Here is a 114,606-nt window from a genome sequence, read left to right as displayed (position 1 = left end):
GCCCACTCCGAGATCGTTGTCAGTGGGCGCGCGCCATAAGTCCAGCGCGAATGGGCCGATGGTCTGGTCACCCACCGTGATCGTGGCGCCCGTCGCGTCGTCCCACTGAACGGCGCCCGGCTGCCCGCGTCGGCCCGCACGGGTCGACGCCCAGTTAGTCAGGGCGCGCACGGACGAGACCGCCTGACCGACGCCGAGCACGTGACCGACGGGAAAACCGGCGAGGGCCGTAACGACCGTCGCCGTGACCGTCAGCACACCTCCGGTGCGATCACGAGCCTCAACCGCCTCCGGCGGCAGGGGCACCTGCGCGGCGCCCCGCGGCGGAAGTGTTGGCGCGGGTACCGAACCCTCCCCCACGACTCCGCCGTCAGTTTCCACGCGCCATTGCAGGCCGACGTGAGCGGTATCGATGATGTCGTACCGGCTGCGGATCGTCACCGCATCGTCGGTTACCTCCAGCACGATGGCGGCGAAGACGGCGGCGAGATCGGCCAATTGCGGTCGCGGCGTGCGATCGGCCGCCACGAGGCCGTCGATGACGAAGTTGCCGTCGTGAATCGGTTCTCCGAAATCTCCTCCGTACGCGGTGGCGAGCCGCCCGTCGCGCTCAACCTCGATGCCGTGCTCGAGCCACTCCCAGACGAAGCCGCCCATCAGTCGCGCGGAGGTGTCGAACAGTTGCTGGTACTCGCTCAAGCCGCCCGGGCCCGTGCCCATGGCATGGGCGTACTCGCAGAGCACGAAGGGCATCGAGCGTCGACGCGCGTCCGCGATGGGATCCTCGAGGGCCGGCTCGCGGCGCGCAGCGACCGCGGCGACCTCCTCCGGAGAGGCGTACATGCGGCTCCAGACGTCCACATCACGGCACTCCTGGTCGCCCTCGTAGTGCACGGGGCGCGACGGGTCTCGACGCCGTGCCTCATCGGCCATGGCGCGGAGGTTCCGGCCAACGCCAGCCTCGTTGCCGAGCGACCACATGATGACGCTGGGGTGGTGACGGTCGCGTTCGACCAGACGCGCCATGCGATCGCGGAGGGCGGCGTCGAAAGCGCTGTCATCTGTCGGATTCGCGCGCCACCCGACGGGTTCGAAACCGTGCGTTTCCACATCGCACTCATCCATGACCCAGAACCCGAGTTCATCGGCGAGGTCGAGCATTCTCGGGTGCGGTGGGTAGTGGGCCGTGCGGATGGCGTTGATGCCGCTGGCCTTCATGAGCTCGAGCTCGTCGCGCACGGTGTCGGCCGGAACGTGCCGACCCCACACGGGGTGGTGCTCATGACGGTTGACCCCACGCAGCGTGATCGGCACGCCGTTCACGGTGAACACACCATCGCGAATGGCGACGCTCCGAAAGCCGATCGCCAGTTCGACCGTCTCGTGAGTGGGCCCCCGCCCGGTCGACACCCGCAGGGTGTACAGACGCGGCGACTCCGCACTCCATGGCTCGACCTCGACGCGGACCTCGGCACCGAGGGGAAGGTTGGCGGCGACGCCCACCAGTTCGACATCGACGGCGTGGGGATCAACGCCGCGGGGCAGATCAACGTCAACGCGCAAGAGCCCGGCACCGTCAGACCACTCGGCGGATGCACGAATCGCGTCGACGCCGTGCTCTGGCCGCTCCTCGACGACGACCTCACGGATGATTCCGGGCAACCACCACGCGTCCTGGTCCTCGAGGTAGGAGGCGGCGCTGAAGTGATGGAGGCGCACAAGCAGTTCGTCGTCGCCAGTAACCAGTCCGTCGAGCGTGAATTCGACCGGGAGCCGACTTCCGCGGGTGCTGCCGACGTAGGAGCCAGACCACCAGACGTCGGCGGCGCCCTCCACCCCCTCGAATCGCAGCACAGCTCTCGCGGGAAGCGGCCCCTGCCACCGCACGCGGGTCCGATAGTCAGCAACCGGATTCACGTCCGGCGGGTATGGCGGGTCGACGGGGAACGGGTAGCGCACGTTCGTGTAGACCGGCGCCCCGTGGGGCCCGCCCACGCTAGCGTCGTGAACGGGCATGACGTGACTCGCTGGCACACTCAGGCGGCCCGTCGAATACCACGCTTCCCGGGGAAGGGGTGCGCTCCGGGCATCGGCGAACCAGCGGAAGTCCCACACTCCTGACAGATCAACGTGGCGCGCGGTGGACCGCGGGATCGCTCGGGGGGGTCGTGATCCGCGCGGTGGGCCTGGATCCGTCAGCGGCTGTGGCTCGCGCGCGCTCATCGAACGATCCGTAGCGTGCGCAACTGGAACGGACGGAACGCGAGGAAGGCGCCGCCGTCGTGGGCGTCGACACTCCCCCCCTCGAGCGCACGTTCGAGAAGGTCGGTCAGCACGAGCGCGGTATGCGGCACATTCACGGTGATGCGGGTGTCAGCCCGCGTCCCGTGCGCCTCGTACAGGCGAACGATGACGTCGTCGCTGCCGTCTTCGGCCAACTTCACCGTCTCGATCACGACGGCCTCGTTAGAGGATGAGACAAGCGCGGGTGTCTCCGCGGCTCCGACGAGGGCACGCGTCGGCGAGGCGAGACCCTGTCCGAGAGCGACGGCGTCACCGATCGTCGCTTCCGGCCGCACCCGGAAACGGAGGATGTGCAGTCCCTGGTCGCTGTCGGGGTCGGGGAAACGAGGAGCTCGCAGGAGCGAGAAGCGCACGGTCGTCGTGGTCCCACCGTCACCACGAGTGGTGCGATCAACGTCGTAGCCGTAGGTGGAATCGTTGGCGATAGCGACTCCCCACCCGGGCTCAGCCACGTGCAGGAACCGGTGCTGGCACGCTTCAAAGCGAGCAGCGTCCCAACTCGTGTTGGTGTGGGTGGGGCGCCGAACGTGGCCAAACTGTGTTTCGGCGGCTACGTCGTCAGCGTGAACATCCAGCGGGAAAGCGAGCTTCACGATCTTCTCGCTCTCGTGCCAGTCGATCCGATATTCCAACTCGAGGTCAGCGGCTCCCGGGCGCACGGTTGCGTGCTGCTCGATGATCGTCGGTTGTGGCCGCGTGGCCCCGATCGTGGCCCGCGTGATCACCGTGACGGATCCATCGTCCGCCGTTTCGATTCGCCGGTCATCGCCTGCCGCTACCTCCGTGACCGTCCGCCGGTAGTGCTCGTCGAGGTCCCACGCGTCCCACAGGTTCGGAAGGTCACGGTGTAAGCGCAGCGCAGCGCCACCCGATCCGGGGGCGATGGCTTCCCGCCCGTCCGCACCGCGTAGCGACCTGACCCGTCCGTCGATGCCAATGACGACGCGCACGACGCCCGAGTCCAGCACGGTGCCGTCGTCGGAATCAGTGACCGCGACGTCCGCCCGCGGCGCCGCAGGGGCCGTCTGGATCGACAGTGGCGCAATGCCGCCCCGTTCCGACACGGTGGCGTTCGCGATGAGGCGACGCGCCTCCGGATGCTCGGCGGGGCCGGCTAGCGCGCGCAACGATCGGTCGATGATGTCGGTGAGGGTCGCGGTGACCGCAGCGTGCCGCTCTTCCGCTTCTCGATGCACCCACGCGATGGACGATCCGGGAAGGATGTCGTGGAACTGGAGGAGCAGCACCGTGCGCCAGGCGTCGCGCAACTCCTCGGCGGGATAGGGCGCTCCGACGCGCACGGTGGCGGTCGTTGCCCACAACTCAGCCTCGCGAAGCAACGCTTCGTTGCGCCGGTTCCCATGCTTCGTGCGCAGCTGTGAGGTGAACACGCCGCGGTGCAGTTCGAGGTACATCTCTCCGCGCCAGACGGGCGCCGTCGGATACTCGGCCTCCGCCTGTTCAAAGAACTCTGCCGGCGCGCCGATCGTCACGCGCGGGGATCCTTCCAGATCGGCTGTCCGCCGAGCGGCGGCGATCATCTCGCGCGTCGGCCCTCCGCCGCCGTCGCCCCACCCAAACGGCACAAGCGAGAGCGTGGCCCTTCCCTTCTCCGAGAAGTTGCGCTCGGCGTGGGCAAGCTCGGCGCCGCTCAGTTCCGAGATGTAGGTGTCGACGGGCGGAAAGTGCGTGAAGATGCGTGTGCCGTCGATGCCCTCCCACCAGAAGGTGTGATGCGGCATCCGGTTCACCTGGTTCCACGAGATTTTCTGTGTGAGGAACCATCGTTCGCCCGCTTCGGCGACGATCTGCGGCAACGCCGCGGAGTACCCAAAAGAGTCGGGGAGCCACGCTTCGCGGCACTCGACGCCGAACTCCTCCAGGAAGAAGGTCTTGCCCGCGATGAATTGACGCGCCATCGCCTCACCGCCTGGCATGTTGGTGTCGCTTTCGACCCACATCCCGCCGACGGGTACCCATTGACCGGCGGCAATCTTTTCGGTGATCCGCGCGAAGACCTGAGGGTGATGCTCCTTCATCCACGCGTACTGCTGTGCGGACGAACAGGAGAAGACGAACTCGGGATGCTCGTCCATGAGGCTCATCGCGTTCGTGAAGGTGCGCGCGCACTTGCGCACCGTTTCGCGCAGCGGCCATAGCCAGGCCGAGTCGATGTGCGCGTGGCCGGTGGCGAGCACCCGGTGCGCGCTGGACGTCGCCGGAGCAGCAAGCACGCCAGCCAGCGCTGCCGTGCCTGCCGAGACGGTTCCGGTGACGTCGTCGGGGTCAATGAGATCGAGGCAGTGCTCGAGAGCCCGCAGGATCTCGTGCCGCCTGGTCGATCCATCAGGCAGTTCGCGCATGAGACCGCGGAGGGTCCAGATGTCTTGCACGAGCTCCCAGACGGCGACATCGCGCACAGCGAGGTGCAGCTCGGCCAGGGAGTACAGAGGATCGTCCGGCGCTGTGTCCCAGAGGCCGTATGGCGTGGGATCGAAAGTGTACTCGCCCGCGACGTCGGGGTTGGCCGCCGCCTCGATGTAGACCTCGTAGCGGTCGCGGGTGATGTCGACAGGCAACCATGAATTCAGGGGGGCGATCGACTTGATGAGGGTTCCGTCGGGGCGGTACGCGAGGCCCTCGGCCTGGAACCCCGGGCGGCTCCGGTTGTAACCGAAATCGACAACGAGTTCCGGAGCGCCTCCCCGCCCCGCGCGGTCGATCCAGTCAGCCGACAGTTCGGCGGTGACGTGAAACCACACGGTCGACCATGCCCTCCCCCACCGCCACCCCAACGGCACCGGCTCGAATCGATGACGGACGGCCTCCGCGAACGGCACGGGCTCGCGCGGCACCTGCCACGCACTGACGGATACCGGGTGCCGGTTGCGATATATCGCCGGTTGCAGATGGTCGCGCAGGAAGCGTTCCAGCCGAGCTTCGACGAGCGGATGGTCGTTGTGCATAGGGTCCTTCGCGGTGGTGGGGTCAGGGCGCAGGTGTCAGGTGGAACAGCCACGAGGTGACGCCAGGGTCGCCGTCGAGCGCGATGCCCTCGGCGAGGAGCGTTGACGCCGCGGCGCGTCTGGTCCGCCCGGCGGCGAGGTCCGTGACGAGGATCGTCACGTCGGGGTCGGCGATCACCGGATAGACATGGGTGCGCGGGCGGGCGCCATCCAGATCGAAGACGGCAACAACCGCCTCGCCGCTCGGCGCGGTCACCTGCATCGCCGGCATTCGTTCGCCCCAGCCACCCCGCTCCGGACTCGGCGTCAGGGGCCGCAAGACCCCATCACGAACGAGCGGCGCGATAGTCGTGCGGAACAGCGCGACGTGCCACCGCAACCGCTCGCGCAGCGGCGTCGATAGCTCTGGAAGCCGGAGGCTCACGCCGAAGCGGTGCAGCATGGCGGCGCGCAGCATGGTGTCGAAATCGTGCGGATTGAGCGACTGCCAGTCGCGCTGCGCGGGGGGATAGTCGCCGCGCCATTGCGACCATGACCAGTGCAGGATCCCAAGGGGGGGAAGAAGGTTGCGCGCGCCCCACAGCACCTGAAGGTGATGTTCGGTGTAGTCGGGGTCGCTGAGAAAGAAGGTGTGCACGTGCCGAGCGAGCCCAAGATCGATGCGAAGACCTCCGGATGAGCATGATTCCAGCAGCACCTCGGGATGACGGTGACGCACGTCGTCGAGCACCGCGTACAACCCTTCGTAATGCCGGAACAGACCGTCGCCGGAACCGTGCCCGTGATCGGTGCGCGTGCATCCCGCGTCAGGGTCGATGTTGAAGTCGAGCTTGATCCAGCGCGCGCCGGTCGTGGTGATCAGCGTGCTGATCGACTCACGAACGTGGGTGCGGCCGGCCTCGGATCCCAGACACACGTATCCCAGAAACGTCGGGTCGTCAGGGTCAAGCGATTCCGTCATGAGGCGGTACGACGGATCGTGTCGACGCCCGTCGACAGCGTGGGCCATCGCCTCGGGCTTCTCGCGCCGGAGGTGAGATCGGGCACCAACTGCTTCGGCTTCGATCCATATCCCGGCATCGAGCCCCGCTCGGCGGATCGTGTCTCCGAGCGCCGCAAGTCCGGACGGGAATCGCGCGGTATTGACGCGAGTCCAGTCTCCGCGTTGCTCGCTCCACACGCTGTGCGCGTCAGGAGCGCCGAACCACCCGGCATCAACGGTGGCGACAGCGAACCCGAGATCAGCCGCGGAACGCGCATTAGCCGCGATGATCTCCTCCGTTACGTCGTGGTCTTCGTACGGCCACCAGTGGTTCCACTCGACCGGCAGCGCGTCGGTGGCGCTCGTACGGGGCAGCCACTCCTCAGCGATCGCTCGCTGAAGGGCGACGGCCGCGTCGTCGAGGGACTGGGCGACCGTGAGCACCACGCTCGGGGCCTCAACCTGCTCACCGGGCGCTAGCTCGAGCCAGAACTGCCAAGGCGAAATGCCCGCGGACACCGCTCCGCCCGCGAGCGCGTGAATGTGCCAGTTGCCGCTGTAGGCGGGCGCGATGCTGAGCGCTGCCCTCGACTCTGCCCGCCCCGGGCCCGTCTCTCCCCCGCGGTCGAATCCCAGCCAGGGAGCGGCGCCGTGCGAGCTCCGCCCCGAACGGCTCTCCAGCACCGTGTCGTGGCCAGCATGCCCGCTGAACGACCGAAACTCGTCACCCCAGGCACTCCGGAACCCGTGGGTTCGCCAGGCCGAGCCGACCCGGAGCACGAGGGGGTCCATGCGGCTGATCGTGACGGGCCGAGCACCGTCATTGCGGAGAGCGAGACTCCACTCCCACACGGAGTTGTTCGCGATGCGACGCGCGCTCCACTGCGCAAACACGGTCGTCTCGGGAGCCGTATCGAGCTCGCCGGCCAGCGTTGCGCCGTTGTCGGTCGTCTCGGTACTCGTCACATGACGAAACCGCGTGACAGGGCGTCGGTCGACCTCGATGTGCATCGGAGCGCAGAGGCTCAGGGTTTCGCCATCGAATGACAGCTCAAGCTGACCGCCCTCATCGGAACGGGCGCGCAGCGTTGCGTCACTCATGCGGTTCCCCTGCCTGTAGTCTTTACATCATACCTAAAGGGGACCCGCCCCGCTCACCCTCTGTGAGGACACCGTGACCGTCACCGTTGCCGCCACCGATCTCTCCGCATCGCCGGAATCAGTCCTGCGCGTGGGGGTGGTCGGCCTCGGAATGGGATCGGTGCACGTCGAGGCATTCCAGTCCCTTCCCGGCGTTCGGGTTACCGCCCTCGCCGGCAAAGAGGTGGAGCGCCGCCACCAACTCGGATCGCAATACGGCATCACGACCCTCCTGGACGACTGGAGCGACCTCGTCGAGCGCAGCGACATTGACATCGTGAGCATTGCCGCACCCAACGCGTTGCACCATCCCATCGCGATGGCAGCGCTCGCCGCGGGCAAGCATGTCTTCTGCGAGAAGCCCCTCGCCATCAACACCGAAGAAGCACGCGCGATGGTTGATGCCGCCATCACGCACGACCGCGTCCTCGACGTGGCCTTCAATCACCGGCGTCGAGCTGACGTTCAGTACGCAAAGGCCTATCTCGACGAGGTGGGCATCGGACGGGTCTACCACACGCGCGCGTCGTGGAAGCGGCGGGCGGGCATCCCGGGCCTTCGCTCATGGTTTACCAGCAAGCGCATGGCGGGCGGCGGAGCCCTGATTGACCTCGGCCCGCACATCCTCGACTCCATGCTGTATCTGCTCGGCGAGCGACTCGTCGTCGCCGTGAGCGCCGTGACGCATGGAGAGCTCGGGCGAGCCGGATACGGCGCGATGGACCGCACCGAGCAGATGGCCAGCGACTCGGGCACGTTTGACGTCGAGGATCTGGCCAGCGCTCTGCTGCGTTTCGACGACGGGTCGAGTGCGACCCTTGAGATCACGTGGGCGTCACACGCCGTCGACGATGAAGACATCACCATCGAACTACTCGGGGTCGACGGAGGCCTCCGCCTCTTCGTTCCTCGGTACGCGAGCGACGGGACACTCACGATCTACCGCGAGCTCGCCGGCCGGCCCGTCGCGATCGCGCCGGACGTCCACGTGCCCGGCGGTGAGCATCCCCTCGTCATCGCCGAATTCATCGAGCACGTGCGTTCCGGTGAGTGGGATCAGCGCCGAGGTCAGTTCGCGCTCCACCGAACTGAAGTTCTGGATGCGTGCTATCGCTCAGCGGTCGAAGGCCGCGAGATTCGACTGGAGGCCTGATGAGTGCACCCCTGCGCGTGACCGTGTGGAACGAGAACCGCCATGAGAACTACCCGGACTCACTCACCGCGCGGTTGTATCCCACCGGAATGCATGGCGCGATCGCCGACGGGCTCCGCAGCTGTCTCGGAAGCGCGGTGACGGTACGCACGGCCACACTGGACGAACCCGAACACGGCTTGAGTGACGCGGTCATTGACACCACCGATGTCTTGTTGTGGTGGGGACATGAGGCGCACCCCGAGGTGCACGACGATGTGGTCGAGCGCATCCACCGAGCCGTGTTGGGCGGAATGGGCATCATTGTGTTGCATTCCGGCCACTACTCGAAAATCTTCACCCGCCTCATGGGCACAACGTGCTCGCTTCGGTGGCGCAACGATGGCGATCGAGAGGTCGTCTGGACAGTGGCTCCCGACCACCCGATTGCCGCGGGCGTACCGGACCCCATCATCATCGACCACCAAGAGATGTACGGCGAGTTCTTCGACATCCCCGTACCCGACGAGCTCATCTTCATCTCGTCGTTCTCGGGCGGTGAAGTCTTCCGCTCGGGAGCCACGTGGTTCCGTGGCCACGGACGCGTGTTTTACTTCTCGCCCGGCGATCAGGAGTACCCCGTGTACCACCACCCGGCGGTGCAGCGCGTGCTTGCCAACGGCGTGATGTGGGCCGCCCCGCGTCGGCGCGGACCCGCACTCGACGCGACCTTTCACCCGCGCGGGTGGTTCGACCTCAGCGACTCACCCCGACCTGCAGGCCCTGCATGATGTACTTCGACGCGAAGGCCAACAGAATCAGGGGCACCGAAGCCGTGACGAACAGCCCGGCCGAGACGAGCGGTTGATCGGTCACGAAGCGCTCGCCGATGTTGGCCAGTGAGGGTGTCAGCAGCCTCATCGACTCGTCGCGAATGAGGATGACCGCAAAGATCAGCTCATTCCACACACCCAAGAACTGCAGCACCGCAAGGGTGGCGATTCCGCTCGCCCCCATCGGACGCACAATCGACCACATGGTGCGGAAGAAGCCGGCGCCATCGATGCGTGCCGCCTCCAGCACTTCGTCGGGGATCGCTCGGAAGGTCAATGTCAGGAAGAACGTTGCGAACGGCAGGCCCGTCGCGACGTAAACCAGGATGAGTCCCCAGTGGCTGCCGACGAGGCCGAGCCGCGACAGCATGAGGTAGATCGGGATGATCAGCACGGGACCGGGGATCAGCATGACCGACACGAACGTCGCGGTGATGAACTTGGTGCCGGGCACGGGAAACTTCGCGAGCCCGTACCCCGCGATCGTCGCGAGAGTGAGCTGCAGCACGACGGCAATGATGCTGACGTAGAGGCTGTTGACGAAGGCCTGTCCGACGCCGTACACGTTCACGAGCGTCGCGTAGTTGTCGAAGGTCCAGACGCCGGGCAGACCGAACGGATCCTGCAAGTAGTCAGCGTTGGGCCGCATCGAGGTGATGATGACGAAGTACAGCGGGTAGATGATCGTCGCGGCCAAGACGATCAGGCCAATGAAGATCGGCCACTGGCTGCGTCGGCCTGACAATCGGCTGCTCATGACGTCGCTCATCAGTCCTCCTGCCCCAGCCGGAAGACGCGGTTCTGGATCAGTGTCAGGACACCGATGAACAAGAACAGCACCACGGCGAGCGCCGCCCCGGACCCGAGGTTCGTGCTCGAGAATGCCCGCAGGTACACGAGGTAGTCGATCGTCGTCGTCTCGAAGCCCGGGCCGCCGGCCGTCATGACGAAGACGAAGCCGAAGAGCGAGCTGAAGGTGTACAGGACGTTGATGATGAACACGAATCCCAGCACTCGGCGAATGTTGGGCAAGGTGATGAACCACAGCCGCTTCCACCAGCCGGCCCCGTCGAGGGCCGCGGCTTCGTAGACGGACGGCGGGATCGAGGTGAGGCCGGCCAGCAAAAGCAGCGCCTGATACCCGAAGCCCGACCAGACCAGGGCGAGAATGATGATGGCGATGGCTGTGGTGCCATTGGTGAAGAACTGAATCGGCTCAATGCCGAAAAGCCCGAGAGCCTGGTTGACGCCCCCGTAGTAGCCGAATGCATTGCGGAACATGATGCCGATGACCGCGACCGACAGCACGTTCGGCAAGAAGAAGATGACGCGGAAGAACTTCCAGCCCCGCACGCGTTCGAACAGCAGCACGGACGTCACCAGGGCGGCGAAGATGACGAGCGGAACCGAGATGAGGAACTTCAGGTTGTTGAGGAAGACCTGGTGCACGATCGGGTCCGCGAGCATCCGCGTGTAGTTGTCGAACCAGATCCACTCGAAACGCAGCCCGTTGGTGCGCGTAAACGAGATGAAGACGGCGAAGGCGACCGGGAACGCCATGAAGCCGACCACGACGATCAGGGCGGGAAGCACCGCCAATAGGCCGATGAGGCGATCTCGGCGTCGAAACGCCCCGGGAGTGCGAGATGCCGAGGGCGCGTCGCCCGCGGGTGCTGCCGACGCAGCTCCCGCGGACGACGCGACCGAGAAGGAACTCACTGGTTTGCGATCTCCGACTCGTATGAGGCCTTCAGCTGCGCCACCGCGTCTTGCGGCGTAATCGTTCCGAGGAACACCCCGGCGTTGACACGGTAGAACAGGTCGATCGTCGCCTGCGGCATGACACTGTCGAAGGCGAAGGTCACGCCGTCGGTTGCCTCAGCCAGCTGCTCGAACTGCTCGCGCAACAGGGGGTTCTCGATCATCGCCGGGTCGCCATCACGGTGGTTCGAACCCTGGGTCTGGTTGAGCTTGACGAAGATGTCCTGGTTGGCCGGGTCGGCGAGGAAGCGCAAGAACTCACCCGCGAGTTCTTTGTTCTCGCTGTACTCGGTAACCGAGATGGCGATCTCCGGCCCGCCAGCACCGATGTTGGGGTGGGCGGCGCCGTCCAACACCGGGATGAAGAACGAGCTCACGCCCTCCTCGCCGAAGGCATCGAGCATGTTGTTGTTCTCCCAGCTGCCGACGAGGTAGTAGGCGCTGTTGCCGCTCACGAAGCCGGCGGTGGAGTCACCGTTGGATACCTGACCGGCGTCAGGGTTCGTCAGGCCACTGGCACCCCAGGCGGCGAAAGCCTCGTATGCCTCGACCATGGCGGGGTCATCGACGGGGATCTCGCCGGCGTACATCTGCGTGAAGACGGTTTCGCCGAGTTCACCACCGACGAGGGCCGAGATCATCCACGCGCCCACGTATCCCTCGAGGTTCGCGACCCAGAAACCGTTCTTGTCGGTCTGGTCGACGACCTGCTGGCCGTTGGCGAGAAGTTCCTCCCAGGTATCCGGGGTGTCGGCCGGGTCCAGCCCCGCCTCCTCGAGCACCGCGTGATTCTGGAAGACCGTGAAGAGGTTGCCCGCGCCGTACGGCATGCCCAAGATGCGGCCATCTGCCGAGAACCCTTCTCGGTTCACGTTGAAGCCAGCCATCGAGTCGATGATTTCCGGCGTCAAGAGCGGCTCAAGGTCGGTGAAGAACTCGGCGAAACTGAGGGTCGGACCACCCGCGTACTGGATGCGGATGTCGGGGCCGTCACCGGCGATCGATGCCGCCTGGAACTGGGCGCTGTTCGCAGTGATGTCGCCGCCCTGTTGAACCACCGTGACGGTGACACCCTCGTTCGCCTCTTCGAAGGCAACCGCCATCTGGTCGAGGAACGAGTTTTCGAGGTCGGGCTCTCCGTTTTCCAGCAGCTTGCCCAGAATTCCGGTGTCCCAGATGACGAGCTCTCGCTCTTCGGTCGACGGTCCGGCGTCGCCGGCGGGCGCGCACGCTCCGAGACCGATGACGAGACCGGCGGCGAGCGTCAGTGCTCCTGCTGCACGCATAGTCATTGCTGTGTCCTTCCTGTCGGCATACACGGCCGGGCGGGTCGTCCAGCCGGAGATCCGACCTCCGCGGGGAGGCCGGCCGCTGAGGCGCGCAGATGCGGCGCGCGATCGGTGTGGCGCAGGAGCACAGCCAGCGGCAACCGTGCCGTGGCGCTACGTCTCAACTGCGACATCATCGTCCCGATCCCGGGCGGCGCTTCACCGCCCGCAACGTCATTACATCATACCTTGGACGCACATCGGCAAGCAATGTGCCGAAATCGTTACCGTCATTGTCGAACGAGTGACAACAAATGTATGATGTAAGGTAATGCTCCGGGCGATGGCGCCGCGCCGCGTCCCATACGCCACCACCAGCGAGAAAAGAGGGCGGGCTCCATGCAGATCGATTCCGTCGACTTCTTCTACGCGGCAATGCCCGAGGTCACCCTGGAGGCGGACGGAAGCCAAGACGCCCTCCTCGTTCGGGTTGTGGGCAGCGACGGAACCGTGGGCTGGGGCGAGTGCGAAGCATCCCCGCTGACCTCGATCGCCGCATTCATCACGCCGCGCTCGCACGGCGTCTGTCAGCCGGTCGCCGCCAGCGTGCTCGGACAGCGCGTAACCTCTCCGGCTGACATCACGCGCATCGCGCGGTTGGTCGAACGCAACAGCATGGACCTGCTGCAAGCGGCTCACACGTGGTCAGGAATAGAGATCGCGCTGTGGGATGCTCTTGGTCGCAGCCTCGAGGAACCCATCTGGCGCCTGCTCGGTTACGACCGCACCCACGCGAAGCTGCCGTACGCATCGATGCTGATGGGCGACACGCCCGCCGACACGTTGGAGCGCGCGAGAGCGGCGCGAGAACGCGGCTTCCGTGCCGTGAAATTCGGCTGGGGAGCGTACGGAACCGGGGCCGCCGACGATGACGCCGACCACGTTGCGGCGGCCCGAGAAGGGCTGGGCGATGACGCCGAGCTACTGATCGACGCCGGTCAGATCTGGGGCGACGACGTGTCTGCCGCTGCGGCCCGTCTTGACGCACTTCGGTCCGCCCGCGCCACCTGGCTGGAGGAACCCTTCCTTCCCCACGCGTACGTCGCCCACGCCCGGTTGGCCGAATTGGCGGGGCCGGTCGGGATCGCCGGCGGCGAGGGGGCGCACACGGCGCACATGGCGATGAACCTCATCGATTACGGCGGGGTCCGCTTCATTCAGGTCGACTCGGCACGGATCGGCGGCATCGGGCCATCGAAGGTCGTGGCCGACCACGCCGTCGCGCGCGGGGTCACCTACGTCAACCACACGTTCACGTCGCACCTCGCGCTCTCTGCCTCGATGCAGGCTTTCGCCGGCCTGGCAGACCATCGGATCTGCGAGTACCCGGTCGAACCGAAGCAACTCGCGCTCGACCTGTCTCACCAGACGATCACCCTCGATGACGACGGACTCATTCACGTTCCCGATGCCCCGGGCCTCGGCATCGACGTCGATCTCGCTGCGCTGGAGCCGTACTTGCGCGACGTCGAGATTCGCATCGACGGTGCCCTCACCTTCGCCAGCCCCGAACCACGGCCTAGGGTGAGGGAGACCGTCTAGAGGCACGCAGGCAGGAGCCCCCATGACCAGCGGATCGTTTGATGCATCGTCGACGAGTGGATACACCATGCGTGGCCGTCAAGCAGTGGTGATCGATCAGGTCGGGCGCGACATCGTGAGCGGCGCGGTTGCCCCGGGCGACGCCCTGCCCAAAGAGGCCGATCTGGTCGAACAGTTTGGCGTTAGCCGCACGTCCGTTCGCGAAGCCATGCGGGTGCTCGCCGCGAAGGGTCTCGTCGACATTCGCCAGAAGGTGGGCACTCGAGTTCGCCCGCGAGACCAGTGGAACGTGTTCGACACCGACATCCTGCGTTGGCACCACGAGGAGGGTACCGGCGACGTGGTGATGCGTGACCTCGTCGAGGTCCGTCAGATCATGGAGCCGGCCGCCGCGCGGCTCGCGGCCGGTCGCGCGACAATGGACGACCACCGCCGCATGTCGGCAGCCATCGACGCGATGGCGGAGAACGCCCACTCGCGTGACGGGTACGCAGCCGCGGATGTGGAGTTCCACCTCGCGGTGTACGCCGCGAGTCATAACGCGCTCTTGCGCCAGTTCGGCAACGTGGTGGCCGACTTCATGAAGCTCACGTTTACGGTTCAGCAGGCCGCGACCCAAGACGATGAGGAGCTCGTCCAAGACGCCGAGACCCACGCTGCCGTGTACCAGGCGATCGATCGAGGCAATGGCGAGGACGCCGCGGAGGCGATGCTCCGAGTGGTGCTCGACGGCAAGAACTCCCTCATCAAGGCGCTGGGCGGGCTGCGCGAGGAATGATGATGGCTCCCAACCAGCGAGCCGCATGATGGACTCACCCCGGCTGACGCTCCGGTCCGACGACCTGATCGGCGTTGTTCTTCCCGCCGAAGGCGCGGTGCTCTCGAGCCTCACCTGGCGCGGCGTATCGCTACTGGCGCGCACCCCCTGGGCCGAGAGCCCTCGCGACATCGGGCGCGCGGCGACAAGCGAGGACGAGTGGGTCTCGCGGTGGCGCGGCGGCTGGCAGTTGTGCGCGCCCTCGACCGGCCAGCCATCCGCAGCGGCTCCGTGGTTTCACGGAGAGGCGTCGCTCACCCCCTGGCAGGTGACGGAGCTGGGCCCGACGCGCGTGCGCCTCGCCTGGCACTCCGCCGACAGCGCGATCGTGATCGACCGCTCGTGGGAACTGATCGACGGGTGCGCGGTGGAAGCGACAACCACCGTCACGAACGGTGGCGCAGCGTCCCGTCCCGTTCAACTGGCCGAACACCTCATTCTGGGCAGCGCGTTCGTGACCTCAGCGCTCGAGTCGGGAGAGGGAGTGAGCCTGACGCTTCCCCCGGCGACCTTCAGCGCGCTCGACTACGCGGGACTGCCCACCACCGCCACGCCGCACCGTGACGAGACCTGGCAGCACCTAACCCGCGATACCCCCGCCGTCGTCTCCGCGCTGGTCGATCCTCAGGTGTGCTCGGTGAGCGCGCACTCGCCCGAGCTCACGGCGACCATCACCTGGAGCGGACTCGATCACGCGCTGCTGTGGGCCGAGTTGGGCGCCTCTGTGGATCCACCGTGGAACGGTGAGGTGATGGCACTCGGGATTGAGCCGACGACAACCCCCCACGGTGCGGGAATCGGGGGCGGAGGCGGCATCGACCTTGGCCCCGGTCAGACCCTCTCGACGACAACCCGCCTGCTGTGCACTCCTGCGGAAGGACGACCATGACTGACGCACCCCTGCGCTCCCTGGTGACCGGATCAGCGAGCGGAATCGGCGCCGCCGTCGTCGCGCGATTGCGCGCCCGAGGTGATCGCGTGGTCGGCGTCGACCGCACGCCCGTGGACGCCGACACCCTCGTAGTCGACCTCGCCGACCCGGCAGCCCGGGCCGGCCTCGTCGGCCGGGCGAGCGAGAAGCTCGGCGGAATCGACACGGTGATCTGCGTTGCCGGGATCTTCCGGCCCACCCCCCTCGACGACGCTGATCTCGATGCCTGGCGGTCCATCTGGGCGGTGAACCTCGAGGCTCCGATGGATCTCATGGCTCAGGCACTCCCCGTTATGCGGGAGAACGGCTTTGGGCGCATCGTCACTATTTCTAGCGTGCATGGGCGCTTCGCCCAGCGCGACTGCATCGCATACGACGTCGGCAAGGCCGGTCTTGACGCGGCGACTCGCTCTGTCGCTCTCGACGGCGCGCGCAGCGGCATTCTTGCGAATTCTGTGGCACCGGGTTTTGTCCGGACACCCATGAGCCTGACCGCCGACGGCGTGGACGAAACCGACACCACATCATTTCGCGAGCGCTACGGCGACGGAGGGCTGTTGCCCCTTGGCCGTGCTGCGCACGCCAGCGAGGTCGCTGAGGTGGTCGCGTGGCTGAGCGGCCGCGAGAACGGTTATCTGACCGGCCAGGTTGTCACGGTCGATGGCGGACTCACGAGCACTTTCTAATGCGAACGATCGACACAGGTGACACGGTTCAGCTCGCCGGTCTTGGTTTCCCCGAAGCGTTGCGCTGGCGCGACGGCGCGCTGTGGTTCAGCGACATGTTCCGCGCTCGCGTGGTGCGGTGGGTTCCCGGGGAAGCCCCCGAGGTCATCCTCGATGAGACCCGCGGTGGACCGGGCATGCCGGGCGGACTCGGCTGGCTGCCCGACGGCGCGCTGCTGGTCGTGGACTGCCTCGAGCGCCGCCTCCTCGCCGTGCGGAACGGGCGCGTATCGACGCACGCTGACCTCTCAACGATGACCGCGCATCCGTTGAACGACATGCATGTCGACGCCGACGGCACAGCGTGGGTGGGGGGCTACGGCTTCGATCCTGATGTGGACGCGCCGCACGCATCACCGCTGTACCGCGTGAGCGCCACGGGGTCGATTGCTGCCACCGCCTCGCGCCTCGTGTTTCCGAACGGCTGCGATCGCCTCTCGGGCGATCTCGTGGTCGCCGAGACGTTTGCTGATCGCCTCACTGTGGTCAGCCCCACCGGCGCGTGCACTCCTCGCTGGGACCTTCCGGCCGGAAGCGGACCCGATGGCATCGCAGTCGGAAGCCGCGGTGAATTGTGGGTCGCGCTGGCGTTCGCCCGTGCGCTCGCCCGAATCGACGCGGACGGCACAGCAACCATCGCGTACACACCGCAGTCGCCACCTGATCACCCGGGATCCGGTCAACTCAGCGTGTATGACTGCGCGATGACCTTTCAGGGCAGCACGCTCGCGATCGCGTGCGCCGACGCCGATGAGGCCCGCGCCCTCGCGGAGGACACGGGCCTCATTCGACTGCTGAGCGTCGCCGAGCTGAGCGCGCGTTAGCCTTTTTCCGCCCCGGCTGTGGTGTTCATGATGCGGCGCTGGAAGATGAAGAACAGCACCACGACGGGAATGCTCATCAGCACGGCCGCGGCCAACTGCAGCGGGAACTGGTTGCCCGCACCCAACTGTCCCGACACGAGCTGAGCGACACCGACGGTCAGCGTGTTCAGCTCGGGGCTCTGCCGCGCCACGATGAAGTGACCAAGCTCATTCCACGAGCCCTGGAAGCTCAGGATGAAGATGGTCACGAGCGCGGGCGTTGCCATGGGCAAGACGACCGACCAGAAACGCCGGAACGTTCCCGCCCCGTCGATCTTCGCCGCCTCCTCGATCGACTCCGGGATCGAGTCGAAGAACTGCTTCATGATGAACACCCCCGCAGCCGTCGACAGCAGCGGGATAATCATGCCGCCGTACGTGTCGTAGAGCCCCAGCTCGCTGAGGATCAGGAAGCGCGGGATCAGCAGCACGACACCCGGCACCGACAGAACGGCGATGAATGCAGCAAAGATGATCGTGCGCCCGCGGAACCGCAGTCGCGACAGCGCGTACCCCGCCATCGAGTCGAACAGCACGCGCCCGATCGTCACGCACACGGCGACCAGCATCGAGTTGCCCGCCCACAGCGCGAAGGGCTCGCGCGTGAACAGGCGTTCGTAGGCCGCGAAAGTGATGGTCTGCGGAATCAGGCCGAGCGCATCCTGCGTCGCCTCCGCATCAGTCTTCAGCGAGCCCGAGATCGAAATCAGGAACGGGTAGATGTAGATCAGCGCCAGGCCGATCAGGATCAGGTAGCCGAGCAAAATGCTGCTGCGGGCCTTCGCCCCGATGCGCTTGCGGCGCTTCAGCGGCTTCGCCGACATCGTGCGCTGCTCTTTCGGCGCATTCGGCACCTCGGGCGCGGGGGCGCTCATCGGACTCCTCCTTCGGTGAGGTTGCGTGCGGCGGCCCGCTGCGCGAAGCCTCGCTTCTTCGGCGATCGCTCACGCAGGATCCAGCGCTGCAAGAGCGTCAGCACGATGATGAAGACGAACAGGATGAACGCGATCGCCGCTCCCTGTCCCCACCGGAATTCGTTGAACGACGTCTCGTACGACAGGTACGCGGGCGTCAGGATGCTCGCCCCACCCCCCAGCACGTAGATCTGGTCGAAGACCTGCCATGACCCGATCAACCCGAGCGTGAGCACGGTGAACAGGGTCGGTCGCAGCATCGGCAGGGTGATGGAGAAGAACTTGCGCAGAGGCTTCGCACCGTCCATCAGGGCGGCCTCGTCGATCTCTGAGCCGATGTTCTGCAACGCTGCGAGGAACAAGAGCATGAAGGTGCCGGAGGTGGTGAAGATCGCCAGGATGATGAGCACGGTCATGGCGACCGACGGGCCGGCGAGCCATTCCCACCAGCTGATTCCGAGCATCCCACCGTCGGCGAGCGCGGAGGGCGCCGCGTCAGCGCCGAACGCGCCGTAGACGATGTGCAGCACGCCGCGGGAGTCGTTCAGCCAGTTCGGACCTTGCACCCCGATGGCGCGCAGCACCTGGTTCACGGCGCCGGTGCCGAGGAACAGGAACTGGAAGACGATGACGATCGCGACCGAGCTGGTGACCGACGGGAAGTAGAAGGCGGTGCGGAAGAACCCGCGGCCACGCAGCACCGCACGGTTGACCTGCACGGCGAGGAAGAGTGACAGCGCGGTCTGCAGCGGCACGACGAGCAGCACGTAGTAGAGGTTGTTGCGCACGGCGCGGCCGAAGTTGCGCTGGGCGAGGCCCTCCTCGGCGGTGATGGCTGCGTAGTTGTCGGCTCCGACGAAGTTCACGCGCGGGTTCAGGGGCGACTGGAAACCGTTCCAGTCGCTCAGGCTCACCCAGAACGCGAGCGCGATCGGGATCAGCAGGAACACCGCGGCGATGACCACCGCGGGGGTGACGAAGAGGTAGCCCGCGCGGGCCTCGCCGCGGCGGATTCCTCCGCCGCGACGAGGGCGCGCGCGGGCGCGGGTGGTGGACATCAGCCTCGGGCGCTGTCCAGAGCCGACTGCAGGTTGGTCTGCAGACCGGCCAACAGTGCCGACGGGTTGGCGTTCGCGATGTTCTCGAGCTCGGTGTTGAACTCGCTCACCGCGGCGGCCGCTCCCGCGAAGGCGACGGGGCTGACGGCGTAGTCGACACCGGCGACGAAGGCCGCGTTCTCGGGGAACTGGCTTGCGTAGGTGTCGGCACCGGCCGTGGTCGACGGGATGACGCCGAACGCCTCAGCGGCGAGCAGCTGCTCCTCGGGCGTCGTCACGAACTCGACGAAGGCCGTGGCCGAGTCGCGGGTGTCGCTGTCGATCGGCATACCCCAGCAGGTCGCGAACGAGTACGTCGACGGGCCACCGGGGCCTGCCGGCAGTTCGACCGAGATGAACTCGCGGTCGGGGAAGTCGTTCGCCATGGCCCCGTTGATCCACGGGCCCTCGACGACCATCGCGGCGCGGCCGAGACCGAACGCCTCGCCACCCCAGCCGGCCTCGAGGTCGGGCGGGAACACGAGCGAGCCGTCAGCGATGAGGCCCTGCAGGTATTCGAGTCCGGCCGCGTTCTCGGCGGTGTCGGCGGTGACGGTGTCGCCGTCGACCAGCTGGCCGCCGGCCTGGTTCATGAACACGCCGACCCGCGCGTATTCGCGTCCCATCGACAGACCAACCTGGTCGCCGTCGGTCAGCGCCTCAGCGACCGTGGCAAGTTCATCCCACGTTGTGGGCACGTCCGCGTCGGTTAACCCCGCTGCCTCCCAGGCCTCCGTGTTGATCTGCAGTCCGAGGGTCGAGAAGTCCTTCGGCGCGCAGTAGAACTCGTCGTTGTAGCTGAACTGTTCGACGAGCGCGGGCAGGAAGTCGCCCGCGTTGGCAAGGTCGCCCGCGTACGGCTCGAGGAAGCCCTGGCTGGCGTACGTCTCGAACTGGTCCCAGGGCAAGTAGAAGAGGTCCGGCGGGTTGTTGCCGGCGAAGCCCTGGCCCAGCTGCTGGATGAGGTCGTTCGCGACGACGATCTCGACCTCGGTGCCGGTCGCCTCCGTGAATCGCGCAGCGGCCTCCTGGTAGTAGCCCGCCTCGGCGGGGCCCGACGACGCGATGAGCACGCTCAGCGAGTCGCCGCCGCTCGCGCCGTTGCCGCCGTTCTCACCGCCGTTGCCCTCGCCGTTCGGCGCGCACGCGGCTAGAGTGACGGCGAGCGCCCCGGTCAACCCGAGGGCGGTCCATTGTGATGCCTTCACAGTGATTCCTTTCGATGAGTGATTGCCGGAGCCCTTAGGCGCCGGTGGTTCCGCCGAGCGCAAGGTGGCTAGACCTGCGTTCGACGAGTCGAGGCACGAGGAGCCGATTCGTCGGCTCCTCGTTGCTGTCTGGATTCGGTCGCACGTCTCCGCCACTCTCGCCGAAGAGCAGCTCGAGGGCCGCGGCCACGACTTCGTCGAGCGGCTGATCGACGCTCGAGAGGCCGACCGCGCTGGCGACCGGGGTGTTGTCGAAGCCCACGATGGGCAGGTCGGGACGGCCCGCGGCCGTCGCCGCCATGAGCGCGCCGAGGGCAAGCGAGTCGCTCGCGCAGACGATGGCGTCGGGCGCGGTCGCGCCGCTCAACAGCTCGCGGGCGAGTGCCGCGCCCTGCTCGACGCCGTCCTCCGTCGAGCGCGAGAGCGCCGCCTGGGTCGCCCCGTCGAGCCCGCACGCTTCGGCCCAGCCGGCGCGTCGCTCGTCTCCGGTGCCCGAGGGGCTCGGCCAGCCGATCCACGCAACGCGCTCCGCTCCGGATGCTCGCAGCCGGTTCACCGCATCCCGAACGCCCGCGCGCCCGTCCACGTCGACCCACCGGTGTCGCGGGTCGGCGAGGTCGCCGCCCCATGGGCGCCCGAAGGAGACGAACGGGACGCGGTGTTCGATGAGCCACTGCTGTCGAACGTCGCCGTGCACGGTGCCGATGAGCACGAAGGCGTCGACGTCGGAGCCGTCGTGCAGGCGACGAATGTGAGCGAGCTCGTCATCGGGGCCGTCGGCCGTGAAGATCATGACTCGCAGGTCTCGCGCGTCGGCCTGCTCGGCGAGCTTGTGGACGAAGCGGTCGAGCACGGCACCCGAAATGCCGTCGCGCAGCGGGTCGAGCCGAATGCCGATCGTCGAGGAGCGTCGGGTGCGCAGACGGCGCGCCGAAGCGTGCGGACGGTACCCGAGGTCGGCGATCGCCCGCTCGACACGCTCGCGCGTGGTTTCACGCACGATCGCCGGGCTGTTGAGCACGTTCGAGACGGTCTGGCGCGAGACGCCCGCGGCCTGCGCGACGTCATCGACGGTCGGCATGCGTCCCACGTGCGCCCCCTTTGGCCCAGTGCTCGGATCGGATCAGCGATCGGGTGTTCGTGATGAGAACCTGAATGTGATCGATCATTTTGATCGTTCTAATTATTCGGTAGTGTGTCCCACACCAGACGCCGGTGTCAAGCCCTCGGCCCCGCACCGGCTCGCACACCGGCCCCACGATCCGAGGAGCACACCCACCGTGACCCCACCCCGCCAACCGCTGCTGCACGACGCCCTGACCGTCCTGCGCGCGCCCATGCAGGTCTGGTCCGCCCCCTCCGGCGCCATGGGCGCCGCCCCGATCCATGGTGTGTACCTCGCCGACGTGCGCATCGTGCGCGGCCTCGAGCTCACCGTGGGGGGTCTGGTGCCCGAGCACATCGCGACAGGGACTCCGAGTGCGAGCGAGGCGAGCATCCAGTTTCTGCTGCGCGACCTCGACGACCCGACGCCCGACCCCGGCGTGCGGCTCACGCTCACGCGCGCAGTCGACGCGAGCGGCGTGACCGAGACGCTGCGACTCACGTCGCGGCAACCGCACGAGATCGCGACGACGCTCCGCGTCGCGCTCACGGTCGACGCGAGCCTCATGGAGTCGATCAAGCAGGGCCGCCCGGAACACGGGTCCACCACGCCGACCGTCGACGAGGGCGCGGCCACCTGGTCGGGCGAGAGCGTGGACGTCACACTGACGGCGGCTGACTTCACGCTCAGCGCCGAGGGCGGCGACATTACCCTGACGGCCGAGGTGACCGTGCCGGCTCACGGCGAGACCACGCTGTCCTGGCGGCTCGACGCCGTCGACCGAATCGCGGCCGTGCGCGGGGCCGACGGTCCGGCGCCCTGGTCGACCCCCGACATCGCCGCGGGCGACGCGCGGCTCGCCCGCTGGGTCGCGCAGTCGCTCACCGACCTCGACGCGCTGCGCATGGCGACGACCGCGCATCCCGATCAGCAGTTCTTGGCCGCGGGCGCGCCCTGGTTCTTCACCCTGTTCGGTCGCGACTCGCTGTGGGCCGCCCGGTTCCTGCTGCCTCTCGGCACCGGGCTCGCCGCCGACACGCTGCGGGTGCTGGCCGGCCTTCAGGGCAGCGAGCAGGTTGACGACACGGCCGAAGAGCCGGGCAAGATCATGCACGAGTTGCGCCGCCAGACCCTCGTCGTCGACTCTGACACCTCGCTGCCGCCGCTCTACTACGGCACGGTCGACGCGACCGCGCTGTGGATCTGCCTGCTGCACGACGCCTGGCGCTGGGGCATGCCCGACGACGAGGTGCGCGCGCTGATTCCATCGCTCGAGCGCGCCCTCGAGTGGATGCGCGACCACGGCGACGCCGACGGCGACGGGCTGCTCGAATATGTCGACCGCTCGGGCCACGGCCTCGCGAACCAGGGCTGGAAAGACTCGGGTGACAGCGTGCAGTGGCGCGACGGCACCCTCGCCGACGGCCCCATCGCGCTGTGCGAGGTGCAGGCCTACGCATACGAGGCCGCGATGCACGGCGCCGAGCTGCTCGACGCGTTCGGACGCGACGGCGGCGACACCTGGCGCGCCTGGGCCACCGAACTGAAGCGGCTCTTCCACGACACGTTCTGGATAACCGACCCCGCCCTCACGGGCGACCTCGGCCCCTACCCGGCGATCGCGCTGGATGCTCACAAGCGCCCCGTCGACACGGTCACGTCGAACATCGGCCACCTCCTCGGAACGGGTCTGCTCGACGAGGACCAGTCGGCGCTGATCGCCCGCCGGCTCGCCGACCCCGCCATGAGTTCGGGCTACGGCCTGCGCACGATGGCGACCGACTCGGGCGGCTACTGGCCGCTCAGCTACCACGGCGGCGCGGTCTGGACCCACGACACCGCAATCGCCGTACTCGGGCTGGCCCGCGACGGCCATGCCGCCGAGGCGGCGGAGCTCATCTCGGGCCTACTGCGCGCCGCCGAAGGCTTCGCCTACCGGATGCCCGAACTACATTCCGGCGACGGTCTCGATCAGGTAGCCTCCCCCGTTCCGTACCCGGCCGCCTGTCGCCCCCAGGCCTGGTCGGCCGCGTCCGCCGTCGCCGTGCTCCAGGCCGTTCTCGGCATGGAGCCGGCACAGGACGGGGCTCTGACCGTGCGACCCCTCGACGTCGCCGGTGCCGTGCGGGTTGACGGGGTGATGCGGGGCAGCCAGCGCCTGCGCGCCGACAGCTCTGGGGCGGTCACCCGCTCCTGAGCCGCCCCTGGCTCCTTCCTGGGCGTCCCCTGATTTTGGTGACGAAGCGCGGGCGTAATGCGTCTGACTAGAAGACGCGCGATCGGCCCGATCACCGGCGCGCGGGAAGGAGAAGCATGAACAGGAACGTCCTCGTCGTCGGTGGTACCGCGGTCGCCGCGTACGTGTTGGGAACGCGCGCGAACCGCCCGACGCTCGCCGAACATCCCGAGACGTTGCGCCATCAGGTCGAGCGTCTCTGGAGGGATCCGCAGGCGAAGAAGCGCCGCGCGAAGTTCCGCAAGCAGCGGGCGAAGGATGCGCGCGCCGCCAAGAAGGCGCTGCAGAAGCAGACCGCCAAGGCGCGCAAAACCCTCGGCAAGCAGGCCGAGAGCGCGCGCAAGAACGTCGCGAAGCAGACGGACCGCGCCACGAAGAAGGTGCGCTCGGCGATCGCCGCCTAGCGACGCGCGCACCGCCCGATCACCCGATACGACAAGGAGAACCAGGATGACCGAGAAGCTGAAGAAGGATGCGAACGACCTGATTGATGCCGGCCGCGACGCGGTGCGCGACGGCGAGAACGTCGTCGGAGACGCCGTCGACGACACACGCGACGAGCCCGTCGTCGTGCGCGAGGCTCGCAAGGTGGGCCGCCGCGTCGACCAGTACCGCGAGGACTACCCGACCGCGTTCGGCGTGGCCGTGGGCGCCGTGGCCGTCGCACTCGTCGGCGTACTCGTCGGCGTCATCGCGGGTCGCCGCTAGGAGAGCCCGAGGTCAGGCGAGCGCGGCGGCGAGCGATCGCACGCCGCGCTCGACCTCGACGAAGGTCGTGCTCAGCGGCGACAATCCGATGCGTACCCCGCTCGGGTGGCGGAAGTCGGGAATCACGCCGTCGCCCCACAGTGTCTGCACCGCCCGCGCCGAGTTCGGGTGGTCGACCGTGATGTGGGAGCCGCGGCGCGCGGCGTCCCTCGGCGAGGCGAGGCGGGCATCCGGAATGAGCTCGTCGATCAGCTCGATCGCGAACGAAGTGAGCGCCACCGACTTCTCGCGAATCGCCCCGATACCGGCGCGCTCGATCAGCGACAGCATGTCGGCCAGCGGCACCATGCCGACGATCGGCGGTGTTCCGCTCACGAGCCGGCGGATGCCCATCGCCGGCTCGTAGCCGCGCGTCATGGCGAACGGCTCGCGCGCGCCCAGCCAGCCCGGAATCGGGTTGACGACCTGCTCCTGGTGCCGCGCCGCGACGTACGCCCAGGCGGGCGCCCCCGGCCCGCCGTTCAGGTACTTGTACGAGCATCCGACCGCCATGTCGACGCCCCACGCGTCGAGCTCGAGCGGCACGGATCCGACAGCGTGCGAGCAGTCCCAGATCATGAGCGCGCCGTGCGACTGCACCACGCCGGTGACCGCCGGCATGTCGGCCCACCATGCGCTGCGGTAGGCGACGCCGCTGAACAGGGCTGCGGCGGCGCGCTCGCTGACGTGCTCGGCGACCAGCTCGGGCGTGATTCCCCCGTCGTGCGGCGCGCTCACCCACCGCACCGTGAGGCCGTGATCGGCGGCGACCTTCTCGACGATGAAGCGGTCGGTCGGAAACTCGTCGCCGAGGATCGCCAGCTCGGTGCGCCCCGGCCGCATCGCAACGGATGCGCGCAGCAATTTGTAGATCATCACCGTCGTCGAGTCGCCCACGACCGTCTGGCCGGCGGCCGCGCCGAGACAGGCGGCACCGATGCGGTCGCCGAGCTCTTCGGCGCGGGCGAGCCACAGCTCGTCCCAGCCGCGGATCAGCCGGTCGCCCCACTCGCGCTCGACGAGGTGCCGCATGCTGTCAACGGTGCGGGCGAGCGGGCGGCCAAGCGAGTTGCCGTCGAGATAGGCGACGAGGTCGTCGCCGGGACAAAACTCGCGTGCGTACGAGGCGAGGGGGTCAGCGGCGTCGAGGTCGGCGGCGGTGCTCATGCCGCAAAGGCTAGCCCCGGGCGCTGCACCGCGAGGCGCAATTCTTCGCCCACCTGCGGCAGTTCGACCGCGGGCAGCCGCATGCGCACGCGCGGGCCCGTGACGAGATCGCACGTCAGCATCGCGTCGTGGCCGGCGTACGAGATGCCCGACACTCGCGCGTCGGCGCCCGCGGCGGCGCGCGCGAGCAGGTCGGGGCGCGGCACGATCCACTCGGGGCGCAGCATCAACCGCACCCGCTCGCCGTCGCGCGGGGTGAACCCGACCGCGGCGGCCTCGACCGCGCCGAGCGCGCACGAGACACGGCCGTGTCGCCACTCGCCCTCGAGCTCGACGACGTCGCCGACGAACCGCGCGACCCAGTCGCTTGCCGGCTGCTGGTACACCTCTTCGGGCGTGCCGAACTGCTCGAGTCGGCCGTCGCGAATGACGGCGACGCGGTCGGCGAGGGTCAGTGCTTCTTCTTGGTCGTGGGTGACGAGCAGCGAGGTGGTGCCCTGCTCGCGCAAGAGTTCGGCGACCTCTCGGCGCAGGCCCACGCGCAGTTGGGTGTCGAGCGCGGCGAACGGCTCATCGAGCAGCAGCACGTCGGGCCGCGGAGCGAGCGCGCGCGCCAATGCAACGCGCTGAGCCTGGCCTCCCGACAGCTGGTTGGGTGCGCGGCCGACGAGGCCTTCCAGGCCGACCAGCTCGGCGAGTTCGGCGATGCGGGCCGAGCGCTCGCGACCCCGTGCGCCCCCGCGTCGCGCACCACCGCTCAGCGCAAAACCGATGTTTTCGCCGACGCTGAGGTGCGGGAACAGGGATGCTTCCTGCGGCACCCAGCCCACGCCCCGCTTCTCGGGTGGCACCGTGCCGCTCGGGCTTGACAGCTCGCGCTCGCCGACGGCGATGCGCCCGCTGCTCAGCGGAAGCAGGCCCGCGATCGCGAGCAGCAGCGTCGTCTTTCCACACCCCGACGGGCCGAGAACGGCGACGAGTTCGCCGGAGTTCACGCGCAACGACACGTCGGCAACGCCGACCGTCAACCCGTAGTCGACGCTCGCGTTCTCGACGACGAACTCGCTCACAGCTCCTCCTTGGCGGTTGTACGCACTCCGGACAGGATCATGGCCGGAACCGCGGCGACGAGCACCAGCAGCGCGGCGTACGGGGCGGCCGCGCCGAATTCGAACACGACCGTCCTATTCCACAACTCCGTGGCGAGGGTGTTGATTCCCGTCGGCCGCAGCAGCAGTGTTGCCGGCAATTCTTTCATCGTCGCGATGGCAACGAGCAGGGCGCCGACGCCCACCGCGGGCAGGGCGAGCGGCACGGTGACGCGCCACCACGCGGCGAGCGGCGACACCCCGGTCGTGCGGGCGACCGCGATGAGGCGAGGCGGCACGTCGCCGAGACCCGCGCGCATCGTGCCAATCGCCTTCGGCATGAACAGCACGGCGTAGGCGAAGACGAGCACGACAACGCTCTGGTAGAGCGCGGGGACGACAGCGAGGGCGAAGAACACGAGCGACAATCCGACGACGATTCCCGGCAGGGCGTGGCCCAGGTAGCCGACCGACTCGATCGCCGTGACGAGGCGGCCCCGATAGCGAGAGGCGAGCGCCGCGATGGGCAGAGCGAGCAGGGTGGCGACCACCGCGGCGGCGACCGCCACTCCGAGGGTCGCGCCGACGGCTGCGAGCAACCTCGGCACGTCGATCGCCCGCAGCGTGTCGGCCTGCACCAGGCGCGTGGCCAACCCCGCGAGCGGCACGAATACGCCGACCACGGGCGCGACGGCCACGACCGGGAGAAGCGCGATCAGCATCCCTCGCCCGATGGGGCGCGGGCGCACCGCGCGCGCGACGGTGCTTGGCAACTGGCGGCGCGCGCCGCGCTCGCCCGCGACGACGACGAGCGCCATCACGACGAGCAGCAGCGCGAGGGTGGCGGCCTGGGCACGGTCGAAGCTCGCCGAGTAGGCCGAATTGATGCCCCAGGTGAGGGTCGGGTAGCGCATCATCGCGACGAGGCCGAACTCGCTCAACGAGTACAGGGCGACGAGCAGCGAACCGGCGATCGCGGCGGGCCGAATCTGCGGCCAGGTCGCGACGAAGAACGCGCCGATCGGCCCTCGGCCGAGGCTGCGGGCGACGCCTTCAAGGTCGCCGGTCGCGCTGCGCAGAGCAGCCGCGACGGGCAGCGTCACGTAGGGGACCGTGACCGCGGTCAGCAGCAGCCAACTCGGCACGAACCCGCTCAGCGTCGGAATCGACACGAGCCAGCCGTACCCGGCGAGGTACGAGGGCACGGCCAGTGGGAGCGCCGACAGCAGCAGCCACGTGCGGGGAAACGGCACGCGGATGCGCGTCAAGACCACCGCGATCGCCGCGCCGAGCACGAGTGCCGAAAACGTCGTCGCGAGGGCGAGGCCGAGCGTGTTCATCGAGTACTCGAGAACGCGGCCCCGCGACAGCGTCTGGATGATCGACTCGAGTCCCGTACCCCCGGCGCGCACGACGAGGTAGACGAGCGGGATCGCTGCGGCCGCCGCTGCGATCGTCGCGAGCATGACGAGGCCGAGGGGCGGACGTGTGTCCGTCCCCGTCGGCCTCGTGCGCGCGAGCGTGGTCATACGACCAGTGAAGCACTCACTAGATGAGGCCCACCCGGGCGAGCATCTCCTGCGTCGTCGACAGGTCGTCAAGATCGCTCAGGTCGAGCTCGGGGTTGAGCAGCGACTCGAGCGGCGGAACGCCCTCGGGCTCGGCGATGCCGGGAACCAGGGGGTACTCGAAGACCTGCTCGACGAAGTAGTCCTGCCCGGCCTCCGAGATGAGGTACTCGACAAAGGCGAGGGCGGCCGCGTTGTCGGCCGACCCGGCCATGATGCCGGCACCGGTGACGTTCACGATCGAGCCGGGGTCGCCCGCCTCGAGGTACTTCAGCTGTGCGCGCATGTTCTCGGCGCCCACCTCGGCCGCCTGGCGGTACCAGTAGTAGTGGTTGATGAGGCCCGTATCGACGGCACCCTCGTTGACGGCGGTCAGGATCGCGCCGTTGCTGTCGAAGATCTCAATGTCGGCCGCCTGCAGCTGGGTCAGCCACTGTTCGGCCGCGTCGTCTCCCTCGAGCACGCGGTGGGCCGTGACGGCTGACTGGAAGCTCGCGTTCGTCGGGGCGACACCGATGGTGCCGTCGAAGCTGCCGTCGACGTAGCCGTCGATCGTGTTCGGCAGCTCGGCCTCGTCGTACTGCTCGCCGTCGTACACGACGACACGAGCGCGGCCGGTCACGCCGACCCAGCTACCGTCGGTCGAGGTGAAGCCCTGCGGCACCGCCCCGGCAATGTCGTCGGGGAGCGGCGCGAACAGATCGGCGGCGCTGAGCGCCCCGAGCGCGCCGGCGTCCTGCGACAGGAACACGTCGGCCGGAGTTGCCTCGCCCTCTTCGAGCAGCAGGGCGCCGAGCTCGGCGGTGTTGCCGTAGCGCACCTCGACGGCGATGCCCGTCTCTGCGGTGAACTGGTTGATCAGCGGCTGCACGAGGGCCTCGTTGCGGCCGGAGTAGAGCGTGAACGACCCGGCGTCGGCGGGCGGTGCCGTGGTGGGGTCGGCGGGGTCGGTGCTGGGGTCCCCCGAAGCACATCCGGCCATCAGGGCGATGACGGCGGTGAGGGCTGCGGGGGCGAGTAGGCGTCGAGCGCGCATGCGAATATCAGCTCCAGGAGAGAAGAGGGATGGACCTGGCGGAGACTCCGGCAGGCGGCGCCGACTGTGGCGCCGTGAAGTTAGGTTAGCCTAACCTCGCTCGGGACGCACGCCCCAATTCTCAGGAACCGCGTGCGCCCGTCACGACCGACTCGCGAATGCCTCCAGCACGTCGGCCAGCTGGTCGACTGCCCAGTCGAGATCGTCGCGCTCGATGACGATCGGCGGAGCCAGGCGAATGGTCGAGCCGTGGGTGTCTTTGGCGAGCACCCCGCGCTCGAGCAGCGCCTCGCACACCTCACGCCCCGTGGCGAGCTGCGGGTCGACGTCGATGCCCGCCCACAGCCCGACGCCGCGCACGGCGAGCAGGCCGTGACCGACGAGTTCGTTCAGGCGGTGCAGCAGGTGCGTGCCGAGTTCGCGCGACCGGCGCTGTATCTCGCCGGTCTCGAGCAGTTCGACGACGGCGAGTCCGACGGCGGCAGCGAGAGGGTTTCCGCCGAAGGTGCTGCCGTGCTCGCCAGGCCGGACGACGCCGATGACGTCGGCGCGTCCGATGACCGCGCTCACGGGAACGATGCCACCCCCGAGCGCCTTCCCGAGCACGTAGAGGTCGGGGATGATGCCCGCGTTGTCGCACTGGAACGTGGCGCCGGTGCGACCGAGGCCCGACTGGATCTCGTCGGCAATCAGCAGCACGTCGCGTTCGTGGGTGATGCGCCGGAGGGTCGGCAGGAACTCCGCGGGCGGCACGATGATGCCCGCCTCCCCCTGGATGGGTTCGACGAGTACCGCGACCGTGCGTTCCGTGATGGCGTCGGCGACAGCATCCGCGTCACCGTAGGGCACGGTGACGAAACCGGGCGTGAACGGGCCGAAGCCGTCGCGGGCCGCGGCGTCGGTGGAGAAGCTGACGATCGTCGTCGTGCGGCCGTGGAAGTTCTCGCTCATCACGATCACCTCGGCCTCGCCGTCGGCGATGCCCTTCACCCGGTGCCCCCAGAGGCGCGCCAGCTTGATGGCCGTCTCGACGGCCTCGGCTCCCGTGTTCATGGGCAGTACCATCTCGACGCCGGCGAGCGCCGCCAGCGCGTCGGCGAACGGGCCCAGCCGGTCGTTGTGGAAGGCGCGGCTCGTGAGCGTGATGCGCTCGAGCTGGTCGCGCGCGGCCGCCACCAGATCGGGATGCCCGTGGCCGAAATTCACGGCCGAGTACGCGGCGAGGCAGTCGAGAAAGCGTCGGCCGGTTATGTCGGTCACCCAGGCGCCGTTGCCGCTCTCGACCACCACGGGGAGCGGGTGGTAGTTGTGGGCGAGGCGCGCATCCTCCAGCGCGATCGCGGTGGCCGTGCGGTCGTCGAGGTGCGCGTGCTCCGTGCCGCGGTCGTCGCTCACAGCGGTCACCAGCGCAGGTCGAGCGTGCAGCACTTGACGCCGCCGCCACCGAGCAGCAGCTCGCTCAGGTCGACGCCGATCGGGTTGTAGCCCCGTTCGCGCAGCTGTCGGTCGAAGTCCGTCGCGCGGCTGGCGATGACGATGTTGTAGCCGTCACTGTACGAGTTGAGGCCGAGCACCGCGGCGTCTTCCTCCGTGCAGAGGATCGCGTCGGGGTACCGCTCGCGCAGCAGGCCGAGCGAGTGCTCGTCGAAGGCGCTCTCAAGGTAGGCGATGTTCTGTCGGCCACCCTCGATGGGCTCGGGGTCCAGCACGGCGATCGCGGTGTCGAGGTGGTAGAAGCTGGGGTTGATGAGGTTGAGGCTCAGCACGTCGAGGCCGGTCACCTGGGCGAGTTCGGCGTGGCTGCGGCTGTCGCTGCGGAAGCCCGTACCGGCGAGGATCACGTCGCCGACGAGCAGGAAGTCGCCCTCGCCCTCGTTGGTCTCGACGGGGTCGTGCACGCGGAATCCGTTGTCGCCGAACCACTGCATGTAGGCGGGGCCCTCAGGCTGGCGCTCGGGGTAGGTGAACTTCGCGCCGTACGCGACACCGTTGTACGTGAAGCCACCGTTGGCGGCGTAGACCATGTCGGGCAGCCCGGCAATGGGGTCGATGAGGTGCACCTCGTGACCGAGGTCGAGGTAAATGTCGTACAGACGCTGCCACTGCTGCACCGCGAGGCTCGTGTCGGTCGGGTTCTCGGGGTGCATCCACGGGTTGATCCGGTAGCTGACGGTGAAGTGCTCGGGTCGGCACATCAGCACGGTGCGCTTGGTCGGAATCCGCGAGGTCGTCGCGGGTGTGGTCGCGGGGGCGGGGGTCTGCTCGGTGACGGTCACGCCCTCCAGTCTCACACCTTCGCGGCACACGCGTCGGGGACCGCGCGCAACGGATCGTCGTCTGGTCGCGCATCCACGCAATGGATGCGCGTAGCCTGACGACATGGACGCGATCGATTCCCGCATCATCGACCAGCTTCGGCAGAACGCGCGGGCCGGCTACGGCGACATCGGCGACGTGGTCGGCCTGTCGGCATCGGCCGTGAAGCGCCGCGTCGACCGGCTGGTCGCGGACGGTGTCATTCGGGGGTTCACGGTGCAGGTCGACCCGGCTGTTGAAGGCATGGTGGTCGAAGCGTACGTGGAGCTGTTCTGCCGCGGCACCGTCTCACCGGAAGACCTGCGGCGCCTGCTGTCGGCCGTTCCCGAAGTGGTCGACGCCGGCACGGTGACCGGCGAGGCCGACGCGATCGTGCACATGCGCTCGCGCGACATTCCGTCGCTCGAGGAGGCGCTTGAGCGCGTGCGCGCGGCGCCGAACGTCGACCACACGCGCTCGGCGATCGTGTTCTCGCGCCTCGTGCACCGCGAGTACCCGTAGGGGCGTCGGCTCCGGATGACTCTCGCGCACACGGCCTGGGGTGACGCGCCGCCGAGCGTGCTGCTGCTGCACGGAATGCTCGGCAGCGCCGACAGCTGGTGGCGAGTCGCCCCCGTACTCGCCGATCGACGGCACGGCGTTATCGCACTCGACCTGCCCGGCCACGGACGCTCCGCTCCCGACCGCTCGGCGACCGTCGCACGCGTCGTGGATGCTGTGGTCACCACCTGGCGCTCACTCAGCGACGCTGCGCCCCGCCTCGCGATCGGCCACTCGTACGGCGGCACCGTGCTGGCGGCGGCGCTGCCGTCGCTCACGCCCGAGCGCGCGGTGTTCGTCGACTCGCCCTTCATCAAGCAGGGCGCACACGACGCCGACGAGGCACGCGCCTACTACTCGGAGAGCGTGGCGGCCCGGACGGCAGAGGGGCTTCGCGCGCGGCGCCCCTTCTACTCGGAGCGTGACATCGAGGCGGAGGCTCTCGCCGCCTCGCACTTCGACGTCGAGACGGCGGTGGCGCTGTCGGCGTCGCCCGGCGACGACTGGACGCCCGACGGCTCGACGCCCGCGCTCATGGTGCGGCCGGCACCGAGCCCGTACATCACCGACGAAGTCGCGGAGGCCCTGCGCGCCCGCGGAATGGCGGTGACCGACGTTCCGGGCGCCGAGCACTCCCTCTGGTACAGCCACTTCGACGAGTTCCTCGCCGCGATCGACGACTGGTAATGACCCGGGCGCCTCGAACGCCCGCCTGTATTGGCAGACGGGCGTTCGCGCAGGTCAGGCGTTGACCGACTCGCGCTCCGCGCTCGGCTCACGCTCGTCCTCGGCCGACGGGCCGCGCTCGACCAGGTACCGCGTGTAGGCGGGCACCGTGAGGAAGGTCGGGAAGACCTCCTGCAGCGCCACCTCGCGGAACACGTCCTCCGCCTCGGCGAGCTTGTGGCCCTCCGGGGTCGGCAGGTCGGCGAGCACCTCGCGCAGCAGGCGCTCCACCAGCTGGCGCGTGATCTGCTCGCCCTCCGCCGTGACCGTGTCCTGGTGGATCCACTGCCACAACTGCGAGCGACTGATCTCGGCCGTCGCCGCGTCCTCCATCAGGTTGTCCAGCGCCACGGCGCCGATGCCGCGCAGCCACGCCTCCAGGTAGCGCACGGTGATCGAAATGTTGGCCCGCACGCCGGCGAGCGTCACCTCTCCTCCCGCGGAGCGGATGTCGAGCAGATCGCGAGCCGTCACGTGCACGTCGTCGCGCATCCGGTCGAGCTGGTTCGGGCGCTCACCGAGCACGCGATCGAACTCTGCGCGGGCCACGGGAATCAGATCGGGATGCGCGACCCACGACCCGTCGAACCCGTCGGTGGCCTCGCGGCGCTTGTCCGCGGCGACGCGTTCGAGGGCACGTTCGGTGACCTCGGGGCTGCGCCGGTTCGGAATGAACGCGCTCATTCCACCAATGGCATGCGCCTTTCGCCTGTGGCAGGTCTGCACGAGCAGCTCGGTGTATGCCCGCATGAACGGCAGTGTCATGAGGATTCGGTCGCGGTCGGGCAAGACGAACCACTGGCCACGGCCGCGGTAGTTCTTGATGATGGAGAACACGTAGTCCCAACGCCCGGCGTTGAGGCCCGCGCAGTGATCGCGCAGTTCGTACATAATCTCGTCCATTTCGAACGCGGCCGGGAACGTCTCGATCAGCACCGTCGCGCGGATCGTGCCGTGGGCCAGCCCCAGGCGTTCTTCCGCGAAGGTGAAGATCTCGTTCCAGAGGCGTGCCTCGCGGTGCGACTCGATCTTCGGCAGGTAGAAGTACGGCCCGCGACCCCGGCGCACCAGTTCATGCGCGTTGTGGAATGCGTAGAGGCCGAAGTCGACGAGGCTTGCGCTCGCGGCCAGTTGCTGGCCGGTGCGGTCGGCGTGTTCGATGTGTTTCTCGACCAGGTGCCAGCCGCGGGGTCGCATCACGATCGTCGGGGTGCGCTCCGTATCGGTGACCCGATACTGCTTCCCCTCCGGTGAGGTGAACTCGAGCTGATCGCGGATCGCGTCGAACAGCGAGAGTTGGCCCTCGATGATGTTTGCCCAGGTCGGGCTCGTCGCGTCCTCGAGGTCGGCCAGCCAGACGTTGGCTCCCGAGTTGAGAGCGTTGATCGTCATCTTCGGGTCACACGGGCCCGTGATTTCGATGCGGCGGTCCTCGAGGCCGGGGCCGGCGCCGGCGACGCGCCAGCCAGCATCCTCACGAATCGATGCCGTTTCGGGCATGAAGCCGAGGTCACGGCCGTTGCCGAGCTCGTAGCGGCGCTTCATGCGGTCGGCGAGCCGGTCGTGGCGGGGCCCGGCGAAGCGGTCGTGCAGCTCCGCGACGAACCGGAGGGCCTCAGGGGTGAGGATCTCGTCGTAGCGCGGTCGCATCGCACCGGTGATGGTCAGCGTGCCCAGTGTGGTGGGGGTAGTCGTGGTCATGATCGTCTCGTTTCGTCGAGTCGGCGCGCCTCGGGCGCGGATCAGTGGAACTGCTCGGACTCGGTCGATCCCACGAGCGCCAGCGTTGCGCTCGTCGGATTCAGGGCCGTGGCGATCCGGTCGAAGTAGCCGGTGCCGACCTCGCGCTGGTGGCGCGTGGCCGTGTAGCCGTCGACCTCGGCGGCGAACTCCGCCTCCTGCAGTTCGACGTAGGCGCTCATCTGCCGCTCGTTGTAGCCGCGGGCGAGCTGGAACATGGAGTGGTTGAGGGCGTGGAAGCCGGCGAGCGTAATGAACTGGAACGCGTAGCCCATCGCGGACAGCTCGCGCTGGAACTTCGCGATCGTCGCGTCGTCGAGGTGCATCTTCCAGTTGAACGACGGCGAGCAGTTGTACGCCAGGCGCTTGCCCGGGTACTCGCGGTGAATGCTCTCGGCAACGGCACGGGCGAGCTCGAGGTCGGGCTCGGACGTCTCGACCCAGATCAGGTCGGCGTACTCGGCGTAGGCGTGCGCCCGGCTGAGCACGGCCGGCAGCCCCGGCTCGACCTCGTAGAAGCCTTCCGCGGTGCGCTCGCCGGTGGTGAACTGGCGGTCGCGCTCGTCGACGTCGCTGGTCAGCAGGTTCGCGGCGAGTGAGTCGGTTCGGGCGATGATGACGCTCGGCACGTCGGCGACGTCGGCGGCGAGCCGAGCTGCTTGGAGGGTTCGGATGTGCTGGCTGGTCGGCACAAGCACCTTGCCGCCCATGTGGCCGCACTTCTTCTCGCTGGCGAGCTGGTCTTCCCAGTGCACGCCGGCGGCGCCGGCCTCAATCATTCCGTGCATGAGTTCGTAGGCGTTCAGCGGGCCACCGAATCCGGCCTCGGCGTCGGCGACGATCGGCACCATCCACTCGCGCGCCTCTGGCTCGATCTGCCCGGCGCGCAGCAGGGCGTTGTTGATGCGGCGCACGACCGCCGGCACCGAGTTGGCCGGGTAGAGGCTCTGGTCGGGGTAGGTCTGGCCCGAGAGGTTCGCGTCGGCGGCGACCTGCCAGCCGCTCAGGTAGATGGCCTTCAGCCCCGCGCGCACCTGCTGCACGGCCTGGTTGCCGGTGAGGGCGCCGAGCGCGTATGTCCACTCACCCGGGTCGGTGGTGTTCTTCTGAATGAGCTCCCACAGCTGCTCGGCACCGCGGCGGGCGAGCGTGCGCTCTTCGCGCACCGGGCCGCGCAGCTCGACGACGTCGTCGGCCGAGTAGTCGCGGCGGACGCCGTCCCAGCGGGCGTCGGTCTTCCAGCTGGTCTCGAGTTCGGCGGCGGTCTGCGTCTGGTCGCCGGGGCGGGTGGTGCTCATGGGATGCTCCTTCGTCGGTCTCTCACGGACCCATCGGCGGGTCGTGCTCTCGACTCTGCGCGAACTTCGGACGCCCGAACCGACAGAAAGCGACTGAAATACGCAGCTATTTCAGTTGCGCTGAAGATCGCGGCCTGGCAGGGTCGTCGCATGCTCGAGATAGCGACGACAGGCGACCACGCTGGTGACGTGACCGATCCGTTGCTGCTGGGGAGGCGCATCCGCCAACTGCGTGCCGATGCGGGACTGACGCTCGCCGATGTCGCGGGGGCGGTCGGGGTCGCGCCGTCGCACCTGTCGAGCCTCGAGAACGGCAAGCGCGAGGCGAAGCTCAGCGAGCTGCAGACGATCGCGCGCACGGTCGGGGTGGGGCTGGATGCGTTGCTCACCCCGCAGGCGCCCAGCCGACGGGCGGCGCTTGAGATCGCGCTCGAAAAGGCGCAGCGCGGGCCGCTGTTCGCGGGGCTCGGCATCGCGCCGCTGCCGGTGCGCAAGAGCCTGAGCGATGAGGCAATCGAGACGATTCTCTCCCTGCACGACGAGCTGCAGCGGGTGCATCGCGAGCGCGCGGCGACCCCGGAAGAGGCGCGCCGCGCGAACGCCGAGCTGCGGCGCGCGATGCGTGAGCGCGGCAACTACTTCGGCGAACTGGAGGCTCAGGCGGCCGCGCTGCTGACGGCTGTCGGGCACGACGGCGGTCCCCTGCCGCAGCGCGTTGCGGCCGAGCTGGCGGCGCATCTCGGGTTCTCGTTGCACCACGTGAACGACCTGCCCGCATCCACGCGGTCGGTCACCGACCTCGAGAACGGGCGCATCTACCTGCCCGCGCATCTTCCGCCGGGCCGCGACCCGCGCACCGCGCTGCTGCAGGCCCTCGCCGGGCACGTGCTCGGCCGGCCCGAACCCGCCGACTACGCCGACTTCCTGCGCCAGCGAGTCGAGACGAACTATCTGGCGGCGGCGCTGCTGATTCCGGAGCGCGACGCGGTCGACTTCCTGACGAGAGCAAAAGCGCGGCGGGAGCTCGCCGTGGAGGATCTGCGCGATGCGTTCGCCGTGTCGTACGAGACGGCGGCGCACCGCTTCACGAACCTCGCCACCGAGCACCTCGGGATTCCGGTGCACTTCTTGAAGGTGTCGACGAACGGGGTGCTGTCGAAGGCGTACGAGAACGACAGCGTGCAGTTTCCGACGGATGCCCTCGGTGCGGTCGAGGGGCAGGTCGTGTGTCGCAAATGGTCGGCCCGCCAGGTGTTCGACGAGCCCGACCGGTTCAGCGCGTACCACCAGTACACGGACAAGCCGACGGGCACCTACTGGTGCACCTCGCGCATCGAGAGCGGGTCGGCGGGCGAGTTCTCGATTTCGGTGGGCACGCCGTTCGCGCACGTGAAGTGGTTCCGCGGGCGGGAGACGACCCGCCGGGGCGAGTCGACGTGCCCCGATCCGTCGTGCTGCCGGCAGGCGCCCGAGCCGCTCGCCGCCCGCTGGAGCGGGGCCGCCCGGCCGCAGGCGCGCATCCATTCGTCGCTGCTCGCAGCCGTGCCGGCGGACGCGTTCCCCGGCGTTGACCGCGGCGAGGTGTACGGGTTTTTGGAACGGCACGCGCCGGGCGTCGCGCAGTAGCCTCGACCCATGCTGGTCAGGGTCGACGCCGAGGCGGGGGTGCCGCCGTACGAGCAGATTCGCGTGCAGGTGCGCGACGCCGTGCGCTCGGGCGAGCTCGCCGCGGGCTCGAAGCTGCCGACCGTTCGCCGCCTCGCCGATGACCTGGGGCTCGCCGTCAACACGGTGGCCCGCGCCTACCGCGAACTCGAGGGCGACGGCGTGATCGAGACCCGAGGGCGCAACGGGTCATTCGTGCGCGCGCAGGGCGACGCGAGCGAACGTGCCGCGCAGGAGGCGGCTCACGCCTACGCCGACACGGTTCGGCGCCTCGGGATCGACGGGGATACTGCCCGCGCCTACGTCGAGGCTGCGCTGCGCGACTAGCTCATTTCCGTCGCGGGCCGCGCCGCGCGTCGTGCTTCCGCGGGAGGTCATGCCCCCCGCACGTGCTTCCAAAGACGCGGAGAAATGACAGCGCATCACCAGTCCGCACTTTTGGAAGCCTCCGGACCCCCGGGGTTTGATCCCCGTCGGCGGGACCCCGGGGTTGGTCCCCGAGGGCCGGTCCCCATGGGCCGGTCCCTGTGGGCCGGCTCCCACGGTGTGGCCCGCTGGGGGTCCGCCACCGACGCGGCACGACCGACGACCCAGAATTCGTCGGCGCCCTACAACTCCAACTCGGCGAGCGGCGGGTACGGGTTGCCGTAACGGTGCGCCGTGATCGACACCGCCTGCTCGCGCAGGAATGGCAACATTTCCACCCGGCCAGCAGTCGTCACCGGCCCCGACCAGATCGCCACACCCGGGTCACCGTCGATCGCGTAGAGCAACTCGCGCGCGACATCGGCTCCGGTGCGGCCGGTGCCGGCGACGACACCGTCCGACCCCACGAGGCGGATGCGCTCCGGCAGCTCCGAACACACGCGCGCGGCGAACGCGGCGTCCGTCTCGACCACGACCCGAGCATCCTCGTCGAGACGCAGCGCCGAGTCGAACTCGTCCTCAATAAGCGACAACAGGGCCGGCGGCAGCGGTACCGAGACACTCAGCGACACGGTCGCCCGCGCGCGGGCAGCCGCGACCAGCACGCGTACCAGCGACGCCACCGAGGCACCCTCCGCCTGCCGCACCGTCACCCGTGCCGGGCGGTAGCGCAGTACATTGCGCTCCACCCCGAGCGCCGACACATCGCGCGACACCCCAAACTCCGACTGCCACACCTTCTCGTCGCTGATCGCGCCAGCGCGGGCAGCGTCGAATCCGACAAAGTCCATGCCGGGCTGTGCCGCCTCCAACACGCGAGCCGCCGCCTCGCCGAGGTGCCGCAGCGACAGGTTCTTCTTCGGTTCGCGCTCGACCGGCTGCCAGGTGCCGAAGCCGAACACATACGACGGCCCCCCCGCCTTCGTCGAACCGCCGACACTCGACCGCTTCCAGCCCCCGAACGGCTGGCGCCGCACGATCGCGCCCGTGATGCCGCGGTTCACATACAGGTTTCCCGCCTCGACACCATCGACCCAGGCGTCGACCTCGTCGGCGTCCAACGAGTGCAGACCCGCCGTCAGACCGAACGGCGTCGCATTCTGCAGCTCGAGCGCCTCCTCGAGTGTGCGCGCGCGCATCAAGCCCAACACCGGGCCGAAATACTCCGTTAGGTGAGCGTCGCTGCCGGGGGCCACCCAGCGCTTCACGCCCGGCGTCCACAGCCGGCCGCCGCCGTCCAGCGCGCGGGGTTGCACCAACCACTGCTCGTCCCCCTCCAACTGAGTCAAGGCGCGCAACAACTTGCCCGAAGCCGGCTCGATCAGCGGGCCGACGACGCTCACCGGGTCGGTCGGCCAGCCCACCTTCATGGTCATCACGGCGTCGAGCAGCTGGCGCTCGAACCGCTGCGAGTCGGCCACCGAGCCGACGAGAATCGCGAGCGACGCCGCCGAACACTTCTGCCCCGCGTGACCGAACGCCGACTTCGCGATGTCGGCCGCGGCCAAATCGAAGTCCGCCGATGGCGTCACGACGATGGCGTTCTTGCCGCTCGTCTCGGCGAGGATCGGCAGGTCGGGCCGCCACGACCGGAACAGCGCGGCCGTCTCGAACGCCCCCGTCAGCACCACCCGGTCGACGGCGGGGTGGCTGATCAGCAGCCGGCCGAGCTCGTTCTCGGGCACGTCGACCAGTCGCAGCACCTCGCGCGGCACCCCAGCCGACCACAGCGCGTCGACCATGACGGCCGCGCAGCGTCGCACCTGGGGGGCTGGCTTGATGATGACCGCGCTGCCCGCGGCGAGCGCCGCCAAGACGCTGCCCGCCGGAATCGCGACCGGGAAGTTCCACGGCGGCGCCACCACGGTGAGGCGCACCGGCTCGAAGCGCGCGCCCTTCACGCTGTCGAGCATCCGCGCGCTTTCGGCGTAGTAGTGGGCGAAGTCGATCGCCTCGCTCACCTCGGGGTCGCCCTCGGCGAGGGTCTTGCCCGCCTCGGCGGTCATCACGGCCAGCAGCGCGGCGCGGCGTTCCGCGAGCGCGCGGCCCGCCGCGTGCAGCACCGTCGCGCGGTGCTCGGCACCCGCTGACGCCCACAGGGGTGCGCTGCCCCGGGCATCCGCCATCAGCCTCTCCAGTGCTCCGGCGTCGCGCACGGCCGCCGCGGCGAGCACCGCGTCGCCGTGCGCGAAGACGGATGCGTCGCTCGCCGCCGCGAGGATCTCCCGCCCCCACGCGCGGTTCGCGGGCAGCGACGGGTCGGTGTCGGGCTCGTTGGCGAAGCCCTCGTCGACGCCGACTCCGCCCGGAAGGGGGTGGGGAGCATCCGTCGAGCGGTTCTGCACCCGGTGCGCAGCCGGCGCGTCGGGCGCCTCCGCGAGTTCGGCGAGCGAACGACGGAAGCGCTGCTCCTCCCGCGCAAACATCGCGGCGTCGTCGACGAGCTCGAAGGCGCCCGACAGGAAGTTCTCGCCCGACGCGTTCTCCTCCAGCCGCCGGATGAGGTAGCTGATCGCCGAGTCGAAGTCGCGCGGGTGCACGACCGGCGTGTAGAGCAGGAGGCCGCCGGCGGTGGCGCGAACCGCGTCGGCTTGCGCGGGAGCCATGCCGATCAGCATCTCCACCTCGACACGGTCGGTGAGGCCACGCGCGTCGGCGAGCTGCAGCGCCCAGGCGATGTCGAACAGGTTGTGACCGGCGACGCCGATACGTACGGCGGATGCGCGGGCAGGGTCGAGGGCGCGGTCGATGACGCGCTTGTAGTTGGCGTCGGTGGCCTGCTTCGACGGCAGCACGGCGACCGGCCAGTCGTGCACGGCGGCCTCGACGCGCTCCATCGCGAGGTTCGCGCCCTTCACGACACGCACCTTGATGCCTGCGCCGCCGGCTTCCCGGCGTGCGACAGCCCACGACGTCAGTCGGTCAAGCGCGGGCACCGCCTCGGGAAGGTAGGCCTGCAGAACGATGCCACCCTCGTACTGGCCGAGCCCCGGCCGGTCGAGCAGGCGCGTGAACACCTCGATGGTCAGGTCGAGGTCGCGGAACTCCTCCATGTCGAGGTTCAGGAAGGTGGGAGTTCCGCCGAACGCGGCGCGCTGGTACAGCGGGGCCAGCCGCTCGACGACGCGGTCGACGGTTTCGTCGAACGACCACATCGAGAGTTGGCTGACGATGGCCGACACCTTGACCGACACGTAGTCGACGTCGTCGCGGGCGACGAGTTCGTGCAGGCCCTCCAGGCGGCGGTCGGCCTCCGCGTCTCCGAGCACGGCTTCGCCGAGCAGGTTGATGTTGAGGCGGTCGCCGTTCTCGCGCAGCCGCTCCAGCGTGCGCCCGAGACGCTCGGGGGTCGCGTCGATGATGAGGTGGCCCACCATTCCGCGCAGCACGCGGCGGGCGATCGGGATGATCGGCCACGGCAGGAGCGGCGCGAACCCGCCCCCGAGCACGATGAGGCCTCGCAGGTACCAGGGCAAGAACCTCGGCACCCGGCGACTGAGTCGCTCGAGCTCGCGGGCGGCGACCCGGAGGTCATCGGGGCGGGCGACACGGTCGACGAAACCGATGGCGAAGTCGAGGCCGTCCGGATCCTTGAGGAGGCCGGCGAGCCGTTCGGCGGCGGGGTCAGCGGCGGCGCCCTCGGTGGCGGCGAGCCATGCCCGCACCTGCTGGACGGCGGCATCGGCAGACGACTCTGTGGTCGACGTCGTAGTCATGCCCTCTACTGTCTCACCCATAACTCTTCGGGTATAGCGGGCATTTCCGCACAATTCCGTGCGAATATTGCGAACAATATTTTGCGTCGAGAAAGGTCTCGGGATGCTCGATCCTCGTCGACTGCGACTGGTGCGGGAACTGCGCCGTCGCGGCACTGTGCACGAGGTCGCGCGCGCTCTCTCCTATGCGCCATCCACCGTCTCGCAGCAGTTGGCCCAACTGGAGCACGAGGCGGGAACGCCTCTGTTTGAGCGGGTGGGCCGGCGGCTGCAGCTCACCCCGGCGGGCGAACTCCTCGCTGACGGCGCGGGCGCCGTGCTCGACGAGCTCGAGCGGCTCGAGCAGTCGCTCGCCGAAGCGACCGAAGCGCCGAGTGGCACCGTCCGCCTCGCCGTGTTCCAGTCAGCCGCTCTCGGCATCATCCCCCGCGCGCTCACCCTGCTCGCTGGTGAGCATCCGGCGATGCGGGTCGAGATCACCCAGCGCGAGCCCGAGAGCGCGCTTGACGAAGTGTGGGCGCGCGACTTCGACCTCGTGGTCGCGGAGGAGTACCCGGCGCACTCGGCGCCGCACCGCGACGAGCTCGACAGGGTGCCGCTGTGTCGCGACGCGCTGCGCCTCGCGACCGCGCCCGACACTGGCGCATCCGACACCCCCACCTCGATGGGCCCGCTTCGCGTCGAGTCGCTCCCCGACACCGCTGCCCTCCCCTGGGTCATGGAACCCCGCGGCACCGCCAGCCGACACTTCGCCGAGCAGGTGTGCCGCCGCGCCGGGTTCGAGCCCGACGTGCGCTTCGAGACGGCCGACCTGCAGGCGCACATCCGCCTCGTCGAAGCCGGCCACGCCGTGGCACTGCTTCCTGACCTGGTGTGGGGCGATCGAGAACCGAGCGTGCGCCTCATCGACCTGCCCGAGCATCCACGACGCACCGTGTTCACGGCCGCGCGCCGCGCATCCGCGCACCGACCCGCCATCGTCGCCTGCCGCGATGTGCTCAGCCGCGCTGTCGCGTTCCTCCAGTGACCTCCCCGGGCGTGCACAGCATGCCGATGCGTGCATAGGCTGGCAGCACCGCACCATCGGATTTCAGCACGCAGGAGCACCCCCGTGACCACTCGTCGCGACGTCGTCATCATCGGCGGCGGACACAACGGCCTTGCCGCCGCCGCCTACCTCGCCCGCGCGGGTCTCGACGTCGAGGTGCTCGAACGCCTCGACACCGTCGGCGGTGCCGCCGTCTCGGCGCAGGCGTTCGCGGGCATCGACGCTCGCCTCAGCCGCTACTCGTACCTGGTGAGCCTGCTGCCGCAGCGCATCATCGACGACCTCGGACTGTCGATTCGGCTCGCCCCGCGACGCTACTCCTCGTACACGCCGGTCCCCGGTGGTGACGGCGGCCTGCTCGTCGACAATCATGACCAGGCGGCCACCGACGCCTCGTTCGCGGGCATCGGCGCGGCGCACGACGCGGATGCGTGGCGCACCTTCTACGACGGAACGACCCGTCTCGCACGCGCCCTCTTCCCGACCGTGACCGACCCGCTGCTGACCCGCAGCGAAGCGCGCGCGGCCGTCGGCGACGATGCCCTCTGGGATGCGCTCATCGAACAGCCGGTCGGGCGCACTATCGCAAGCACCTTCGCCAGCGACCTTGTGCGCGGCGTCGCGTACACCGACGCCCTCATCGGAACGTTCGCGTCGAACGATGACGAGTCCCTCTCCGCCAATCGCTGTTTCCTCTATCACGTGATCGGCGGCGGCACGGGTGACTGGAACGTGCCCGTCGGCGGCATGGGCGCCGTGACCGCTGAGCTTGCCCGCGCGGCCCGTCTCGCCGGCGCGACGCTCACGACGGGCGCCGAGGTCACCGCGCTCGACGGCGACCGTGTCGTCACCTACCGGGTCGGCGACATCGAGCACCGGGTGGCAGCCGATCGCGTGCTCGTCAACGCGTCGCCGCGCGAACTGAACCGCCTCCTCGCGGCGGGCGATGCGGGCGGCGTGAGCAGCGCATCCCGCGTCGCCGAGCCCGCGGCCGAGGGCGCCCAGGTGAAGGTCAACCTGCTGCTGAAGCGCCTGCCGCGACTGAAGGATGCGCGCATCGCCCCCGAAGCGGCATTCGGCGGCACCTTCCACATCAACGAGCTGTTCACTCAGCTGCAGGCCGGCTACGACGCCGCGGCCGCCGGTCGCATCCCCGACCCGATTCCCGCCGAGATCTACTGTCACTCGCTCACCGACCCGACGATTCTCGGGCCCGAGCTGCAGGCGGCCGGCGCGCAGACGCTGACCGTGTTCGCCCTGCACACTCCCGACCGCCTGCTCACGGCCGACAACAACGATCGGATGCGCGGCGAACTGCAGGCCGCCGTGCTCGCGTCGCTCAATTCGGTGCTCGCCGAACCGATCGAGTCGCTGCTCATGACCGACGCCGACGGAGCCGCCTGCGTGGAGACGAAGACCACGCGCGACCTCGAAGAGGCGCTGCGCCTTCCGGGCGGCAACATCTTCCACGGCGACCTCGCCTGGCCGTGGCTCGACGATGACCATGCGACCGTAGCGTCGACCCCGGCCGAGCGCTGGGGCGTCGCGACCGGCGTCGACGGAGTGTACCTGTGCGGTTCGGGGGCGCGGCGCGGCGGCGCCGTGAGCGCGATCGGCGGCCACAACGCCGCCATGGCGGTGCTCGACGAACGGAGCGGCGCATGATGAGCGCCCAGAACGCCCGCGTCGCGCTCGTGACCGGAGCGTCGTCGGGAATCGGTGAGGCGACCGTCGAACGCCTGCTGGCACAGGGATTCATCGTCTACGCGGGAGCCCGCCGCATCGAGCGCATGTCCGGCATCGAGCAACGCGGCGCCCACACGCTGTCTCTCGACGTCACCGACGACGCGAGCATGACGGATGCTGTCGCCCAGATCCTTCAGGAACGCAATCGAATCGACGTGCTCGTCAACAATGCCGGGTATGGCTCGTACGGCTCGGTCGAGGAAGTGCCCCTTGAGGAGGCGCGCCGCCAGTTCGAGGTCAACGTCTTCGGCCTCGCACGCCTCACACAACTCGTGCTACCCGCCATGCGGGAGCGCAGGAGCGGTCGCATCATCAACGTGTCCTCGATCGGCGGTCGGATCTACGAGCCGCTCGGCGCCTGGTACCACGCGACGAAGTTCGCCGTCGAGGGTATGAGCGACTCGCTGCGCCTCGAGGTCGCGCCGTTCGGTATCGACGTCACGATCATTCAGCCGGGTCCCATCCGCACCGAATGGAACACCATCGCGCGCGACAGCATGGTGACCGTGTCGGGCAAGGGCCCGTACGCGGATATCGCGCGTCGCATGCGCGCGACCTACGAGAAGATCGACGGCGGCCGAAGCGCCGGTACTCCGGAGCAGGTCGCGGAGGCGATCGTGCGGGCGGCGACAGCCCGCACACCGAAGACCCGCGAAGCGGTTCCCGCATCGGCCAAGACGATCGTGGGAGCGCGGCGTCTGCTCAGCGACCGAGCCATGGATCGCCTCATGAAGCGGGTACTCGCCGGCGACTGATCGCCCGCGCCGCGGTGACGGCTACGCGGTGACGAGCAAAGCGACCGGAAGCGCCGCTCCCAGCAGGCCCGCGATGATCGTGATGGTCGCCGCCGTTCGCATGAGCGGCCACGCAGCCGCGCGCCGTCCGGCGCTGGGGGCGACGGCGGCGAGACCGAACGCCGCGACGGCGAGGATCGCCGCGCCGATCGTCACGAGCGGTTCGCCGACACGGATGCTCGTGACCGCCGCGAACAGCACGACGAGCGCCGCCTGCGCCATCGTTCGCTGCCAGGCGAGGCTCGAGCGGTCTCGGTCGTCGTTGACGGAATCGTGCGCCGCGTCCGTGACCACGATCATCCCGCCCGTTCGATCGCCTCAAACGCGACGAAGGCGGCGAGCAGGAGCGCCACGGCGACCGTGCCGGCGGTCAACCACGGCAATGCGGACGGCTTCGGGATGGGTCGGCCGAGGCGCAGGGCCCGCTCGCCAGCGCGCCAGTGGGCAAGCGACCAACCCGCGAGCACGGCGCCGGCGAGGCTCGACACGGCGGCGATGATCAAGAGCAGCGCGGGAAGCTCGCCGAAACTCACCAGCGTCGCGAGCGCGACGCCGGCGGCGACGAGGGCGAGGGAGGTGCGCATCCACGACAGGGCGGTGCGCTCATTGGCGAGCGACACCTGCGGGTCGGGGTCCTCCCCCACCGAGTAGACGGAGTGCGGGCGGCGGTCGTCGGTGCTCACACGCCAGAGATTACCGCCGCCGCGCCGCCCAGGCACCGGTGCGATCGCTCAGATTTCCCAGGTGCTGGGCGCGGGCTCGCGGCGGGTGGGCAGCGCTGCGCGCGTGCTCCACTCGTGCACCCACTCGGGCAGCGGGTGGTCGGCCGGGTCGAGGCCGAACAGTTCGGCGAGCTCGTCCATGGGCACGGTGCCACCCGACTTCTTCAGGAAGCGCGCCTTCACGATCGCGCGGGCGTAGACCTCGCCGTCGCGCACGAAGCGCTGCTCGACGTAGCCAGCCTTGTCGTCGAGGCCGATGATGGCCGACTCGACGATGAACTTCTGCCACGGCTCGAGCGAGCGCCGGTAGGTGATCGTCGACGAGACGACGACCGGGTAGTAGCCGAGCTTCTGCAGCCGCGGCCACGCGCCCGAGCGCGCCATGAGGTCGATGCGCCCGAGGTCCATGATCGACAGGTACACGCCGTTGTTCATGTGCATGAGCACGTCGAGGTCGGTGGGCCAGACGCGGAAGGTGGTGCGGGCGACGTCGGTCGGCTGGATGCGCTCGCCGAATCGGGCGCGGATGCTCAGCCAGACGAGGCGGAAGAACATGTTCACGCGGGCGACGCTAGCCGCGTCAGCGATCGCGATGGTCTTCGATGGTGATTCGGGCACCGTACCGCGGCGTCTCAACGCCGCTTCCTTCGATGAATCGCACAACGCGCTGCCGGTGACCACGGTACGGCTCGAGGAGCCGCATCATCTCGGCGTCGTCGCCGCGCTCCCCCGTGAACCAGTGGGTCACGCCGTGGGCGAGGTGGTAGTCACCGGCGCTCACGGTGTCGGGGTCGCCGTGGGCGCGCTGCATGATCTCGGCGAGCGTCCACCCGCCGAGGCCCGGAATCGACCGAAACCCCGCAGCGAGCCGCTCGTCTGCCCCGGCATGGCGGCCGACCGCGATCGTGCGCTGCAGGGCGGGGGCGACGGCGGCGACCCGGCGAATCGTGTCGCGGCGGGCGGGGGTCGTGCCGGCCCGGTGCCACTCGTGGTCGGGGATGCGCCGCCACGCCTCCGCCGTCGGCAGGATGCGCATCCCGTCTGGCGCGGGCCCCGGCGCCTCCGCGCCGTGTGCGCGGATCAGCTGCAGCCAGCTGCGCCGCGCCTCGACCCCGGTGACTTTCTGCTCGAGCACGGCCGCAACGGCGGACTCGAGCACGAGACCCGTGCGCAACAGCCGCAGCCCGGGCCGCCGTCGCCGCAAGCGCTGCAGCGCCGCGGCCGCCGGGTCGCCGTCGGCGGCGAGCCCGGCCAGCAGCGCGTCGAACGCGGGCCAGCCGTCGTCGTCGAGGCCGAGCAGCTCGCGCGCGTGGGTGAGCGACCAGTCGGCGCCGGGGCCCCAGGCGCGAACGTCGATGCCGCCGGAGGCGCTGGGGCCGAGGGCGTGCATCCGAATCGTGGCCGGGCCGTCGGGCGTCAGCTGACCGCGCCAGACGGGGCCGGAGCCGCCGCGCTCGCCCTCCCAGTGCTGGGTCGGGTCGCCGGTGCCGCGCCTGAGCGGAAACAGCACCGCGCCGAGCTCGAACGGCCCCTCGGGGTCGATGAGCTCGGCGCGGTCGCCGGTGGCGGGTGCGGTCATCACGACCGCCACGATCTCACGCTGAACTCAGCGCGATCAGCGCGCTCAGCGCGCTCAGGGAGCGAAGGTCGTCACACCTTCGATCGAGCCAACGAACAGGATCGGCAACACTATGGCGACAATCGTCAAGATCGTCCAGAAGACCGTGAAGATCGCGCCCAGCCAAATCGAAGCGACGGCGAGACCGTTCTTCATGCCAACCTTCTTTGATTGGTTGAGGGCAACGACGCCAAGAATGAGCCCGACGAGCGGGGCGACGAAAGCAAGAATCAGCGCGACGATGCCGAGCGTCTGGCCGGGGTTCACGGCCGGCTGCGCGGGCTGCGAGTAGGCGGGAGGGGGTGCGTCGGTCATGGGGGCTCCTGATGGGAATGGTGGTCGACCACCGGGGCGGTGCTCGACCGCAACCTTACTGAGGAGTCGTCGCGAGGGGTAGAGGATGTGGGCCCCGATTCCGTTCGGTGGCGAACGAGCGGGCAGGTGCATCCGTCGTTTTCGCGTCGGTAACCCGCACCCGCTTAGATGGAGTCATGCGTATCGGAATGCTGACCTCCGGCGGCGACGCCCCGGGGCTAAACGCCGTCATCCGCGGAGCGGTGCTGACCGGCACGACCGTGCACGAGCACGAGTACGTGGGGTTCCGTGACGGCTGGAAGGGTCTCGTCGAGAACGACACGATGACCCTCGGTCGGCACGAGGTGAAGGGCATCTCGAAGCAGGGCGGCACCATCCTCGGTACCAGCCGCACGAACCCCTTCGAGGGGCGCGGCGGCGTCGACCGCATCAACGAAGTCATGGACGTCAACGGCCTGGATGCTCTCATCGCTATTGGCGGTGAGGGCACGCTGGCCGCGGCCAAGCGTCTGACGGACGCGGGCGTGCGCATCGTCGGCGTTCCGAAGACCGTCGACAATGACTTGGACGCGACGGACTACACGTTCGGCTTCGACACGGCCGTCGGCATCGCGACGGAGGCGATGGACCGCCTGCGCACGACGGGCGACGCCCACAACCGCTGCATGGTCGCCGAGGTCATGGGTCGGCACGTCGGCTGGATCGCCCTGCACTCGGGCATGGCCGCCGGCGCGCACGCGATTCTGATTCCCGAGCAGCGCACCTCGATGGACCAGCTGACCGAGTGGGTGCAAAGCGCCTACAACCGCGGCCGCGCCCCGCTCGTGGTCGTCGCCGAGGGCTTCACCCTCGAGGGTGACGACGAACCGCACAACGACCGCGGCCTCGACGCGTTCGGCCGGCCCCGCCTCGGCGGTATCGGCGAGCGCCTCGCCCCGCTGATCGAGGCCCGCACGGGCATCGAGACGCGCGCGACGACGCTCGGCCACATTCAGCGCGGCGGCACCCCGAGTGCGTACGACCGCGTGCTCGCGACCCGGCTCGGCATGGCCGCGGTGCGCGCCGTCAACGGGCACCGGTGGGGCCAGATGGTCGCCCTGCGCGGCACTGACATCGTCTTCGTTCCGTTCGAGGCTGCCCTCGGCTCGCTCAAGACCGTGCCGCAGGAGCGCTACGACGAGGCCGCACTGCTTTTCGGCTGAATACCCAGCGTGTGGGTGCCTGCGAGGCGGCGCCCGCCTGAAATTGATAGTAACTCAATTTCTTACGATTCTCTCAGGTAGACTGATTGACGGTTACCGCGCATCCTCGCGGGTGAAATCGACTGAGGAGAACCGGCATGTCCGACGAGATTTTTCAGATTGGCGCGATCGTTTTGTACTTCGCGGCCATGATTGCGATCGGTTTATACGCCTACAAGAGAACCGAATCGCACGAGGATTACATGCTGGCGGGGCGCAAGCTTCCGCCGTGGGTGGCCGCTTTGAGTGCCGGAGCCTCAGATATGTCGGGCTGGATCATGCTCGGCCTACCGGGCGCGATTTACGTCTCCGGTTTGATCGAAGGCTGGATCGCGGTCGGCCTCACCATCGGCGCCTACCTCAACTGGAAGTTCGTCGCTCCGCGCCTGAGGGCGTACACCGAACGCTCGCGTAACTCGATCACGGTGCCGAGCTTCTTCGAGAATCGCCTGCGCGATACGAGCCGCGTGCTGCGCATCGCCTCGGGTCTCGTGATCCTCGTCTTCTTCACCTTCTACGTGGCCTCGATGATGGTGGCGGGTGGCGTGTTCTTCGAGCAGTCCTTCGGCTCGACCTACCTCACAGGCATGCTGATTGTCGCGGGCGTCACGCTCGTCTACACACTGTTTGGCGGCTTTCTCGGCGCCTCGCTCACCGACGTCGTACAGGGCACGCTCATGATGCTGGCGCTGCTGATCCTGCCCGTGGCGGCGGTGGTCGCCATCGGTGGTTTGGGTCCGACTTTCGAGGAGCTGGGCACCGTCGCGCCCGACCACCTGTCACTGCTTGGTGGTGCGGCCCTCACCGGTGCCACCGTGGTCAGCGTCATCTCAGCCCTCGCCTGGGGCCTCGGTTACTTCGGGCAGCCGCACATCATCGTGCGCTTCATGGCCATGAAGAACGTCGCCTCCGCCAAGCCTGCACGCCGCATCGGCATGACCTGGATGATCGTGTCGCTGCTGGGCGCTATCGCTGGTGGGCTGACCGGCCTCGCGTTCGTCTCGAGCCGCGGCATCGAGCTCGGCGACCCCGAGACCGTCATGCTGCTGCTGGCGCAGACCCTGTTCCACCCGCTGGTCGCAGGCCTCGTGCTCGCCGCGGTTCTCGCAGCGATCATGAGCACCGTTTCAAGTCAGTTGATCGTCTGCTCGTCGGTGCTCGTCGAGGACCTCTACAAGGTCGTGGCACGAAAGGATCCGTCGAAGACGTTCCTCGTCACGATGGGTCGGGCCTGCGTGCTTGCGGTCGCCGGCGTCGGAATCCTGCTCGCGATGAACCCTGGTGGCACGATCCTCGAGTTGGTCGGCTTTGCGTGGGCAGGTTTCGGCGCTTCGTTTGGCCCCATCATTCTCTTGTCGCTGTTCTGGCGCAAACTCACCAATTGGGGAGCACTCGCGGGAATGGTCGCCGGTGCGGCCACCGTCTTCATCTGGGATGCGGCGGGCTTCGCCCTGTACGAGATCATTCCAGGTTTCGTCATGAACCTGATCGTCTCCGTCGCCGTCAGCCTCGCGACCTTCCGCGACAACGCGGACGTCACGGAGGAGTTCGACGACACGGTCGCTATGACGGCGTCTGTGCCGACGGTCAAGGCCGAATCGAGCTGAGTCACCACCGGCCTCATGGGTCGGGCGTGCACCGCACGCTCGGCCCCTGACTTACGCGCGCTGCTCGCTAGCTGACCATCGGCGGGTGCGCATCGTGGGGATCGATCGCGAATTCTGCGAGAGCGCGCACGAGCGATGCACTCGAGCGCTCTTCCGCGATGCGGTGAACCGTGAGACCGGCGGCGCGCGCGTCGAACGCGGTGCGCGGGCCGATGCAGACAACAACAGCCTCGCTCGGCAGCGGGCTGAACTGTGCCGCGATCTGACGGGCCACGCTGCCGGAACTGACGAGGATCGCGCGGATGCGCCGACCGGCCACATCGGCAATGACCTCGGGCGGAGCGCCCACGCCGACCGTGCGGTAGGCGGCGACGAACTCGGCATCGACGCCGCGTTCGAGCAGACCCTGCAACAGTACCTGCTCCGCGATCTCGGACTGGGGCAAGAGTGCACGGAGGCCTGAGCCGCCGGGCCACTCCTTGAGGAGCCCCCGCGCGGAATGGTCGCTCGGCACGAAGTCGACTCGATAGCCCGCAAGCTGAAGCGCCTGGGCGGTGGTTTCGCCGACCGCGGCGATTCGGGTCGACTCGGGCGGACGAACGCCGTGGCCGACGAGCACGTCGACTGTGGTGGCGCTGGTGACGAGCAACCAGTCGTAGTGACCGTCGCGCAGGCGACCCAGCGCGGCGGTCAGCAACGCCGGGTCCTCCGGGCGAGCGAAGTTGATGAGCGGCGCGATGACCGGTTGTGCCCCGAACGATCGCAGCTGGGCGGCGATGCCGTCGCCCCATTTGCCGCCGCGCGGCACAAGCACGCGCCAGCCGAGGAGGGGCTTAATGACGGGCAGCGCAGCGGTCGGCGTGCGCTCGATGGTGGTCCCGTCGCGAAGTGAAGACATCGCCTACCATGATGAACCGCTCTCGCGGGGAACCCAAATCGGCGGGTCGGATGCTGGAGCCTCAGTCGTCGCCGGCAATAGCCCACGCGACCAGACCAACGACGACCGCGGTCGCCAGCGCGGCACCGATCAGATACGGCACGGGATTGCGCTCGTAGCCGGATCGCACTCGGCGGCCGAACTCGGCTCCTTTGACGCGCGGGTTCAGCCTGTTGTCGATCTCGTTCAGCGTCGCCTCAAGTTCGGCGCGCAGTTCATCGGCTCGGCGGGCGGGGTTGTCGCTCACGATGATCCTTTCGACTCTCCGCGCACGATACGAATGTCTTCGGCGATGCTTTCCATCGTCTCTGTCGGCGTCGGCGGCAGCCCGCGCTTCAGCTGAGCAATGCCGATTCCGGCGAGAATGCCGGCGAGCAGCAGAATGGCGCCCCCCACGATGAGCGCTGCCGCCCAGGCGGGCAGTACGGTGGCGAGCCCCAGCACGGCGGCGGCCAGAAGCACGAGTGTGGCGAAGAACGCGAAGACGCCTGCGCCGACGAGCAACCCTGCGCCGATGCCGGCCGACTTCAGCTTGCTCGAGACCTCGGCCTTGAGCGACGCAATCTCGGCCTGGATGAGCTCGGTCACGATGCGGGGCAGGTCGGCAAGCAGCGCGCCGATCGAGCGCCGGGCTTCACGGGGCGGCACAGGCGGTGTCGACAACGGATCCGTCATGTCGAGACCCCCGGGTTACGACGAGCTCGAGCGCGAACCCGAGCTCTTCGACGTCGTCGAGCGCTTCGCCGGCGTCTTGCGCGTCGACGACGAGTTCTTCGTGCTCGTCGAGGCCGACCCCGTCGACTTTTTGGCGGCAGCGCCCGACGAGGATGCCGACTCCGTCTTGTTCATGACGGTCGTGACGACCTTCTTGGCGCCATCGGCGACGAATTCCGCCACTTCGGGGGCCTTCGCGCGTACGTAGCCGTCAACCCTGTCGACCTGGCGCTGAACGCGCGGGTCGCCCCAGAAGCGGTCGCAGGCCTTCTTGATCTGCTCGTAGCGTTCGCGACCAGCTCGAGTGCCGAGCACGTAGCCGACGGCGAGGCCGGTGGCGAACAGGATCTTGCCGCGCATGGTGTCCTCCGTCTCTTCCTCGGCCGGATCGGTCGGCCGAAAACACCTGCCCAGCGTAGTCGGGGCCCCGCCTGGCCCGCGGTTTTCGTGGAGCCAACTCCCAGACGCTACCCGCTGGGTGGGACTGGACAGTACGGGGGCACTGCAGGGCATACTTAGGTAATGCTTACCTCACCCATGCGGGATGGTCACGCGCTCGACCACCGCCAAGCATCCCTGAACTACCCGGCTTATCGCCCCTTTTCCGCGCGCGTTTCGCGCGTGCTTCCGATCGGGCGTCATCTCGTGCGGGTGAGCTTCACAGGGGATGACTTCGAGGTTTTCGGTACAACGGGGCTCGACCAACGCATCAAGATTGTGTTCCCCGGTGACGGCGCCCTGCCTGACCTGGGTCAGGGCGACGACGCGGCGATTCTGACTGGCGACTGGTACGCCCGCTGGCGTGCGCTCCCGGATGACGAGCGACCCGCGTTCCGCACCTACACCGTTCGGGCAATCGACTCCGCGGCCGCTCGCCTCGACGTCGACATGGTGCTGCACGATCCTGCTCCCGGGGGCGATGGCCCCGCTGCCCGCTGGCTGAGGCAGGTGGGGGCCGGCGACGAGGTCCTCATCGTCGGGCCCGACGCGCGCACGGCCGACCCGCTGATCGGATGCGACTGGCGTCCGGGCGACGCTCGCACCGTGCTACTCGCGGGAGACGAGACCGCGGCCCCCGCGATCCTGTCGATCCTCGAATCGCTGGCGCCGGGTATCCGTGCGCAAGCATTCGTTGAGGTCGCGTCGAGTGCAGACATCCAACGCATCGTGCCAACGGCGCGGCACCGCGTCACCTGGCTCGCCCGCGACGCCGGTTGCGAGACCGCGCAGGGCTTCCAGGCGGTCGCTCCCCGCGGGGAATTGCTCCACCGCGCGCTGGAGAACTGGGTCGGCGGCCACCGCGCCGAGCTCACGACCGCCCTCGACGCCTCCCCTCACACACTCGACGACATCAATGTCGACACCGAGCTGCTCTGGGACAGCCCTATCGACCCGAGGGACAACGACTTCTACGCCTGGATCGCCGGTGAGGCAGCAGTGGTCAAGCGGCTGCGCCGGTATCTGGTGAGTGACGTCGGGGTGAACCGTCGCGCCGTGGCCTTCATGGGCTACTGGCGTGAGGGTCGCTCCGAAGGGCAGTGACACCGACCGAGGCCGCGCCGAGTTCGGTGGCGCGGCAGAGCGGTGTGGCGCGGGCGCCACAGCTCGTCGCGTCGACTCGCTCGCGAGCGGCCCGCATGCGCGGCGCCGCCCTGCTCGGCCTCGGCCTCGCCCTCGCCGTGGCGCTGAGCCTCGCGCTCGGCGCCCGCGCCACCGAGTTTTCCACTGTCATCACCGCGCTCACCGATCCGGGCGGCCTCGCCGACCCCGCCGACGCCGTCGCGGTTCGCGACCTTCGCGTGCCGCGCACCGCTATCGGGCTCATCGTCGGCGCCGCCCTCGGGCTCGCCGGCGTCGTGATGCAGGGCGTCACGCGCAATCCCGTCGCTGACCCGGGCCTGCTCGGGGTGACGGCGGGCGCATCGTTCGCCGTCGTGCTGGGCATCGCCCTCGCGGGCGAGACCGGCGTGATCGGGCTCGCCGTCTGGGCACTTGCGGGCGCGCTCGTCACGACCCTCGGCGTCGGGGCGCTCGCCCGGGCGGCCGGCGACCGCGCCAGCCCGGCGCTGCTCGTCGTCGTCGGCTTCGCCGTCACCGCCGGACTCGGGACGTTCACCACTCTCGTGCTCCTTGGCGACCCCGCGGCCCTCGATCGCTATCGCTTCTGGACGGTCGGCTCCCTCTCCGGCCGCGATCTCGACGCCGCGATCACCCTGCTGCCCCTCGTCGTTGCCGGTGTCGTCGTCGCCGCACTGCTGGCTCGCCCGCTCGACGCTCTCGCCCTCGGCGACGACGTGGCCCGCGGCCTGGGGTTCCGACTCGGCGCCGTTCGCGGCGGCTCCCTCGTGACGATCGTGTTGCTCGCCGGCACCGCCACCGCGCTCGCTGGCCCCCTCGTCTTCGTCGGGCTGCTCGGCGCGCACGCCGCCCGCGCCGCCGTCGGCGGGCACCACGGCCTGCTCATGCCCGTCTCGGCCGTCGCCGGCGCCGCCTTCGTGCTCGTCGCCGACGTCATCGGCCGCCTCGTCGCACCCCCCGGCGAGCTCGAGGTCGGCATTGTCATCGCCGCCCTCGGCGCGCCCCTGCTCATCGCCCTCGTGCGCGCCCGACGGGCGGTCGCCGCATGAGCGCGGCCGTCGCGCTCGGCGCGCTCGACGGCAATCGACGCGAACGACGGATGCGCGCGGCGAGCACCACGGGCATCCTCACCGCCGTCGGGGTCGCCCTCGCGATCACCGCGCTCGCCGTCGGATCGGTCGCGATCGCCCCCGCCGAGGTGATTGCCGCGCTCGCGGGCACGGCCGACGGGGGAGCGCAGTTCATCGTGCGCGAGTTGCGCCTGCCCCGCCTCACGCTCGCCCTCGTCGTTGGCGCCGCCCTCGGCATGGCGGGCGCCCTGCTGCAGTCGGTCGTGCGCAACCCGCTCGCGAGCCCCGACATCGTCGGCGTCACGGGCGGGGCGAGCGCCGCCGCCGTGCTCGCGATTGGTACGGGGGCCACGGGGCTTGCCGTCACCGGTTCGGCTCTCGTCGGCGCCACCGTCGCCATCGTGCTGGTGCTCGCCGCGAGCGGCCGACAGCTCGGCGGAACCCGCATCGTCGTCGTCGGGATCGCCGTCGCCTTCCTCGCGCAGGGCGTGCTCGGCTACGCCCTCACCCGTGCCCGCCTCGAGCAGGCGGGCACCGCCTACTTCTGGCTCGTCGGCAGCGTCGGCTCGCCGTCGGCCCCCGAAACCCTCACTCTCGGGATGCTCGTCCTCGTCGCCGGAATCGGCACCGTTCTCGGGCGGGGCGCCCTCGCCGCCCAGCTGCTGGGCGACGAGACCGCGAGGGCGGTCGGCTCGCGCCCGCGCCGCACGCGCATCCTCGCCGTGACCGCGTCGACCGTGCTGGCCGCGGTCTCGGTGGCGGTCGCGGGGCCCCTCGCCTTCGTCGCTTTCGTAGCGGGACCAATCGCCCGTCGTCTGCGGGGCGGAGCACCCGCCGTACTGACCGCCGCCCTCGTGGGTGCGGTGCTCGTACTCGCCAGCGACCTCGTCGCGCAGAACCTCATCCCCGGCCCGCTGCAGCCGCCCGCCGGCCTCATCACCGGCGCCGTCGGCGCCCCGCTACTCGTATGGCTGCTGATCCGCGCCGCCCGTCAGGAAGGACGCGCATGACCGCAACCGCCCCCGTCTCGCCCGCCGCCGCCCACGCCGCGGCCGCGCCCGCCTTGCGCGCCGAGAACCTCACCCTCGGCTACACGAAAGACCGCCCAGTCGTCCACGGCGTCGACCTCGCGGTACGCCCCGGCGCCCTCACCGTGCTCGTCGGCGCGAACGCGAGCGGCAAGTCGACCCTGCTGCGCGGCCTCGCCCGCCTGCTGCCCGCGCACACCGGCCGGGTCACGCTCGGCGGCACCCCAATCGAGCGCATCGCCGCCCGGCAACTCGCCCGCACGATCGGCGTGCTGCCCCAGAACCCGATCGCGCCCGAGGGCATCACGGCCGGCGAGCTCGTTGCCCGCGGCCGCTACCCGCATCAGCCAATCTTCCGCGGCCGCTCGAGCGACGATGACGCGGTCGTGGCCGCGTCCCTCGCCGCGACCGACGCCGCATCGCTCACCGAGCGCCGCATGGATGAGCTCAGCGGCGGGCAGCGGCAGCGTGTGTGGATCGCGATGGCGCTGGCACAACAGCCGCGCATCCTGCTGCTCGATGAGCCAACGAGCGCGCTCGACATCGCCCACCAGGTTGAGGTGCTCGACGTGCTGCGCGCGGAGGTCGACCGCGGCATGACGGTCATCGTCGTGCTGCACGACCTCACGCTCGCGGCGCGCTACGCCGACGAGCTCGTCGTGCTCTGCGACGGCCGCATCGTCGCGCAGGGCGCGGCGAGCGAGATACTCACCGAGGCAACGGTGCGGGATGCGTTCGGCATCGACGCGCGAATTTTGACCGACCCCGACACGGGTCGCCCCGTCGTGCTGCCGCGCGCCAGTTCCCTCGGTTCCTCCGCGGTTGTCTTCCAGGAACGCGTATAGTAAGGTAAGCCTTACCTAATCCAGTCTGCCGCGTCGTTGCGGCCCCTCCTCGAGGAGCTTCTTTCTCATGCCCGCTGCGCCCCGCGCCCACTCTTCGCGCACCGTGACTGCCCGTGCATTGCCCGCCCTCGCCCTCGCCGCCGCGAGTGCCCTCGTTCTCGCGGGATGCGCATCCGGCACCCCCGCCGACGAGGGTGACACGGGCTCCGCCCCCGCGGCCGACACCGCCGCCTTCCCGGTCACGATCGAGCACGCCTTCGGCGAGACCGAGATCGCCGAGGCGCCCGAGCGGGTCGTCACCTGGGGCTGGGGAGCCACCGACGCGGCAATCGCCCTCGGTGTCGTGCCCGTGGCGATGCCCTTCCAGGCGTACGGCGGCGACGAGAACGGCGTGCTTCCCTGGATCGCCGAGGCCCTCGACGAGCTGGGCGCCGAGACCCCGACCGTACTGCCCGACACCGGCGAAGACGTGCCGTTCGAAGACATCGCCGCGGCCGACCCCGACGTGATCCTCGCCCACTATTCAGGCATCACGGAAGAGCAGTACGAGACGCTCAGCGCGATCGCCCCTGTCGTCGCCTACGAAGACCAGCCGTGGTCGACGCCGTGGCGAGACGTCATCTCGATCACCGGGGAGGCGCTGGGCCTCACCGACGAGGCGACCGCCGTGCTCGACGGCATCGACGCCGAGCTCGCGGCGGCCGCCGAGGCGAACCCCGAATTCCGGGGCGTCAGCCTCGCCACCGCGTGGGATGTCGGCGGCGTCTTCTACGTCTATGCCGACGAAGACCCGCGCGTCGAATTCATGCTCGACCTCGGCTTCGTCAACGCCCCCGCCGTCGACGAGCTCGATACCGACGAGTCGCCGTTCTTCTTCACGCTGTCGTACGAGCGTACGAGCGAGCTCGCCAGCGACGTGCTCGTCGTCTACGGCTCGACGCCCGAGGAGGCGCAGGCCCTGCTCAATGCCCCGTACGGCCAGGCGATCCCGGCCGTTGCCGACGGCGCCGTCGCCCAGCTGGTCGGTACAGAGTTCATCGCCTCGGTTTCGCCGCCCACCGCGCTCTCGCTGCCGTGGGGCCTCGACGAGGTCGTCGCCCAGCTCGCCGCCGCCGTCGCCGAGATCGGCTGAGCAAGCAGGGTCAACGACCCGTAGCCGCACACGACAACGGCCGCCCTCCCCCGCGCATCTGCGGTGGGGAGGGCGGCCGTTTCGCGTCGCTAGCCCGCTGTTCGCTTCTGCGTTACGTAGGGCGCGAACTTTCGATGCGCGGCTTGCCGTGACGTGCCCAACACAGCCCCGATTGCGGCCCACGAATCGCCAGCGGCGTGAGCGCGCGCAACCGCGTCCGCGAGGTCACGCTCGGCAGATTCGAGGGCATCGAGTGCAGCGCCAACCCTCGCCAGATGACTGCCGTCACGCATGTTTTCCGGCGTCAGGTCGAGATCGTCGAGCCACGCCTCGGTGCTGTTCTTCTTCGTCGTCGTCATGCTGTCACCACCTAGATGAGGTCGTACCACTTCGGTCGAAGGTTGTCGGCGTGAATGACCCTCGTCGGGCCATCTGCCGGCACAATGACGATCTCGAGAAAGCGACCGTCGTGGGCAGGGCCGATGATGAGAATCTGCGGGTCGCCGTCACGCTCGACCTCGCGATAGACCCGAGGATGCCGAATTGCGTGGCGAATGTCGGCATCGCTGATGCCGTGCTTTCGGGCGCTCGGCCTGATCTCCACATCGTGAAGCTAGTGTCAACCACCGACATCCAAAGTGTCAACATAACGTTGACACTTTGGAGCGCTTATCCAGCCACCCGCGCTTCTTCTTCCCTACACGCTGGGCGTCGCCGCCGCCGCAGCCTTCGCCGCCGGCACCGCCGCAGCCAACACCCGCTCAATCGCACGCTCGTCGTGCGCCGCCGACACGAACCACGCCTCGTACACGCTCGGCGGCAGCGAGACGCCGTGCTCGAGCATCGCGTGGAAGTACGGGCCGAAGCGGAACACGTCCTGCGCCTGCGCCTCGGCGTAATTCTGCGGCGCGGTGTCGCGGAAGAAGATCGAGAACTGCGAGCCCGCCCACGCGATCGCGTGAGCGACGCCCTCGGCGCTCAGCGCCGCGGATAGACCAGAAGCAATCTCGTGCGCCACGCGCGGCAGGTGCGCGTAGACCTCCGGCCCGGCGCCGCGCAGCATGGCGGCACCGGTCGCGACGGCGACGGGGTTTCCGCTGAGCGTGCCCGCCTGGTAGACGGGGCCGAGCGGGGCGAGCAGGTCAAGAATCTCTGCGCGACCGCCGAGGCCGGCGAGCGGCAGGCCGCCGCCGATGATCTTGCCGAAGGTCATGAGGTCGGCGTCGTACGGCACGCCCTCGCGCTCTTCGAGCCCCCACCAGCCGGCGGCCGTCGAGCGGAACCCGGTCATGACCTCGTCGACGATCAGCAGGGCACCGTGCGCGTGGGCCGTGTCGGCGAGCAACTTGTTGAAGCCAGGCTTCGGCGGCACGACACCCATGTTGGCGGCAGCCGCCTCGGTGATGACGGCGGCGATGCGCTCGCCGTGCGCGGCGAAGACCTCGGCGAGCGCCTCCTCGTCGTTGTAGGGGATCACGATCGTCTGCGCGGCCGTCTCGGGGGTGATGCCCGCCGAGCCCGGTATGCCGAGCGTCGCGATGCCCGAGCCCGCCTCCGACAGGAGCGAGTCGGAGTGCCCGTGGTAATGCCCGGCGAACTTCACGAGCAGCGGCCGCCCGGTCGCGCCGCGCGCGAGGCGGATCGCCGTCATGGTCGCCTCGGTGCCGGTCGAGACGAGCCGCAGCTTCTCGATGCCGCGGCGCTCGGCCCCGTCCGGCCCGGTCAGCGTCAGGCGGTCGAGCACGAGCTCGGCCAACTCGACCTCGCCGGTCGAAGCGGCGCCGAATCCGAGCCCCTTCTCGACGGCCGCCCGCGCGGCCGCGATGACGTCAGGATGCGCGTGGCCGAGCAACGCCGGACCCCACTGCCCCACAAGGTCCACATACTCAGTGCCCTCGACATCGACCACGTACGGCCCGTGACCGCTCGTCAGGAAGACCGGCGTGCCGCCGACCGAGCGGAACGCGCGCACCGGCGAGTTGACCCCGCCGGGGGTGACGGCGAGAGCCCGCTCGAACGCTTCGGCGTTGGTGGTCGGGGTGCGGCCCGAAATGAAGCGGGTCATGAGAGGAGTCCCTTCTGGGCGAGGTCCAACGCGGCGTACGAGAGTACGGCGTCGGCCCCGGCGCGGCGAATCGAGAGGAGCGCCTCGAGCTGTGCGCGGTCACCATCGAGCCAGCCGTTCTGCGCGGCGGCGGCGATCATCGCGTACTCGCCCGAGACCATGTACGCCCAGACGGGCACGGTCGAGATGTCAACAATTTGGCGCAGCACGTCGAGGTAGGCGAGCGCCGGCTTCACCATGACGACGTCAGCGCCCTCGTCGAGGTCGATGAGCGCCTCGCGCACGCCCTCGCGCCCGTTCGCCGGGTCGAGTTGGTAGCTGCGGCGGTCGCCGGTGAGCTGCGAGTCGACGGCGTCGCGGAACGGCCCGTAGAACGACGAGGCGTACTTCGCCGAGTAGGCCAGCAGGGCAACGTCAATGAATCCGGCGTCGTCGAGAGCGGTGCGTACGGCGACGGTCTGGCCGTCCATCATGCCGCTCAAGCCCAGTAGCTGCGAGCCGGCCTCGGCCTGGGCGATTGCCATGGCGGCGTAGCGCTCAAGCGAGGCGTCGTTGTCAACGCGGCCCCGATCATCCAGCACACCGCAGTGGCCGTGGTCGGTGAATTCGTCGAGGCAGAGGTCGGTCTGCACGACCAGCGTGTCGCCCACTTCGGCCGCGATCGCGCGGGTGGCGACGTTGAGGATGCCGTCGGGGTCGATCGCGCCCGTTCCGATCGCGTCGCGCGTCGCCGGCACGCCGAAGAGCATCACGCCGCCGAGTCCGGCCTCCGCCGCCTGGACCGCGATGCGACGAAGACTGTCGAGCGAGTGCTGCTCGACGCCGGGCATTGAGCCGATCGGCTGCGGGGCGTCGAGCCCCTCCCGCACGAACAGGGGCAGCACGAGGTGGCGCGGCCGGAGGTCCGTCTCACTGACGAGGCGCCGCATCGCCGCCGACTGCCTGAGGCGGCGGGGGCGGATGTGCGGGGCAAGATCGCGGGAAGCGTCGGTCACGGGGTCCCTCCCAGCGGGGCGAGCTCGGCGGCGCCCTGCTTCAGCAGCTCGTCGACGACGCGCTGGGCGGCGTCCTCCGCCGGGGTCTTCGTGTCTTCGAGGTACAGGGCGTGGGCGCTCGAGACGCGCTCCCCCGTCTCTGGCGAGTAGACCCGCGCCGAGAGGAAGAGCATGCCGCCATCGATGAACGCGTGCGCGCCGAGCGGGGCCGAGCAGCCGGCCTCGAGCAGGCGCAAGACGGCCCGCTCAGACTCGACGGCCACGCGGGTTGCCGTGTGGTCCATGCTCTTCAGGGCCGAGCGCAGCGGGCCGCGCGTGTCGGCGCGCGTCTCGACCGCGAGGGCTCCCTGCCCGGGGGCGGTCGGCCAACCGTCGATCCCGAGGTGCTCGGTGATCACGTCCTCCCGGCCGATGCGCTCGAGGCCCGCGGCCGCGAGCACCACGGCATCGAGGTCGGCATCAACACCGTCTTTGTCGCCCAGCACTCGCCCGATGCGGGTGTCGACGTTGCCACGCAGGTCGACGATCTCGAGCTCCGGACGGCGCCGGCGCAGTTGGGCGCGCCGACGTGGCGAGCCCGTGCCGACCGTCGCGCCGTCGGGAAGCTGATCGAGCGTGACCGCGTCGCGCGAGACCAGCGCGTCACGCGCATCCGCCCGTTTCGGCATGGCCGCGATGACGAGTCCGTCGTGCGGGGTGGTCGGCAGGTCTTTCAGCGAGTGCACGACCACGTCACAGTCGCCGGCGAGCAGCGCCTCGCGCACCGCCGCGACGAAGACGCCGACGCCGCCCATGCTCGCGAGCGACGCCGTCGAGGTGTCACCGTGGGTCGTGATGGGCACGAGTTCGACCGGCTGGCCCGTGCGGGCTGCGATCGAGTCGGCGACGCGCTGCGACTGGGCGAGCGCGAGGGCGCTTCCGCGAGTGCCGAGCCGGATCGGGGCGGACTCGGCCTTACTCACGGCTGCAGGCCCGAGATCGCCGGCTTGAAACCCGCGCGCACGTTCTCGCAGCAGCCCGGGCGGCACACGTCGTACCAGGGGCCGAGCGTGGTCTCGCGGACGCGCTCGCTCGCGGGGGTGCCGCCCAGGCGCTCTTCGATCAGGTCGACGAGCCCGCTGACGTACACGGGGTCGACGCCCGGCGTCGGAACGCGAATGGCCCGGAGGTTGTGCTCCTCACAGGTCTCCATCGCCTCCGTGTCGAGGTCCCACATGACCTCCATGTGGTCGCTGACGAAGCCGACGGGCACGATGACGATCGCGGTCGCGCCGGCGGCGGCGTGGTCGGCAATGGCGTCGTTGATGTCGGGCTCGAGCCACGGCTGGCTCGGGGGGCCCGACCGGCTCTGGTAGACGAGCTGCCACTCGACGTCGGGCAGGTTCGCGTACTCGTCTTCGGCGCGCAGCTCGGCGAGCGCCTTCTGCATGATCACCTCGCTGACGGCGAGGTGCTGGGCGGCGTAGGCGCCGCCCTCGCCCCAGTCCACATCGCGCGGTCCGCTGCGCTCCGCGTCGGTGGTCGGGATGCTGTGGGTCGCGAACAAGACGCGCGTCGTCGTCAGGTCGGCGCCCTCCGCGATCAGCGTGCGCAGCGCATCCACGACGCCGGCAACGAAGGGCTGCACGAAGCCGGGAGCGTCAAAGAACTGCGCCACCTTGTCGATGCGCACCTGGCCCCACAGGCCCGTCTCGTCGAGCGCCTTCGCGAAGTCTTCGCGGTACTGGCGGCAGCTCGAGAAGCTCGAGTAGGCGCTCGTCGCGAGGCCGAGGATCGTGCGGTGGCCGTCGTCGTAGGCATTCTGCAGTGCCTCAGGCAGGTACGGGTCCCAGTTGCGGTTGCCCCAGTAGATCGGAATGCCGAGCCCGCGGCGGTCGGCCTCGGCCTGCAGGGCGGCCTGCAGCTCTCGGTTCTGCTGGTTGATCGGGCTCACGCCGCCGAAGTGGCGGTAGTGGTGCGCGACCTCCTCCAGGCGCTCGTCGGGGATGCCGCGGCCGCGGGTGACGTTGCGCAGGAAGGGGATGACGTCGTCTTGCCCCTCGGGGCCGCCGAAGCCGGCGAGGATCACGGCGTCGTACGCAACCGCCTCTTCGACGCGGCCCGGCAGGGCGAACGACTGCGCGGTGTCGGTGGCCGCGCGGGCGAACTGCTCGCCCTCGTAGCGGCCCTCGTTCAGGTCGACGACGACGGCCTTGCCGTCGGGGCCGAGCCCGTTGTTCGTAATGGTCATCGCACAACCTCCAGGATCTGCGCGTCGATGTCGGCGTCGGCGAAGCGCCTGCCGGTGAAGAACGGAACCTCTTCGCGCACGTGGCGTCGCGCCTCCGTGTAGCGCAGGTCGCGCATCATGTCGACGAGGTCTAACAGATTGTCGCTCTCCAACCCGAGCAACCACTCGTAGTCGTTGAGCGCGAACGCCGCGACCGTGTTCGCCAGCACGCCCGTGAAGGCGCTGCCCTTGCGGCCGTGCTCGGCGAGCATCTCGCGGCGCTCGTCGTCGGGCAGCAGGTACCACTCGTACGAGCGCACGAACGGGTAGACGCAGAGCCACTCGAGCGGGTCTTTGCCGAGCATGAACGCAGGCGCGTGGCTGCGGCTGAACTCGGCCTGCACATGCACGCCCATCGCGTTCCAGGTCGGAAGCATCGTCGACAGCAGCGGGGCGCGACGAATGGTGCGCATGGCCGCCTGAATCGCTTCGGGGCTCTCCCCGTGCATCCAGACCATGATGTCGGCGTCGGAGCGCAGGCCGCTCACGTCGTAGAGGCCGCGCACGACGACGCCCGTCTCGGCGACGGCGGCGAGTGCCTCGGCGACGCCCGCGCCACTCGCCTCGCGGTGCGGGTCGCGGCGCAGCACGGCGTACAGGGTGTAGGCGACGGTGTCGGTCATTCGGTGAGCTCCTTCGCGGTGCGTTCGGCGTGAGAGATGACGGCGGCGAGTCCCGTTCCGGCGACCTGCTCGCCGACCGTCGGGATGCTCGGATGCGGTTCCGCGCGCCCGGCGCGCGTCCACGACACGGCCCGGCTGTCGACGAGCTGCCGGCCGTCGATCGGCGTGCCGAGCAACGCGCTCGCGTCGGCGAGGGCCGTGGCGACATCGGCGTGTTCGGCGTAGCTGAGGCGCAGCACCTCGAACCCCTGCGCCCGTTCGCGCAGCCACGGCCACTTCGCGGTGGCGTGGGTGAGGGCGCGGGCGCGCACACTCCCCCCGCGTGTGACGAGCAGGCCGGTGCCGCGTGGGTTGTCCGCGAGCGATGGTGCGTCGACAACAAGAGTGACGAGGTGGGTCGGGGTGGCGGTGGACGCCGAGCCGGTGAGTCCCGGCGCGGCAAGGATCACGCGGCCGCGATCGGTGCGCGGTGTCGAACCCGCCCCGCCGAGCCTGACCGAATCGGGTGTCACCTCCGTGGCCCGCGTCTCGGCAACGACGTCGACGCCCGCAGCTTCGAGTCGTGCGGCCAGAGCGTCGGTGAGCGTTCGCATGCCTCCCGTGAGCGAGGCGACGAGACTGCCTGCGGGGGCGTTTTCGCGCACGCGGCGCACGGCGCGTGTCAGCGAATCGCCCTGCGCCATGTGCTCGGGAACGCGCCCGAGCGCGCTCAGGGGAACGCGATCGGGATGCTCGGAGTGCACGCCCTCGACGACCGGTGCAACGAGGCGATCCACCACGGCCGTGCCCATGCGCGTACGCACCAGCTCGCCCACGGTGGACGCGGCGGCGCCGCGTGAGGCGGGTATGAGGGGTTCCAGCGCCGCGCGTGCCGCGCCGCGCCATCCGAGCACCGCCGCGACATCGCGCGCGAGCGGAGCACTCGGAATTCCGAAGATGCTGGCGGCGGGAAGCGGGCGACTGCGCCCGTCGACCCCGTGCATCCAGGCAGAAAGGGGCGCGGGATTCGCGATGCGGTCGTCCAGGCCAAGATCGGAAAGAAGATCGGGGACGTCGGTTCCCCGCGTTGCGAAGGCCTCGGCGCCGGCGTCGAGTTCGATGCCGGCAACCGTGTGACCCGTCACCTGGCCGCCGAGTCCGGTGCGCGCCTCGACGAGGCGCACGGCGCGGCCCGCCTCGGCGAGTCGCAGCGCGATGAGGAGGCCGGCAATGCCGGCCCCCACCACGATGTCGCGCTCCATACGGCTCAGTCGTCGTCGCTGAATTCGCCGTGCACGTACTGCACGATGCGCGTCAGGACGTCGGGGTCGGTCTCGGGGGGAACGCCGTGGCCGAGGTTGACGACGTGGGCGCGGGCAGCGCGACCGCGCTCCAGCACGTCATCGATGTGGGCCCGCAGCGCGGGCCACGGTGCGCCCAGCAGTGCAGGGTCGATGTTGCCCTGCACGCTGACATCGTCGCCGAGGATTGCTGCGGCGTCGTCGAGCGGTAGGCGCCAGTCGATGCCGACCGTGTCGACCCCGAGTGCTGCGATGTCGGGCAGGATGCGGTCGGTGCCGAGCCCGAAGTGCACCATGGGCACTTCCAGCCCTCGAAGGTGGTCGAGCGCACGCTTCGAGTGCGGGGCAACCCGGCGCCGGTAGTCGTCGCGCGACAGAGAACCCACCCACGAGTCGAACAGCTGCGCGGCGCTCGCGCCGGCCTCGATTTGAGCACGCAAGAACTGACCGGTGATATCGGCGCACCAGTTGAGCAGACTGGCCCAGGTCTGCGGGTCTGAGCGCATCAGCGTGCGGGCGCGGATCTGGTCCTTCGACGGACCGCCCTCGACAAGGTAGGCAGCAAGGGTGAAGGGCGCGCCGGCGAAACCGATCAGCGGGGTGTGCCCCAACTCAGCGACGGTGAGTTCAACCGCCTCGCGCACCGGGTCGAGGACCGCGGGGTCGAGGGGCCGGAGCTTCAGCACATCGGATGCGGTACGCACGGGGCTGTCGAGAACGGGGCCTCGCCCGGCAACGATGCGCACGTCGACCCCGGCCAACAGGACGGGCACGACGATGTCGCTGAAGAAGATGGCGGCGTCGACGCCGTGCCGTCGCACCGGCTGCAGGGTGATCTCGCTCGCCATCGTCGGCGTCAGGCATGCCTCGAGCATGTCGCCCCCCGCACGCAACGCGCGGTACTCGGGGAGCGACCGGCCCGCCTGCCGCATGAACCAGACAGGCGTACGCTCGGGGCGCTGCCCGCGGTAGGCCCGCACCAGGGGCGCGTCGCTCGTACGGCCGTCGACGAGGGGGTGTGTCGGTGTCAGAGGCACGAGGCTCAGGATAGGCCCCCGGTGTCGTACGAGTCTGACGAGCGCATGAGAGAGAAAGCCCCGGTCACTGAGTGATCTTCGGCTGCCGCACCTGAACGGTCACTCATCCAGGTGGGCGTACCATTGCGGTCGTGCTTCTCTGCGTCACCGCGAACCATCGCAACACGCCGTTCGACCTGCTCGAGCGGCTGTCTGTTGACGCCGAGGCCTTGACGGCCCAGGTCGCCGCTGCCCACGCCGCCGTGCGGGGCGCTGTCGGCATCTCCACGTGCAACCGGGTCGAGGTATACCTCGACATCGATGCTCCCGATCCACTCGCGCGCGAGATCGCGTCCCGGGCCGTGGCCGACGCCCTCGACAGCGTCGCGGGCGTCGGCACGTCAGAAGCCCTGACCACCGCAGAGTTGCTCAACGACGCTCGAGCGATCCACCATCTCTTCTCCGTGTCGGCCGGGCTTGAGTCCGTTGCGGTTGGAGAGGAGGAGATCGCGGGTCAGGTCAAGCGCGCGGCCTCCGTTGCTCGTGAGAGCGGCGCCAGTTCGCCCGCTCTCGACCGAGCCTTCCAGCACGCGATTCGCACGGCGCGGGCGGCCCGCGCCGAGGGTGACGCCAGCCGCACGGGTCGATCTCTCGTCCGTCTCGCGCTGGACCTCGTCGGTAGCCGGCTGCGCTCATGGGAGGGCGTCAACGTTTTGCTCGTCGGCACGGGCCAGTACGCCGCGACCACCGTCGCCGCGCTGCGTGAGCGCGGTGCCGACCGCATCCGCGTGTACTCGCCGACGGGGCGCGCCCAGGTTTTCGCCGCCCGCAGCGAGACGGAGCCCACGAACGACCTGGCGCCGTCGCTCGTGTGGGCCGACGTCGTCATCACGTGCACGACTCGCCTGTCGATTGCCGCGGCGGATGTACCCGAGGACGCTCGATTCTTCGCCGTCGATCTGGGGTTGCCGCGCAACATCGATCCCGCGGTCGGCGACCTCTACGGGGTGACGCTGCTTGACCTGGAGACGCTGCGCATGCACGCGCCGCTCGTGCACTGGAGCGCCGAGGAGGATGCCCGCGCTGTTGTCGACTCGGCAGCGCACGACTTCGCGTCGCACGCCCAGGTGACACCCGCGATCGTTGCCTTGCGCGAGCATGTGCTGTCGCTTGTCGACGACGAGATCGAGCGTGCACGCCGCCGGGGTGACGACGGTCGCACCGAGGAGGCGCTGCGCCACCTCGCCGGCGTTCTGCTGCACACCCCGTCGACGCGTGCGCGCGCTCACGCGGCCCGGGGCGAGGCGGATGCGGTCAGCAGCGCTGTGGAGGCGCTGTTCGGCATCGAGGTGCCGCGCCCTGCGGCGTCATGCCCGCACGCGGTCGAGCAGGGCGAGCACGGCGAGGCCGTAGGCCTCGGGAGCTGACACGCTCTCGTAGCGGCGTTCGTCTCCGTCGATGACCGCGGTGACAACGTACGCATCGTCGGTGCGGTCGAGACACCTGAATGCGCCGCGCAGGAGGTCGCGAAGCTGATCCTCGCGGGGCAACCAGAGTGCGTCCTCGACGGCTACGGAGTCGAGCGCCCACTCGGTGGTGCCGTTGAAGCCGAGCACCGTGCCTGTTGGGTAGTGGTGGGGTTCGATGGTGAGGTCGCTCACCGTGAAGATGTCACCGTCGAGTTCGGGCCGGTCGATTTGGAATCGGTCGCCGGATGCGGGGTGCCATGCGAGGCCGGCTTCTCGCAGTTCTCGGGCGAGGGCGGTGCTGATCATGTCTGTCACGGTGACAGCACGAACCGGATGCCTCCTGTGCGGAAGCATCCGGTTCGCTAAGGGGTGCGGGTCGGGGGCGGGTGCTGTATTCGGGTCAGCTCCCGACCCCCGACCGCGCGGCGCGGGGGTGCTGGGTATTACACCTCCACGCGACGGCGGCTGGCGACGACGCCAATGCCCGTCAGAGTGATGAGCAGGGCCAGGATTCCGACCGTTCCGAGCATGCCGCTCGCGCCGGTCAGGGCGAGGGTCGGCAGGTCAAGGTCGGTGCAGTTCGTCGGCGCTGCCGCGAACTCCAACTCCCACTCGGTTTGCGTCTCGAATCCGAACCCAAAGCCCTCTAGCGCCACTGCCTCAATCGAGACGGTGCTGCCCGGGGCCGCGGTGTAAGTCCCGGCATCCACGTTCTGTCCACCGACGACCCACTGCACGCCCTCGGTGTTGCTGAGGGTGTAGCTGCCGCTGGCGTCACAGGTCGCCTGCGTCGTGGTGACGTTCGGCTCGACGAGCGGCAGGGTGGTCAGGTCACACGGGAACTCCGGCGCACTGAACTCCACGGTGAGGTCGGTGATCGACCCCGGCTCGAAGAACAACGCGGGGCGCTCCGGGTCGGTCACCGCGGTGACACGAGGCGTGGCGGTGAGTCCGAACCCGCTGTAGGTGCCGGGCTCGACCTGCTCGCCATCGATCGAGTAGATAACTCCCTCAACAGCTTCCAGGGTGATCGTGCCGAATGTTTCACAGTTGTAGTCAACGGTGATGACCGGCGTGACCTCGATCGGATCAGTCGAGCAGTCCTCTGTCGACGGCGGGTAGGTGAAGAAGGAGTCTTCGATCACCGCGCTCGGGTTGATGGCGATGCGAACCTCGATGGGGTCAGCACCCTCCACGCCCACGCTGCGCGTCCAGGCCGCGTTGTCTTCGTAGTCGGTCGCGAACCAGCCGTCGACCGCGTTGAAGTCCCAGCCCGGCCATGCCGTCGGGTTTCCGTCGCCGTCGATCGCGGCCCCGGGCCACAACGCGCGGCCCTGGTACTGACCGGCCTCACTCACCACGTTGCCCGGTACAGCCACCCACTGGGTGCCGTCCCATCGCTCGAGGTCGGTGACAACGGTGTTCTCGTCGAGCCCGAGGTTCAGCTCGCGGAACTCGATTCGAGCCTGCCCGGGGGTCAGCTGACCGTCGGGGTCCGTGACCTCGAATGACACGTAGATCCACGGTACGTCGACCTCACACTGCGGGTCGATGCCGATCGCCGCACCGAACTCGGGGTCGATGCAGAGGCTCTGATCGGGCCCGGCAAGGGTGCCCACAAACACTTCTACTGGCAATCCACTGGCAAACGTAAAGCCACTATTCGCCGTCGCCATCACCATGTAAATGCCCAGGGGTCCGGTGCCATCAGAGATCACCGTGAAGGTGGCCGATCCTTCGGGCGTCGATGCGAATCCATCGACGTTCAGGATTGCTCCCGTGTCGCACGTCGGCGGAATGATGTCGATCACCGCCGTGACCTCGTCACACAGCTGCCGGTTCGGCAGAACATCGAGCTGGCCCTTGACCGTGATGGTGTTTAGGTATTCGCCATCCACCAGGAACTTGGCGCCTGCGTCCGCCGTGAAGACCACGGTGTAGCGGAACCCGTTCCACAGGGTGGGGGTGCGGGTGATCTCATACGTCGCGTTGTCGACTGTGATGATGCGATCGTCCCAGCGCTGACCCAGGTCACAGGTCGCCGGAGGTACGACAACTGTCCCGGCTGCGGTGGCGCAGTCACGGAAGTCGGGACCGGTGGGCGTGAATTCGAAGGAGACGGTTTCTTTCTTGCCTTCGAACAGGAAACCCGGCTTCGCGGTGAAGGTCACCGTCTGCACGCCAGATTCGGCCGTCGTGATCTCGTAGGTGGCACGTTCCGGATCGAACTGGAAGCCGTTCTCGTTGAGCGCACTACCCGTGAAACAGTCCGCAGGCGTGAATGCGATGGCCGCGGTTGCAAGTCCACAGTCATCGAGGTTCGGCCCGCTAGGAGTGAACTCGAAGGTCTTCGTGGTCTTCTCACCAGCGAAGAGGAAGCCCGGCTTCGCGGTGAAGGTCACCGTCTGCACACCTGTGGTTTCGTTTGTCGAGATCGACACTGTTGCTTGATCGGGGTCGAAGACGAAGTTGTCAACGTCGAGCGCTGAGCCGTTCAGGCAGTCCGCGAGAATGACGCGAATGTCGGCGTCAATGACGGTGCACTTCGACGCGTCAGGCCCTGCAAGAGTGCCGGCTTCCACGAGAACCGTCTTGTCGTCGGCAAACCGGAAGCCGTCCTTCGCGGTGAACGTCACCACGAACGATCCGTCCTCGTTGACCACGACATCGACGTCGACCTTGGTGCTGTCGAAGTCGAAATTCTCGACATCGAGCAGCTCGCCGGTCAAGCAGTCCGCCGGCGTGATGACGATTGACGCAGTCACCAGTTCACACGCTGCCGGATCACGGTCGGGAAGTGTTCCGGTGAACGTCTTCTGCGTCAGCCCACCCGGAAAGAGGAAGCCTTCGCTTGCAGTAGCAGTGATGGAGTAGCTGCGACCGTCGAAGGTGGGCTCCCCGAAAGTGGCACCGTTCGTCGTCAGTGAGACCTGGCTCCAATCAACGCCGTCTTCACAGTCGGCTGCGGGGACGCGCACCTCGGCCGAGGCTTCTTTAGCGAGCGGCGTGCCACATGTGAAGAACTTCGCTTGGTTGCGGTCCTTGTTAAAGTAGCGATCGTTGAACTGAACCCACTCGACGACCCACTGTCCGGTCAAGTAGGACGAGTACGTGAAGGTCAGCACACCGGATGCCTTCTGCGCGTTGGTGAGGGGGAGAACGTACGGGCCACCGGGGGCGTTCACCCGCACGACCAGGCCCGACTCGCTCGCCGGGTCATCCGTCTGTCGAATGTCCACAGACGCGTTCACCTGCATCCGAACTCCGTTGAGCACGATGTCCATGTTGATGTGGTCGCCGTTGGTGAGAGGCCTCCCCACCGTGTTGACTGCGGAGACGCAGTCGACAGACTCGGATGTCTGAGGCGGCGTGAAGTTCGCGCCCATGAAGTTCATGTGCGAGATCCCGTGGCCTTGAAGGCCCTTGAAGTCGTACGAACCTTTACCAGAGGCGTCATCGATCCAGACGACGATCGTTGAGCCCTTAATGCAGAGGTCGACGGTCCAGCCGGCGTTGATGTCCCAGGTGAAGACGTTGCCGGACTGCCATCCGAACGTGCCCCACGTTCCGGACTGTGCCGTGTATGAGCCAGTGGCACCGCCGGCGATGTCGATGTTGCCTTGAGCAACACCGCTGAAGTCGTTACAGGTCAGGCCGTTGCCTTCGTAACGTTCAATACCTGACTCTGTCGACACGCGAGGCGTGTTGGCGTTGGGGTTCGCGAACGCGGTACCGGCACCGCCCACGCTCATGCCGAGCGCGAGGGCGAGTGTCGTCACCGCTGCGAGTATGCGTTTGCGCAACATGGGTAACAGCTCCTGGGGGTTGGGAGCACTGCGCACCCACGAGGGCGCGCGGCATTCGGGTATGGGTGGTGCGACGCCGGGGGTCGGCGTTATCGCAGTGGGTGCTGCGATTCGGGTGTTCGGTTGACCGCCGACCTTTGGCAAACGTCGGGTGCGCCAAATTCGAGATCGCGCTCACTCTAGCGACGCTGATAAAGACCCGACAACGTAGACTGTCTAGTCTAGCCCCGCATTGGGGCATGTGGAGGAATCCACGATTTCACGGACCGACCCGTCGGTCAGTGCACCCACTCCAAGAGGTCCAAGCCGAAGGTTCGCATCGCATCCATGACCCGCAGTCGAGACGCAAGGTCGCGGTCTTCGAACTGTACGGACAGAGCGTATGTCAGGCCCGCCCTCGGGCCGCGCAACACGCCCGCTTCCGAACGGACGCCCTCGTCGGAGCCGGTCTTGTTGAGCATCCAGGTGTTGTGTTCCACCCCGCGGTGAGCGAGGGGATCGTGACCGAACGCGCTTGCGACCATCGAGAGATCGGTGTTCAGCGACAGCCAGTTCAGCACGCGATCGCTCGTCTGCCGATCGATGATCTGGCCATGCATGAGCGCGTGGAACAGCCACGACAATTCGGCGGCGGACCCGACCGACAACTGCGGGGCATGGTCGGGGCCCCGAGTATCACGCACCACGTCGAGCAGGGCGGTACGCACGAGCCCCAGCTGCTCCGCACGTGAGCGCACCGCGTCGAGCCCGATCTGGCGCAGCAGCACGTTCGTCGCCAGGTTGTCGCTTGTCGCCCCGACGAGCGCCGCGAGATCGGCGATGGGCATCGCCGGCGCCTGAAGGTGCTGCCAGATGCCGCTGTCGGCGGCCGCGTCCTCGGGCGAGCGGTCGATGATCGCGAAATCCGATAGGCGCCTCTCGGTCAGACGCGCGCTCACCTCGACGAGCAACAAGATCTTTCCGACGGATGCTGTCGGCAAGACGATGCGCTCATCAACGGCAAAGATGGGCCGGCCCGTCTCGAGCTCGAGTACCGCTACCGACACCCGCGCGCCCTCGTAGGCGAGCGCACCCAGGGCGCGGAAAGACGGTCGGAAGGAGGGGTCTCGGTCGACCGCCGCATGGCGCGCCGACGTGGGGACCGCGCGTCGCGCATCCCGTCGTCGTGTCAGCGGCGCGTCATCTACCAAATGGTGACCCGCTCCTCGGGGGCGAGCCACAGCTCGTCATCGGGGGACACCGCGAAGGCGTCGTAGAACGCGTCGATGTTGCGCACGATCTGGTTGCAGCGGAACTCGTTCGGCGAGTGCGGGTCGATCGAGAGTAGCCGCAACGCCTCTTCGGGGCGGATCGCGATCTGCCACGCCTGCGCCCACGACAGGAAGAAGCGCTGCGCGCCCGTCAAGCCGTCGATCACCGGAGGCTCGGCGCCGTTCAGCGACAGGAGGTACGCCTTCCAGGCGATGCCGAGCCCGCCGAGGTCGCCGATGTTCTCGCCGATCGTGAGCGCACCGTTCACGTGGTGGCCCGGCGCTTCCGTCGGCTCGAGCGCGTCGTACTGTGCGATCAGCGAGCCGGTGCGCTCCTCGAAGGCTGTGCGGTCCTCGGCCGTCCACCAGTCGCGCAGGGCGCCGTCGCCGTCGTAGCGCGAGCCCTGGTCGTCGAAGCCGTGCCCGATCTCGTGGCCGATGACCGCGCCGATCGCACCGTAGTTGGCCGCCGCATCCCGATTCGGATCGAAGAACGGGAACTGCAGGATCGCCGCCGGGAACACGATCTCGTTGAAGCCGGGGTTGTAGTACGCGTTGACCGTCTGCGGGGTCATGAACCACTCGTCGCGGTCGATTGGCGCGCCGATCTTCGACAGCTCGCGCTGGAACTCGAACTCGCCGGCCGCACGCACGTTCGCGAGCAGATCGGCCGGATCGACGGCAAGCGCCGAGTAGTCGCGCCATTTCGCCGGGAACCCGATCTTCGGGGTGAACGTCGAGAGCTTGTCGAGGGCGCGCTCGCGGGTCTCGGGCGTCATCCACTCGAGCGTCTCGATCGACTGGCGGTAGGCGGCGACGAGCATCGCGATCAGCTCGTCCATCTGCTCCTTCGCCTCCGGCGGGTAGTGCCGCTCGACGTACACCTTGCCGACAGCCTCACCCATCGCGGCCTCGACGAACGAGACGCCGCGCTTCCAGCGGGCGCGCAGTTCGGGGGCACCGGTGAGGGTGCGGCCGTAGAAGTCGAAGTTCTGTCGCACGAAGGCGCCCGACAGGTAGGGGGCCATCGAGCGGACGGTGTGCCAGCGCAACCAGTCGCGCCAGTCGTCGAGCGGGGTGTCGTGCAGGACCGCGACGAAACCCTCGGTGAAGTCCGGCTGACGCAGCACCACCTCGGCGAGCGCCGACTCGGGAATGCCGTAGCCGTCGCGCCACAGCGTCAGGTCGACATCGCCGGCGACAGCTCGCCAGTCCTCCCACGAACGCAGGTTGTAGGTGGCCTGTGCGTCGCGATTCTTCACGGCCGACCAGTGGTGGGCCGCGAGCGCGGACTCGAGCGCGATGACCCGCTCGGCGCGATCCCCCGCGTCGTCGAGGCCGGCGAGCGCCAGCATCGCCTCGACGTGCGCGCGATACGCCGTGCGGGTATCGGCGTGCGCGTCCTCCCGGTAGTACGACTCGTCCGGCATGCCGAGTCCGCCCTGCTCGACGAAGACGAGGTAGCGCTCGGGGTTTCCGGGGTCGTTGTCGACGAACAGCTGCAGCGGGCCGCTGACGCCTTGGCGCTGCAGCGTCCCGATCGTGGTGATCAGTGCATCCCGATCGGCGATCGCATCAATCTGCGCGAGCAGCGGAGCGAGGGGTTCGGCTCCAAGATCCTCGATGCGCTCCTCGTCCATGAACGACGCGTAGAGGTCGCCGACTTTGCGTTCCTCGGTGCCCGGCTCGGCGGTCTGCGCCTCCTCGATGATGGTGCGCACCGCCTTCTCGGCCTCTTCGGCGAGCACCATGAACGATCCGTAGCGCGCCTTGTCGGCGGGGATTTCCGTACGTGCCACCCAGCGACCATTCACGTGCCGATAGAGGTCGTCTTGCGGGCGGATGCTCGGGTCGAGTTCGTCACGGAGGATGCCGCTTGCGAGATCTGCAGTCACGAACACCGAGCCTAACTTCTGGCGCACGGCCTGACCTAGGAATCCCCGTAGTTTTGGGGGGTGCGCGCCCGCTTCCGACTCTCGCCGCTCGACCGCGACATCATGCGCCTGGCGGTGCCGTCGCTGGGAGCACTCATCGCCGAACCGGTGTTCGTGCTCACGGACACCGCGATGGTCGGGCACCTCGGTGCGGCGCCGCTCGCGGGCCTCGCCGTGGCGAGCACGGTACTGCAGACGGTGGTCGGGCTGCTGATCTTCCTGGCGTACGCGACGACGCCGATCGTCGCCCGGCGCCTCGGCGCCGGTAATCGCCTTGGCGCGCTGACGGCGGGCGTCGACGGCCTGTGGCTCGCCCTCGGAATCGGTGTCGTCCTGCTCGGCGTCATGCTGCCGAGCTCGCGATTCATCGTCGACCTCTTCGGCGTCGAACCGGTCGTCGCGGCCGCCGCACTCGACTACCTGACGATCTCGTGGTGGGGAATCCCCGGCATGCTGCTCGTGCTCGCCGCGACGGGGGTACTGCGCGGTCTGCAGGATGCACGCACCCCGCTCATCGTCGCGGCCGCCGGCTTCACCGCCAACATCGCTCTGAACGCCGTGTTCATCTACGGACTCGGTCTTGGCGTCGCGGGCTCGGCCATCGGCACGGTCATCGCCCAGTGGGGCATGGCGGCCGTCCTCGTCGCGATCGTGGTGCGCGGCGCGCGAGCATCGGGCGCTCGGCTACGGCCCGGCGTCACCGGACTTCGCGCCGCCGCGCAGGCCGGCTCGTGGCTGTTCGTCCGCACCCTCAGCCTGCGCGTGGCCCTCGTCGCGACGGTGGCGGTCGCCGCCACGCTCGGCACAGAGGAACTCGCCGCGACCCAGATCTGGTTCGCGCTGTACAGCCTCTTGGCCCTCGCGCTCGACGCCCTGGCCATCGCCGGACAGGCACTCATCGGCCACGGTCTCGGCGCGAGCGACGTGCCCCGCGTCCACGCGATCACCCGCCGGCTGGTCGGCTGGGGTGTCGCCGTGGGGGCGGCGCTCATGGTGCCGCTGCTGGCCGCCACTCCCCTGCTCGCGATTGCGATGACGGGGGATCCGGCCGTGCGCGCGCTGATCCCGCTCGCCGTCGTCACGCTCGCGGTCGGCCTCCCGCTCGCCGGGCTCGTGTTCGTGCTCGACGGCGTGCTGATCGGGGCCGGCGACGGGCGCTATCTGGCGGCCACGGGCATCCTGAATCTGCTCGCGTACCTGGTTGTGCTCGCGATCGCCATCGGGATGCTCGGTGCCGGCCTCGCGGGCCTCTTCCTGTCGTTCATGGTCGGCTACCTCGCGGCGCGGGCGGCCACCCTGGGCTGGCGCGCCCGCGGCACACGGTGGATCGTGGCGGGGGCGAGCTAGCGAACCGGTGCCGGCCCCGTCGTGTCTCCGACGCGCAGGATGCTCGTGAATACCTGATCACGCAGGTCACTGTCGTCCGCGAGCGCGCCCAGCGCGAGGCGGGCGGCAGCTCGGCCTTTCTCGGCGATGGGCTGCACGACCGTCGTGAGCGTGCGGGTCGTGAGGCCGTCGACGCGGGCGCCGTCGAAGCCCACGACGCTCACGTCGCCCGGCACCGTCATCCCCCGCTCCTCCGCCGCCTGGATGGCGCCGATCGCGAGGAGGTCGCTCTGCGCCATGATCGCGGTGATGTCGGGGTGCTGGTCGAGAAGACGTCGCGCCGCGAGCATCCCCTCGTCGATGAGCGAACCGGAGGCGACCATTGCGGGCGCGTCAGGAAAAACGGCGCGTGCCCCCGCGAGCCGTTCGAGGCCCGTGTACGCATCGGAAGCGGTGAGCCGGTCGGCGGTCAGCGGGCCGCGGGTTCGAGCGCGATCGAGCGGGAGGGTGATGATGCCCACCCGGGTGTGGCCGAGCTCGCTGAGCAGTCGCGCGCTCTCGGCGACGGTGTCGCGGTCGTCGCTGTTCACGAGCCGCATGCCATCGCGGGGCGTTGTTTCGACGCCGACGAGAGGCACGTGGCGCTGACCGAGTACGGCGACAGCGGGGTCGAGATCGGTTGAGCAGCCGAAGAGGATGGCCGCGTCCATGGGAGCGTCGCGCAGACCCCCGGCCTCGCGGTCGGGACTGTCGGTGAGCAGCAGCATGCTGTAGCCCGCCGCGCCGATCTCGTCGGCGATGCCGTCGAGCATGGCGATAGCCATCGGGTCGGTGAATCCGTCGCGGATGCGCTCCTCCATGACCACCGCGATGATGCCGCTGCGTCCTGTCCGCAGGCTGCGGGCGCGCGGGTCGGGCCCGCCGTAGTCAAGCTCGCGAGCAGCGGCGAGCACCCGCTCCCGCGTCTCATCCGAGACGGGGCCAGAGCCGGAGAACGCGAGGGATGCGGTCGACGCGCTCACGCCCGCGCGCTTGGCAACCTGCGCGAGGGTCGGTCGACCGGTTGGGGTCGCCGAGGGTGTCGCGTCGTCGTTTGCCGGGCGTGTCATGGGATTGGTAGCGTAGCCGAATGAGCACATCGAATCGATTCGATACGCGGCCCAGCCTGGCCGCGTGGCGTCTCGCCGTCTTCGCCGTCTTTGCGATCAACGGCGCGACCATGGCGACGTGGGTTGCGCGCACGCCCGCGATTCGCGATGCGCTCGATGTGAACCTCGAGCAGTTCGGCATGCTCATCTTCGGCCTCGCCGCCGGCTCGATCATTGGCCTGCTCGGTTCCAGCCACCTCATCGCCCGCTTCGGCACGCGGACCTCGATTCTCGGCGGCATCATCACGACGCTCGTCATGATCGCGGTCGTCGGCGTCGGCTCGGCGCAGTTCGGCTCCTACGTCACGGTGCTCATCGCAATGGCGCTGTACGGCGCGGGAATGGGCATCACCGACGTCGCGATGAACGTCGAGGGCGCGGGTGTCGAACAGGCGCAGGGCACGGCGATCATGCCGTGGTTCCACGCCGCCTGGAGCGGCGGCTCGATCGTCGGCGCGGCCGTCGCCGCGGGCGTCGCGGTGCTGGGCGTCGGCCTCGACGTACACACGATCGGCGTCGCCCTCGTCCTCGGAGTGGGCATCCTCATCACCGTTCGCGGCCTGCCCAAGCACCGCATCTTGCCCGGCCTCGACGACGACGGCCCGGGCCCTGAGCGCTCGACCTTCGGCGAGCGCATGGCCATCTGGAAAGAGCCCCGCACGCTCATCATCGGCCTCGTCGTGCTCGGCATGGCCTTCGCCGAGGGCACCGCGAACGACTGGCTCGCGCTCGCCATGGTCGACGACCGCGGCGTCGACGAGGCGGCCGGCGCCTTCTACTTCGGCGTCTTCGCCGTCGCCATGACGACGGGGCGCATCGTGGGCGTTCCGCTGCTCAACCGCTTCGGCCGCGTGCCGGTGCTGCTGGGCTCGGCGATCTTCGCGATCATCGGCCTCAGCGTGCTGATTCTCGTCGATCAGCCGGTCATCGCCGGCATCGCGATCTTCGTGTGGGGCCTCGGCGCATCCCTCGGTTTCCCCGTCGGAATGTCGGCCGCCGCCGACGACCCCGACAAGGCGGCCGCACGCGTCGCCGCCGTCGCCACGGTCGGCTACTTCGCCTTCCTCGTCGGCCCCCCGCTCATCGGGTTCCTCGGAGAACGCATCGGCCTCATCAACGCGCTCTGGGTGGTGCTTGCCCTCGTCACACTGACGGCGGTGTCGTCGCCGGCGACGCGCGAGCGTGGCGTCAACACGCGCACCCCGCAGGAGGCACCCGCGGCGTAGGCTCTGCCACCGCCCACCTAGGCTGGTTAGGTGCGTCTCGTCATTGCCCGCTGCTCCGTTGACTATGCCGGCCGCCTGCAAGCGCACCTTCCGATGGCGACGCGGTTGCTCATCCACAAGAATGACGGGTCTTTGCTTGTGCACTCCGACGGCGGCAGCTACAAGCCCCTGAACTGGATGAGCCCGCCGTGCACGCTGACCGTGCACGAGCCCGACGACGACCAGCGGGATGCGGGGGTCGCCGAAATCTGGCGCGTCACGCACGCGAAGACCGCCGACATGCTCGTCGTGTCGATCTACGAAACGCTGCACGAGACGGCACACGAGTTGGGCGTTGACCCTGGCCTGCAGAAGGACGGTGTCGAGGCCCACCTGCAGAAGCTCCTGGCCGAGCAGATCGAGCTCGCCGGCGACGGCTACACGCTCGTGAGGCGGGAATACATGACCGCGATCGGCCCGGTCGACATATTGGCCCGGGATGCGGCGGGCCACTCGGTGGCCATCGAGATCAAGCGCCGCGGCGGCATCGACGGGGTCGAGCAGCTGACTCGCTACCTCGAGCTGATGAACCGCGACCCGCTGCTCGCCCCCGTCGCCGGGGTATTCGCGGCGCAAGAGATCACCCCGCAGGCGCGAACCCTCGCCGAAGACCGCGGAATCCGCTGCCTGCTGCTCGACTACGACGCCATGCGCGGCATCGACGACGGGGTGCCCCGCCTGTTCTGAGTGTTCGCGCCTAGGCTCGAGTCGTGAGCCTGCCCTACACGACGATCCTGCTCGACCTCGACGGAACCGTCGTCGACTCGGCGCCCGGCATCATCGACACCCTGAAGCGCACCTTCGTCGCACTGGAACTGCCCGTTCCTGACGACGCCGAACTGTTGCGCTACGTCGGTCCGCCGATCCTCGACTCGTTCCGCGATCGTGCGGGCATGACCCTGGAGCAGCGCGAGCGTGCGCTCGAGGTGTACCGCGCTCAGTACCTCGACCAGGGCGCCTACGACTCCCGGCTCTTTCCCGGTATGGGTCTCTTCGTCGCCGACATCGACGCGTCAGGGCTGCCCCTGAGCCTTGCCACCTCAAAGCCCGAGACCCCGGCGACGCTCATGCTCGAGCACTTCACGATCGCCCACCACTTCGACATCATCACGGGGGCCTCCGACGACGAGGTGCGCAGCGCGAAGGCCGACGTGATCGCCGAGGCTCTGGTGCGCCTGAAGGCGTTCGGCGCCGACCTGAGCCGTCCGATCATGATCGGCGACCGCATCCATGACGTCGAGGGCGCCCGCGTGCACGGCATTCCGACCATCGGGGTGAGCTGGGGCTATGCCGAGGAGGGCGAGTTCGAGCACGCGATCGCCGTGGTCGACACGGTCGACGAGCTGCGCAGCCTCATCGGACTGCCCGCTGAGGGTGACCCTCGCGAGTAGGCTAACAGTCACCGTTCATCGCTGAACCCTGGGCCGTGTGGCCCTCGAGGAGACCCGTTGTCTGACCCCGCACTAGACGACGATCTCGCCGCTCTGCGCGCGGGCGCGGCCCGCTGGGTGGCGCTGCCACTCGGCGAAAAGCGGGGGCTGCTGCGGCAGGTCCGGGCCGCAACTCTGGCGATTGCCGCCGACTGGGTTGCCGCCGCGTGCGCGGTCAAAGACGTCGACCCGCGCTCCCCCGCCGCCGGCGAGGAGTGGTCAAGCGGACCGTACGCACTCATCACGATGACGAGCGCGCTCGAGAAGACGCTCAAGCTCATCGAGAAGGGTCGCTCGCCCCTCGACGAGGTCAACATCACTGGCGCTCCGGGAGGGCGCCTCGCCGTCGCCGCCTTCCCGTATCTGCCGAAGGATGTAGTGCTGAGCGGTTACGAGGCCCATGTGTGGTTGCGACCCGGCCTCGACCTCGACGTCATTCGCGACGGTGTCGCAAGAGCGCTTCGCGACCCACATCGCGAGCCCCGAGTGACCGTTGTTCTGGGCGCAGGCAACGTCAGCGGCATCCCCGCACTCGATGTTCTCAACGCCCTCTACGGCGAGGCGAGCGCGGCGATCGTGAAGCTCAATCCCGTGAACGCCCGCCTCGCCCAGGCACTTGAGGCAGCGTTCGCCCCGCTCATCGACCTCGACCTGGTGCGCATCACGATCGGCGGCGCCGATGTCGGCCAGGCGCTCGTGCAGCACACGCTCGTCGACGCCGTCCACATCACCGGGAGTCGCGTGACACACGACGCGATCCTGTTCGGCACGGACGACGATGCGGAACGACGGCGCGCCGCCGGCGAGCGCCTCCTCACGAAGCCCATGACGAGCGAGCTGGGCGGGGTGGGCCCGGCAATCGTCGTGCCCGACGATGCGTGGACCGACGACGAACTCGATGCCGCCGCCCGCCACCTCGCCACGCAGCGCCTCCACAACTCCGGCTTCAACTGCGTCGCGACACAGATCGTCGTGATTCCCGCCCACTGGGCGCGCGCTGATGAGTTCGTCGAGGCCATACGCGACTACGTGCGCGATGCTCCCCCGCGGCGGGCATACTATCCGGGCGCCTCGCAGCGCCAGCTCGCCGCCTTCTCCGCGCATCCCGACGCCAGCGTCTTGGGTGGCGACCCGGAGGCTCCGCGCACGCTTATCGACCACCTCGACCCCGAGAACTCCGACGAACTCATGTTCACGACCGAAATCTTCGGCCCCGTTCTCGGCGTCGTCCGGCTGTCGACTGACGCCGGCCCCGCCAGCTTCCTGGATGCTGCGGTCACCTTCTGCAACGATCGGCTGGCGGGCACGCTCGGCGCCGGTATCGTCGCCCACCCCCGCACGATGGGCCAGCTCGGCAACCGGTTCGAGTGGGCCGTGGCGAACCTGCACTACGGCACCATCGGCATCAACAGTTGGGTCGGGCCGCTGTTCGGAATGCCCGCGGCGACGTGGGGCGCCTACCCCGGTCACACCCCGGAGGACGTGGGCAGCGGCATCGGCGTCGTGCACAACGCGCTCTTGCTCGACCCCGAGCACGTCGAGCGCACGGTGGGTCGCGGGCCCTGGCAGGCCTGGCCGACGCCGCTCTGGTTTGTCGACAACCGCACGGCACACGTGACCGCGCGGCGACTCACGCGCTTCGCGGGCATCGACTCGTGGGCGATCGCGGCGCCGCTCGGCGCCGCCGCGGTCGACAGCTACCGGAAGGGGTAAGGCGGTGAGCAGGCCGGAGCGGCACTACGACGTCATCGTCATCGGCTCGGGCTTCGGCGGTTCGGTCGCCGCGCTCCGCCTCGTCGAAAAGGGGTACTCGGTCGCCGTGCTCGAGGCGGGCCGACGCTTCGCCGACGACGAGTTCGCGCGCACCAGCTGGGATGTGCGGAAGTTTCTGTGGGCGCCCGCGGTCGGCTGCCTCGGTATCCAGCGCATCCACGTTCTCGGCGATGTGATCATCCTCGCCGGCGCGGGCGTCGGGGGCGGATCCCTCGTCTACGCGAACACTCTGTACCGACCGCGGTCCGACGCGTTCTTCCGCGACCGCCAGTGGGCACACATCACCGACTGGAAAGCCGAGCTCGACCCGTACTACGACCAGGCGAGCCGCATGCTGGGGGTCGTCGAGAACCCCACCATCACCCCCGCCGACGAGGTCATGCAGAAGGTCGCCGCCGACATGGGCGTGGTTGACAGTTTCCGCCGCACTCCCGTCGGCGTGTTCTTCGGCGAGGGCGCCGGCGTCGACAGCCCCGACCCCTACTTCGGCGGCGCGGGGCCCGCGCGCACCGGCTGCCGCGAGTGCGGCGAGTGCATGACCGGCTGCCGCCACAATGCCAAGAACACCCTCGTGAAGAACTACCTGCACTTAGCCGAGAGCGCCGGGGCAGACGTCGTCGAGCGCACGACGGTGACCCGGGTGCGCCCGCTGCCGGATGGCGGCTATGAGCTGCTCACCCGAACGACCGGGCCCGGCCCGGGCGGCGAGCGCCGGTGGAGCGCCGGGCAGGTGGTGGTCGCCGCCGGCGCCTGGGGCACGCAGCAGCTGTTGCACGCCGCGAAGGTACACGGCGACCTGCCTCACCTCTCCGACGGACTCGGCGAATTGACCCGCACCAACTCAGAAGCACTCGGCGGAGCCACGACCCGCTGGCGTCACCGCACAGAGGTCGACTTCACCCGCGGCGTCGCCATCACCTCGTCCATTCACGTCGACGAGCAGACCCACATCGAACCCTGCCGCTACGGCGACGGTTCGAACCTCATGGCATTGCTCGCGACCGTGATGGTCGACGGCGGCGGGCGCGTGCCCCGATGGCTCCGCTGGCTCGGTCAGGTGGTGCGCCACCCCGGCCGGGTCGGGTCGATTCTGTTCGGTATCGGTTCCTGGTCAAACCGCTCGATCGTCGCCCTTGTCATGCAGACGCGCGACAACTCGCTCACGGTGATGGCCACGCCGAAGCGCCGCGGCCGGGTGAAACTCCGCAGTAGGCAAGGCCATGGTGAGCCGAACCCAACCTGGATTCCCCTGGCCAACGCCGCGTACCGGCGCATGGCCGAGCACATGCGGGGCTTCCCCGAGTCGGGAATCGGGGAGGTCGTCGAAGTACCCATGACCGCCCACTTCCTGGGCGGCGCACCGATCGGCGACTCGCCCGAGAGCGGCGTGGTCGACGCCTACCACCGCGCGTTCGGGCACGACGGCCTCCACATCGTCGACGGTTCGACGATCTCGGCGAACCTCGGCGTGAACCCATCCCTCACGATCACCGCGCAGGCCGAGCGGGCGTTCGCGCTCTGGCCGAACACGGGCGAGGCGGATGCTCGTCCCGCTCTCGGCGCCGCGTACGTTCCCGTCGCGCCCGTGGCGCCTCGCTCCCCGGTCGTGCCGTCGGACGCCCCAGCGGCGCTGCGGCTACCCAACGGCCCCGTCGTTCTCGGGATGCCCGCCGTGCGCCCCGGCGCCTAACGCGGCTCGGGCGCGAAGCTGCGCAGTCGCAGCGAATTGCCGAGCACGAACAGGCTTGACACCGCCATCGCGAGAGCGGCAAGCACCGGGCTGAGCAGACCCATCATCGCCACGGGAATCGCGGCGGTGTTGTAGCCGAAGGCCCAGAACAGGTTGCCGATGATCGTGCGCAGGGTGCGCCGAGCGAGGCGGACGGCGTCGGGCACGAGCGAGAGGTCGCCCGAGACGATGGTCAGGTCGCTGGCGGCCATCGCCGCGTCGGTTCCCGACCCCATCGCGATGCCGAGGTCGGCGGCCGCGAGCGCCGCAGCATCGTTGACGCCGTCGCCGAGCATCGCGACGACGTGCCCGTCGGCCTGCAGCCCGCGGATCGCCTCCAGCTTGCCGACCGGCGTCACCCCCGAGCGCACATCGTCGATGCCGAGCTGCTCCGCCACGCGTGCCGCTGCTCCGGCATTGTCGCCCGTCAACAGCACGGGGGTGAGCCCGAGCGCGCGAAGCCGGGCAATCGTGGCTCCGGCCTCGGGCCGCACCGCGTCGGAGATGGCGATGAGGCCCGCGTACGCACCGTCGATCGCGACCGCGACCACGGTCATCCCGTCGTTTTCGCGGTGCGCGATGTCGGCGCGCACGTCGTCGCCCACCTCGACCGACCACGCACTCGTGAGCCAGTCGGCGCGACCGACGGCGACAGCCCTGTCGTCGACGACGGCCGAGACGCCGGCGCCGTCGTGGGCCTGGAAGCCCTCGACCGCGCCCGTCGCGGCGCCGGCTTCGCGGGCCGCCTCGACGATGGCGGCGGCGACGGGATGCACGCTGCCGCTTTCGGCGCCGGCGGCGGCCGCCAGCACCCGCTCCTCCGCGATGCCGGCGGCGGGCAGCACCGCGGTGACGCGCATCCGGCCGGTGGTGAGCGTTCCCGTCTTGTCGAGCACGATGGTGTCGACCCGGCGGGTCTGCTCAAGCACCTCGGGGCCACGAATCAGAATGCCGAGCTGCGAGCCGCGGCCCGTTCCGACCAGCAAGGCGGTCGGGGTAGCAAGGCCGAGCGCGCAGGGGCAGGCGATGATCAAGGTGGTAACGGCCGCGGTGAAGGCTTGCTCGATTGTTCCGCCGAACAGGAGCCAGCCGAGCAGAGCCAGCAGCGAGAGCACCATGACCACCGGGACGAAGATTGCGGACACGCGGTCGGCGATGCGCTGCACCCGCGCCTTGCCGGTTTGCGCCTCCTCCACGAGGCGCCCCAGCCGCGCCAGCTCAGTGTCGGCACCGATGCGCGTCGCCTCGACGGTGATGACGCCGGGGCCGACGTTGACGGTGCCCCCGACGACGCGCGCGTCGACAGCCACCTCGACGGGCTTGCTTTCGCCGGTCATCACGGATGTGTCGACAGCGGTCGCCCCGTCGCGCACGAGTCCGTCGGTGGCAATCGTGTCGCCGGGCCTCGCGATGAACCGGTCACCGACGACCAGCTGGTCGACGGCGACACGCGTCTCGACGCCATCTCGCAGCACGGTCGCGTCGGTCGCCGACAGCTCGAGCAGGGCGCGCAAAGCCTCACCGCTCGCGCGCTTCGCCTTCGCTTCGAGATAGCGGCCCGCGAGCATGAACGCCGTCACCGCCGCCGCGACCTCGAGGTAAATCTCGTGCGAGCCGGTATCGGGGCTGCCGAAGAGCTGAAGGCTCATGACCATGCCGGTCATGCCGGCCTCACCGAAGAACAGCGTGTAGAGGCTCCACCCGAACGCCGCCCCGACGCCGACGGAAATCAGAGTGTCCATCGTGGCGGTGCCGTGGCGAGCGTTCATGAACGCCGCACGGTGGAACGGCCACGCACCCCACACCGCAACGGGGGACGACAACGCCAACACGAGCCACTGCCAGTTCGGGAATTGCAGCGGCGGCACCATCGACAGCACGAGCACGGGCACCGTCAGAGCGACCACAATCGCCAGCCGACGTCGCGCATCGGCGAGGGGATCGGGGGCGTCGCCCTGCGCAGTGGATGCGCGTGCCTCGCTCGGCGGCGCCACCGGCGTCGCGCTGTAGCCCGCCTTCTCGATGGCGGCGACAAGCTCGTCGATCGTCGGGAGAGCGTCAGCGTCATCGGCAAGCGTGACGGTTGCCTTCTCGGTGGCGTAGTTGACGCTCGCCGTCACGCCGCCCAGCCGTGACAGGCTGCGCTCAACGCGACCTGCACACGCCGCGCACGTCATGCCGCCGATCTCGAGCTGAAGGGGTGCCGTGGTCATGGCCCCATTGTGACATACCCCGGTGGGGTACTCCAGTGAGCTCTGGCTACCAGTCGAGGGTGACCATGAGCGTGAGCGTCTCGCCCCCGTCGTTGCTCACGAACACGCCGTCTGCCGTCGCGACATAGATGACCTCGCCGCTCTTGCCGAGCGCGAGGTCTGCAGGCACCGCGGCCAGAGCGCCGAACTGCTGCCAGCGGTCGCCGTCGGTCGAACTCCACAGAGCCCCCGCCGAGTCGACGCCCACGATGCGCCACTCTTTCGTGCCGACCGGCGGCGTGGCGACGAGTTGCAGAGCGGGCGCAGCCTCGGGCTCGAGAAAGGTGCGGCCCCGGTCCGTGCTGACCTTGAGACCCACCGGAGTAACCGCGACGAGAGTCGATCCGTCGCTGGTGAACGCCAGCGATGTCGCACCGATCACTGCTCCCTTCTGCCACGATTCTCCGCCGTCGGGGCTGTAGAAGAGCGTGTTACTGACCGTGTCGGCGGCGGCGATGATGGCGTCGGCTGCCGTCGGTCCGGCCGCGGTGATCGCGTGGAAGTCGACTTCGCCGGTCAGGGCGAAGGGCGCCCACTCGCCCGACTCGGTGTCGCCCACCCAGAGACCCAGCCGCTCGTCGGCGCTGACCTCCGGATCGTTCGGGTGACCACTGATGAGAACGCGGGCTCCCAGTCGCTGGTAGCTCTTGACGTCGTCGATGCGGTCGCCCAGCAACGTGGTGGACCGAGCGACCGTATCGGTGTCGGTGTCGGGCAGGGTCGCCACGTAGATGCCGCGATCGGTGGCGACGCGAATCACTCCCGCGGTCTCGTCGATGTCGAGGGCGGCGATCCGCGTCGGAAGAACGTCGGCCTGCTCCGGCGCGGACGCCTGCTCGGGGGCCGCGGCCACATCGGCCTGCACGGGCGCGTCGGCACCCTCGCTGATCGCCGTCGCGCACCCCGACAGCAGCAACGCTGCTGCGCCGAGGAGGGCGGCGGCGCGCGTGCGCGCGCGCAAAAGATGGGGTGTCATAACCGATTCAGAGTAATCGACCGAACCGGATTCGCAGAATCAGTTGGCGAGGAAACCCCAGGTCAGCGGCCAACGATCTCGTAGCCGGCATCCGCGATCGCGGTGCGCAGAGCATCCGCCTCGATGGGATGCGTGGCCTGAACGGTGACCCGGGACGCACCCTGAGCGTTCAGGTCAACGGCCACGTTCACGACGCCGTCGAGAGCGCTCACCTCCTCGGTGACGCTTGCAACGCAGTGACCGCAGGTCATGCCGCTCACGAGGAACGAGGCTTCGACCCCCGTGGCCGAGGCGGCGCCCGTCGTCGCCTCCGTATCGGCGGCCCCGTGGCCGCACCCACAGCTTCCGCCACCACAGCAGCCGCCACCCCCCTGTCCGAGCAGGTTGAGGCCGGGCTGCGCCGAAAAGTTGTCGTTCATGCTTCCAGTGTCGCATACCCCAGAGGGGTACACGAATCGCAGCACTCAGGAAACGCGCGGCGCCCATGAGGCGAGGGGTATCGACTACTACCGCGACGCGCAGGCCCGCATCGCCGCATCACCGGTCGTCCAGCTGCACCTGGGGGTGACCGTTGTGGGAGTCGAGGCCGTGCCCGGCGCCGACCACCCGCGTGAAGCTCGACTCCGCGTGCACACCACAGCGGGTGTGATCGCCGCACTTCTCGCCCTTACGACGCCGCCGCTCGTGTTCTTCATCGTCCACTTCTGTCTGCTGCACTCGGCGCGCCACCTTCGCGAAGGCTTCCGGGATGAACGCGGCACGCTCCCGAGGCGGACCACCATCGCGATCGTGGTCGCCGCGACGGCCGGCCCCCTGCTCGTCGCCCTGGGTGTGCTGGCCGCGACGACCGGGCCGGGCGCCCTCGACGAGCGGCTCCTGCAGCTCGTCTTCATGGGCCTCGCGGCGCTGACCGTGCCGCACATGATCGTGGTCGCCCTCGGCGACCGAGCGCTGGCCAGAAACGACGAAACCGCCCCGATCCGTGAAAGATCGAGACGGTTATCTCGTGCGCGAGGGGGGACTTGAACCCCCACGCCCTTGCGGGCACTGGCACCTGAAGCCAGCGCGTCTGCCAATTCCGCCACTCGCGCGAGACGGCGCATACGCGCCATCAACCTGGCGAGATTATCACAGCGGGCGGCACCCGATCGCACCGCCCGGTAGCGGCGGATCCGCCCAGAAAGCGCCGGTGAGCATCCCCGATTCGGCCAGCGGTCACGCGCGCCGACTAGCATCGGTACGTCCGCAGGCTGAGGGAGGACGCACGTGGGGCTTCTCGATAGCTTCGAGCGCGGCTTAGAGCGCGTCGTCGGTGGCGCCTTCGCAAAGACCTTCAAGTCGGGCGTACAGCCGGTCGAGATCGCCGCCGCTCTGCGCCGCGAACTCGACACGAAGGCCGCCGTCGTCGCCCGTGACCGCATTCTCGTGCCCAATCGCTTGACCGTGCGGCTGGCTCCCGCCGACCACGATCGGATGACCGCGCTCGGCGAGGCGCTCAACGATGAGCTCACGCAACTCGTGCAGCGGCACGCCACAGCGCAGCGGTACACCTTCCCCGGCGGAATCCGCATCGCCCTCGAGCGCGACGGTTCGCTCAGTGAGGGCGTCCTGCGCGTCAGTTCCGAGTCGGTGAAGGGGCGCGTGACGTGGGTCGCCGTGCTCGACATCGACGGGCAGCGACACCGACTGACGAAGGGGCGCACGGTCATCGGCCGCGGCTCCGAAGCCGACATCACCGTCGACGACCCGGGCACCTCGCGCAAACACGTCGAGATTGCGTGGGACGGCGCCAACGGGCAGGTCACCGACCTCGGTTCGACAAACGGCTCGCGCCTGAACGGTGAGCCCGTCGCACGCGCCGTGCTGCAACCGGATAGCGTGATCGAGATCGGGCGCACGCGCATCCTGTACCGGGTGCTGGCGCAGTCCGACGATGCCGCTGATCGCACCACCCGAGGAGGCGCTCTGTGAGCGAGTTGACGCTGCTGCTCTTGCGCGTCGGGTTCCTCATCCTGATGTGGGCGCTCGTGTTCGCCATCGTGTACGCGCTGCGCTCCGACCTGTTCGGGCAGAAGGTGCGCCGCATGCCGGCGGCGGCCCAACCCTCGCCGGCCGTCGCCCCCACCCCCACACCGGTGGCCGCAGCCGCGCCGACCCGCGACCTGTCGCCCGCACCGCGCAGCGGGCTCGGCGGCGTGGCGGGCGGTAACGACAGCGACGACGGCGAACCGGCCCGCCGTCTCGTGATCACGAGCGGCTCGAAGGAGGGAATCGAGCTCGAGCTCGACGGCGACCAGCTCACGATCGGCCGCTCGAGCGACTCGGGGCTCGTGATCCGCGACGACTACACCTCCACCCATCACGCCCGCCTCATGCTCTGGGACGGCAAGTGGATGGTGCAGGACCTCGACTCGACCAACGGCACGTTCCTCGGCGGCAAGCGGGTGAGCATCCCAACGCACGTGCCCCTCAACACCCCGGTCAGCATCGGCACGACGACGTTTGAGTTGCGACGGTAGGCGCCGATGACCGAGCGCACCGCGGCCGCCAGCCACGTCGGGCGGGTCCGATCCAACAACCAGGACTCGGGCTACGCCGGCACCCACCTCTTCGTTGTCGCCGACGGGATGGGCGGGCACGCGGGCGGTGACGTCGCGAGCGCGCTCGCGATCCAGGCGATCGCCCAGACGGATGCGCGGTTCGACACCGCAGAGGAGGCGCGCGACGCGCTCGAGCAGGCGCTGCTCACGGCAAACGGTGAGCTCGCAGAGACGGTGTTCGAGCATCCCGAACTGACCGGGATGGGAACCACCGTGAGTGGCCTCGTGCGGGTTGGCGAGCGGATGGCTCTCGCGCACATCGGAGACTCGCGCATTTACCTGTTGCGTGACGGCGAGTTCACGCAGGTCACGAAAGACCACACCTTCGTGCAGCGCCTCGTCGACTCCGGCCGCATCACTCCCGAAGAAGCCGCCGAGCACCCGCGGCGCTCCGTGCTCATGAGGGTGCTCGGAGACGTCGACATCTCGCCCGAGATCGACACCGATGTGCTTGAGACGATGCCCGGCGATCGCTGGTTGCTGTGCTCGGACGGGCTGAGCGGCTACGTCGACGACGAGCGCATCGCCGAGATCCTCACGGAGAACGCCGACGCCGAGGCCGCCGTCGATGCGCTCATTCAGGCGAGTCTCGACAACGGCGCACCCGACAACGTGACGGTACTGGTCGTCGGAGTGGACGACGACGAGTCCAGCGGCGTCTCCTCGCCAATCATGGTCGGATCGGCCGCGAAGCCGCTGAGCTTCCGCCCGGTCGAGGAGAAGCGCGCCTCGAAGAGCCTGCCGCAGCTGCTGCTGCACCCGCTCAAGCCGACGCCCGACCCCGAAGACGAGCACTTCGAACCCGAGAGCGAAGAGTTCCTCCGCGAACTCATCGCGGAGGACCGCCGGCGCAAGATTCGTCGGCGCGTCACATGGAGCGTCGGCCTCGTCCTCATCATCAGCCTCATCGCGGCGGCCCTCACCGCGGGTTATCAGTGGACGCAGACGCGCTTCTTCGTGGGCGAAGTCGACGGCCGGGTCGCCATCTTCCAGGGCGTGCAGCAGAACGCCGGCCCGATCCCGCTGTCGAGCGTGTACCAGGAGACAAGCATCGACTTGATGGCGCTCACGCCCTTTAGCCGCAATGCCGTCGAGCAAACCATCAGCGCCGACGACCTGATCGATGCGCTCGCGATCATCGAAAGGCTGCGTCGTGAAGCCGAACGATGACACCGCGCCCGTCGGGCAGGCGGCCCCGACCGGCGCGATCGACGCTCCCCGTGCATCCGCGCCATTCACCGAGGCGATTCGCATCAGGCTAAAAACGCCATCGAAGCTGCGCAATCTCGAACTCGCGCTGCTCGTGCTCGCTCTCGCCGTCAGCGGCGGAGCGATTGCGCTCGTGCAGCTGGGGGCGATCGGCGAGCTCGATCAGACCGTCATCACCTACGGCGCGGGTCTCGCCGTGATCGTGATCATCATGCACCTCGCCCTGCGCGTGGTCGCACCCGATGCCGACCCGTTCATCCTGCCGATCATCACCACGCTCAACGGGCTCGGCATCGCCATGATCTACCGCCTCGACATCGCCAAGGGCTTCGAGGGCTGGTCGAGCGCCGGCGTTCGGCAGATGGCCTGGACAGCCCTGGCAATGGTGATCGCGCTGGTCGTCGTGGTCGTCGTGCGCAACCACCGCGTCCTCGCCCGCTACCGCTACCTTGCGCTCTTCATCGGCATCGGCCTGCTGCTGCTGCCGCTTGCGCCCGGCATCGGCCAAACCATCAACGGCGCGCGCGTGTGGATCGCCGTCGGCCCGTTCTCGTTCCAGCCGGGCGAGCTCGGCAAGATCGCGCTCGCGATCTTCTTCGCCGGCTACCTGATGACGGCGCGCGACTCGCTCTCGATCGTAGGCAGCAAGGTGCTCGGGATGCGCCTTCCGCGCGCTCGCGACCTCGGCCCACTGCTCGTCGCGTGGGCCGCGGCGATGGGCGTCTTGGTCTTCCAGCGCGACCTCGGAACCGCGCTGCTGTACTTCGGCCTGTTCCTCGTGATGTTGTACGTCGCAACCGGTCGGCTCAGCTGGATTCTGTTGGGCCTCGGGCTCTTCGTCGGCGGCGCTCTCATCGCCCGCGACGCGCTGGGGTACGTGCGCGGCCGGTTCGATGCGTGGCTCGACTCGTTCAACCCGGAAATCTATGACGCTGTCGGTGGCAGCTACCAGTTGGTGCAGGGTCTGTTCGGGCTTGCCGACGGCGGCCTCATCGGAACCGGACTCGGCCGCGGCCGTCCCGACATCGTTCCGCTGGCCGAAAGCGACTACATCGTCGCGAGCCTCGGTGAGGAACTCGGGCTCGTGGGCCTGTTCGCGATCCTCGCCCTCTACCTCTTGCTGGTCGCCCGGGCCTACCGCATCGGCTTCAACGGAACCGACGACTTCGGGCGCCTGCTGGCCGTGGGGCTCGGCTTCCTTGTCGCACTGCAGGTCTTCGTCGTGATCGGCGGCGTAACCCGCGTGATTCCGCTCACGGGACTGACGACGCCGTTCCTTGCGGCCGGCGGATCGTCGCTCATGGCGAACTGGATCATCGCCGCGCTACTGCTGCGCCTCAGCGACTCGGTGCGACACCAGCCACGATTGGTGGTGGACGACGATGCATAAGCAATTGCGTCACATCAGCGTCGCGACGCTCGCCATGTTCCTCGCGCTGTTCGTCTCGCTCAGCGTCATCCAGGTGTTCGCCGTCGACGAGTTGCGCGCCGACGGGCGCAACGTGCGCACCCTGTTCGCGAGCTACTCCGCCGAGCGCGGCCCGATTCTCGTGGCGGGCGAGCCCATTGCGCAGTCGCGCCCCGTCGACAACGAGTTCCGCTTCCTCCGTGAGTATCTCGAGCCCGAGCTGTATTCGGCGGTCACCGGCTACTTTTCGCTCAATCAGGGAACGACCGGCATCGAGTCGGCCTACAACGACTTCCTCACGGGAACCGCGAACGAGCAGTTCCTCGATCAGCTGAGCGCGCTCGTGACAGGCCAAAGCCCTCGCGGTGCGGCCGTGGAGCTCACGATCGACCCGGCCGTCCAGCAGGCCGCGTTCGACGCGATGGGAGACCTGCGCGGGTCCGTCGTCGCGATCGAGCCGTCCACCGGGCGGATCCTCGCCATGGTCTCCACTCCCGGCTTCGACCCGAACCGGCTGTCGGCGCACCGCACGTCGAGCGTTATCGATGCGTACAACGAACTCATCACCGATCCGCTCCGGCCGCTCAACAATCGCGCGATCGGCGGCGACCTGTACTTCCCGGGCTCGGTGTTCAAGGTGCTCGTCACTGCGGCCGCGATCGATTCCGGCGAGTTCAACCCCGACAGCGAGTTCCCGAACCCGCCGCGGCTACAGTTGCCGCTGTCGACGAACGTGATCAGCAACGCGGAGGGCGGAAACTGCGGTGGGCAGGAAACGGTCACCCTCGCGACGTCGCTGCGGCTGAGCTGCAATATCCCCTTCGCCGAACTCGCGCTGGAGCTCGGGCAAGACGAGCTGGCCGAGTACGCCGAGCGCTTCGGCTTCGGGCAGACGATCGCCGTTCCGATGAACGCGACGCCGAGCCAGTACCCCGAGAACCTCGACGATGCCCAGCTGATGCTGACGGGCTTCGGCCAGTACGACGTGCGCGTCACCCCCCTCCAGATCGCGATGATCAGTGCGGCCATCGCCAACGGCGGCGAGCTCATGCAGCCGACGCTGCTCGATCGCATCATCGCTCCCGACCTGTCGACCGTTCAAGAGTCAGAGCCTGAGGTCTTTGCCCAGCCGATCAGCCGCGGAACCGCGACGACGCTCACCCGGATGCTCGTCGACGGCGTCTCGGACGGCGTTGCGTTCAACGCGGCGATCCCCGGCGTGGAGGTTGCGGGCAAGACGGGCACCGCGGAGAACGGTGCGGGGCAACCCTTCACACTGTGGTTCACCGGTTTCGCGCCGGCGGACAATCCGCAGGTGGCGGTGGCGGTCGTCGTGGAGGACGGCGGCGGGCAGGGCCAGAATGCTTTTGGTAATCAAGTCGCGGCTCCCATTGCGCGACAGGTCATGGAGGCGGTGCTGAACAGATGAGACCCACCAGCGGGCTCACATTCGGAGGGCGTTACCAGTTGCTCTCTCGCGTGGCGATCGGCGGCATGGGCGAGGTGTGGCAGGCGACCGACCAGGTCATCGGCCGAACCGTCGCCATCAAGATCCTGAAGGACGAGTACCTGGGTGACCCGGGGTTCCTCGAGCGTTTCCGCGCGGAGGCGCGTCACGCGGCCCTCGTCAACCACGAGGGCATCGCCAACGTCTACGACTACGGCGAGGAGGAGGGCAGCGCCTTCCTCGTCATGGAACTTGTTCCCGGCGAAGCGCTCTCGACGATCCTGGAGCGCGAACGCACCCTCTCGAGCGATCAGGTGCTCGACATCGTCGCGCAGACGGCATCCGCGTTGCACGCCGCCCACCAGGCTGGGCTCGTTCACCGCGACATCAAGCCCGGCAACCTGCTGATCACGCCCGACGGCCGTGTCAAGATCACCGACTTCGGCATCGCCCGCATCGCCGACCAGGTGCCCTTGACCGCGACGGGTCAGGTAATGGGCACCGTGCAGTACCTGTCGCCCGAGCAGGCGAGCGGTCAGTCCGCCAGCCCGTCGACCGACGTGTACTCGCTCGGCATTGTGGCGTACGAGGCCCTTGCTGGCCGTCGTCCGTTCACCGGTGAATCGCAGGTCGCCATCGCGATGGCGCAGATCAACGATGCGCCGCCCGAGCTTCCCGTCTCGGTCCCCGAGCCGGTGCGCAACCTCGTCATGTCGGCGATCGCGAAGAAGCCGGCCGAGCGTCCCGCGAGTGCTCAGCACTTCGCGCGGGCCGCACAGGCCCTGCGTCGCGGGGACGTCGGCGGCGCGGCCGCGATCGTTCCCGCCGTCGCCGGACTTGCCGCCACCGAGGTGCTCGATGCGACCCGGGTCATGCCGAGTGCTGCGGGCAACGATGAAACCACGCGCGTGCTGCCGAGCATGGGCGCCGGGGCCGCCGCCGGCGCCGCCGCTGCCGGCGCTGCCGCGGCGAAGAAGAAGCGCAGCCCCTGGACCTGGCCGCTCATCGCGCTCATCGGACTGCTCGTCGTGCTGATCATCGGCGCCATCATCGCCGTGCTCGCGCAGCCGAGCGACGAACCGATCGAGCCGCCAGCGTCTCCCACTCCGACGGTGACGGACGCGAGTCCCGAGCCCAGTGACGAGCCGGAGGAGATCCGCATCACGGAGGAGGAATTCCTCGGACTCAGCCGCGACGAAGTGCAGCGCCGCTTCGACGAGCTGGGGTTGATCCTCGACGCACAGGACGGAAACCCCGCACCCAGCCAAGACCAGGTCGGCCTGTCGTACCGCATCAACCAAACGGGCCTGGTCACGGAAGGCCAGACGATCCGCGTGACGTTCTACACGGCGGTACCTACGCCTCCGCAACCGGCGAATCTCGCGATCAACCCCGGGAGCGGCCCCTACATCGGTGGGTCGACCGTCACGCTGTCGTGGCCCTCGTACACGAGTTGTCCCGCCGGCTTCACACTGTCGGGCTACAACGTCACCCTGGTCGGCGGTACACCCCAGCAAAGCAACCCGATTCCCGCCGGGACGAACAGCCTGCAGGTTCGGCTCGACAACGGCGGCCAGTTGAGAGTGACGTACATCGCCCTGTGCGGTGATCTGCAGTCCGAGAGGTCGAACGAGCTCGCGGTTCCGATTCAAGAGCCAGCGCCGAGTCCGAGCCCGACGCCGAGTCCGAGCCCGACGCCGAGTCCGAGCCCCGACGCCGAGTCCGAGCCCCGACCCTGACGACGAGGAATAGCGGCGGGCGTTACCGAGCCGATACCGCTCCGGGAGGACCCGGAGCGGTGGTGAGCCGCGCATCCGCCTACACTCACTAACGACGATTTCCCCCGCAACGAAACGGACCCCGATGGACAGCACCACCCCCGGCACCCGCCTGATCGCGGGCCGCTACGAGCTCGGTGCGCTCATCGGCCGCGGGGGCATGTCCGACGTGCACATCGCGACGGATGCCCGGCTCGGCCGCCGTGTCGCCGTCAAGCTCTTGAAATCGTCGCTCGCCTCCGACCCGGTGTTCCGCACCCGATTCCGCCAGGAGGCTCAGGCCGCCGCACGTATGGCGCATCCCACGATCGTCCGCGTGTTCGATGCCGGCGAAGAGGTGCGGCGCGAGGCCGACGGGAGCGAAACGGTCATCCCGTTCATCGTCATGGAGCACGTCGACGGGCGCCTTTTGAAAGACATGGTGCTCGACGGTCCGCTGCCCGCGGCCGAGGCGTCGCAGATCATCGAGCAGGTGCTGACCGCGCTCGAGTATTCGCACCGGGCGGGTGTCGTGCACCGCGACGTGAAGCCCGGCAACATCATGGTGACCGCCACCGGCCAGGTGAAGGTCATGGACTTCGGTATCGCCCGCGCGATCTCCGACTCGTCCGCGACGGTCGCGCAGACCTCCACGATCCTCGGCACGGCGCAGTACTTCTCGCCCGAGCAGGCCCGCGGCGAAACCGTGGATGCTCGCACCGACCTCTACTCGACGGGCGTCGTGTTGTTCGAGCTGCTCACGGGGCGCCCGCCCTTCCGAGGTGACTCGCCCGTCGCCGTCGCCTACCAGCACGTGAGTGAGGTTCCGCCGACGCCGAGCAGCCTGAACCCTGCCGTCTCGCCGGCCCTCGACGCCGTTGTCATGCACGCCCTCGCAAAAGACCGATTCCAGCGCTTCCAAACGGCAGCGGAGTTTCGGGCCGACCTCTCGGCTGCCGCGGCCGGACAAGTCCCGCCGCGCCGCACCGACTCAGACAACGACCCGACGATGTCGCTGTTCGGCGTCAACCCGCAGGCGACCGCCGGAACGGAGGCCGCCATGCGGCAGCTGACCATCGACGATGACGACCGCCGTACACGCACGCAGAGCCGACCCCCCGTCGCCTGGATCTGGTCGGGCATCGTCGTCGTCGCCGTGCTGATCGCCGCCGTACTCTTCTGGGCGTTCACCCTCGACCGCGACGGAGGGCTCGTCGGAACCGTTGCCGTCGAGGTGCCCGACGTGGTGGGTCTCGCTTTCGAAGACGGTGAGGCGATTCTTATCGACGAGAACCTGCGGGTGTCCGCCATCCAGGAGACGGGAACGGCCGAGGATGAAGGCCTGATTCTGCGCACCGAGCCGAGTCCCGGCATCTCGGTGTCGCCGGGTCAGGAGATCCGCGTCTTCGTGTCCTCGGGCGCCGCACGCGTGCAAATGCCCGACGTACGCAACCTCGACATCGCCGCCGCGACGGCGCAAATTGAGTCGCGCGGTCTCGTGGTCGGCACGGTCACGAGCGAGAACTCGGGCACGATTCGTGCGAACGTCGTCATTCGCACCGACCCCGACACCGGTGTTCAGCTGCGCGAGGGCGACATCGTGAACCTCACGATCTCTAACGGCCTCGTGTCGGTTCCCGACCTGCGCAACCTCCCCATCGGGGACGCGACGGCGCAGGCCCGCAACCTTGGGCTTCAAGTGACGGTGCAGGCCGACGGCGGCTGCCAGGGCGCCATCGTCGTCGGGCAGTCTCTCCCGCCGGGCGACCAACCACAGTCGTCGCCGATCACCCTCGTGTACTGCAGCGGAGCGGCCGGGGGCGGCAGCGACGGCTGACGCTCGAGAAGTCGCTACGCGCCCGCAGCCGCGTCGCTCGACATGAGCGGGCTCAGGCCGCGGGCGGTCTCAGCCGCCTCGGGAAGTCCCGCCTCAGCGAGCCAGTTGCCGAGCATCCGGTAGCCGCCTTCGGTGAGCACCGACTCGGGGTGGAACTGCACGCCGTGAACGGGCGCGGAACGATGCCGCACTCCCATGATGACGCCGCCCTCCGTGCGCGCCGTGACGACCAGGTCGTCGGGCACCGTTCCGTCGACGACCGCGAGCGAGTGATAGCGCGTGGCGCGGAAGCTCTCGGGCACACCGTCGAACAGCGCATCCCCGTCGTGCACGACCTGCGACGTCTTGCCGTGCATGAGCTCTTCGGCGTGCGTGACGACGCCTCCGAGCGCCTCCGCGATCGCCTGATGGCCCAGGCACACCCCCAGAAGGGGCTTGGCGGCGGCGATGGCGGCGTGTACAGCGGCGATTGAGATACCCGCCTCGGCGGGGTTACCGGGGCCGGGCGAGACGAGCACCGCGTCGTAGTCGGCGATGAGCTCGGCCACAGCGTCAGTGGAGACGGCGTCATTGCGCAACACCGTTGTTTCGGCGCCGAGCTGCTGCAGGTACCCGTCGAGCGTGTACACGAAGCTGTCGTAGTTGTCGATGACGAGAACGCGCACGGTCACTGCTCCACGGTGGATTCTTGGGGAAGGAAGGTGTCGGCCGCCCAGGGGAACACCCATTGAACGAGAGCGGCGAGCACTGCGGTGGCGAGCACGAGAAGGATGATCACCCGCACCCAGGGGGGTCCGGGCAGGATACGCCAGAGGGCTGCGTACATGTGCGGCGCCTAACCGATCGTCGGCGCTGCGGCCGCCTGCGTCAGGCCCGAGATCTCAGCCGGGGGGCCATCCTCGCGCGGGTACCAGGTCTCGAACACGGCGTAGGCGATGATGCGTTCGGCCGCCGAGAATCGCGGGTTGCAGCTGGTGAGCGTCAGGTAGCGCTCGTTCGCCTCGACCTGCGGCGCTTGCGGTACAGGCTCAAGCACCTGTACAGCCGTCGGCCACACGTATTCGAGGTTCCGGAAAACGTACTCGTACCAGCCGTCTCGGGTCTCGACGTAGATCCGGTCACCCACGCGGAGTTCAGCGATATCGGCGAAGGGAGCCCCGTAGGTGGTGCGGTGAGCGGCGAGGGCCACGTTGCCGAGCTCCCCCGGCATCTGCGTCTCCATGTAATGCCCAACACCGAGACGCGGGTTGTTCAGGACCGTCTGAAGGTCGACACCCGAGGCGATCGTGCGCACGTAGCTGTCGCCGAAGCGCGGAACGATGAGCGTGCCAAAGGCCTCCCCCTCGGGAGGGGCGGCGGTGACGGCGGGCTCGCCCGGTTCGCGCGGTTCGCTCGGCTCGTCAGGTGACTCGGCCCTGTCGCGTTCGAACTCCGCGCGCAACTGCTCTTGCACCTCGGAGGCGGCGTTTTGCTGTTGGGCGCCGGCGATGATGTCGTTCAGCCACACGTACCAGCCGAGAAAGAGCATGACGACGACACCGGCGGTGATGAGTAGCTCCCCGAACACTCCCACGACACTGAGTCGGCGTCGCGAACGCCCAGGACGCATCCGGCGCCCGTCGCGTGGACGGTACGCCGCATCGTTCGGGATGCTGTCGGTCACCGCTTCATTGTAGGCGCGCGACCTTTACGCGGCCCGGCCCCGAGCATCCACGAAATTGGCGGGCTGTGCCGGGTAGACTGCGGGGCATGGCACGGACGACTGCGCGCGACGCTGAGAACCCCAACAACGCCCGCAGCGGCGCCGACGCCCCCAACCCGGTGTGGTTCAAGCCGGTGATGTTCGGCTTCATGCTGCTTGGCCTCATCTGGATCATCACCTACTACGTGAGCGCGTCGGCGTTACCGATTGCGGCGATCGGCCCGTGGAACATCATGGTCGGCTTCGGCATCATGTTCATCGGCTTCTTGATGACCACTCGCTGGCGCTAGCCGCGCTTCTCCACGGCTGCGCAATCACCCCCGAAAAGGGGGTGGAATGACACGGCTGTGATTCTTATCCCCACTGTGGATGGGGCTGTGGATAACCGTTCGCCTACCCGAGGCCGGAAAACCGCAGCACCGTACTGGCCACGAGCAGGGCGCCGAACACGGCGATGAGCACGCCCTGCAGCACCTGCTGGTCGCGCCTGCGGGTGCGCACCATGATGAGGGCGACGACCGCGCCACCGAGCAGGCCACCGACGTGCGCCTGCCACGAGATGCCGGGAACCACGAATCCCAGTGCCAGGTTGATGCCGAGAATCACCATGAGCTGCACGGTGTTGCCGCCCAGCCGTCGCTGGATGACGAAGAAGGCACCGAAGAGACCGAAGATCGCGCCGGATGCGCCCACCACGAACGTGAGCGGCGCCAGCCACAAGACGGCGACCGAGCCGGCGAAGGTGCTCACCACGTACACGACGAGGAACCGCGCTCGCCCGACGAGCTGTTCCAGCAGAGGGCCCAGCACGAACAGGGCGTACATGTTGAACAGGATGTGGAAGAACGAACTTGGGCTGTGCACCAGGGCCACCGTCAGCATGCGCCACGGCTCGATGGGGGTGAGTGGTGGGGCGTATCCGAGCGCCCGCGTGACGGCGCCTCCCGTCACCAATTGCAGAACAAAGACGCCGAGGGTGATAGCGAGGATCGTGTAGGTGACGACGGGCGTCGCTCCACCGCGGCGGAATGCGCGAACGTACGCCGGCTTCTGTCTCGGCAGTGTGGAGCGCGCCTGCGCCACGCACTCGGGGCACTGCACGCCGACGGCGGCCGGCGTTTGGCACTCACCACAGACGGTGCGGCCGCACCGTTGGCACAGCACGAACGAGCGCCGGCCGGGGTGCCGGTAACAGACGTTCGGGTCGACGGCCTCCCCGGCGCCGGGCGCGGGTTCGGTCACGCGACCTCGGCGACCTCGATGCTGGTGATGACGACATCCTGCAGCGGCTTGTCGCGGCCATCGGTCGGCACGGCCTCGATGGCGTCGACGACCTTCTTCGACTCGTCGTCGGCGACGGCGCCGAAGATCGTGTGATTGCCGTTCAGCCAGGTGGTCGGCACCGTGGTGATGAAGAACTGCGAGCCATTGGTTCCTCGGCCACCACGCTTACCGGCGTTCGCCATGGCGAGCAGGTATGGCTCAGTGAACTGCAGCTCGGGGTGGATCTCGTCGTCGAATTCGTAGCCTGGTCCGCCGATTCCCTGACCGAGTGGGTCGCCCCCCTGCAGCATGAAGTCTTTGATGATGCGGTGGAAGATCACGCCGTTGTAGAGCGGGTCGGTGGTCTTCTGACCGGTCGCCGGGTGCGTCCATTCGATCTGGCCGGTGGCGAGCCCCACGAAGTTTGTGACGGTCTTCGGGGCGTGGTTGCCGTACAGGTTGACACGAATGTCGCCCTCGGTCGTGTGGATGGTTGCGACAGCGGTGTGAATCGACATGCCGCAATTCTGTCACGGTGCGGGATGCGCGCTTCCTGAGCATTCCGTCGGCGTCCGTTGGGGAAACTCCGAGTCAGTGAAAGGATGGAGCCGACATTTCGCCCGCCACCCACAAGGAGGACCGATCATGGGACTGTCTCGAAAGAGCCGCCGCAATCTGAAGAAGCTGCGCGGGGAGGCCGGTGACCTGTGGAGTGAACAGCGCGAGGTGCTCGACCACGCTGCCTCTGTGCTGAAGGAGGCGAGTCGCCAGGCGGGAGCGGTCGCCAAGCGCGACGTCGCACCCCGCGTGAAGACGACCTACGAGAAACGACTGCAGCCCGGGGTGGAGGCGGGTGTGGGCGCTGTCCGTTCTGCAGCCGACCACTCGCGGCAGACCTGGAACCGCGCGATCCTGCCGGCCGTGACCGGGGCGATCGGAGCCACGCTCGCCGTCATCGACGTTGCGCGCGATAACGGCCGCGTTGCGATCCGTGAGGCGTCACGCACCAGCCGCGAACTCGGCACGCGCGCCGGTCAGCGACTGGGCCTCGTCGAGGTGAAGCCGACCCCCGGCCCGGGTCGCTACATCGCGGTCGCCCTGGGCGTGATTGCCGTGGGTGCCGTCGCATACGCGGCCTACCAGACGCTGCGCGCCGACGACGACCTGTGGGTGGAGGACGAGCCCGTCGAGGCCCCCGTCGCCTAGACCCCTCATCGAACAAAGCCCCTCGGTTCACACCGGGGGGCTTTTTTCTTAGTCCGAGCGTGCGAGAGCGAAGGGCCGCGACCGCGCTCGTGGCCCGGAGCGCGCCGCGCCGCAGGAGCGGCGGCGCGGCCAGAAATCAACGCTGTGGAGCCTAGGGGAATCGAACCCCCGTGAACCGAATCAGGTTCACGCGTGTACGTGGAGCCTAGGGGAATCGAACCCCTGACCTCCTGCTTGCAAAGCAGGCGCTCTACCAATTGAGCTAAGGCCCCGGAGGGTTTCCAGTCTAGCCGTGGCCGCGGAGCGAGACGACCGCGCTCGTCTCGCGGGAGCGGGGTCGCGCCGCAGGAGCGGCGGCGAGACAGAAAATTGCAGTGGGGCTACCAGGACTTGAACCTGGGACCTCTTCGTTATCAGCGAAGCGCTCTAACCGCCTGAGCTATAGCCCCTCAGACCGGGGATGACTCTACACGACCCGGTCGCCTTCCCCCAATTCGGCGGGGCCGTCCGGGCCCGCCGCGTGGGGGTCGAGATTAGTTGTTGGTGAAGCCGACGAGCAGGCCGCCGGTGACCTTGACGCTGAGGTTGTACAGCAGCGCCGAGATCGCCCCGATGGCGGTCATCGCCACGAGGTTGATGATGCCGAGGATGATCGCGAACAGCATCACCTGGCCGAGTGAAAAGAGTTCGAGGATCCTCGGCGCATCGTCGCCGAGGATGTCGCCGAACAGTCCATCGATCTGTTCCAGGACACCCAGGCTTGAGACCACGACCCAGATGAAGAAGGCGGCGACGACGAGCACGATTGCGCCACACAGCGCGATGAGGAACGACAGCTTTACGGCCGACCAGAAGTCGATGTAAACGAGCTTCAGCCGGACCTGCTTGGCGCCCACGGTGCGCTGCGATTTACGCTGCAGCTTCTCGGCGACAGTACTCACGAGGCGGTGTCCTTCCCAGCGTCCGCAGCCGGGTCGGTTGCGGGTTCGGTGCCGTCGGTTGTGTCTACCGTATCGGCGTCGGTGCTCGCCAGATTTCGCTCACTGTTGCGCGCGATGGCGATGATGCGGTCGTCGTCGTCCGCGCGGGCGAAGACGACACCCATGGTGTCGCGGCCTTTTGCGGGCACTTCGGCCACCGAGGAGCGTACCACCTTGCCTCCGGCCATAACCACAAGAACCTCATCATTGTCGCCCACGATGAGGGCGCCGGCGAGGCCCCCGCGATCGTCGCTCAGTTTCGCCACCTTGATACCGAGGCCGCCGCGACCCTGAACGCGGTACTGGTCAACGGCGGTGCGCTTGGCATAGCCGCCCTCGGTGACGACGAAGACATAGCCGTCGTCGGTCACGACGTCGGCGGCGAGCAGTTCGTCATCGCCGCGGAATTTCATGCCCGTGACCCCCGCCGTCGACCGACCCATTGGGCGCAGGGCCTGGTCGTTCGCGGTGAAGCGCACCGACATTCCGGCGCGCGAGACGAGCAGGATGTCGCTGGTGTCGTCGGTGAGCATGGCCGACACGAGCTCGTCGCCCTCGCGCAGGTTGATGGCGATGATGCCGCCCGTGCGGTTGGTGTCGTACTCGACGAGCGCCGTCTTCTTGATTCGACCGCCGCGGGTTGCCAACACCAGGTAGGGCGCCGCCTGATAGTCGGGGATGTCGAGAATCTGGGCGATCTCTTCGTCGGGTTGCAGGGCGAGCAGGTTGGCGACGTGCTGGCCCTTCGCGTCGCGTCCGGCCTCCTGAATCTCGTAGGCCTTCAGGCGATAGACACGGCCCGTGGTTGTGAAGAACAACAGCCAGTGATGTGTTGTCGTGACGAAGAAGTGTTCGACGACGTCATCAGCGCGCAGCTGCGCGCCGCGCACGCCCTTCCCGCCTCGGTGCTGCGAGCGGTAATTGTCGCTGCGGGTGCGCTTGATGTAGCCACCTCGGGTGACGGTCACCACCATCTCTTCGACCGGGATCAGGTCTTCAACGCTCATGTCGCCGTCGAATCCGAACATGATCTCGGTGCGACGGTCGTCGCCATAGCGCGACACGATCTCGGTGAGCTCGTCGCTGATGATCTCGCGCTGGCGCTCGGGGCTCGCGAGGATCTCCTTGTAGTCGGCGATCAGACGCTCGAGCTCGTCGGCCTGCTCCTGAATCTTCTGCCGTTCGAGGGCCGCCAAGCGTCGCAGCTGCAGGTTCAGAATCGCGGTGGCCTGCAGTTCGTCGACGTCAAGCAAAGCCATCAGGCCGTCGCGCGCCTCTTCCGTGGTCTGCGAGCGGCGGATGAGCGCGATGACCTCGTCGAGAGCATCCAGTGCCTTCAGGTACCCGCGCAAAATGTGCGCGTCCGCCTCCGCCTTCTTCAGGCGGTACTCGGTGCGCCGGACAATGACCTCGACCTGGTGCTCCACCCAGTACGAGATGAACTGATCGAGCGTGAGCGTGCGGGGCACGCCGTCGACGATCGCGAGCATGTTCGCGCCGAAGTTGTCTTGCAGCTGCGTCTGCTTGTACAGGTTGTTCAACACGACACGAGCGACGGCATCCCGCTTCAAGACGATGACGAGACGCTGACCGGTGCGACCCGACGACTCGTCGCGGATGTCGGCGATGCCGGCAAGCTTGCCGTCCTTCACCAGGTCGGCGATCTTGATCGCCAGGTTGTCGGGGTTCACCTGGTACGGCAGCTCGGTGATGACGAGGCACGTGCGGTTCTGGATCTCTTCGACCGTGACGACCGCGCGCATGGTGATCGAGCCGCGGCCGGTGCGGTACGCGTCCTGGATACCCTTGACGCCGAGAATCTGCGCGCCCGTCGGGAAGTCGGGGCCCTTGACGCGCTGCAGGCACGCATCCAGCAGCTCCTCGCGCGATGCGTCAGGATTCGCCAGGTGCCAGAGGGCAGCGTCGGCCACCTCACGCAGGTTGTGCGGCGGAATGTTCGTCGCCATACCCACCGCGATGCCGACCGACCCGTTGACAAGCAGGTTCGGGAAGCGGGAGGGAAGAATGGACGGCTCCTGCGTGCGACCGTCGTAGTTGTCGTGGAAGTCGACGGTCTCCTCGTCGATGTCGCGCACCATCTCCATGGCGAGCGGGGCCATCTTCGTCTCGGTGTACCGAGGGGCGGCAGCGCCGTCGTTGCCGGGTGAGCCGAAGTTTCCCTGACCCGCGGCGAGTGGGTAGCGCATCGACCACGGCTGCACGAGGCGAACGAGCGCGTCGTAGATCGCCGAGTCGCCGTGGGGGTGGAACTGCCCCATGACGTCGCCGACGACGCGCGAACACTTCGAGAACGCCTTGTCGGGGCGGTAGCCGCCGTCGTACATCGCGTATAGCACGCGGCGGTGCACGGGCTTCAGGCCATCGCGCACGTCAGGCAACGCTCGCCCGACGATGACGCTCATCGCGTAGTCGAGGTACGACCGCTGCATCTCGAGCTGCAGGTCGACCTGCGTGATGCGGCCGCCGGCGCCGAAGTCCTCGTCGGTAGCGGTGGGCTCGTCAGCCATCGGATTCCTTTGCGTGGTGATGTTGGGGATGCTCGGTGCGCGTCACGCGCGATGCATCAGATATCGAGGAAGCGGACGTCTTTGGCGTTCTGCTGAATGAAGGTGCGTCGTGCATCCACGTCTTCGCCCATGAGGGTGGCGAACACGCTGTCGGCGATCGCGGCGTCTTCCAGCGTGACCTGCATGAGCGTGCGCGTCTCGGGGTTCATGGTCGTGTCCCAGAGCTCTTGGTGGTTCATCTCGCCGAGACCCTTGTAACGCTGAACGCCGTTGTCTTTCGGGATGCGCTTGCCGGCGGCAAGCCCCGCCTCGAGCAGCGCGTCGCGCTCGCGATCGCTGAACACGTACTCGTGCTCGGCGTTCGACCATTTCAGGCGGTACAGCGGCGGCTGCGCGAGGTAGACGTAGCCCCGATCGATGAGCGGTCGCATGTAGCGGAACAGCAGCGTCAGCAGCAGTGTCGTGATGTGCTGGCCATCGACGTCGGCATCGGCCATCAAGACGATCTTGTGGTACCGCACCTTGTCGGGGTCGAAGTCTTCGCCGATGTTGGCACCGAAAGCGGTGATCATCGCCTGCACTTCGGCGTTGCCGAGCGCGCGATCGAGGCGCGCCTTCTCGACGTTCAGAATCTTGCCGCGCAGCGGCAGAATCGCCTGCGTCTCGGGGTTGCGCCCCTGCACGGCGGAACCACCGGCCGAGTCTCCCTCGACGATGAAGATCTCGCTGATCGAGGGGTCTTTCGACTGGCAGTCTTTGAGCTTGCCGGGCATGCCGCCCGACTCGAGCAGGCCCTTGCGCCTGGTCTGTTCACGCGCCTTCCGCGCCGCAATGCGTGCGGCGGCCGCCTGCTGGGCCTTGCGAATGACGTCGCGCGCCTGGCTCGGGTTGCGCTCGAACCAGTCGCCCAAGAACTCGCCCGTGACCTTCTGCACGAACGACTTCGCCTCGGTGTTGCCGAGTTTCGTCTTCGTCTGGCCCTCGAACTGCGGCTCGCCGAGCTTGATGGAGATCACGGCGGTCAGACCCTCGCGCACGTCGTCGCCGGAGAGGTTCTCTTCCTTCTCCTTGATGAGGTTCTTCTCGCGGGCGTAACGGTTCACGAGGGTGGTGAGTGCCGCGCGGAACCCCTCCTCGTGCGTGCCGCCCTCGTGGGTGTTGATCGTGTTGGCATAGGTGTGGACGCTCTCGCTGTAGGCGGTCGTCCACTGCATCGCAACCTCGAGGGCGATCGTCCGCTCGGTGTCTTCGGACTCGAACGCGATGATCTCGGGGTGCACGACGTCGGTCTTCTTCGACGCGTTCAGGTGCTCGACATAGTCGACGAGCCCCTTCTCGTAGAGGAATTCGTCGTGCCGGGGCTCGCTGGCCGGCTGGTCATCCGTTTCGGGGTGGGCACGCTCGTCGGTGATGGTGATGCGCAGACCCTTGTTGAGGAACGCCATCTGCTGGAAGCGCGTGCGGAGCGTCTCGTAGTCGAAGTCGACGGTTTCGAAGATGTCGGTGCTCGGCCAGAAGGTGATCGTGGTGCCGGTGCCGTCGACGGCACGCCCCTTCTTGAGCGGCGCGTCCGGCACACCGACGGTGTAGCTCTGCGTGTACTCGTGGCCCTGGCGCTTGACGGCAACCTCGAGGCGCTGCGACAGGGCGTTGACGACGGAGGAACCCACACCGTGGAGTCCGCCCGAGACGGCGTACCCGCCTCCGCCGAACTTTCCGCCGGCGTGCAGCACGGTCAGAACGACCTCGACGGTCGATCGCTTCTCGACCGGATGTTCATCGACGGGAATACCGCGGCCATTGTCGACGACGCGCACGGCACCGTCGGGAAGGATCGTCACGTGGATCGTGTCGCAGTGGCCGGCGAGGGCCTCATCGACCGAGTTGTCGACGATCTCGTACACGAGGTGATGGAGGCCCCGGGGACCGGTCGACCCGATGTACATGCCGGGGCGCTTACGCACCGCCTCGAGCCCTTCCAGAACCTGAATGTTGGCCGCGCCGTAATTGTCTGGATGAGGGGTGGTGGTCACGGGGTCCATCCTATCAATGGAAGGCCCTTCAGAGGCGCGTGAAGGCCCCTCTGGGGAGATTTCTCGCTCCCTGTGGACTGATTCGTCGTCTTAGCCGTAGGTATCGCGTGGACCGCGCCCCGGGATTGATCGAGGCCCCCGCTTCCAACTGGGGGCACTCGGGCCGATAAATCGGATGCTCGTGATCTGAGCATCCGGGAATCGCTTCGTGATCGACGTGACCATGTCGCCGCGCATCATCCGCAGCTGGGTCGCCCACGCCGTCGAGTCGCACTGCACCGACAACACTCCATCGTCGATCCCGACCGGCTCCGTGTGCGATGCCACTTCCGGTCCCACGAGATCAGACCACGACGCCAGCAAGTCGCCTCGCGCCAGCGGCGATGTCCACCCCATGGTTCGGCTCACACCCTCGAGCACATCCCCGAGACCCGCGGGGTCGCGTCCCGAGCCGTAGGGAGTCGACGACCCGGCCGTTTTCTGCGAGCGGCGCCGAGCATCCCGCGATCGAAGCGCCGGGTCGCCGAACACGCGCTGCAGCCGGCGATATACCGCGCTGGCCTCGCTCTCGGGCGCGGTCGCGTCATCGGCGGTCATACGTCACCACTCGCAGTATCGTCGCCGGGCTGGTTCAAGGCCTGAATGGTGCCCGCCACAATCGGGATGCGCGTGGCAGCCAAGCGCTCGGGCACATCGTTCTCGACCGCGGCCGTGATCAGCACCTGCTCGAAATCGGCGACGGCATCGGCGAGACGTTCGCGACGCCCCTCGTCGAGTTCGGCAAAGACGTCGTCGAGAATCACGATCGGGTCCCCCGCGACCGCGTCCGCCCGCAGTACCCGCGCCGCCGCAAGCTTGAGCGCGAGAGCGTACGACCAGCTCTCACCGTGACTCGCGTGCGTGCGCGCGGGGAGACCATTCAACGTCAGCACGAGATCGTCGCGATGCGGGCCCACCAGAGTGACCGCACGCTCGAGCTCCGCGCGACGCCGTTCTGCGAGGGAAAAACGAAACTGCGCAGCGGCACGCTCCGCATCGAGTTCGTCGCTGTCATCAAGCGGCGCATCCCCGGACGGGTCCACGGCCGAGTGACGAAGTCCGAGGGTTGCGGCGTGGTCGTCACCGGCGACCGCGGCGTATCCCGCCGTGAGATGAGGCCGAAGCTCTGCCACGAGCGCGACGCGCGCCGCCATGATCTCGACACCGAGCGTGACCAGGCGCTCATCCCAGACATCGAGTGTGGTCAACGCGTCGGGCGACAGGCGGGATGCTCGGGCCGACTTCAAAAGAGAGTTCCGTTGCCGAAGTACCCGGTCGTAGTCGCCGAGGGTGCCGGCCATGCGCGGAGAACGCTGAACGACGAGCGCATCAAGGAAACTGCGTCGCCCGGATGGTTCACCTCGCACGAGCGCGAGGTCTTCGGGCGCGAAGAGCACGGTGTGCACGTAGCGAGGAAGTTCGCGCATCCGTACGACAGAGCCGTTGACCTGGGCGCGGTTCGTTCCCGACTTGTTGAGCTGCAATTCCACGACGATGGCGCGGTCGTCGTGGGCAACGCGCATGCGCACGATCGCGGCCTCCTCGCCGGCGCGCACGAGCGCGGCATCGCCGGCGACGCGGTGTGAGCCGCCGAGAGACGGATAACTGATCGCCTCAACGAGGTTGGTTTTTCCCTGGCCGTTCCGCCCGACGAGCAGTGTGGGGCCCGCGGTCAGGGCGAGTTCCGCGCGAGCGTAGTTGCGAAAGTCGGCGAGGCTCAGGTGAGTGACGTGCACAGCGCTGCGGATGCGCCGCGCACTAGCGCAGCAGCAGGTTGGGCTGCAGCAAGTACCGGTAGCTGTCGGAGCCGGCCTGGTCCTTCGAGGTCTGGCTGGTGATCAGCACCGGGCCGGGCTTGCCGGGGTTGTCGGTCTTCGTGAACGAGATGCGCACGAACTCCGAGTGCACGGCCGACAGCCCGTCGATGAGGAATTGCGGCTTGAGTGACACGACCGTGCTTTCCCCCGAGAGGTGCGCGTCGATCGTCTCCTGCGCCTGCGCGTTCTCACTGCCGATCGCTTCGAGGGTGAGGCCGTCTTCGCTGAAGCTGTACCGAAGCGCGGCATCACGCTCGAGCACGAGGGCGACACGACGGGTCGCCTCGATCAACTCCGCCGTGTTCATTACGGCATAGTTCTCGGGCGACTCGGGGAATAGGCGCTTGACGGGCGGGAAGTTTCCCTTGATCAGCAGGGATGTCACGGTCTTGTTGTCGGCAGAAAAGGCGATGAGCTCACGGTCGCCACCGCTCACGATGGTCACGGTGATCTGCGTTGAATGGGCGAAGATCTTTGCGGTCTCGGACAGCGTGCGCGCGGGGACGAGCGCTGTCGTGCCGTCACTCGTGCCGGTGGATTCCCAGTCGATGCCGCGCACGGCAACGCGGTAGCGATCAGTGGCGACAAGCGACAGCGACGTGCCCGAGGTTTCCAGCTGCACGCCTGTGATGACCGGCGTCACATCATCGCGCGAGGCGGCAACGGCGACCTGCGAGACGGCGTCACTGAACGCCTCGCCAGGAAGGAGCCCGCTGTCACCGTCGATCACGGGAAGGCTCGGATACTCCTCGACCGGCATGAGCGACAGCGCGAAACGTGCAGAGCCGCAGCGAACGGCGACCTTGTTGTCGTCGAGCGAAAACTCGACGGGGGCGTTCGGTAGCCGCGACGCAATGTCGGCGAGCAAACGCCCGGATACAAGAACGGTGCCATCGCTCTCGACATCGGCCGTGATGCTCGTCTGCGCCGAGACTTCGTAGTCGAACGACGACAGAGTGACCGTGCCGTTCTCTGCCCGGAGGAGAACGCCCGACAGGATCGGCAGTGTGGTGCGTTGGGGAAGCAGGCGAACGGCGAACGACACGGCGTCGCTGAAGACATCGCGATTGACCTGGAACTTCACGTCGAATCCCTCTTCCGTCGGGCGGTCCGGGAGTGCCGGGATTCCCATACTGGCACAGTGCCTCCCCGAAGAGTTTGTCGTTCGCTCCCCGGACAAGGGTTATCCCCGAATCACATCAGAGAAGAACAAGAAATAAGAGCGTTAACCGCTGTGCACAGTGTGGACAACGGCGCCAGATGCCCGGAATCTCGGGAAACCACATGTGTGTAACTTGTGGAATCACCTCTCGACACGGCGGAAAGTTAAGGGGATGACGTAACGCTGTCCCGAGCATCCGCTCACAGCCGTGCGCGACGTTTCCGCAATCCATCCCCAAGCGCCCTCGGCGTTTTCCACAGGCTGTCCCCAGTGTGGGAAAAGACGCCTGAACCTGAGGTTATTCTGTGACGGCACGACAAAAGGCCCGGAATCCCGGGGTTTTTCTTGCTGGATGCTCGCTGTGAGCGCTCGCGGAATCGCTAGACGATATGGGTCTTCGGTCTGGTTCTTGAGGCTGGGACCTCGATTCGCGTATTCGTGGGTTGCCAGCTGTCGAGGGCTGGCCTATCCACCAGGCGAATGGAGGCCCCAGTTGAGAATCCAGCGTATGAGCGTCGGTCTGGACGTGCACGCCCGTAGCGTCGTGGGATGCGCAATCGATGAGGACACCGGGGAAGTGATCCGTCATCGTTTCGGCTACGACCCCGCGGCAGTTGTGGAGTGGGTGCGGTCGCTGCCCCAGCCGGCGGCGGTGACCTATGAAGCTGGGCCGACCGGGTTCGCTTTGGCCCGGTTGTTCACCGCCGCAGGCATCGAGTGCTTCGTGGCGGCGCCGTCGAAGTTGCAGCGCCCGGTCGGGGATCGAGTCAAGACCGACGCCAGGGACGCGATGCATTTGGCAAGACTGCTGCGACTGGGTGAGATCGTCGCGGTTGCCGTGCCCACGATCGAGCAGGAAACCGCCCGCGACTTGGTGCGAGCCCGGGAGGACAATCGGGGTGAGCTGATGGCTGCACGGCATCGGCTCTCGAAGCTGCTGTTGCGCCACGGGATCATTTATGACGGCAAGCAGGCGTGGACCGGCGCGCATGATGCCTGGCTGCGTCGGCAGAGGTTCGACCATCCCGGACTGCAGGCTGCGTTCGATGCCGACTACGAAGCAGTGCAGCAGGTGCGCGCCCGCAAAGACCGACTCGACGCGATCATCGAGCAGATGGCCGCGGCCAGCACCTACGCGCCCGTGGTGCGACGCCTGGGGTGCTTGCGTGGGATCTCGACCTTGACCGGGTTCGGCCTCGCGGTCGAGATCGGCAACTGGGAGCGCTTCACCGGATCCAGCATCGGAGCGTTCGTCGGGCTGGTGCCCTCAGAGCACTCCTCCGGACAGTCCCGCTCGCAAGGCTCGATCACCAAGACCGGCAACACTCACGCCCGCCGCCTGCTGGTGGAAGCGGCCTGGCATCACCGCAAGCCCTATCGTCCCGGAGCGGTGATGCAGGCCCGGTGGGCTGCCGCGCCCAGCCTTGCAGCGTCCCGCGGCGACGACGGCAACCGGCGCCTGCATCAGAAATGGCAGCACTTCACCGCACGCAAGAAGCGGCCCACGATCGCGAACGTCGCCATCGCCCGCGAGCTCGCCGGCTGGTGCTGGTCCTTGGCCGTGATGCCCGACTGACCTGGGCCCCCTGACCGGTCGGTTCAGACGGCAGGTGACGGCAGCGCGAGGAGCGACCCGCGGAACAGCTATGAGCAGCCCGCCCGAAGGGCAGGCGACGCTCGATCCTAGACAAGCGGAACCGCTCCAGCCGAACAGCACGTCCTGCGGTAACCAACCCGCGCATATCAGTCTGACCGCGCGTCGCCCACGACACGCACGACACCCACACCGCCCGCGCCGACCACACGAAAGAGCGCCCGGAGCATGATCACTCCGGGCGCTCTTACCCCTGCCACTTGACAGGAATCAGCCACATATCAGCTGTAGCGGTGGTTCTGCTTAATTCGGCTGGTCAGCTCGGTGACTTGGTTGTAGATCGAGCGCCGCTCCTTCATGAGCTCACTGATCTTCTTGTTGGCGTACATCACCGTGGTGTGGTCGCGGTTGCCGAACAGCTGGCCGATCTTCGGGAGAGACAGGTTGGTCAGCTCGCGGCACAGGTACATCGCGATCTGCCGGGCCGTGGCGACCGCCTGCGAGCGCGAAGAGCCGTACAGATCGTCGACGGTGAGCTTGAAGTACGCAGCGGTGTGATTGATGATGTCGACCGGCGCGATCACGTTGTCTTCATCGAGGGTGATCAGGTCTTTGAGAACGGTCTGCACGAGCTGCAGGTCGACCGGCGTCCGGTTCAGGTTTGCGAACGCGGTGACGCGGATGAGCGTCCCTTCGAGTTCGCGGATGTTGCTGGAGACCTTCGAGGCCATGTACTCGAGCACGTCGTCGCGCACCTGCAGTCGATCGTTTTGCGCCTTCTTGCGGAGGATCGCGATGCGGGTTTCGAGATCGGGCGCCTGCACGTCGGTGATGAGACCCCACTCGAAGCGGCTGCGCATCCGGTCTTCGAAGCCAGTGAGGTGTTTGGGGGGCAGATCGGAGGTGATGACCACCTGCTTGTTGTGATCGTGCAGCGTATTGAACGTGTGGAAGAAGGCTTCTTGAGTCGAGTCCTTCCCCTGCAAGAACTGGATGTCGTCGATCAGCAGGATGTCGATCTCGCGGTAGCGCGATTGGAACAGGCTTGCGCGATTGTTGGCGATCGAGTTGATGAAGTCGTTCGTGAACTCTTCTGAACTGACGTAGCGCACACGGATGCCCGGGTACAGGTTTTCGGCGTAGTGGCCGATGGCGTGCAACAGGTGCGTCTTGCCGAGCCCCGACTCTCCATAGACGAAGAGAGGGTTGTAGGCCTTCGCCGGCGCTTCGGCAACGGCGACCGCTGCGGCGTGCGCGAAGCGGTTCGAGCCGCCGATGACGAAGTTGTCGAAGCTGTACTTGTCGTTCAACCGGCTGTCGCCGCGACGGGATGCCACATCGATCGGTGCCGGCGGCGCCGGCTGCTCGATGTAGCCGGATGCTGTGGGCTGGTCGCTGATATCCGGTGCGCTGTCGAAGGCCTCCGCTTGCATCTCGGGGTTCACCACAATGGCGAAGTTGGAGGCGTCATCACCGGCGACCGTGGTGATGGCGGCGAGCAGGGGCAAGCGGATGCGCTGCTCCAGCATCCCCCGGGTCAGTTCGTTCGGTACCTCGAGATACAGCGTGCCAGCCATGATGCCGCGCGGAACGACGAGATTGATGAAGCCGATGAGCTGCGGGGTGATGCGGTCGTCCGCGACAAGGTGCGCCTTCACCGAATCCCACATTGCGCCTATGGGTTCGGTGTCGTCGGTCATGGCGCAGTGTCCCTCTCGTTGATGCAGGTCGGTGTGACGGTGCGGGGACGACGTCGAGCATCCCTCTGGCAGGCCGTTTGCCTACTGTAGTTCTCTCGCCGTGTCGTTACCACTGGTGTGGCTGATGCTCGCGATAATGCGTGGCTCGCCCCATCCCGTTTGACCGGGGGTGTCGCGAAGCCTATTGTTAACCGGTTGACTTCTGCCGTGCGGCGCGCGCCCACGAGCCAGCAGACCCCACATCGTCGCTCCCTCGAGGGGCCGAGGAGACCATCATGAGCAAGCGTACGTTCCAGCCCAACAACCGCCGCCGCGCCAAGGTGCACGGCTTCCGCCTTCGCATGCGCACCCGCGCCGGCCGCGCGATCCTCGCGAACCGCCGTCGCAAGGGCCGCACCGAACTCTCGGCCTAGGCGCCGTCGCGTCGTGCTCGCCCGCGCCCACCGGGTGAGGTCGGGTTCCGACTTCCGCGAGACGATGCGCCGCGGGCGCAAGACTGCAAACCCCACGGCCGTCGTCTACGCCCGCAGCGGCGAAGAAACCGCCCCCGTCCGCTTCGGCATCATCGTGTCGAAAGCTGTCGGGGGCGCTGTTGTGCGCAATCGGATCAAGCGGCGGGTGCGCGCGATCTGCGCGAACGTCGCCCCGAGCATCCCGGCTGGTACTGCAGTGGTCATCCGCATGCTCCCAGCGGCAGCCGAGGTCAGCTGGGATACCCTGCGGGAGCAGCTGACCACAACCATCCGGCGGGCGGTGAACGCGTGACAGACCAGCCCCTGGTGCGTGCCTTCCGACTCGTGGCGCTCGTCCCGCGCAACATCGTCGTGGCGCTCCTCCACGTGTACCGCGCGGTCATCTCCCCGCTCTACGGGGATGTGTGTCGGTACTACCCCAGCTGTTCGGCGTACGGGTTGACGTCGGTCCAGCAGCACGGCGTTGTTCGCGGAGGCTGGTTGACTGTGCGACGACTTGCGCGGTGCCACCCGTGGGCCGCTGGTGGGGTCGATGACCCCCCGGTGCGCGAACACTCCCCGTATCGCCTCACCCGCTTTGGCTTCATCGTCCTCGACAGAAAGGCATAACCCCGTCATGGAACTGGGTTTCTTCGGAACACTTCTGTGGCCCATTAAGTGGGTCATTGAGGCAATCCTCGTTGGCTTCCATTCGTTGCTCACTCTGGCCGGACTGGAGTCGGCCGCTGGCGTGACGTGGGTTCTGTCGATCGTCGGTCTCGTCATCGTCATCCGCGCGCTGTTGATCCCGGTGTTTGTGCGGCAGATCAAGTCGCAGCGCAAGATGCTCGAGATCTCGCCCGAGCTCAAAAAGATTCAGGACAAGTACCGCGGCAAGAAGGATCAGTTCTCGCGTGAGGCCATGTCGCGCGAGACGATGAACCTGTACAAGAA

The 114,606-nt window shown here is 68.4% G+C and carries 103 protein-coding genes and 3 tRNA genes (2 of these 106 only partly in view); 46 read left to right on the top strand and 60 right to left on the bottom strand.

The window, feature by feature from the left end; genetic code table 11:
* The 3 genes in view from CPY97_RS01595 to CPY97_RS01585 are tightly spaced (at most 22 nt apart) and all read right to left on the bottom strand, a layout consistent with a single transcriptional unit that may run on beyond the window.
* A protein-coding gene (locus tag CPY97_RS01595) for a glycoside hydrolase family 2 TIM barrel-domain containing protein (RefSeq protein ID WP_096420246.1) crosses the window boundary here: on the bottom strand, positions 1–2,223 show its 5' portion. Its footprint begins 714 nt before the window's first position; only the first 2,223 of its 2,937 coding nucleotides appear in the window; its start codon is at positions 2,221–2,223; its stop codon lies off the left edge, out of view.
* Positions 2,220–5,270: an alpha-mannosidase gene (locus CPY97_RS01590; RefSeq protein ID WP_096420244.1), complete on the bottom strand. Its 3,051-nt coding sequence runs from the start codon at positions 5,268–5,270 to the stop codon at positions 2,220–2,222. The genes CPY97_RS01595 and CPY97_RS01590 overlap by 4 nt, the downstream gene beginning before the upstream one ends.
* Positions 5,271–5,292: 22 nt before the next feature.
* Positions 5,293–7,353, bottom strand: a complete 2,061-nt coding sequence (locus CPY97_RS01585) for an alpha-galactosidase (RefSeq protein ID WP_096420242.1) — start codon at positions 7,351–7,353, stop codon at positions 5,293–5,295.
* Positions 7,354–7,426: 73 nt separating this feature from the next.
* Between CPY97_RS01585 and CPY97_RS01580 the strand changes: the two genes are divergently transcribed.
* Together CPY97_RS01580 and CPY97_RS01575 are read left to right on the top strand one after the other, a co-directional pair.
* Complete coding sequence (locus tag CPY97_RS01580) at positions 7,427–8,545, top strand: Gfo/Idh/MocA family protein (RefSeq protein WP_231923997.1); 1,119 nt, start codon at positions 7,427–7,429, stop codon at positions 8,543–8,545.
* Positions 8,545–9,315, top strand: a complete 771-nt coding sequence (locus CPY97_RS01575) for a ThuA domain-containing protein (RefSeq protein ID WP_096420240.1) — start codon at positions 8,545–8,547, stop codon at positions 9,313–9,315. Before CPY97_RS01580 ends, CPY97_RS01575 begins: the two co-directional genes overlap by 1 nt.
* Here CPY97_RS01575 and CPY97_RS01570 read toward each other — a convergent pair.
* From CPY97_RS01570 to CPY97_RS01560, 3 genes are all read right to left on the bottom strand, one after another.
* Positions 9,281–10,114 (bottom strand): carbohydrate ABC transporter permease, encoded by an 834-nt coding sequence (locus tag CPY97_RS01570; RefSeq protein ID WP_161494035.1) that lies wholly within the window; start codon positions 10,112–10,114, stop codon positions 9,281–9,283. The genes CPY97_RS01575 and CPY97_RS01570 overlap by 35 nt on opposite strands.
* 11 nt (positions 10,115–10,125) lie before the next feature.
* The gene (locus tag CPY97_RS01565) at positions 10,126–10,950 is read right to left on the bottom strand and encodes a carbohydrate ABC transporter permease (protein WP_096420236.1); all 825 of its coding nucleotides are present in this window, start codon (positions 10,948–10,950) and stop codon (positions 10,126–10,128) included.
* A 122-nt stretch (positions 10,951–11,072) separates the two neighbouring features.
* The gene (locus CPY97_RS01560; protein ID WP_096420233.1) at positions 11,073–12,410 is read right to left on the bottom strand and encodes an ABC transporter substrate-binding protein; all 1,338 of its coding nucleotides are present in this window, start codon (positions 12,408–12,410) and stop codon (positions 11,073–11,075) included.
* 375 nt (positions 12,411–12,785) lie between these two features.
* Here CPY97_RS01560 and CPY97_RS01555 point away from each other — a divergent pair, with 375 nt between their 5' ends.
* From CPY97_RS01555 to CPY97_RS01535, 5 genes are read left to right on the top strand one after another with little or no spacing between them, the layout of a single operon-like run.
* Complete coding sequence (locus CPY97_RS01555) at positions 12,786–13,988, top strand: mandelate racemase/muconate lactonizing enzyme family protein (RefSeq protein WP_096420231.1); 1,203 nt, start codon at positions 12,786–12,788, stop codon at positions 13,986–13,988.
* Positions 13,989–14,010: 22 nt separating this feature from the next.
* On the top strand, positions 14,011–14,766 hold the full coding sequence (locus tag CPY97_RS01550; protein ID WP_096420229.1) for a FadR/GntR family transcriptional regulator: 756 nt from the start codon (positions 14,011–14,013) through the stop codon (positions 14,764–14,766).
* Positions 14,767–14,791: 25 nt separating this feature from the next.
* On the top strand, positions 14,792–15,694 hold the full coding sequence (locus CPY97_RS01545; RefSeq protein WP_150129158.1) for a hypothetical protein: 903 nt from the start codon (positions 14,792–14,794) through the stop codon (positions 15,692–15,694).
* Positions 15,691–16,422: an SDR family NAD(P)-dependent oxidoreductase gene (locus tag CPY97_RS01540; RefSeq protein WP_096420225.1), complete on the top strand. Its 732-nt coding sequence runs from the start codon at positions 15,691–15,693 to the stop codon at positions 16,420–16,422. Before CPY97_RS01545 ends, CPY97_RS01540 begins: the two co-directional genes overlap by 4 nt.
* Positions 16,422–17,285, top strand: a complete 864-nt coding sequence (locus CPY97_RS01535) for an SMP-30/gluconolactonase/LRE family protein (protein ID WP_096420223.1) — start codon at positions 16,422–16,424, stop codon at positions 17,283–17,285. The genes CPY97_RS01540 and CPY97_RS01535 overlap by 1 nt, the downstream gene beginning before the upstream one ends.
* Here the strand turns inward: CPY97_RS01535 and CPY97_RS01530 are convergent.
* From CPY97_RS01530 to CPY97_RS01515, 4 genes are read right to left on the bottom strand one after another with little or no spacing between them, the layout of a single operon-like run.
* Positions 17,282–18,199 carry a carbohydrate ABC transporter permease gene (locus CPY97_RS01530; protein ID WP_231923996.1) on the bottom strand — a complete coding sequence of 306 codons (918 nt, stop codon included), beginning with the start codon at positions 18,197–18,199 and terminating at the stop codon, positions 17,282–17,284. The genes CPY97_RS01535 and CPY97_RS01530 overlap by 4 nt on opposite strands.
* Entirely contained in the window at positions 18,196–19,296 is a 1,101-nt protein-coding gene (locus tag CPY97_RS01525) for a carbohydrate ABC transporter permease (protein ID WP_096420221.1), read from the bottom strand. Before CPY97_RS01525 ends, CPY97_RS01530 begins: the two co-directional genes overlap by 4 nt.
* Positions 19,296–20,543 carry a sugar ABC transporter substrate-binding protein gene (locus tag CPY97_RS01520; RefSeq protein ID WP_231923995.1) on the bottom strand — a complete coding sequence of 416 codons (1,248 nt, stop codon included), beginning with the start codon at positions 20,541–20,543 and terminating at the stop codon, positions 19,296–19,298. The genes CPY97_RS01525 and CPY97_RS01520 overlap by 1 nt, the downstream gene beginning before the upstream one ends.
* 34 nt (positions 20,544–20,577) lie before the next feature.
* On the bottom strand, positions 20,578–21,633 hold the full coding sequence (locus CPY97_RS01515) for a LacI family DNA-binding transcriptional regulator (protein ID WP_096420219.1): 1,056 nt from the start codon (positions 21,631–21,633) through the stop codon (positions 20,578–20,580).
* Positions 21,634–21,823: 190 nt separating this feature from the next.
* Here CPY97_RS01515 and CPY97_RS01510 point away from each other — a divergent pair, with 190 nt between their 5' ends.
* From CPY97_RS01510 to CPY97_RS01500, 3 genes are all read left to right on the top strand, one after another.
* Positions 21,824–23,845 carry a glycogen debranching N-terminal domain-containing protein gene (locus tag CPY97_RS01510; RefSeq protein ID WP_231923994.1) on the top strand — a complete coding sequence of 674 codons (2,022 nt, stop codon included), beginning with the start codon at positions 21,824–21,826 and terminating at the stop codon, positions 23,843–23,845.
* A gap of 116 nt (positions 23,846–23,961) precedes the next feature.
* Positions 23,962–24,288, top strand: coding sequence for a hypothetical protein (locus CPY97_RS01505; protein ID WP_096420215.1), 327 nt, complete (start codon positions 23,962–23,964; stop codon positions 24,286–24,288).
* Between the two features lie 46 nt (positions 24,289–24,334).
* Entirely contained in the window at positions 24,335–24,592 is a 258-nt protein-coding gene (locus CPY97_RS01500; RefSeq protein ID WP_096420213.1) for a hypothetical protein, read from the top strand.
* A gap of 12 nt (positions 24,593–24,604) precedes the next feature.
* On the opposite strand, the gene CPY97_RS01495 is transcribed toward CPY97_RS01500, so the two are convergent.
* From CPY97_RS01495 to ddaH, 6 genes are all read right to left on the bottom strand, one after another.
* Complete coding sequence (locus CPY97_RS01495) at positions 24,605–25,798, bottom strand: kynureninase (RefSeq protein ID WP_096420211.1); 1,194 nt, start codon at positions 25,796–25,798, stop codon at positions 24,605–24,607.
* Positions 25,795–26,868 carry an ABC transporter ATP-binding protein gene (locus CPY97_RS01490; RefSeq protein ID WP_096420209.1) on the bottom strand — a complete coding sequence of 358 codons (1,074 nt, stop codon included), beginning with the start codon at positions 26,866–26,868 and terminating at the stop codon, positions 25,795–25,797. Before CPY97_RS01490 ends, CPY97_RS01495 begins: the two co-directional genes overlap by 4 nt.
* Positions 26,865–28,415: an ABC transporter permease gene (locus CPY97_RS01485; RefSeq protein ID WP_197702239.1), complete on the bottom strand. Its 1,551-nt coding sequence runs from the start codon at positions 28,413–28,415 to the stop codon at positions 26,865–26,867. The genes CPY97_RS01490 and CPY97_RS01485 overlap by 4 nt, the downstream gene beginning before the upstream one ends.
* 19 nt (positions 28,416–28,434) lie before the next feature.
* The gene (locus CPY97_RS01480; protein WP_096420207.1) at positions 28,435–29,490 is read right to left on the bottom strand and encodes an extracellular solute-binding protein; all 1,056 of its coding nucleotides are present in this window, start codon (positions 29,488–29,490) and stop codon (positions 28,435–28,437) included.
* Positions 29,491–29,631: 141 nt separating this feature from the next.
* Positions 29,632–30,885, bottom strand: coding sequence for an ornithine--oxo-acid transaminase (rocD, locus tag CPY97_RS01475; RefSeq protein WP_096423265.1), 1,254 nt, complete (start codon positions 30,883–30,885; stop codon positions 29,632–29,634).
* A gap of 5 nt (positions 30,886–30,890) precedes the next feature.
* The gene (ddaH, locus tag CPY97_RS01470) at positions 30,891–31,766 is read right to left on the bottom strand and encodes a dimethylargininase (protein WP_096420205.1); all 876 of its coding nucleotides are present in this window, start codon (positions 31,764–31,766) and stop codon (positions 30,891–30,893) included.
* Positions 31,767–31,869: 103 nt separating this feature from the next.
* Here ddaH and CPY97_RS01465 point away from each other — a divergent pair, with 103 nt between their 5' ends.
* Together CPY97_RS01465 and CPY97_RS01460 are read left to right on the top strand one after the other, a co-directional pair.
* Positions 31,870–32,307 (top strand): Lrp/AsnC family transcriptional regulator, encoded by a 438-nt coding sequence (locus CPY97_RS01465; protein ID WP_096420203.1) that lies wholly within the window; start codon positions 31,870–31,872, stop codon positions 32,305–32,307.
* 15 nt (positions 32,308–32,322) lie between these two features.
* Entirely contained in the window at positions 32,323–33,033 is a 711-nt protein-coding gene (locus tag CPY97_RS01460) for an alpha/beta fold hydrolase (RefSeq protein WP_096420201.1), read from the top strand.
* Between the two features lie 54 nt (positions 33,034–33,087).
* Here the strand turns inward: CPY97_RS01460 and aceB are convergent, their stop codons facing one another.
* Both aceB and aceA read right to left on the bottom strand, forming a co-directional pair.
* Complete coding sequence (gene aceB / locus CPY97_RS01455) at positions 33,088–34,773, bottom strand: malate synthase A (RefSeq protein ID WP_096420199.1); 1,686 nt, start codon at positions 34,771–34,773, stop codon at positions 33,088–33,090.
* 41 nt (positions 34,774–34,814) lie between these two features.
* Positions 34,815–36,110, bottom strand: coding sequence for an isocitrate lyase (aceA, locus tag CPY97_RS01450; protein WP_096420197.1), 1,296 nt, complete (start codon positions 36,108–36,110; stop codon positions 34,815–34,817).
* A gap of 150 nt (positions 36,111–36,260) precedes the next feature.
* Here aceA and CPY97_RS01445 point away from each other — a divergent pair, with 150 nt between their 5' ends.
* Together CPY97_RS01445 and CPY97_RS01440 are read left to right on the top strand one after the other, a co-directional pair.
* On the top strand, positions 36,261–37,736 hold the full coding sequence (locus CPY97_RS01445; RefSeq protein WP_096420195.1) for a helix-turn-helix transcriptional regulator: 1,476 nt from the start codon (positions 36,261–36,263) through the stop codon (positions 37,734–37,736).
* Between the two features lie 9 nt (positions 37,737–37,745).
* Entirely contained in the window at positions 37,746–38,102 is a 357-nt protein-coding gene (locus tag CPY97_RS01440; RefSeq protein ID WP_096420193.1) for a GntR family transcriptional regulator, read from the top strand.
* 281 nt (positions 38,103–38,383) lie between these two features.
* Here CPY97_RS01440 and CPY97_RS01435 read toward each other — a convergent pair whose 3' ends face one another.
* Complete coding sequence (locus CPY97_RS01435; protein ID WP_173826849.1) at positions 38,384–41,917, bottom strand: proline dehydrogenase family protein; 3,534 nt, start codon at positions 41,915–41,917, stop codon at positions 38,384–38,386.
* A gap of 103 nt (positions 41,918–42,020) precedes the next feature.
* On the opposite strand from CPY97_RS01435, the gene CPY97_RS01430 reads away from it, so the two are divergent.
* The 3 genes from CPY97_RS01430 to CPY97_RS01420 all read left to right on the top strand — a co-directional run bounded on the left by CPY97_RS01430 (position 42,021) and on the right by CPY97_RS01420 (position 45,466).
* A complete protein-coding gene (locus tag CPY97_RS01430) occupies positions 42,021–42,944 on the top strand; it encodes a LysR family transcriptional regulator (protein ID WP_096420190.1) in 924 nt (307 codons plus the stop codon).
* A gap of 84 nt (positions 42,945–43,028) precedes the next feature.
* Positions 43,029–44,630 (top strand): phytoene desaturase family protein, encoded by a 1,602-nt coding sequence (locus tag CPY97_RS01425; RefSeq protein WP_096420188.1) that lies wholly within the window; start codon positions 43,029–43,031, stop codon positions 44,628–44,630.
* Positions 44,630–45,466 carry an oxidoreductase gene (locus CPY97_RS01420; protein WP_096423264.1) on the top strand — a complete coding sequence of 279 codons (837 nt, stop codon included), beginning with the start codon at positions 44,630–44,632 and terminating at the stop codon, positions 45,464–45,466. Before CPY97_RS01425 ends, CPY97_RS01420 begins: the two co-directional genes overlap by 1 nt.
* Positions 45,467–45,487: 21 nt before the next feature.
* Here the strand turns inward: CPY97_RS01420 and CPY97_RS01415 are convergent, their stop codons facing one another.
* The 5 genes from CPY97_RS01415 to CPY97_RS01395 are packed head-to-tail and all read right to left on the bottom strand — an operon-like array spanning position 45,488 to position 48,160.
* Entirely contained in the window at positions 45,488–45,805 is a 318-nt protein-coding gene (locus tag CPY97_RS01415) for a hypothetical protein (protein ID WP_096420186.1), read from the bottom strand.
* The gene (locus CPY97_RS01410; protein ID WP_096420184.1) at positions 45,802–46,188 is read right to left on the bottom strand and encodes a YidH family protein; all 387 of its coding nucleotides are present in this window, start codon (positions 46,186–46,188) and stop codon (positions 45,802–45,804) included. The genes CPY97_RS01415 and CPY97_RS01410 overlap by 4 nt, the downstream gene beginning before the upstream one ends.
* Before the next feature lie 48 nt (positions 46,189–46,236).
* Entirely contained in the window at positions 46,237–46,782 is a 546-nt protein-coding gene (locus tag CPY97_RS01405) for an acyl-CoA thioesterase (protein WP_096423263.1), read from the bottom strand.
* Positions 46,783–46,807: 25 nt separating this feature from the next.
* Positions 46,808–47,806, bottom strand: a complete 999-nt coding sequence (locus CPY97_RS01400; protein ID WP_096420182.1) for a DNA-3-methyladenine glycosylase family protein — start codon at positions 47,804–47,806, stop codon at positions 46,808–46,810.
* Between the two features lie 54 nt (positions 47,807–47,860).
* Positions 47,861–48,160, bottom strand: a complete 300-nt coding sequence (locus CPY97_RS01395; protein WP_096420180.1) for a DUF4190 domain-containing protein — start codon at positions 48,158–48,160, stop codon at positions 47,861–47,863.
* A 176-nt stretch (positions 48,161–48,336) separates the two neighbouring features.
* On the opposite strand from CPY97_RS01395, the gene CPY97_RS01390 reads away from it, so the two are divergent.
* Positions 48,337–49,362, top strand: a complete 1,026-nt coding sequence (locus tag CPY97_RS01390) for a 6-phosphofructokinase (protein ID WP_096420178.1) — start codon at positions 48,337–48,339, stop codon at positions 49,360–49,362.
* 137 nt (positions 49,363–49,499) lie between these two features.
* Positions 49,500–51,008, top strand: a complete 1,509-nt coding sequence (gene putP / locus CPY97_RS01385; protein WP_096420176.1) for a sodium/proline symporter PutP — start codon at positions 49,500–49,502, stop codon at positions 51,006–51,008.
* 67 nt (positions 51,009–51,075) lie between these two features.
* Here putP and CPY97_RS01380 read toward each other — a convergent pair whose 3' ends face one another.
* From CPY97_RS01380 to CPY97_RS01365, 4 genes are all read right to left on the bottom strand, one after another.
* On the bottom strand, positions 51,076–51,906 hold the full coding sequence (locus CPY97_RS01380) for a uroporphyrinogen-III synthase (protein WP_096420174.1): 831 nt from the start codon (positions 51,904–51,906) through the stop codon (positions 51,076–51,078).
* A gap of 61 nt (positions 51,907–51,967) precedes the next feature.
* Positions 51,968–52,192 carry a hypothetical protein gene (locus CPY97_RS01375; protein WP_096420172.1) on the bottom strand — a complete coding sequence of 75 codons (225 nt, stop codon included), beginning with the start codon at positions 52,190–52,192 and terminating at the stop codon, positions 51,968–51,970.
* Positions 52,189–52,620, bottom strand: coding sequence for a phage holin family protein (locus CPY97_RS01370; protein WP_096420170.1), 432 nt, complete (start codon positions 52,618–52,620; stop codon positions 52,189–52,191). Before CPY97_RS01370 ends, CPY97_RS01375 begins: the two co-directional genes overlap by 4 nt.
* Before the next feature lie 15 nt (positions 52,621–52,635).
* Entirely contained in the window at positions 52,636–53,019 is a 384-nt protein-coding gene (locus CPY97_RS01365; RefSeq protein ID WP_096420168.1) for a hypothetical protein, read from the bottom strand.
* A gap of 162 nt (positions 53,020–53,181) precedes the next feature.
* Here CPY97_RS01365 and CPY97_RS01360 point away from each other — a divergent pair, with 162 nt between their 5' ends.
* The 5 genes from CPY97_RS01360 to CPY97_RS01340 all read left to right on the top strand — a co-directional run bounded on the left by CPY97_RS01360 (position 53,182) and on the right by CPY97_RS01340 (position 58,312).
* Positions 53,182–54,201: a siderophore-interacting protein gene (locus tag CPY97_RS01360; RefSeq protein WP_231923993.1), complete on the top strand. Its 1,020-nt coding sequence runs from the start codon at positions 53,182–53,184 to the stop codon at positions 54,199–54,201.
* A 95-nt stretch (positions 54,202–54,296) separates the two neighbouring features.
* Positions 54,297–55,286 (top strand): FecCD family ABC transporter permease, encoded by a 990-nt coding sequence (locus tag CPY97_RS01355; protein ID WP_096423262.1) that lies wholly within the window; start codon positions 54,297–54,299, stop codon positions 55,284–55,286.
* The gene (locus CPY97_RS01350; protein ID WP_096420164.1) at positions 55,283–56,317 is read left to right on the top strand and encodes a FecCD family ABC transporter permease; all 1,035 of its coding nucleotides are present in this window, start codon (positions 55,283–55,285) and stop codon (positions 56,315–56,317) included. The genes CPY97_RS01355 and CPY97_RS01350 overlap by 4 nt, the downstream gene beginning before the upstream one ends.
* On the top strand, positions 56,314–57,180 hold the full coding sequence (locus CPY97_RS01345; protein WP_096420162.1) for an ABC transporter ATP-binding protein: 867 nt from the start codon (positions 56,314–56,316) through the stop codon (positions 57,178–57,180). The genes CPY97_RS01350 and CPY97_RS01345 overlap by 4 nt, the downstream gene beginning before the upstream one ends.
* Before the next feature lie 103 nt (positions 57,181–57,283).
* On the top strand, positions 57,284–58,312 hold the full coding sequence (locus CPY97_RS01340; RefSeq protein ID WP_231923992.1) for an ABC transporter substrate-binding protein: 1,029 nt from the start codon (positions 57,284–57,286) through the stop codon (positions 58,310–58,312).
* A gap of 89 nt (positions 58,313–58,401) precedes the next feature.
* Here the strand turns inward: CPY97_RS01340 and CPY97_RS01335 are convergent, their stop codons facing one another.
* From CPY97_RS01335 to hemE, 9 genes are all read right to left on the bottom strand, one after another.
* The gene (locus CPY97_RS01335) at positions 58,402–58,671 is read right to left on the bottom strand and encodes a hypothetical protein (protein WP_096420158.1); all 270 of its coding nucleotides are present in this window, start codon (positions 58,669–58,671) and stop codon (positions 58,402–58,404) included.
* An 11-nt stretch (positions 58,672–58,682) separates the two neighbouring features.
* Positions 58,683–58,916, bottom strand: coding sequence for a DUF4258 domain-containing protein (locus CPY97_RS01330; RefSeq protein ID WP_096420156.1), 234 nt, complete (start codon positions 58,914–58,916; stop codon positions 58,683–58,685).
* Positions 58,917–59,009: 93 nt separating this feature from the next.
* The gene (locus tag CPY97_RS01325; protein ID WP_096420154.1) at positions 59,010–60,377 is read right to left on the bottom strand and encodes a glutamate-1-semialdehyde 2,1-aminomutase; all 1,368 of its coding nucleotides are present in this window, start codon (positions 60,375–60,377) and stop codon (positions 59,010–59,012) included.
* Positions 60,374–61,372 (bottom strand): porphobilinogen synthase, encoded by a 999-nt coding sequence (gene hemB / locus CPY97_RS01320; protein ID WP_269457829.1) that lies wholly within the window; start codon positions 61,370–61,372, stop codon positions 60,374–60,376. The genes CPY97_RS01325 and hemB overlap by 4 nt, the downstream gene beginning before the upstream one ends.
* On the bottom strand, positions 61,369–62,334 hold the full coding sequence (hemC, locus tag CPY97_RS01315) for a hydroxymethylbilane synthase (protein WP_096423260.1): 966 nt from the start codon (positions 62,332–62,334) through the stop codon (positions 61,369–61,371). Before hemC ends, hemB begins: the two co-directional genes overlap by 4 nt.
* Complete coding sequence (locus CPY97_RS01310) at positions 62,331–63,602, bottom strand: ferrochelatase (RefSeq protein ID WP_096420152.1); 1,272 nt, start codon at positions 63,600–63,602, stop codon at positions 62,331–62,333. The genes hemC and CPY97_RS01310 overlap by 4 nt, the downstream gene beginning before the upstream one ends.
* Positions 63,599–64,264: a hydrogen peroxide-dependent heme synthase gene (gene hemQ, locus CPY97_RS01305; RefSeq protein WP_096420150.1), complete on the bottom strand. Its 666-nt coding sequence runs from the start codon at positions 64,262–64,264 to the stop codon at positions 63,599–63,601. Before hemQ ends, CPY97_RS01310 begins: the two co-directional genes overlap by 4 nt.
* Entirely contained in the window at positions 64,261–65,505 is a 1,245-nt protein-coding gene (locus tag CPY97_RS01300; RefSeq protein ID WP_096420148.1) for a protoporphyrinogen/coproporphyrinogen oxidase, read from the bottom strand. The genes hemQ and CPY97_RS01300 overlap by 4 nt, the downstream gene beginning before the upstream one ends.
* 5 nt (positions 65,506–65,510) lie before the next feature.
* Positions 65,511–66,581 (bottom strand): uroporphyrinogen decarboxylase, encoded by a 1,071-nt coding sequence (hemE, locus tag CPY97_RS01295; protein ID WP_096420146.1) that lies wholly within the window; start codon positions 66,579–66,581, stop codon positions 65,511–65,513.
* A gap of 131 nt (positions 66,582–66,712) precedes the next feature.
* Between hemE and CPY97_RS01290 the strand changes: the two genes are divergently transcribed.
* Positions 66,713–67,987 carry a glutamyl-tRNA reductase gene (locus CPY97_RS01290; protein WP_096420144.1) on the top strand — a complete coding sequence of 425 codons (1,275 nt, stop codon included), beginning with the start codon at positions 66,713–66,715 and terminating at the stop codon, positions 67,985–67,987.
* On the opposite strand, the gene CPY97_RS01285 is transcribed toward CPY97_RS01290, so the two are convergent.
* From CPY97_RS01285 to CPY97_RS01270, 4 genes are all read right to left on the bottom strand, one after another.
* Positions 67,928–68,335 (bottom strand): pilus assembly protein CpaE, encoded by a 408-nt coding sequence (locus CPY97_RS01285; protein ID WP_096420142.1) that lies wholly within the window; start codon positions 68,333–68,335, stop codon positions 67,928–67,930. The two genes, CPY97_RS01290 and CPY97_RS01285, sit on opposite strands and share 60 nt — an antisense overlap.
* A gap of 137 nt (positions 68,336–68,472) precedes the next feature.
* Entirely contained in the window at positions 68,473–71,808 is a 3,336-nt protein-coding gene (locus CPY97_RS01280) for a hypothetical protein (RefSeq protein ID WP_150129157.1), read from the bottom strand.
* A gap of 305 nt (positions 71,809–72,113) precedes the next feature.
* Complete coding sequence (locus tag CPY97_RS01275; protein ID WP_231923991.1) at positions 72,114–72,881, bottom strand: serine hydrolase; 768 nt, start codon at positions 72,879–72,881, stop codon at positions 72,114–72,116.
* A gap of 137 nt (positions 72,882–73,018) precedes the next feature.
* A complete protein-coding gene (locus CPY97_RS01270; protein WP_096423258.1) occupies positions 73,019–74,980 on the bottom strand; it encodes a M13 family metallopeptidase in 1,962 nt (653 codons plus the stop codon).
* A 60-nt stretch (positions 74,981–75,040) separates the two neighbouring features.
* Here CPY97_RS01270 and CPY97_RS01265 point away from each other — a divergent pair, with 60 nt between their 5' ends.
* Positions 75,041–76,366, top strand: coding sequence for an MATE family efflux transporter (locus CPY97_RS01265; protein WP_331716216.1), 1,326 nt, complete (start codon positions 75,041–75,043; stop codon positions 76,364–76,366).
* Here CPY97_RS01265 and CPY97_RS01260 read toward each other — a convergent pair.
* On the bottom strand, positions 76,363–77,454 hold the full coding sequence (locus CPY97_RS01260) for a LacI family DNA-binding transcriptional regulator (RefSeq protein WP_096420138.1): 1,092 nt from the start codon (positions 77,452–77,454) through the stop codon (positions 76,363–76,365). The genes CPY97_RS01265 and CPY97_RS01260 overlap by 4 nt on opposite strands.
* Positions 77,455–77,474: 20 nt before the next feature.
* Here CPY97_RS01260 and CPY97_RS01255 point away from each other — a divergent pair, with 20 nt between their 5' ends.
* The 5 genes from CPY97_RS01255 to CPY97_RS01235 are packed head-to-tail and all read left to right on the top strand — an operon-like array spanning position 77,475 to position 83,651.
* Positions 77,475–78,719 (top strand): MFS transporter, encoded by a 1,245-nt coding sequence (locus CPY97_RS01255; protein WP_096420136.1) that lies wholly within the window; start codon positions 77,475–77,477, stop codon positions 78,717–78,719.
* 30 nt (positions 78,720–78,749) lie between these two features.
* A complete protein-coding gene (gene nucS, locus CPY97_RS01250; RefSeq protein ID WP_096420134.1) occupies positions 78,750–79,445 on the top strand; it encodes an endonuclease NucS in 696 nt (231 codons plus the stop codon).
* 23 nt (positions 79,446–79,468) lie between these two features.
* Positions 79,469–80,149 carry an HAD hydrolase-like protein gene (locus CPY97_RS01245; protein WP_096420132.1) on the top strand — a complete coding sequence of 227 codons (681 nt, stop codon included), beginning with the start codon at positions 79,469–79,471 and terminating at the stop codon, positions 80,147–80,149.
* A gap of 57 nt (positions 80,150–80,206) precedes the next feature.
* Entirely contained in the window at positions 80,207–81,901 is a 1,695-nt protein-coding gene (locus CPY97_RS01240) for an aldehyde dehydrogenase family protein (protein WP_096420130.1), read from the top strand.
* Positions 81,902–81,905: 4 nt separating this feature from the next.
* Positions 81,906–83,651, top strand: coding sequence for an FAD-dependent oxidoreductase (locus tag CPY97_RS01235; protein WP_096420128.1), 1,746 nt, complete (start codon positions 81,906–81,908; stop codon positions 83,649–83,651).
* On the opposite strand, the gene CPY97_RS01230 is transcribed toward CPY97_RS01235, so the two are convergent.
* The 3 genes from CPY97_RS01230 to CPY97_RS01220 all read right to left on the bottom strand — a co-directional run bounded on the left by CPY97_RS01230 (position 83,648) and on the right by CPY97_RS01220 (position 87,337).
* Entirely contained in the window at positions 83,648–85,903 is a 2,256-nt protein-coding gene (locus CPY97_RS01230) for a heavy metal translocating P-type ATPase (RefSeq protein WP_096420126.1), read from the bottom strand. The genes CPY97_RS01235 and CPY97_RS01230 overlap by 4 nt on opposite strands.
* A gap of 46 nt (positions 85,904–85,949) precedes the next feature.
* Complete coding sequence (locus CPY97_RS01225) at positions 85,950–86,918, bottom strand: WD40/YVTN/BNR-like repeat-containing protein (RefSeq protein WP_150129156.1); 969 nt, start codon at positions 86,916–86,918, stop codon at positions 85,950–85,952.
* A 62-nt stretch (positions 86,919–86,980) separates the two neighbouring features.
* Positions 86,981–87,337 carry a heavy-metal-associated domain-containing protein gene (locus CPY97_RS01220; protein ID WP_096420122.1) on the bottom strand — a complete coding sequence of 119 codons (357 nt, stop codon included), beginning with the start codon at positions 87,335–87,337 and terminating at the stop codon, positions 86,981–86,983.
* Here CPY97_RS01220 and CPY97_RS01215 point away from each other — a divergent pair.
* On the top strand, positions 87,336–87,944 hold the full coding sequence (locus CPY97_RS01215) for a Brp/Blh family beta-carotene 15,15'-dioxygenase (RefSeq protein ID WP_161494034.1): 609 nt from the start codon (positions 87,336–87,338) through the stop codon (positions 87,942–87,944). The two genes, CPY97_RS01220 and CPY97_RS01215, sit on opposite strands and share 2 nt — an antisense overlap.
* Here CPY97_RS01215 and CPY97_RS01210 read toward each other — a convergent pair.
* Positions 87,926–88,009: transfer RNA gene (locus CPY97_RS01210), tRNA-Leu, on the bottom strand. The two genes, CPY97_RS01215 and CPY97_RS01210, sit on opposite strands and share 19 nt — an antisense overlap.
* A 175-nt stretch (positions 88,010–88,184) precedes the next feature.
* Between CPY97_RS01210 and CPY97_RS01205 the strand changes: the two genes are divergently transcribed.
* The 7 genes from CPY97_RS01205 to pknB all read left to right on the top strand — a co-directional run bounded on the left by CPY97_RS01205 (position 88,185) and on the right by pknB (position 97,176).
* Positions 88,185–88,889 (top strand): FhaA domain-containing protein, encoded by a 705-nt coding sequence (locus CPY97_RS01205; RefSeq protein ID WP_096420120.1) that lies wholly within the window; start codon positions 88,185–88,187, stop codon positions 88,887–88,889.
* Positions 88,886–89,437, top strand: coding sequence for an FHA domain-containing protein FhaB/FipA (locus CPY97_RS01200; protein WP_096420118.1), 552 nt, complete (start codon positions 88,886–88,888; stop codon positions 89,435–89,437). Before CPY97_RS01205 ends, CPY97_RS01200 begins: the two co-directional genes overlap by 4 nt.
* Positions 89,438–89,443: 6 nt before the next feature.
* Positions 89,444–90,688 carry a Stp1/IreP family PP2C-type Ser/Thr phosphatase gene (locus tag CPY97_RS01195; protein WP_096420116.1) on the top strand — a complete coding sequence of 415 codons (1,245 nt, stop codon included), beginning with the start codon at positions 89,444–89,446 and terminating at the stop codon, positions 90,686–90,688.
* Between the two features lie 37 nt (positions 90,689–90,725).
* Complete coding sequence (locus CPY97_RS01190; protein WP_231924112.1) at positions 90,726–92,117, top strand: FtsW/RodA/SpoVE family cell cycle protein; 1,392 nt, start codon at positions 90,726–90,728, stop codon at positions 92,115–92,117.
* A complete protein-coding gene (locus tag CPY97_RS01185; RefSeq protein ID WP_096420113.1) occupies positions 92,110–93,564 on the top strand; it encodes a peptidoglycan D,D-transpeptidase FtsI family protein in 1,455 nt (484 codons plus the stop codon). The genes CPY97_RS01190 and CPY97_RS01185 overlap by 8 nt, the downstream gene beginning before the upstream one ends.
* The gene (locus tag CPY97_RS01180; protein WP_096420111.1) at positions 93,561–95,321 is read left to right on the top strand and encodes a protein kinase domain-containing protein; all 1,761 of its coding nucleotides are present in this window, start codon (positions 93,561–93,563) and stop codon (positions 95,319–95,321) included. The genes CPY97_RS01185 and CPY97_RS01180 overlap by 4 nt, the downstream gene beginning before the upstream one ends.
* A gap of 124 nt (positions 95,322–95,445) precedes the next feature.
* Positions 95,446–97,176 (top strand): Stk1 family PASTA domain-containing Ser/Thr kinase, encoded by a 1,731-nt coding sequence (pknB, locus tag CPY97_RS01175; RefSeq protein WP_096420109.1) that lies wholly within the window; start codon positions 95,446–95,448, stop codon positions 97,174–97,176.
* A 14-nt stretch (positions 97,177–97,190) separates the two neighbouring features.
* On the opposite strand, the gene CPY97_RS01170 is transcribed toward pknB, so the two are convergent.
* Genes CPY97_RS01170 through CPY97_RS01165 form a run of 3 tightly spaced genes read right to left on the bottom strand, consistent with a single transcriptional unit; the run spans position 97,191 to position 98,839 of the window.
* A complete protein-coding gene (locus tag CPY97_RS01170) occupies positions 97,191–97,847 on the bottom strand; it encodes an anthranilate synthase component II (protein ID WP_231923990.1) in 657 nt (218 codons plus the stop codon).
* Complete coding sequence (locus CPY97_RS13520) at positions 97,844–98,002, bottom strand: hypothetical protein (protein WP_173826848.1); 159 nt, start codon at positions 98,000–98,002, stop codon at positions 97,844–97,846. Before CPY97_RS13520 ends, CPY97_RS01170 begins: the two co-directional genes overlap by 4 nt.
* A gap of 9 nt (positions 98,003–98,011) precedes the next feature.
* Positions 98,012–98,839, bottom strand: coding sequence for a class E sortase (locus CPY97_RS01165; protein ID WP_231923989.1), 828 nt, complete (start codon positions 98,837–98,839; stop codon positions 98,012–98,014).
* 86 nt (positions 98,840–98,925) lie between these two features.
* Between CPY97_RS01165 and CPY97_RS01160 the strand changes: the two genes are divergently transcribed.
* The gene (locus CPY97_RS01160) at positions 98,926–99,168 is read left to right on the top strand and encodes a cell division protein CrgA (RefSeq protein ID WP_096420105.1); all 243 of its coding nucleotides are present in this window, start codon (positions 98,926–98,928) and stop codon (positions 99,166–99,168) included.
* A gap of 103 nt (positions 99,169–99,271) precedes the next feature.
* Here the strand turns inward: CPY97_RS01160 and CPY97_RS01155 are convergent, their stop codons facing one another.
* The gene (locus CPY97_RS01155) at positions 99,272–100,120 is read right to left on the bottom strand and encodes a rhomboid family intramembrane serine protease (protein ID WP_096420103.1); all 849 of its coding nucleotides are present in this window, start codon (positions 100,118–100,120) and stop codon (positions 99,272–99,274) included.
* Entirely contained in the window at positions 100,117–100,659 is a 543-nt protein-coding gene (locus CPY97_RS01150; RefSeq protein WP_096420101.1) for a peptidylprolyl isomerase, read from the bottom strand. The genes CPY97_RS01155 and CPY97_RS01150 overlap by 4 nt, the downstream gene beginning before the upstream one ends.
* Before the next feature lie 127 nt (positions 100,660–100,786).
* Between CPY97_RS01150 and CPY97_RS01145 the strand changes: the two genes are divergently transcribed.
* The gene (locus tag CPY97_RS01145; RefSeq protein WP_096420099.1) at positions 100,787–101,347 is read left to right on the top strand and encodes a hypothetical protein; all 561 of its coding nucleotides are present in this window, start codon (positions 100,787–100,789) and stop codon (positions 101,345–101,347) included.
* 199 nt (positions 101,348–101,546) lie between these two features.
* Here CPY97_RS01145 and CPY97_RS01140 read toward each other — a convergent pair.
* The 8 genes from CPY97_RS01140 to dnaN form a co-directional block, all read right to left on the bottom strand.
* A tRNA-Ala gene (locus tag CPY97_RS01140) sits at positions 101,547–101,619 on the bottom strand.
* Positions 101,620–101,722: 103 nt separating this feature from the next.
* Positions 101,723–101,796, bottom strand: a tRNA-Ile gene (locus tag CPY97_RS01135).
* Between the two features lie 84 nt (positions 101,797–101,880).
* On the bottom strand, positions 101,881–102,288 hold the full coding sequence (locus CPY97_RS01130) for a DUF3566 domain-containing protein (protein ID WP_096420097.1): 408 nt from the start codon (positions 102,286–102,288) through the stop codon (positions 101,881–101,883).
* A complete protein-coding gene (gyrA, locus tag CPY97_RS01125) occupies positions 102,285–104,855 on the bottom strand; it encodes a DNA gyrase subunit A (protein WP_096420095.1) in 2,571 nt (856 codons plus the stop codon). Before gyrA ends, CPY97_RS01130 begins: the two co-directional genes overlap by 4 nt.
* 56 nt (positions 104,856–104,911) lie before the next feature.
* On the bottom strand, positions 104,912–106,897 hold the full coding sequence (gene gyrB, locus CPY97_RS01120; RefSeq protein ID WP_096420093.1) for a DNA topoisomerase (ATP-hydrolyzing) subunit B: 1,986 nt from the start codon (positions 106,895–106,897) through the stop codon (positions 104,912–104,914).
* An 81-nt stretch (positions 106,898–106,978) separates the two neighbouring features.
* On the bottom strand, positions 106,979–107,485 hold the full coding sequence (locus CPY97_RS01115; RefSeq protein WP_096420091.1) for a DUF721 domain-containing protein: 507 nt from the start codon (positions 107,483–107,485) through the stop codon (positions 106,979–106,981).
* Positions 107,482–108,663: a DNA replication/repair protein RecF gene (recF, locus tag CPY97_RS01110; RefSeq protein ID WP_096420089.1), complete on the bottom strand. Its 1,182-nt coding sequence runs from the start codon at positions 108,661–108,663 to the stop codon at positions 107,482–107,484. Before recF ends, CPY97_RS01115 begins: the two co-directional genes overlap by 4 nt.
* A gap of 22 nt (positions 108,664–108,685) precedes the next feature.
* Positions 108,686–109,828 carry a DNA polymerase III subunit beta gene (gene dnaN, locus CPY97_RS01105; protein ID WP_096423254.1) on the bottom strand — a complete coding sequence of 381 codons (1,143 nt, stop codon included), beginning with the start codon at positions 109,826–109,828 and terminating at the stop codon, positions 108,686–108,688.
* 586 nt (positions 109,829–110,414) lie between these two features.
* On the opposite strand from dnaN, the gene CPY97_RS01100 reads away from it, so the two are divergent.
* Complete coding sequence (locus tag CPY97_RS01100) at positions 110,415–111,482, top strand: IS110 family transposase (RefSeq protein ID WP_096420087.1); 1,068 nt, start codon at positions 110,415–110,417, stop codon at positions 111,480–111,482.
* A gap of 299 nt (positions 111,483–111,781) precedes the next feature.
* Here the strand turns inward: CPY97_RS01100 and dnaA are convergent, their stop codons facing one another.
* Positions 111,782–113,200 (bottom strand): chromosomal replication initiator protein DnaA, encoded by a 1,419-nt coding sequence (gene dnaA, locus CPY97_RS01095; RefSeq protein WP_096420085.1) that lies wholly within the window; start codon positions 113,198–113,200, stop codon positions 111,782–111,784.
* Positions 113,201–113,475: 275 nt separating this feature from the next.
* On the opposite strand from dnaA, the gene rpmH reads away from it, so the two are divergent.
* The 4 genes in view from rpmH to yidC are tightly spaced (at most 13 nt apart) and all read left to right on the top strand, a layout consistent with a single transcriptional unit that may run on beyond the window.
* Positions 113,476–113,613 (top strand): 50S ribosomal protein L34, encoded by a 138-nt coding sequence (gene rpmH / locus CPY97_RS01090; RefSeq protein ID WP_026940492.1) that lies wholly within the window; start codon positions 113,476–113,478, stop codon positions 113,611–113,613.
* 13 nt (positions 113,614–113,626) lie between these two features.
* On the top strand, positions 113,627–113,965 hold the full coding sequence (gene rnpA, locus CPY97_RS01085; RefSeq protein WP_096420083.1) for a ribonuclease P protein component: 339 nt from the start codon (positions 113,627–113,629) through the stop codon (positions 113,963–113,965).
* Positions 113,966–113,976: 11 nt separating this feature from the next.
* Complete coding sequence (gene yidD / locus CPY97_RS01080) at positions 113,977–114,282, top strand: membrane protein insertion efficiency factor YidD (RefSeq protein WP_096423253.1); 306 nt, start codon at positions 113,977–113,979, stop codon at positions 114,280–114,282.
* A gap of 13 nt (positions 114,283–114,295) precedes the next feature.
* Positions 114,296–114,606: the 5' end (the start) of a membrane protein insertase YidC gene (yidC, locus tag CPY97_RS01075; RefSeq protein WP_096423252.1), read on the top strand. The gene runs 658 nt beyond the window's last position; the window shows 311 of its 969 coding nt (coding positions 1–311); it begins with the start codon at positions 114,296–114,298; its stop codon lies beyond the right edge, outside the window.

The sequence above is a fragment of the Microcella alkaliphila genome, from assembly GCF_002355395.1.
GTDB lineage: Bacteria > Actinomycetota > Actinomycetes > Actinomycetales > Microbacteriaceae > Microcella > Microcella alkaliphila_A.
Note: the sequence above shows the minus strand (reverse complement) of the source record. Positions and strands in the feature narration are given on the sequence as shown.

What these genes read in the sequence shown, in the direction of transcription:
- CPY97_RS01345 (WP_096420162.1), top strand. Translation starts at nt 56,314, where the DNA reads ATGACCGCAACCGCCCCCGTCTCGCCCGCCGCCGCCCACGCCGCGGCC.
- gyrB (WP_096420093.1), bottom strand. Translation starts at nt 106,897, where the DNA reads ATGGACCCCGTGACCACCACCCCTCATCCAGACAATTACGGCGCGGCC.
- CPY97_RS01335 (WP_096420158.1), bottom strand. Translation starts at nt 58,671, where the DNA reads ATGACGACGACGAAGAAGAACAGCACCGAGGCGTGGCTCGACGATCTC.
- CPY97_RS01100 (WP_096420087.1), top strand. Translation starts at nt 110,415, where the DNA reads ATGAGCGTCGGTCTGGACGTGCACGCCCGTAGCGTCGTGGGATGCGCA.
- CPY97_RS01180 (WP_096420111.1), top strand. Translation starts at nt 93,561, where the DNA reads ATGAGACCCACCAGCGGGCTCACATTCGGAGGGCGTTACCAGTTGCTC.
- aceB (WP_096420199.1), bottom strand. Translation starts at nt 34,773, where the DNA reads ATGACCACGACTACCCCCACCACACTGGGCACGCTGACCATCACCGGT.
- CPY97_RS01430 (WP_096420190.1), top strand. Translation starts at nt 42,021, where the DNA reads ATGCTCGATCCTCGTCGACTGCGACTGGTGCGGGAACTGCGCCGTCGC.
- hemQ (WP_096420150.1), bottom strand. Translation starts at nt 64,264, where the DNA reads ATGACCGACACCGTCGCCTACACCCTGTACGCCGTGCTGCGCCGCGAC.
- CPY97_RS01360 (WP_231923993.1), top strand. Translation starts at nt 53,182, where the DNA reads ATGCTTACCTCACCCATGCGGGATGGTCACGCGCTCGACCACCGCCAA.
- CPY97_RS01300 (WP_096420148.1), bottom strand. Translation starts at nt 65,505, where the DNA reads ATGGAGCGCGACATCGTGGTGGGGGCCGGCATTGCCGGCCTCCTCATC.
- CPY97_RS13520 (WP_173826848.1), bottom strand. Translation starts at nt 98,002, where the DNA reads ATGTACGCAGCCCTCTGGCGTATCCTGCCCGGACCCCCCTGGGTGCGG.
- CPY97_RS01465 (WP_096420203.1), top strand. Translation starts at nt 31,870, where the DNA reads ATGGACGCGATCGATTCCCGCATCATCGACCAGCTTCGGCAGAACGCG.
- CPY97_RS01325 (WP_096420154.1), bottom strand. Translation starts at nt 60,377, where the DNA reads ATGACCCGCTTCATTTCGGGCCGCACCCCGACCACCAACGCCGAAGCG.
- CPY97_RS01150 (WP_096420101.1), bottom strand. Translation starts at nt 100,659, where the DNA reads ATGTCGATTCACACCGCTGTCGCAACCATCCACACGACCGAGGGCGAC.
- putP (WP_096420176.1), top strand. Translation starts at nt 49,500, where the DNA reads ATGTCCGACGAGATTTTTCAGATTGGCGCGATCGTTTTGTACTTCGCG.
- CPY97_RS01420 (WP_096423264.1), top strand. Translation starts at nt 44,630, where the DNA reads ATGAGCGCCCAGAACGCCCGCGTCGCGCTCGTGACCGGAGCGTCGTCG.
- CPY97_RS01545 (WP_150129158.1), top strand. Translation starts at nt 14,792, where the DNA reads ATGATGGACTCACCCCGGCTGACGCTCCGGTCCGACGACCTGATCGGC.
- CPY97_RS01400 (WP_096420182.1), bottom strand. Translation starts at nt 47,806, where the DNA reads ATGACCGCACCCGCCACCGGCGACCGCGCCGAGCTCATCGACCCCGAG.
- CPY97_RS01585 (WP_096420242.1), bottom strand. Translation starts at nt 7,353, where the DNA reads ATGAGTGACGCAACGCTGCGCGCCCGTTCCGATGAGGGCGGTCAGCTT.
- CPY97_RS01185 (WP_096420113.1), top strand. Translation starts at nt 92,110, where the DNA reads ATGCATAAGCAATTGCGTCACATCAGCGTCGCGACGCTCGCCATGTTC.
- CPY97_RS01575 (WP_096420240.1), top strand. Translation starts at nt 8,545, where the DNA reads ATGAGTGCACCCCTGCGCGTGACCGTGTGGAACGAGAACCGCCATGAG.
- CPY97_RS01535 (WP_096420223.1), top strand. Translation starts at nt 16,422, where the DNA reads ATGCGAACGATCGACACAGGTGACACGGTTCAGCTCGCCGGTCTTGGT.
- CPY97_RS01485 (WP_197702239.1), bottom strand. Translation starts at nt 28,415, where the DNA reads ATGACCACGCTCGCGCGCACGAGGCCGACGGGGACGGACACACGTCCG.
- CPY97_RS01505 (WP_096420215.1), top strand. Translation starts at nt 23,962, where the DNA reads ATGAACAGGAACGTCCTCGTCGTCGGTGGTACCGCGGTCGCCGCGTAC.
- CPY97_RS01555 (WP_096420231.1), top strand. Translation starts at nt 12,786, where the DNA reads ATGCAGATCGATTCCGTCGACTTCTTCTACGCGGCAATGCCCGAGGTC.
- pknB (WP_096420109.1), top strand. Translation starts at nt 95,446, where the DNA reads ATGGACAGCACCACCCCCGGCACCCGCCTGATCGCGGGCCGCTACGAG.
- CPY97_RS01260 (WP_096420138.1), bottom strand. Translation starts at nt 77,454, where the DNA reads ATGACACGCCCGGCAAACGACGACGCGACACCCTCGGCGACCCCAACC.
- CPY97_RS01460 (WP_096420201.1), top strand. Translation starts at nt 32,323, where the DNA reads ATGACTCTCGCGCACACGGCCTGGGGTGACGCGCCGCCGAGCGTGCTG.
- CPY97_RS01255 (WP_096420136.1), top strand. Translation starts at nt 77,475, where the DNA reads ATGAGCACATCGAATCGATTCGATACGCGGCCCAGCCTGGCCGCGTGG.
- CPY97_RS01415 (WP_096420186.1), bottom strand. Translation starts at nt 45,805, where the DNA reads ATGATCGTGGTCACGGACGCGGCGCACGATTCCGTCAACGACGACCGA.
- CPY97_RS01365 (WP_096420168.1), bottom strand. Translation starts at nt 53,019, where the DNA reads ATGCGCGGCAAGATCCTGTTCGCCACCGGCCTCGCCGTCGGCTACGTG.
- dnaA (WP_096420085.1), bottom strand. Translation starts at nt 113,200, where the DNA reads ATGACCGACGACACCGAACCCATAGGCGCAATGTGGGATTCGGTGAAG.
- CPY97_RS01435 (WP_173826849.1), bottom strand. Translation starts at nt 41,917, where the DNA reads ATGACTACGACGTCGACCACAGAGTCGTCTGCCGATGCCGCCGTCCAG.
- CPY97_RS01395 (WP_096420180.1), bottom strand. Translation starts at nt 48,160, where the DNA reads ATGACCGACGCACCCCCTCCCGCCTACTCGCAGCCCGCGCAGCCGGCC.
- CPY97_RS01570 (WP_161494035.1), bottom strand. Translation starts at nt 10,114, where the DNA reads ATGAGCAGCCGATTGTCAGGCCGACGCAGCCAGTGGCCGATCTTCATT.
- CPY97_RS01530 (WP_231923996.1), bottom strand. Translation starts at nt 18,199, where the DNA reads ATGAGCGCCCCCGCGCCCGAGGTGCCGAATGCGCCGAAAGAGCAGCGC.
- CPY97_RS01380 (WP_096420174.1), bottom strand. Translation starts at nt 51,906, where the DNA reads ATGTCTTCACTTCGCGACGGGACCACCATCGAGCGCACGCCGACCGCT.
- CPY97_RS01285 (WP_096420142.1), bottom strand. Translation starts at nt 68,335, where the DNA reads ATGATCAGCACCGCCCTCGCCCGAGAACTGCGAGAAGCCGGCCTCGCA.
- CPY97_RS01310 (WP_096420152.1), bottom strand. Translation starts at nt 63,602, where the DNA reads ATGACCATTACGAACAACGGGCTCGGCCCCGACGGCAAGGCCGTCGTC.
- aceA (WP_096420197.1), bottom strand. Translation starts at nt 36,110, where the DNA reads ATGAGCACCACCCGCCCCGGCGACCAGACGCAGACCGCCGCCGAACTC.
- CPY97_RS01350 (WP_096420164.1), top strand. Translation starts at nt 55,283, where the DNA reads ATGAGCGCGGCCGTCGCGCTCGGCGCGCTCGACGGCAATCGACGCGAA.
- CPY97_RS01550 (WP_096420229.1), top strand. Translation starts at nt 14,011, where the DNA reads ATGACCAGCGGATCGTTTGATGCATCGTCGACGAGTGGATACACCATG.
- CPY97_RS01355 (WP_096423262.1), top strand. Translation starts at nt 54,297, where the DNA reads ATGCGCGGCGCCGCCCTGCTCGGCCTCGGCCTCGCCCTCGCCGTGGCG.
- CPY97_RS01445 (WP_096420195.1), top strand. Translation starts at nt 36,261, where the DNA reads ATGCTCGAGATAGCGACGACAGGCGACCACGCTGGTGACGTGACCGAT.
- CPY97_RS01230 (WP_096420126.1), bottom strand. Translation starts at nt 85,903, where the DNA reads ATGACCACGGCACCCCTTCAGCTCGAGATCGGCGGCATGACGTGCGCG.
- CPY97_RS01390 (WP_096420178.1), top strand. Translation starts at nt 48,337, where the DNA reads ATGCGTATCGGAATGCTGACCTCCGGCGGCGACGCCCCGGGGCTAAAC.
- CPY97_RS01145 (WP_096420099.1), top strand. Translation starts at nt 100,787, where the DNA reads ATGGGACTGTCTCGAAAGAGCCGCCGCAATCTGAAGAAGCTGCGCGGG.
- rpmH (WP_026940492.1), top strand. Translation starts at nt 113,476, where the DNA reads ATGAGCAAGCGTACGTTCCAGCCCAACAACCGCCGCCGCGCCAAGGTG.
- CPY97_RS01525 (WP_096420221.1), bottom strand. Translation starts at nt 19,296, where the DNA reads ATGTCCACCACCCGCGCCCGCGCGCGCCCTCGTCGCGGCGGAGGAATC.
- CPY97_RS01195 (WP_096420116.1), top strand. Translation starts at nt 89,444, where the DNA reads ATGACCGAGCGCACCGCGGCCGCCAGCCACGTCGGGCGGGTCCGATCC.
- CPY97_RS01590 (WP_096420244.1), bottom strand. Translation starts at nt 5,270, where the DNA reads ATGCACAACGACCATCCGCTCGTCGAAGCTCGGCTGGAACGCTTCCTG.
- CPY97_RS01225 (WP_150129156.1), bottom strand. Translation starts at nt 86,918, where the DNA reads ATGACACCCCATCTTTTGCGCGCGCGCACGCGCGCCGCCGCCCTCCTC.
- gyrA (WP_096420095.1), bottom strand. Translation starts at nt 104,855, where the DNA reads ATGGCTGACGAGCCCACCGCTACCGACGAGGACTTCGGCGCCGGCGGC.
- CPY97_RS01115 (WP_096420091.1), bottom strand. Translation starts at nt 107,485, where the DNA reads ATGACCGCCGATGACGCGACCGCGCCCGAGAGCGAGGCCAGCGCGGTA.
- CPY97_RS01405 (WP_096423263.1), bottom strand. Translation starts at nt 46,782, where the DNA reads ATGTTCTTCCGCCTCGTCTGGCTGAGCATCCGCGCCCGATTCGGCGAG.
- CPY97_RS01160 (WP_096420105.1), top strand. Translation starts at nt 98,926, where the DNA reads ATGGCACGGACGACTGCGCGCGACGCTGAGAACCCCAACAACGCCCGC.
- CPY97_RS01495 (WP_096420211.1), bottom strand. Translation starts at nt 25,798, where the DNA reads ATGAGCACCGCCGCCGACCTCGACGCCGCTGACCCCCTCGCCTCGTAC.
- CPY97_RS01540 (WP_096420225.1), top strand. Translation starts at nt 15,691, where the DNA reads ATGACTGACGCACCCCTGCGCTCCCTGGTGACCGGATCAGCGAGCGGA.
- CPY97_RS01440 (WP_096420193.1), top strand. Translation starts at nt 37,746, where the DNA reads ATGCTGGTCAGGGTCGACGCCGAGGCGGGGGTGCCGCCGTACGAGCAG.
- CPY97_RS01220 (WP_096420122.1), bottom strand. Translation starts at nt 87,337, where the DNA reads ATGAACGACAACTTTTCGGCGCAGCCCGGCCTCAACCTGCTCGGACAG.
- CPY97_RS01370 (WP_096420170.1), bottom strand. Translation starts at nt 52,620, where the DNA reads ATGACGGATCCGTTGTCGACACCGCCTGTGCCGCCCCGTGAAGCCCGG.
- CPY97_RS01480 (WP_096420207.1), bottom strand. Translation starts at nt 29,490, where the DNA reads ATGCGCGCTCGACGCCTACTCGCCCCCGCAGCCCTCACCGCCGTCATC.
- CPY97_RS01215 (WP_161494034.1), top strand. Translation starts at nt 87,336, where the DNA reads ATGCTTCCAGTGTCGCATACCCCAGAGGGGTACACGAATCGCAGCACT.
- CPY97_RS01500 (WP_096420213.1), top strand. Translation starts at nt 24,335, where the DNA reads ATGACCGAGAAGCTGAAGAAGGATGCGAACGACCTGATTGATGCCGGC.
- CPY97_RS01560 (WP_096420233.1), bottom strand. Translation starts at nt 12,410, where the DNA reads ATGACTATGCGTGCAGCAGGAGCACTGACGCTCGCCGCCGGTCTCGTC.